Below are 111,457 nucleotides of genomic sequence, written 5' to 3'. Positions count from 1 at the left end.
CCGGGCTGCCGCTCGCCACAGGCGCCACCACCGTCAACAAGATGTGCGGCTCCGGCATGATGTCGGCGATGCTTGCGCACGACCTCATCGCCGCGGGATCGGCGACGACGATCGTGGCCGGCGGCATGGAGAGCATGTCGAACGCACCCTACCTGCTCGACCGCGCGCGCTCAGGCTACCGCATTGGGCATCATCGCCTCGTCGACCATGTGTATCTCGATGGCCTCGAGGACGCCTATGACAAGGGGCGCCTGATGGGCACATTCGCCGAGGACTGCGCCAAGGCCTACGGCTTCACGCGCGATGCGCAGGACACGTTCGCGCTCGAGTCGCTCGACAGGGTACGGCAGGCCATCGCCGACGGCAGCTTCCGCGACGAGATCGTTCCCGTCACGGCAACGGACGGCAAGGCCGAACGGCTGGTCGGCAACGACGAGCAGCCGCAAAAGGCCCGCCCCGACAGGATCGCCTTGCTGAAACCGGCCTTTCGCGACGGCGGCACGGTGACGGCAGCCAATTCCTCGTCGATTTCAGATGGTGCCGCGGCCCTCGCGCTGATGCGCCGCTCGGCGGCGGACAGAGCCGGCCTCGCCCCTCTCGCAACAATTCGCGGCCATCTCACCCATGCCCAGGCGCCCAATCTCTTCACCTCGGCACCGGTCGGCGCCATGCGCAAGCTCTGCGAGAAGATCGGCTGGCGTCTCGAGGACGTCGATCTCTTCGAGATCAACGAGGCCTTTGCCGTCGTGCCGATGGTCGCGATGCGCGAGCTCGACCTGCCGCGCGACAAGGTCAACGTCCATGGCGGCGCCTGCGCGCTTGGCCATCCGATCGGCGCGTCGGGCACGCGCATTCTCGTCACGCTGGTGTCGGCGCTGCGCAGATACCGGCTGCGGCGCGGCATCGCCGCTGTCTGCATCGGCGGCGGCGAGGCCACGGCGATGGCCGTGGAGTTGACGTCCTAGACGGCCGCAAGGAGAAGGCCGCCGTTCAACAAGGGAACACCGGCGGCAGGTCCGAAACGGTCAGCCTTGCCAGCGAGCGTGGGCATCGCGGCGAGGCATCAACCAACGCCCACAATGCCAATGGGAGTCTTCAAATGAAAAAATCGCTGTTGTCAGCAGTTGCCTTGACCGCGCTGGTCGCCTTTGGCGGCCCGGCCTGGGCCGACATCGTGATCGGCGTCGCCGGCCCGATCACCGGCCCGAACGCCGCCTTCGGGGCGCAGTTCCAGAAGGGCGCCGAGCAGGCCGCCGCCGACATCAACGCCGCCGGCGGTGTGCTCGGCGAGCAGATCAGGATCCAGGTCGGCGACGACGTCTCCGACCCGAAGCAGGGCATTTCGGTGGCCAACAAGTTCGTCGCCGACGGTGTCAAATATGTCGTCGGCCACTTCAATTCGGGCGTGTCGATCCCGGCGTCCGAGGTCTATGCCGAAAATGGCGTGCTCGAGATTTCGCCGGCTTCGACCAATCCGCAATATACCGAGCGCGGGCTGTGGAACACCTTCCGCACCTGCGGCCGTGACGACCAGCAGGGCAAGGTCGCCGGCGACTACATCGCCGCCAATTTCAAGGACGCCAAGATCGCGATGATCCACGACAAGAGCCCCTATGGCCAGGGCCTTGTCGACGTCGCCAAGGCGGTGCTCAACGGCAACGGCATCAACGAGGTGCTGTATGAAGGCATCAACATTGGCGACAAGGATTTCTCGGCCCTCATCGGCAAGCTGAAGCAGGCCGGCGTCAGCCTGATCTATTTCGGCGGCCTGCACACCGAGGCCGGCCTGATCATGCGCCAGTCGGCCGACCAGGGGCTGAAGGCCATTCTGTTCTCGGGCGACGGCATGGTGTCGAACGAGCTCGCTTCGATCGCCGGCGACGCGGTGGTCGGCACGCTCAACACCTTCTCGCCCGATCCGCGCAAGAATCCGGCGGCCAAGAATCTGGTCGAGAACTTCCGGGCCAAGGGTTTCGAGCCGGAAGCCTATACCTTGTATTCCTACGCCGCCGTCCAGATCATCGCCGCCGCCATCGCCAAGGCGGGTTCAGCCGACGATGCCCAGAAGGTCGCCGAGACGATGAAGGCGAACGGTCCCTGGACGACGGCGATCGGCGACATCGGCTACGACGCCAAGGGCGACATCACCCGCCCCGACTACGTCATCTACGAATGGAAGCGAGGCGACGACGGCAAGCCGACCTATGCCCAGAAGCAGTAGCTAGAGAGGTTCCGCTTTTCTTCGAATCGCGGAACCTCTCTATCTCTTTGTTTCTACGCAATTCCGGACGGAAAACCGCTGCGCACTTTTCCTGGAATTGCTCTAAGGGAGGGATGCCCGGCCCCACGGGGTCGGGCATCCCGCTGGTACTGGCGCACAGGATTATGTGCCTGTCAGGGGCCAATCGGTGCGCCGCCGCCGAATTTTCCTGCTAGAAGGATCCGCCACCGGGTCCCCGCAATGAACCACACGATCACCGTTCTCGATAAGCCATCTTCCGACGAGCTCGATATCATCGGCGAACGCCTCGCCGCCTTCAATTCAGGGGATGTCGGCCCGGCAGAAAAGCAAGCGCTGATCGTTGCCGTCCGCGACGAGACCGAAAAACTCCTTGGCGGCATATCGGGCTACACCGCCTGGGGCTGGCTCTACATACAGTGGCTTTGGGTGGACGACAGCCTGCGCGGCCAGAACATGGCGTCACGCATGCTCGAGGCGGCCGAGGACGAGGCCATCAGGCGCGGCTGCCACGGCGCCTATATCGACACCTTCAACCCGACGGCGCTGAAGGTCTATCAGCGCCAGGGCTACAAGCCCTTCGGCGAGCTTGCGGATTTCCCCAAGGGGCGCACGCGGACCTTCCTGTCGAAGCCGCTCCAGCCGGCGGCCTGAACCGGCGGCGCGGTGCTTGCCGCCACTCTTTTGTCGCTGCTTTGCAGTTTCGTCGCGAGCGCGAACGTCAGCCGGCGATGCGGCCGCCGGTCATCGGCTGAGGCACACCGGTCGTGCTCGGGAAGCTGATCGGCATGCCGCGCAGGACACGCACGGCGAGGAAGGCAAAGCACTCGGCTTCCACCGCATCGCCGCGCCAGCCGATCGTGTCGGCAGAGACGGCATCGACGCCGGCGCGCTCGCGGAGCATCGCCATGAAGGTCGGGTTGTGGCGGCCGCCGCCCGAGACGAACAGCTTCTTCGGTCGCTGCGGCAGGAGGTCGAGCGCCTTACCGACGCAGGACGCGCTGAAAGCGGTCAGGGTGGCGGCACCGTTCTCGTTGCTCAGCCCGTCGGCCATCCCTGCGGTGAAATCGAAGCGGTCGAGCGACTTGGGATAGGCAGCCGTGAGATAGGGGTGTTCGAGCAGGCGCGCGAGCCTCGCCTCGTCGACGGTGCCGGCCGCGGCGAGCGCCCCGCCCCGGTCCATCTCGCCCAGCCCCCGCGCCTTGACGAAGTCGTTGATCGGCGCGTTGGCCGGGCCGGTGTCGAAGGCGACGAGGTCGGACTTGCCGTCCCACCAGGTGACGTTGCCGACGCCGCCGAGATTGAGGATGGCGCTGTCGCCGCTCGCGCCTGCCGTGCCGAGCAAGGCGGCGTGGTAGGCGGCGGCCAGCGGCGCGCCCTGCCCGCCGGCACGGATGTCGGCGGTGCGGAAATCATAGACCACCTTGGTGCCGAGGAGCGACTGCATCAGCGCGCCATCGCCGAGCTGGCGGGTCTCGCCCGGCAGTCCGCCCTTCTGCGGGCCGCGATGCAGCACGGTCTGGCCGTGGAAGCCGATGACGCCGATGTCGCTCATCGCCATGCCCGCGCCCTCTACGACCTGGCGCACGGCAGCCGACTGGGCGCGGGTCAGGGCTTGCTCGGCGCTGGCGAAGATCGCCGGCTCCGGCCCCTCGAAGTTCCAGACTCGGGCTTCGGCCTGCGCCTGCTCCAGCATCGGCCGGACGGAAGCTTCGTAAGGCACGAGTGCGTAAGGACCGAAGGCCTCGATGCGCTCGCCGTCGGTCTTGAGCAGCGCGACGTCGATGTTGCCGTCGAGGACGGTTCCGGTCATCAGCCCGACCGACCAGATGGGTTGCATGTTCAAGCTCCGTTGATGATGTCGCCGACCTGACGGCGAAGATCTGTTATGCCGCTGTCGAAGTGACGCGTCGGATGGATGCGATTGGTGAGCAGCGTCCAGGCGCGGCCGGCGTCGAAATCGATCCACAAGCCGGTGCCGGTAAATCCGGTATGGCCGATGGTGCCTGTGCTGCAGCGGTCGCCGCCGGACCAGCCGGCATAGGCGCGCTCCCAGCCATGCGTGCGCTTGTCCGAAAGCGGCCTGCGCATCAGCGCGATCGCGTCGGCGGAGGCACCGCTGCCGTCGAGCAGGCCGTGCGCGAAAGCCAGAACCGAGGCCGCCGTGCCGAACAGGCCGGCATGGCCCGCCCCCTGCAGCGCCGAGCAATTGTCGTCATGGACCTCGCCCGACAGCACCCGGTGGCGCCAGGTACAGTCCTCGGTCGCCGCCGACTGTTCCGGATCGGCCGAAAAGGCAAAGCCCTTGCCGGCATCCATGTCACGGATCCATGTGCCCGACAGGCGCTCCATGACAAAGCCGAGCAGGATGAAGTTGATGTCGGAATAGACAGGCGCATCGAGCTTTCGCCATTGGCGCTGCAGGATGAAGGTCCGCAGCAGATCCGGATCGCGGCCATAGCTGTAGATCGGCTCGACCGCCGGGAACGGCGTCTGGTGGCCGAGACACTGGCGGAAGGTCACCTGCCGCTCCCAGGCGTCGGGGTCATACTGGCGCAGGTCGGGCAAGACAGTCGTCAGCGGCGCATCGAGGTCGACGCTGCCGGCCTCGGCCAGCGCCAGGATGCGCGGGGTGGTGAAAATGACCTTAGTCAGCGATGCCAGGTCGAACCAGGTCTCCTGCTGCATCGGGCGCTCGGATGGCAGGCGTTGCGCATGGCCGATGGCGCGGGAGAACCGCCGGCCGTCCTTGTCGACGACCCCCATCACACCGCCGGGAATCCGACCAGCGGCGACGGCATGTTCGAGCGGGACGAATGCACGCTCGAAACGCTGGGCGATGTCGTGGCTGGCCATGTTCGCTTTCCTCAGGCCTCGGCGCGGACCTTGTGGTCGGCGCCGAATTGCATCCATGTCGCGGCCGGCGGCTCGTAGCCGACCGGACGCACCAGCGACGGCACCTGGCGGGTGTCGAGCTCGAAATGCTGCTTGCGGCGGTCGATTGTCGGCACGGCCTCGATGAGCTTCTTCGTATAGGGGTGCTGCGGGTCGGACAGCACCGATTTCGCATCGCCGATCTCGACGATCTGGCCGGCATACATCACCGCGACACGATGCGCGATACGCTCGACGACTGCCATGTCGTGCGAAATGAACAGATAAGCGAGACCGTATTCGTGCTGCAGGTCGACCAACAGCTCGAGCACGCGCGCCTGGACCGAGACGTCGAGCGCCGAGACCGCTTCGTCGAGCACCACGACAGACGGATTGAGCATCAGCGCACGCGCAATGCACAGGCGCTGGCGCTGGCCGCCGGAGAACTGGTGCGGATAACGGGCAAGGCTGTCCTCGGGCAGGCCGACGCGCTTGAGCAGCGCTGCCATCCTGTCGCGAACCTTGACGTCGACAGGCGTGCCGGTGGCGATCACGGGCTCGGCCAGGAGCTGCTCGACATTAAGACGCGGATTGAGCGAGGCATAGGGATTCTGGAACACCATCTGCACCGGCAGCCGGCTCTGGCCGGGTCGCGCCGCCTGGGCTTCCACTGAAAACGCTCCGCGCGTCGGCGAGACCAGGCCGAGTACGGCGCGCGCCGTGGTCGACTTGCCCGAACCGCTTTCGCCGACGATCGCCAGCGTTTCGCCAGGCATCAGATCGAAGGCGACGCCATCGACGGCATGCACCGCGCCCACCGGCTTGCTGAACCAGCCGCCCTTCAGCGGATAACGCACGACGAGATCGTCGACCTCGAGCGTCGCCCTGGGCAGCGGCGCTGCCGCGCGTGCTCCGTCGGTTCTCACAGCCACGCCGCTGGAGAAATGCGGCACCGCATGCAGCAGATGCTGGGTGTACGGGTGCTGCGGCTTGTCGAGGATCTGGCTCAGTTCGCCCTGCTCGACGACCCTGCCGTCCTGCATCACCATCACGCGGTCGGCGATGCCGGCGACGAGGCCAATGTCGTGGCTGATGAAGATCATCGACATGCCGGTTTCGCGGCGAAGCTCGGCCAGCAGCGCCATGATCTGCGCCTGGACGGTGACGTCGAGTGCGGTCGTCGGCTCGTCGGCGATCAAAAGGCGCGGATTGCAGGCCAGCGCCATGGCGATCATCACACGCTGCAGCATGCCGCCCGACAGCTCGTTCGGCGTCGCCTTGAGCCGACGCTCGGCGTCGGGAATACGCACCCGCTCGAGTGCGTCGCGCGCCGCGGCACGTGCCTGCGCGCCGGTCAGGCCGCGATGCAGGCGGAACGATTCCTCGATCTGGGCGCCGATGGTCAGCACCGGATTGAGCGAGGTCATCGGCTCCTGGAAGATCACGCCGATCTCGGCGCCGCGAATGCCGATCAGTTCCTGCTTGCCGGCGCGGGTGACGTCAAGCACGCTGCCGTCGGCGCGCAGCAGTTCGATCTTGCCGCTGGTGATGCGGCCGCCGGCATAGTCGATCAGGCGGTTGCTCGACAGTGCGGTGACCGACTTGCCCGAGCCGCTCTCGCCGACGATCGCCAGCACCTCGCCGACGCCGAGATCGAAGCTCACGCCATGCACGACTTCCTTGGCGCTGGCCGCCGGGCCGAAGCTGACATGCAGGTCGCGGACCGAAAGGATCGGCTTCATCTCTGATGCCATGGTCACGCCCTCCTCGTCTTGGGGTCGAGGATGTCGCGCAGCGCATCGCCGAGAAGGTTGAAGCCGAGGATCGAGAGCATGATGGCAACAGCCGGAAAGGCCAGCAGCCACGGCGCCTGCTCCATCAGGTTGCGCGCATCGCTCAGCATCAGGCCGAGCGACGAGGCCGGCGGCTGGGTGCCGAGGCCGAGGAAGCTCAGGCCGGCTTCGGTCAGCAGCGCCCAGGCGAGCGCCAGCGTCACCTGCACGGTGAGCGGCGCCACCAGGTTGAGCAGCAGGTGCCGGGTCAGGATATAGGTGCGGCTCGAGCCGAAGGTGCGGGCGGCATCGACGAAATCGCGGGCCTTGAGCGACAGCGCCGGGCCACGCACGACGCGGGTGAAGATCGGCGTGTAGACGATGCTGATGGCAGCGACACTGGTCCAGGTGCCGGGGCCGATGATGGTGACGATCAGCAGCGCCAGAAGGATCGCCGGGAAGGCCAGCAGCACGTCCATGAAGCGCATCATCACCGTGTCCCAGCGGCCACCAAACCAGGCGGCGATGAGGCCGAGCACGGTGCCGGCGAGCGTCGCAAGTGCGACGGAGAAAAACGCCACGGTGAAGGACTGGCCGATGCCCTTCATCAGGCGGCTCATCACGTCGCGGCCGAACAGGTCGGTGCCCATCCAGTAGGACGACGTCGGCGCATGCAGGCGGTCGATGCGGTACTGCATCAGCGGGTCATGCGGGGTCAGGCCGGCGGCGCCGGCCAAGGCGACGAGCAGGTAGGCCAGCACGATGGCGCCGCCGATGCGGCCGCTCGGATGCGAAAAGATGGCCTTCACGACACGCATCAACGGCTCTCCAGGCGAATACGGGGGTCGAGCGCGGCATAAGCGAGGTCGACGAGCAGATTGACGATCATGAAGTTGAGGGCGATGAACAGCACAGCCCCCTGCACCAGCGCATAGTCGCGCTGCAGGATGGCTTCGAGCACCATGCGGCCGAGGCCGGGCAGCGCATAGATCTGTTCGACGATGACAGCGCCGCCGAGCAGATAGCCGAATTCGATGCCGCTCAGCGTGACGACGGGCACCAGCGCATTGGGCAGAGCGTGGCGCCAGATGACGCTGCGCTCGGAAGCGCCCTTGCTGCGCGCGGTGCGGACATAGTCGTCGCTCAGCACGTCGAGCATCGCCGAGCGGGTGACGCGGGTGACCGAGGACGCAAAGGCGCAGCCAAGCGTGATTGCCGGCAGGATCATCTGGCCGAGATTCTGCAGCGGATCCTGCCAGAACGGTGTGAAGGCGCCCATCGTCGGCAGCACGCCGAAGCCGGCCGACAAGATGTAGATGATGACCAGACCGACCACGAAGCTCGGCGTCGACTGGCCGATCATGGCGGCGATGCGGACGCCGAGATCGGCGGGACGTTCGTTGCGGGTGGCAGCGAAGACGCCGGCCGGCACGCCGATCGACAGCGCGATCAGCATGGCCAGAAGCGCCAGTTCAAGCGTCAGCGGAAAGCGTTCGAGGATGACCGACAGCACCGGCTTGCCGTAGGTCACCGATATGCCGAGATCGCCGCTGAACAGGCCGGTGAACCAGCGCCAATACTGGACCGGCCAGGGTTGGTCGATGCCGAAATAGATGGCCAGCGAATCCCGCTGCTGCGGCGTCAGAAGTCCGGCCTCGGTTCCCAGCATGGCGGTGATGGAATCGCCCGGCACCAGCCGGATGGCGATGAAGACGATGATCGAGACGCCGATCAGCACCAGGGGAAAGGCCCGCAGGCGACGTATCACGTAACTCATGGCGTAAGGACCATCTGGAGTTGGGGAGCCGTTGCGGTTCCCGGGCTGGACCGGCCAAGGCCGGTCGCGGATTCAAGGGCGGTCGCCATCGGCTCAACGGCGACCGCCTTCGGGCGGCGACAGGGAGATGCCCGCCGCCCAAAACGCAGTTGCTACTGGATGGTGACCTTACCCAGGCTGACCAGCGAGCCGGTCGGCATCGGCACGAAACCCTGCACGTTCTTCTGCTGGGCGGTGTAGCCATAGCCGGTGTAGAGCCAGATCCACGGCGCCTTTTCAGCAAGTTGCTTGTCGAACTCGGCGAAGATCACCCTGCGCTTTTCCGGATCAGTCTCGGCGCGGCCGTCCTGCAGCAGCTTGTCGAGCGTGTCGTCGGCGAAGTTCGAAACCTTCTGCAGGTTGCCGTTCTTGGTCCAGTAGCGGTTGTACATGGTGTAGGGGTCGGGACGGCCGCCATTCAGCGCCACTGCCATGTCGAAGTCGCCCTTCAGCCAGGTGTCGACATAGACGTTGAGCTCCATCATCTTGATGTCGAGCTTGACGCCGATCTCGGCCAGCTGCGACTGCAGCACCTGCGCTTCGGCGGCAGCGGTCGGCGGCTCGCCGGTGGCAGCGATCACGGTGGCGCTGAAGCCATCGGCAAAACCGGCATCGGCCATCAGCTTCTTGGCCTTCTCGACGTCCTGCTTGTAGCAGAACAGCGAATTCGGATCGGAAGCGAAGAACGGCGCGGTAATCGGCCCGGTCACCTGGCCTTCGCCGAGGGAGGCCGTGTCGAGCACCGCCTTGCGGTCGACGGCGCAGGAGATGGCCTGGCGCACGGCCAGCTCGTTCATCGGCTTGCGCGCCGGGTTGAGCTGCAGCACGTGATAGGCGAGCAGCGGCGCACGGTTGAGCTGGAGCTTCGGCTCGTTGGGCACCAGCGTCGCAATCAGCGGATCGTTGAGCAGCGCGAAGTCGATCTGGCCGGTGCGCATGGCGGCGAGGATCGCGGTTTCGTCGGGCAATACGCTGATCTCGATGCCGTCGACGCCGGTAGCACCGCCGGCCCAGTCCTTGTTGGCGACAAGTGCGGCCTTGGAATTGGGATCCCACTTCTCGAGCTTGAACGGACCCGAGCCGACAGCCTTAGTGCCGATGGTGCCGGCCGCGATCTCGCTTGCCGGGACGATCGACGAATTGGTGTCGGTCATGGCGGTCAGGATCGGCGCGTCGGGCTGCTTCAGCTTGAAGACGACGGTGCCGGCATCCGGCGCCTCGATGCTCTCGATGGAGAGATAGTTGGCGCGGTTGGCGGCACCGGTCTTCTCGTCGAGGATGCGTTCGAACGATGCCTTGACGTCGGCCGAGGTCACGGCGGCACCGTTCTGGAACTTGGCCTTGGGGTCGAGCTTGAAGGTCAGCTGCTTGCCATCGGCCGCGAATTCCCAGGACGTCGCGATGCCGGGGATGATCTTGAGATCGGCGTCGAGGCGCACGAGCGGCTCATAGATCAGCTCGAGCAGGCGCAGCGACGAAAACGCGGTCTGCTTGTGCGGGTCGAGGCCGGTGGCGTCCTGCGCCCAGGCCATGCGCAGGTTCGCTGCATCGGCATGGCCGGCGACCGCCGAGAGACCGATCATCACGGCCGTCGTCGCGCCAAGGAAATATCTGAATTTGCTGGTCATTTCATCCTCCCTGTTAGTCTTTCGCCGGCGGCCGGAATGGCCGCCCGGATCACTCAGTTGCCCTGATCATATGGATGCCTGCTTCGCATCCCGGATTGCTTGCCGCAAGAAGCCTTTGGAACCGTCCAGCGCTGATCGCGCAGCGGCAGGTTCCATCCCCGTCATGACGATGAGGATTGCCAGCTTCACGTCGTTGTCGGTCTGGGCGAGCGCTGTCTGCGCCTCTTCCAGCGTGCATTCGGCTGCCTGCATGACGATGCGGGCGGCACGCGCCACGAGCTTCTTGTTCGAAGCCTTCAGGTCGACCATCAGGTTTTCATAGGTCTTGCCGATGCCGATCATGCTGGCGGTGGTCAGCATGTTGAGCACAAGCTTTTCAGCCGTGCCCGATTTCATCCGCGTCGAACCGGTCAGCGCCTCGGGGCCGACAACAGGCGAAATGGCGATTTCGGCGATTTCGGCGATGGCTGACTGCGGGTTGCACGACAGCGCAACAGCGGTGGCACCTACCTTCTTCGCATAATTCAGGCCGCCAATGACGTAGGGTGTGCGGCCGCTTGCAGCGATCCCGACGACGACGTCCCTGGATGTCAGCTCGATGTCGGCCAGCGCCTCCGCACCCTTGGTCTGGCTGTCCTCGGCCCCTTCGGTGGCCTTCAGCAGCGCGCTGTAGCCGCCGGCAATGAGGCCGACAACCATGGTCGACGGCACGCTGAAAGTCGGCGGACACTCCGAGGCGTCGAGCACGCCGATGCGGCCGCTGGTGCCGGCGCCCATATAGATCAGGCGCCCGCCCTGCCGGAAAGCTGCGATGGTGCGGTCGACGGCAGCGGCGATCTCGGGCATCACCTTTTCGACCGCATGGGCGACAAGCTTGTCTTCGTCGTTGATTTTCCTGAGGACGTCGATGGTCGGCAAAAGGTCGATATCCATGGTGCGCGGGTTCCGCTCCTCGGAAACCAAACGCCCCAGTTCCGAAATCAAGGCTTGTTCTGACACTTGTCGCCACCTGCCCGGTTCTCAAGATGCAAGAGCCTGCGGAGCCGGTTCTCCTAGGCTTTCATTAACTTTCTAGAATGACATATTCCTGTTGTCAATAAATTTTGGAATGGATTATTCCTTGGCAATGAGCATCCGGTCGAGCTGTCGGGCAAGGATGATCGCCCCCGACACGGCGTCGCCATCCGTCGGCTTGAGGCGACGGCGAACGTCGGGCGCAAGCCAGGGTTCCAGCGGGCTGGCGAGGCCGCCGAGCAGGGTGACGCGCGGCGCGCCCTTGTCGAACAGGGTGCGCACGATGGTGTCGATCTGCTCTGCCGCCGCCTGCACGATGCGGCGCCCCGCGGCATCGCCCTGGTCGGCATGGCGCATGACGGTGGGCGCCAACGCGGCGTAATCAGTGGCGGTTGCCCGGTCCATCCAGGCCACAGCTTCCATCGGATCATTGTGGAAACGCTGCATGACCTCGGTGAGCAGGGCCGAGCGATCATGCCGGCCGTCATTGGCGCGCAGCGCCAGCTGCACCGCCTTCAGGCCGAGATCTGCGCCACTGCCCTCATCCGAGATCGGGAAACCGTAGCCGCCGACCCTGAGGTCGCGTCCCTCGACGAAACCCAGCCCGATCGAACCGGTGCCGGCAATGACGATGGCGCCGTCCTTGCCCGAATGGGCGCCAAGGCAGGCGCCCATGCCGTCGCTGGTGAAGCCGATGGCGGCGAAGGGATGGTCCAGCGCCTGCAGCGCCTCCAGCGCGCCCTTTCGACCAATGCCGGCAAGGCCGATGCCAGCAAAGGTGCGCGCCAGCTCGGCTGCGCCGAAACCGGCCTCCTCGACCGCCGCGCCATAGGCACGGGCGATCGACGCCCAGGCGACGTCGATGCCGAGCCGCGTCGTCGCCGGACCCGAGAGCCCCTGGCCGCGCACATCGCCGGCCTCGTCGACGATGCGGGCGCGGCAACCGGTGCCGCCGCCATCGACGCCGAGATAGAAACGGGGGAGCGCCACCGAACTCATCCGGGTAGCCGCTCGATTGTCGCTCCGCACATCTGGAGCTTGCGGTCGAGGCTCTCGTAGCCCCGGTCGAGGTGGTAGACGCGATTGACGATGCTCTCGCCCTCGGCGACCAGGGCTGCGAGCACCAGCGATACCGACGCCCTGAGGTCGGTGGCCATGACCTGCGCCCCGCGCAGCGGTGTGCCGCCGCGCACCAGCGCCGTCGTGCCCTGCAAGGTGATGTTGGCACCGAGGCGAACCAGCTCGGGCACATGCATGAAGCGGTTCTCGAACACCGTCTCGCGCAACAGCGAAGCGCCCGGCGCGCAGCACATCAACGCCATGAACTGGGCCTGGAGATCGGTCGGAAAGCCGGGATATGGCTCCGTGGTGACGTCGACCGGCGCCAACGGGCCGTCGCGCGAGACGATCAGCCCGCGGTCGCCCGGCCAGACGCTGACGCCCGCCGCCTCCAGCACCTGCACCACCGACGCCATGTGCTCGAGCCGCGCATTGGTCAGCTCGAGCTGGCCGCCTGTAATCGCTGCGGCAATCGCATAGGTTCCCGCCTCGATGCGGTCGGGAATGGTGTGATGGCTGGCCGAGCGCCAGGACGTGCCGCCCTGGACGAGAATGCGGTGCGTGCCCGCCCCTTCGATGTTTGCGCCCATGGCGCCGAGGCAGGCGGCGAGGTCCATCACCTCGGGCTCGCGGGCGGCGTTGACGATCTCGGTCTCGCCCTGTGCCGCTGTTGCCGCCATCATCGCCGTCTCCGTCGCGCCCACCGAAGGCGAGCCGAGCACGATGCGTGCGCCGGTCAGCCCCTTGGGCGCGGCGGCGACGATCGAGCCGCCGCGAATGCCGATGTCGGCGCCCAATTGTCCGAGTGCCTTGATGTGCATGTCGACGGGCCGCGCGCCGATAGCGCAGCCGCCGGGCAGCGACACCTCGGCCCTGCCGAAACGGGCAAGCAGCGGCCCCAGCACCAGCACCGTGGCGCGCATCTTGCGCACCGTGTCGTAGCTGGTTTCCCGCGACGAGGCCTTGCTCGCGTCGACATGGACGGAGCGGCCCTGGCGGCTGATCTCGGCGCCATGCTGGGTGATGACGCCAAGCATGTTCTCGACGTCGCTCACCGCAGGCAGGTTTGTCAGGTGGAGCGGTTCCGGGCTCAGCAGCGAGGCTGCGATCTGCGGCAAGGCCGCATTCTTGGCGCCTGAAATGGCGACCGCGCCCTGCAGCCTTTGCCCGCCGACGATGCGCAACTTGTCCATATCAAAGAATCCGTTCAACAGCCGATCGAACCGGCCGAACTGACAAGAGAGTTGATCGCAATATTCTTCTCTGTCAACCTTGCCTGGAATATTCTATTCCTTGATGTCAGCTGGATGAGAGAGCCCCGAGGAGCTTCATGTCGGTTCTCACGAAAATCATTGCGACGCTCGACACCATGGCGCCGGCAGACCGGCAGATCGGCCAGTTCATCGTCGACAATCCAGATGAAATGCTGCGCCTGTCGTCGGTGGCGCTGGGCGAACAGACGGGCCGCAGCCAGTCCAGCGTCGTCAAATTCGCGCAGAAGCTTGGTTATCCCAGCTACCAGCAGCTGAAGCTCGCGGTCAGCGAGGCCAAGGCACAGCAATGGCAGGCGCCTCCCGGCATGGTCCATGGCAGCATCGACCGCGCCGACGGTTATGTCGCCGTGCAGCAGAAGCTGGTGGCCGGCAAGCTCGCGGCGATGCAGCAGACGATGTCGGTCAATAGCGAACAGACCGTGGGGCGGGTTCTCGACCTGCTTGACCGGGCCGAGCGCATCCACCTCGCTGGCGTCAGTGCCTCATCGCTCGTCGCGCGCGACTTCGCCATCAAGCTGATGAAGCTCGGCCGCAACGTGCTGCACGACAGCGACAGCCACGTGCAGCTCGCCAGCGCCGCATCGCTCGGTGCGCGCGACGTGCTGCTGGCATTCTCGCATTCGGGCACCAGCATCGAAACAGTCCGCATCGCCGAACTCGCCAAGGAGCGGGGCGCTGCGGTCGTCGTCATCTCCTCGCTCAGGGACAATCCCTTGAGTGCGATTTCAGATGTCGTGCTTCACTCGGTCAGCGACGAGGACAATGTGCGCTCGTCGTCGATCACCGCCCGCGACGCGCAGCTGGCCCTGACCGACCTGCTGTTCATCCTGCTCGTCCAGCGCCAGGCCGATGCGAACGACCACATCCATCGCAGCGAAGCGGCCGTTGCAGCACTCAAGGTGCGATAGGCCGATATCGACGTACTCCGAGGCGCCGCCTATCCGCCCAGCCCTGAGGGCTCACTCCGCCGCCATCAGCCGTGACGCCTCGAGCATCGTCCTGATCTCCGACCGGCAGGAGCCGCAATTGGTGCCGGCTTTCAACACCTTGCCGATGTCGTCGAGGCTGGCGCAGCCGCCCGAGATCGCGCTGGTGAGCTGGTTCATGCCGACATTGAAGCAGGAGCAGACGATGCGGCCGACTGATGGTACCGGCACCGGCGCGCGCCCCGACAGCAGGGCGCGGCGATCGAGTGCCGTCAGCGGCTCACCAGCAGCGAGCAGTGACAACAGCCAGTCGCGCTCGGGCAGATGCCCGTGCGGCGCGACCAGCAGCGCCTCGGCGAGCCTGCCCTCGCCGTCGGTCGCGGCAGCGCGGAAGGTCGAGCTCCGCCGGTCGGTGTATTCGAGCAACTGGTCGGCCGGCACCACGTCGACCAGACGGCGGGCGAGCAGGATGCCCTGTTCGGGCGGCTCGGTGCCGGACAGTTCGTAGATCCAGCCGCCTGCCACCGCCGCACGGCTCCAATGGACGAAGCCCGTCGGCCTGATGTCGCGGCGGGTCATCAGCACGCCGGTCCATGCGACAGGCTCGCGGGAAAGGCGCACAGGGACGTGCTTGAGCTCCGGCTGGCCGGAAAATGGATCGGTAACCGGCGCCGACAACGATCCGGCGGCGGCGTTGGCGGCAAAGCGGCCGCTCCAGTGCATCGGCAGGAAGGCCTCGCCCCGCCGCTGGCCAGCGCTGGTGGCAGCCTTGGCCCGCCCGCCGCCATAGCGGCTTTCAATGCGGACCAGATCCCCGTCGGCGATCCCCAGTGCGATGGCGTCGGCAGCGTTCAGCTCGACCACCGGCTCCGGCGCATTGGCCATCAGGCGCGGCACCCTGCCCGTCCGGGTCATCGTGTGCCACTGGTCGCGCAGCCGGCCGGTGTTGAGGACAAGCGGAAAAGCGGCGTTGACCGGCAGTGCCGCGCCTTCCTGGCGGACGGCGACGAAACGTGCGCGCCCATCGGCGGTGGGAAAGCGCCCGTCACCCAGCAACCGCTGGACCCCGGCTGAGGCACCGGTGGGCAATGGCCAATGCAACGGCGCGAGCGCCTCGTATTCGCTGTCCTCGATATCGGCGAGGCCGCCGATGTCGAACAGGCGGGCGCCGTCATTCTCGAAGGCGGAAAGTGCGGCATGCTCGCGAAAGATCGCCGCCGGGTTGGCGTAGCCGAAAGCCTCGGCAAAGCCCATGCGCCGGGCGGCCTGCGACACGATCCACCAGTCGGGGCGGACCTCGCCCGGCATCGGCAGGAACGATTTCTGGCGCGATATCAGGCGCTCGGAGTTGGTCACCGTGCCGTCCTTCTCGCCCCAGGCGGCGGCAGGCAGGAGCACGTCGGCGAAATGGCTGGTGTCGGTGCGGGTGACATCCGACACCACGACGAATTCGCATGCCTTCAACGCCGCGCGCACCTTGCCGGCATCCGGCATGCTGACGGCGGGGTTGGTGCCCATGATCCAGAGCGCCTTGATGCGGCCGTCGCCTGCCGCCTCGAACATGTCGACGGCCTTCAGGCCCGGCTTGCGGGCGATAGCAGCCGCGCGCCAGAAGCGGCCGACGCGATCCGGGGCCTGGGGATCGTCGAAGCCCATATGCGCTGCAAGCTGGTTGGCAAGGCCGCCGACCTCGCGCCCGCCCATCGCATTGGGCTGGCCGGTGACTGAGAACGGCCCCATGCCCGGTCTGCCGATGCGGCTCGTCGCGAGGTGGCAATTGAGGATGGCATTGACCTTGTCGGTGCCGTGGGCCGACTGGTTGACGCCCTGGCTGTAGACGGTGACGGTGCGCTCCGTCGCCGCGAACCAGTCGTAGAAGGCCGCCACGTCGGCCGTGTCGAGATCGCAGCTTTCGGCGACACGCTTCGGCGTCGGCGCGTCGGCGCAAGCGAGGCTAACCGCAGCATCGAAGCCAGACGTATGGGCGGCGACATAGTCTCGGTCGATGGCGCCGCTGCCCGCGAGATGCGCCAAAAGGCCGTTGAACAGCGCCACGTCGGTGCCCGGCCTGAGCTGCAGGTGCAGGTCGCATTCCGCAGCCGTTGCCGTGCGGCGCGGATCGATGACGACGATCCTGGTTCCGCGCTCGGCCCGCGCGGCGAGCAGGCGCTGGTAGAGGATCGGATGGCACCAGGCGGTGTTGGAACCGACAAGCACGACAAGATCGGCCTGTTCGAAATCCGCGTAGACACCGGGCACGATGTCTTCGCCGAAGGCGCGCTTGTGGCCGGCGACGCTGGAGGCCATGCACAGCCGCGAATTGGTGTCGATGTTGGCCGAGCCGATGAACCCCTTCATCAGCTTGTTGGCGACGTAGTAGTCCTCGGTGAGCAGTTGCCCCGAGACGTAGAAGGCGACCGAATCCGGGCCATGTCTGGCTATGGTCTCGGAGAACCGCTTGGCCACCAGATCGAGCGCTGTGTCCCAGGAGGCACGGCGGCCGGCGATTTCGGGATGGAGCACGCGCCCGTCGAGGCCGAGCGTTTCGGCGAGCGCAGACCCCTTTGAACAGAGCTTGCCCGCATTGGCGGGATGGCCGGGGTCGCCGCGCACGGACGTCATGCCGTCCGCGGCGGCTCGCGCCTGCACGCCGCAACCCACCCCGCAATAGGGGCAGGTGGTCCTCACCTCGCGTGCATCCGTCATGGTCAGGCAGCCTTCGAAGCGAGAAGCTCAAGCGCGATGAAAAGGCGCCCGTCCTCGACCTTGAGCGGGATGGTCCTGACCGAACCTTCGTCGGCACCTTGCGCCTTGCCGGTTTCCAGCGAAAACACCCAGTTGTGCAACGGGCAGGTCACCGAGGCGCCATGCACGATGCCCTGGCTCAGCGGCCCGCCCTTGTGCGGGCAGTGGTCCTCGATGGCGAAGACCTGGTCCTCGGCGGTGCGGAACACGCCGATCTTGCCCTGGGGCGTGTTCACGCAGCGCGCGCCGCGCACCGGGATGTCGGCCAAAGTGCCGATCGCGATCCAGTCCATCTCACTCATTCCGCTGCCTCCGCGAAACCGACCGAGGCCATCGGGCGGAACTCGTGCTTGTCCTTGCCGGAGACGCGCTCCGACCATGGGTCGACCTGGGCGAACTTTTGGCTGAAGACGAATCGCTCGTAATAGGCCTTGCGCTTCTCGGCATCGTCGAGGATCTGGCGCTTGATCTCGGCCACGCCGACGCGCTTGGCCCATTTGTAGATGCGCTCGAGATAGCGGCCCTGTTCGCGATACATCTGCGTCAGCGCGACAATCACCTCAAGCGCCTCGTCCTCCGATTTCACCAGTCCGAGCACTTCGGTGCCCTTGATGTCGAGGCCGGCAGCGCCGGCGAAGTGGATTTCGAAACCGCTGTCGACGCAGATCACGCCTATGTCCTTGCAGGTCGCCTCGGCGCAGTTGCGCGGGCAGCCCGACACCCCCATCTTGAGCTTGGCCGGCGTCCACGAACCCCACATGAACTTCTCGATGCGAATGCCGAGTCCGGTCGAATCCTGGGTGCCGAAACGGCACCAGTCGGAGCCGACGCAGGTCTTCACCGTGCGCAGGCCCTTGGCGTAGGCGTGGCCCGAGACGAAACCGGCCTTGCCGAGATCGGACCAGACCTCAGGCAGGTCCTCCTTCCTGATGCCCAGCATGTCGATGCGCTGGCCGCCCGTGACCTTGACGAGCGGGATCTCGAACTTGTCGACGACATCGGCGATGGCGCGCAATTCATTCGCATTGGTCACCCCGCCCCACATGCGCGGCACCACCGAATAGGTGCCGTCCTTCTGGATGTTGGCGTGGACACGCTCGTTAATGAAACGCGACTGGTAGTCGTCGGCATATTCGTCGGGCCAGTCGCAGACGAGATAGTAGTTGAGCGCCGGCCGGCACTTGGCGCAGCCGCAGGAGGTCTTCCACTGCAGCTCCTGCATGACCTCGGGGATCGTTTTCAACCCCTTGGCCTTGATCAGGCGGCGCACGTCGTCATGGCCGAGCTCGGTGCATTTGCACATCGGCTGCACGGCTGTGGGGTTGTAGCTGTCGCCCAAAGTCAGCGACATCAGCTGCTCGACAAGCCCAGTGCAGGTGCCGCAGGAAGCGGACGCCTTGGTGTGGGCGCGGACGTCGTCCAGCGAGGTCAGCCCCTTCTCGGTGATAGTGCCGGTGATCTTGCCCTTGCAGACGCCGTTGCAGCCGCAGATTTCCGCATCATCCGCCAGTGCCGCAACGGCCGCCATAGGGTCCAGCGGCGATCCTCCCTGATAGGCCTGGCCGAAGATCAGCGTGTCGCGCATCTCCGAGATATCGGTCTGCTTCTTCTTGAGGTCGTTGAACCAGGCACCGTCACCCGTTTCACCGTAGAGCACCGTGCCGATGACACGATTGTCCTTGAGCACCAGGCGCTTGTAGATGCCGGCCGCGGCATCGCGCAGCACAATCTCCTCGCGGTCGTCGCCATCGGCGAAATCGCCGAGCGAATAGAGGTCGATGCCTGTGACCTTGAGCTTGGTCGGCGTGTCCGAGTGGACGAAACGGGCAGTGTTGTCGCCGGCAAGATGGCTGGCTGCGACGCGCGCCATCTCGTAGAGCGGCGCCACGAGCCCGTAGACCTGGCCGCCAACCTCGGCGCATTCGCCGAGCGCAAGGATGTCGGGATCGGAGGTGCGCATGCCGTGGTCGACTGTTATGCCGCGATTGATGTCGATGCCGGCATCCCTGGCGATCGAAGCATTGGGCCGGATGCCGACCGCCATCACCACCAGCGTCGCCGGGATGATTGTACCGTCGGCGAGTTCCACGCCCTCGACCTTGCCATTGCCGACAATGGCCTTGGTGTTGGCCTTGGTCATCACCTTGATGCCACGGGCTTCGACAGCCCGCTGCAGCAGATAGCCGGCGGCCGGATCAAGCTGACGCTCCATCAGCGTCGGCATGACGTGCAGCACCGTCACATCCATGCCCTGCTCCTTGAGACCCGCCGCTGCCTCCAGGCCGAGCAGTCCGCCGCCGATCACCACCGCCTTGGCGCGCGACTGGGCCGCGAGCAGCATGGCGTTGACGTCGTCGAGGTCGCGATAGGTCAGCACACCGGGCAAATCCTTGCCCGGCACCGGAATGATGAAGGGCACCGAACCGGTGGCGACGACCAGTTTGTCATAAGGCTCGGTGACGCCATGGTCTGACGTGACAGTCTTCGCTGCGCGGTCGATGGCGACGATCTTGTGGCCCTTGTAGAGTGTGATGCCGTGTTTGATGTACCAGCCGTCGCCGTGGATCACGATCTCCTCGAAGGCCTTCTCGCCCGACAGGACCGGCGACAGCATGATGCGGTCGTAGTTCACGCGCGGCTCGGCGTTGAAGATGGTGACCTGATAGCGGTCGGGCGCCGCTTCCAGCAAGTGCTCCAGCATGCGCCCGGGGGCCATACCGTTGCCGATGATGACAAGTCTCTCGGTCATTGTGGTACTCCTCGACGGTATCACGGGGCAGCGAAGGTCAACGGCTCATCGGCGCTGTCGCGCGACATCCTGCGGATCGACAGGTGCATCCAGACGAGCGAAGCGACGACGATGGCGAAAAGCAGCATGAAGCAGCTCGACCACAGGCCGGTGAGGTCATTGAGTGCGCCGAAGGCAATGGGCAGGATGAAGCCGCCAAGGCCGCCGATCATGCCAACAAGGCCACCGACAGCGCCGACGTTTTCGGGATAATAGACGGGGATGTGCTTGTAGACCGCCGCCTTGCCCAGGCTCATGAAGAAGCCGAGCACGAAGGCGACGACCATGAAGGCGATCGGACCGACCTCGAAGTGGAAGGCCATCGGGCCTGCGATACCGTGCACGACATAGTCAGCCGTCGGCAGCGACAGGATCAGCGTGGCGAGCGCCGAGACGCCGAAGGTCCAGTACATCACGGTGCGAGCGCCGACCCTGTCCGACAGCACGCCGCCATAGGCGCGGAAGATGCTGGCCGGGATCGAATAGGCGGCACCGATCATGCCGGCAGTTACGATGTCGAAGCCGTAGACGCCGATCAGGTAGCGTGGCAGCCACAGTGCCAGCGCGACGAAGGCGCCGAAGGAGAAGAAGTAGTACAGGCCGAAGCGCCAAACCTGGACATTCCTGAGCGGCGCGAACTCACTCCAGAAGGCCTTCGGCTGACCGCCGTGGATGCGGCGTTCACGGATGACTGGATCGTCTTCGCTGCCGAACCAGAAGATGAAGGCCATGAAGCCGAGGCAGGCGGCCCAGATTAGAGCCACCTCCTGCCAGCCACCGGCAAGCAGCACGAAGGGTGCGAGGAACTTCGTGACGGCGGCGCCGACATTGCCGACGCCGAAGATGCCAAGTGCAGTGCCCTGCTTACTCGCCGGAAAGAAGCGCGAGACATAGGCAACGCCGACGGCGAAGGAGCCGCCGGCGAGGCCGACGCCGAGGGCGGCGATCAGCATCTGGGTGTAGGTCTGGGCAAAGGCGAGCAGAAAGGTGGCAATGGCCGCCGCCAGCATGGTCGCGGTGTAGACGAGACGCCCGCCGAAACGGTCAGTCCAGACGCCGAGCACGATGCGCACCAGCGAGCCGGTCAGGATCGGCGTGCCGATGAGCAGCCCGAACTGGGTTTCGGAGAGGCCGAGCTCCTGCTTGATGCGCACGCCGATGATCGAAAAGATCGTCCACACGGCAAAGCAGACGGTGAAGGCGATGGTGGAGATGGCAAGCGCCCTGACCGGAGCATTGTCCTGGCTGGGGGCGGCTGGGAGGGTGGTGGTCATTGTCGGCTCCGTTGTGCGGCGTGGGAGGCGCCGCGCTGATCTGGATCGCGAAAACAAAAAAGCTGCCGGCCAGGGTCGCGCGTCCGTACATCCGGGATCGCGGTCATCTGGTCGGCAGCTTCGCCTGGGGCGCCCGCCATTGGACGCCGATATGTCTGGCCTCTCGGCCTTGCCTATTGCAACGCACAAACCGTGCCAGTTTGGCCGGTCACTGCGTTTTCTTTTATTTTCAGATGCTTATGCAATATCGGCCGCATTGGCTGCCGAAATGCCGGCGATCAATCGATAGCCAACTTACGTCGGCATCTGCCTAAATGATGTGCAGTGCACAAAAATTGGCGACCGATCAGTCCTGCAGGTGCCGCTGGGCGGCGATGTAGCCGTCGAGATCGTCGGGATCGAACAGGCCACCATCAAAGAACCCGTCCGGCCCAAGCACCAGGCTGGCGCCCGCCGAGCCGACAGGCGTCGGCGCCGGCAATGCGCCTTCGACCTTGGCGTTGGCGCCGGGCAGCGCCGCCCCTAACGGCTTCAGCGCTGTACGGTAAAGGTCGGGTCGGTAGGTTTCGCGGGCGATCGCGGCATTGGTGGCGGAATGCTCTGCTTGCCCCCAGCGCACCATCTGGCTGTAGAACCACAAGGCATGGCTCTTCCACGGGAATGTCGCCGCCTTGGCCTGCGGCACGAAGAAGTCGTCGACATCGACGACACTGTTCGCCGAGGTGCCGAGATGCCCCGAAAGTGCCGGCAGCATCCATTCGGCGGGCCGCCCGACATAGGCAGGTGCCGCCATGATGCCGGCAAGCTCGGCGTGATTGGCCGGCTCAGCGCACCACTGCGCCGCGCGATGGATGGCGCGAAGCAATGCCGACAGCGCATTGGGATTTGCGTCGCTCCAGCGGGCGTCGGCGCCCAGCACCTTCTCCGGGCTGGAACGCCAGATCTTGGCCTTCACCGTGACGATGCGGCCATGGCCGAGCAAAACGGCGGCGGTGTTCCAGGGTTCGCCGGCGCAGAAGCCGTCGAGCGCGCCCGAGCCCAGGGCGTCGGCCATCAGCGGCGGCGGCAGGATCACGATCTCGACATCGCGGTCGGGATCGATGCCGCAGGCAGCCAGCCAGTAGCGCAGTTCGTAGTTGTGGCCGGAATGCGGATGAACGACACCGAGGCGCAGCGGCGAAGCGTTGCTGCGGGCACGGTCGGCCACAACGGCCCTGAGCGCGTCACCGGCGGCGCGCGGCGAAAGATCGCCGCTCGCGCCATGGGCTGCCATGTCGTGCCACAGCGCATTCGACACGGTGACGGCATTGCCGCCGAGGCCGAGCGCCATCGGCACGACCGTGGTCGCAGCCAGCGGGGTCAGGCCGAGATTGCAGGCAATCGGCATCGGCGCAAGCATATGCGCCACCTGGAAATGCCCAACGGCGAGCCGGTCGCGGATGTTGGCCCAGGAGGTTTCGCGCACCAAAGTGAGCTCGATGCCTTCAGCTGCCGCAAACCCTTTCTCCCTGGCCGTGACCAGAAGCGCGCTGTCGAGCAGCGGCAGGAAACCGGCTGAAATCTCGAAGCGGGCATCGCTCATGCGTCGTCTCCCAAAAGCCCGGCGGCGGTCACGAGGCTTTGCGCGATCTCCGACAGCTTGCGGTTCTGGTTCATCGCCGCCCTGCGCATGAGTCCATAAGCCTCCGCCTCGGAGATGCCGCGCGACTTCATCAGGATGCCCTTGGCGCGGTCGATCACCTTGCGGTCCTCGAGCTCGCTACGCGCCTCCTCCAGTTCGCGAGACAGGCGCGAAAACGCGTTGAAACGGCTGACGGCCATGTCGAGGATCGGCTTGACGCGCTCGCGCTTCAGCCCGTCGACGACATAGGCGGAGACGCCGGCATCGACCGCGGCCTCGATCGAGGCGCTGTCGGAACGGTCGACGAACATGGCGATCGGCCGCTTCACCGCGCGCGAAAGCTGGAACATGTTTTCCAGCATGTCGCGGTTGGGATTTTCGAGATCGATGACGATGACGTCGGGATTGGTCTCGGCGATGCGCCGCCCGATGCCCGCCACGTCGTGAACCAGCGTGACGTCCTCATGCCCGGCCTCGCGCAACCCCGCCTCGATGATCGAGGCGCGGATGCGGTTTTCGTCGATGACGAGTACCCGGAGCGCGGCGGTCTTCATGCTCTTCTTCTTTGCGCGCCGGCCGTCATTGTGCAACGCAAAAATGCTTCAGGCTACCAAAGCAAAAGGCCCCGGATCGCTCCGGGGCCTTTTTCATTTCAAATCGTCCGCTCAGTGATGGTGGGCGGGTTCCGCCATCTGCGCGACATCCGGCTCCTCGACGTGAGCGGCGAGGTCCTTGCGCGAGATGAAGGTGTAGAACATCGGCACCACGAACAGGGTGAAGATCGTGCCGACGATCACGCCGCAGAAAATCACCAGGCCCATCGAGTAGCGCGCAGCAGCACCGGCACCCGAGGCGATGATCAGCGGTACGACGCCCAGTGCCATCGCCGCCGTTGTCATCAGGATCGGCCGCAGGCGAACCTTGGCCGAAGCGATGATCGCCTCGCTGCGCGACAGCCCATGTTCCTCACGCTGCTGATTGGCGAACTCGACCAGCAGGATGCCGTGCTTGGTGATCAGGCCTATCAGCGTGATCAGACCGACCTGGGTGTAGATGTTGAGCGTACCCAGTCCGAGATTGAGTGGCACGATGGCGCCAAAGATCGACAGGGGCACCGACATCATGATGATGAACGGGTCGCGGAAGCTTTCGAACTGCGCCGCCAGAACCAGGTAGATCACGACGATGGCCAGGCCGAAGGCGATCAGGATCGTGCTGCCCTGCTCGCTCTCCAGGCGCGACTGGCCTGCATAGTCGATGAAGAAACCGGCCGGCAGCAGAGGCCGGGCAATTTCCTCGATCGCCTTCAGGCCGTCGCCGGTGGTGACACCGGGCACGGGAAGTGCCGCGATCGTCGCCGAGTTGAGCTGGTTGAACTGCTCGATCGAAGCGGGCGAGGAGTTGGTCTTGATCGACACCACTGCCGACAGCGGCACCATCTGGCCGTTGACGCTGCGGACGAAGAACTCGCCGAGCTTCTCCGGGTTGTTCCGGTACTCTTCCGGCACCTGCATGATGATGTCGTAGCTGTTGGAATCGCGGTCGAACTCGGCAATCGACCCACCGCCGACAAGCAGGCTCAGCGTCGTGCCGATATCGCTGACCGACAGGTTGAGCGCTGCCGCGCGATCGCGGTCGATGGTCACAGTCACCTGCGGCGCATCGAAGGACAGCGAGTTCTGCACGACGATGAAGCGTCCGGAGGCCTGCGCCTTCTGCTTGATCTGCTCGGCCACCTCGAAGACCTGGCTCGGATCGCCGGTCGACTGGATGACCATCGAAATCGGCAAGCCACCGCCGGCGCCCGGCAGCGAGGGCGGTGCGAACACCAGTGCCTCGACACCGCTGACCTTGGACAGGCGCGCCTGGATATCCGTCTGGATCTCCTTTTGCGAGCGCGTGCGGTCGGCCCAGTCCTTGAGCACCCAGACGGAGAAGCCCGAGTTGGTGGCGCCGCCCATGCCGACGATCGAGAAGCTGGTCTTGAGCTCCGGCAGGTCCTTGGTCAGATCGCGGATCTGGTCGGTATAAAGTGTGGTGTACTCCGTCGTCGCGTAGCGTGGCGCAGTCACCAGCGCGAACAGCGCGCCCTGATCTTCTTCCGGCGCGAGTTCGTTCGACGTCTTGAAGAACATGAAACCGGTGACACCGACGAGCGCGACCACGATCAGCAGCGTCACCGGCCGGTACTTCAGCGAGCCGGCGACCAGCCGCTCATAGCGGTTGGCGATGCGCTCGAACGTGCGGTCGACGGCCTGCGCGAAGCGGCTGTGGTTGCCGGCCTTGAGCATGCGCGCTGACATCATCGGCGTGATCGTCACGGCGATGAAGCCGGAGAGGACGACCGCACCTGCAAGCGTGACCGCGAACTCGCGGAACAACGAACCGGTCAGGCCGCCGGTGAACATTAGCGGGGCGAACACGGCGGCAAGCGTGATGGTCATGGCGACCACCGGCCCGAAGATCTCGCGCATGCCCTTGAACGCCGCCTGCATGGGCGACATGCCGTCCTCGATGTGGCGATGGATGTTCTCCACCACCACGATGGCGTCGTCGACGACAAGGCCGATGGCGAGCACCATGGCCAGCAGCGACAGCAGGTTGATCGAGTAGCCCATCATCAACAGGATGAAACAGACGCCGATCAACGACAGCGGGATCGTCACCACAGGCATCAGCACCGAACGGAACGAGCCCAGGAACAGCAGGATGACAACGACGACGATCGCCACTGCTTCGGCGATGGTCTTGAACACCTCGTCGATCGAGGCGCTGATCGTCTCGGTCGAGTCGTAGACCATGGTGATGGTCATGCCCTGCGGCAGGCTGGCACTGATCGCCGGCAGTTCGTTGATGACGGCGGCCGCCGTGTTGAGCGGATTGGCCGACGGCGTCGGGAAGATGCCGATGAAGGTGCCGGGCTGGCCGTTGAAATTGACGACCGTGTCGGTGCTTTCGGCGGCGAGCTCAACATGCGCGACATCGCGCAGCCTGACGACGTTGCCGTTGTCCGACTTGAGCGGCAGTTCGCCAAATGCTTCCGGCGTCTGCAGCGTCGACTTCATGGTGATCGAATAGGCGACGTATTCGTTCTTGGTCTTGCCCGGCGCCGAAAGGAAGTTGGACTTGTTGATGGCCTGCAGCACTTCGGCGGCGGTCAGGCCACGCGCGGCGAGCTTCACCGGATCGACCCAAACGCGCATCGAATAGTTGGCGGCACCCAAGACCTGAACCTCGGCAACGCCCTCGATCGTCGACATGCGTGGACGGATGACGCGCTGAATATATTCGGTCAGCTCCTCCGAGCTCATGTTCGGGTTCTGCATCGCCAGATACATGATGGCGAACTGCTGCCCCGTGCCCTTGACGATGGTCGGGTCCTTGGCGTCGGACGGCAGCTGGCCGCGCACCTGCTGGACCTTGGACATCACCTCGGTCAATGCCGTGTCGGGGTTGGAACCGAGCTCCATCTGCACGGTCACCGTGCTCGATGACGGCCGGCTCTGCGAGGTCACGTAGTCGATGTTTTCGGTCGTCGCCACGGCGGCGGCGATCGGTGCCGTGATGAAGCCCTGGATCAGGTCGGCGCTGGCGCCGGGATAGACGGTGGTGATGGTGATCACCGTCTCCTCGACCTTGGGGTACTGGCGCACCGACAGGTTGAACAGCCCCTGGAAGCCCAGGAGCAGGATCATAAGGGCGACCACCGTCGACAGGACGGGGCGGCGGATGAAGATGTCTGAGAAACTCATTTTGCAGCCGCCTTGGCGTCAGCCGAGGTTACCGGCGAGACCGTGTTGTCGACCTTGACGGGCGTACCGTTGGTCAGCCTGTTCTGGCCAGCGATGACCAGCTCGTCGCCGGCCTTGACGCCTTCGATGATCTCGACGCGGCCTTCCGAACGGCGACCGACCTTGACGAAGACCTGGGCGACCGTGAGTGCCGGCTCGGCCTTGGCCTCCGCCGGAGCGGCCGATGCATCTGCAGGCGCTGCGGCTGCGGCTGCCGGAGCGGCCGCACCTTCGGCGGCAGGCTTGGCTTCGGCCGGACGCACGACATAGACATAGTCGCCATAGAGGCTGGTGGTCAGCGCCGTCTGTGGCACGGCCAGCACGCCGTCCTCCCTGGGTAGCTCGACACGCACGCGCACGAACTGGCCGGGGCTCAGCTTGCCTTCCGGATTGGTGATTTCAGCACGAACCGAAACAAGGCGGCTCTGCGGGTCGACCTTCGGATCGATACCGACAACGGCGCCCTTGAAAGCCATGTCGTCGGCGGTCACGCCAAACGCCACCGGCTGGCCCATCTTCAGCGAGGCAAGCTGCTGCTCCGGAACGGAGAAGTCGGCCCGCATCGTGTCGAGATCCTGCAAGGTGGCAACGATGGTGCCGGGGGCGAGATACTGGCCGTCATCGACCTTGGGAATGCCGATCGTGCCGGAGAACGGCGCGCGCAGCTGCTTCTGGTCGAGCACGGCCTGCAGCTTCTGCACCTGCGATGCCGACGTCGATGCCGTCGCGCGGGCCGCGTCGAGCGCGACTTCCGAGCCGACGCCGCGGCGCTGCAGCTCGATGGCGCGGTCGAGTGACTGCTGGTCGAGTGCGGCCTGCGTCTTGGATGCGGCGAGGTCCGCCTGCTGGACGGTGTCGTCGAGCTGGATCAGCACATCTCCCTGCTTGACGCGCTGGTTGGCGGCGAAATTGATGTCCTTGATGATGCCTGCCTGCTCGACCGTCAGGTCGACGCCCTGCGAGGCATTGACCGTGCCGATCGTTTCAATGCCCGGCGTCCACGGAGCCGGCTCGACCTTGGCGGTCGCCACCGTTACCGACGCAACCGGCATATTGGCGAAGAATTGCTGGATCGCATTGTCGCGGAAGATGTTGAACCCGACGATGCCGCCGCAAACGACAACAAGCAGTACGAGAGCGATAAAGAGACGCTTTTTCAAAGGAGATCCCCAATCGGTAAGGAATCGGCATCCGGGAGGCCGTGATGCACATTGGACCTGTTTCTTGGAAAACCCAAGAGCGGCGGGCTTACTGTACCGTCTGGACGGTATTGTCAATCCACGATAATGTGATCCCAAGGAGGCACCACAATGTCGGGCCACAGACCAAGCTCTCGCGAAAAAATCCTCGCCGCAGCCAGCGAATTGGCCGACATCGTCGGTCCGGGCAATCTGTCACTCGATGCGGTGGCCCAGCGTGCCGGCGTATCGAAGGGCGGATTGCTGTACAATTTCCCGACCAAGGCCAAGCTCATGCAGGCGCTGGTTCAGGACTATCTCAAGACCTTCGAGGATGCGCTCGAGGAGGAAGCGGCCAAGCGCGGCGATACTACCAAAAATAGTCTGACCGCCTACATTGAACTGTCGGCACGGGAGTGCGAACAGAAGCAGCCTTCAGCGGCCGGAGTGCTCGCAGCACTTGCCGAAGACCCTGATTTTCTCAATCCCGTCAGGGATTTCAAGCGTCAGTTGCTCGACAGGCTGAAGTCGGAAACGCCAGATACCGCCAAGCTAATCGTGGCGTTCCTGGTCATCGAAGGGCTACGCAGCATGAAACTGTTCGACATGGACATATTGCACGACGACGAGCGCAACATGGCGCTTTCCTACCTGCTCGCCGAAGCTGCCGGCTCGTAGGTCCGGCGCGACCAGGACGCAGCTTTTGCGGTATCCGTCATTTTCCTACTATACGTTGCACCTACTTTATGAGATGCAACCATCGCACAAAATATCGTTGCATTCGGACGCTTGGCCATGTTGCCCAATGGTTGCGCGTAGTTTAGCGGTACACGCATATAAGTGAGCCACTATATGACTTCGTCGTTGCCGGTCACGCTCATCGTGACAGTGGATGCCGAAGCTGGGCCCCGTCGAAAGTCGGCGCACGCACAGCTTTCAGCACTTTCGTGGCCCTTCGCGTTCGTCGAAGGCCTTACTCCTCAATGCGCTGAAACGACCAGCCTCTACGACCCTAAGCAGAACCGCAAGCGCTCGAAGCGTCCGCTGGCGCCTGCCGAGGTTGCGGCCTATGCCAGCCATCGCAAGGCGATGCGCGCGTTTCTGGACACCGACGAGCCGATGGCTCTCATCCTCGAGGACGACTTCCGCCTGCTGGAGCCGGCAGCGTTTGCCGCGCGCATCTCAGCGCTGCAGCAGGCCCCGGTCGAGTGGGACATCCTCAAGCTGTTCGACTTCCAGGATCGGCCGGTCGTGGATTCGGTCCCGGTGGCCGACATTGCCATCGTATCGCATGGCAGCCCGACCGCCGGCATGGTCGGCTACCTGATCACGCGGCGCGGTGCGGAGAGCTTCCTAAGCCGGGCCACCGTCTATCGCCAGATCGACGAGGACATAAAGTTCTTCTGGGAGCTGAAGCTCAGGGTGCTGTCGGTCAAGCCCAACCTCGTGACTGACGTCAGCGCCGAACTCGGCGGCAGCCTGATCGAAGCTGATCGCAATGAGGTCAAGCTGAAGCGGCATTGGACCGTATCGGTCAAGGCGCTCGGCCAGACCGCGCTGCGCCAGATCAACTATCGGCGCCACCGCAAGCACTACAGCCTCAAGCTCAAATAGAGCCGGTCGGGGTCCGCTCGCTTCGCGGAGCGGTCGGATCAGCTCGCTTCGCGCAGCGATTCAGCGGCCTGCAGGTCGACGGACACCAGCTGGCTCACCCCCTGCTCCGCCATCGTGACGCCGAACAGGCGGTCCATGCGTGCCATGGTGATGGGGTTGTGGGTGATGACCACGAAGCGTGTCTCGGTCGACGCCGACATCTCGTCCATCAGGTTGCAGAAGCGCTCGACATTGTGGTCGTCGAGCGGCGCGTCCACCTCGTCGAGCACGCAGATCGGCGCTGGATTGGTCAGGAACACCGCAAAGATCAGCGCCATCGCCGTCAGCGCCTGCTCGCCGCCTGACAGCAGCGTCATCGTCTGCGGCTTCTTGCCGGGCGGGCGGGCGAGGATTTCGAGACCGGCTTCGAGCGGGTCTTCCGACTCGATCAGCTGAAGCTCGGCGGTGCCACCACCAAACAGATGGGTGAACAGGCGCTTGAAATGGCCATTGACTAGGTCAAAGGCAGCCAGCAGGCGCTCGCGGCCCTCGCGGTTCAGGCCCTGAATGCCCTGGCGCAGCTTGCGAATTGCCTCGATGATGTCTTCGCGCTCGGAGACGATTGCCTCGAGCCGGTCGGACAGCTCCTTCTGCTCTTCTTCGGCGCGCAGGTTGACGGCACCAAGCCGCTCGCGCTCTATCTTGAGGCGCTCCAGCGTCCTCTCGACCTCGACGGGATCGGGCATGGGATCGTCCGCTTCGAGGCCGGTATGGCGGATCACCAGGTGCGGCGGCGTCGCAAGCACTTCCTGGATCCGCGCCTCGACCTCGCGACGGCGTTCGTCGGCTGCGGTCAGGCGCTCCTCGGCGCGCGCCCGCGCTTCACGCGCTTCGGCCAATCCCTGGATCGCGGCGGTTGCGGCCTTGTCGAGCACCGATTGCTTATTTTCAGCATCCTGGAGACGGTCGGACGCCTCCTTGCGCAGGGCCTCGGCCTGCGTCAGCTGCGACATCAGCGTGCGGCGACGCGCGTCAAGCTCATCAGGCGCCTCGGCCAGCACCTCGCGTTCGGCGGCGGCTTCCTCGCGCCGTTCGGCCAACGCTTCGACCTGCTCGGCGGCACTTTCGGCACGTAGCACCCAGCTCTGGCGCTCGGCCGCGATGGCCGTCAGGCGACGTCCCCTCGCCTCAGCTTCACGATTGAGGCCGTCATGCACCGCACGGGCATCGGCGACCGCAGAGCGATCCCTCGCGACGGCGCCGGAAAGCTGTTCGAGCCGTGCCTGAAGGTCGGCGAGGTCGGGTGCCGAGCCAAGCATGTCCTCGGCTTCGACATAGCCGGCCTGCGCTTCTTCATGCGCATCGGCGACGCGGGCGCGTGCCTCATCCAGCGCTGCGCGACGGCTGGTTAGCTCGCCTGCGGCCTTTTCGGCCTGGGCCAGAGCATCGCGCGCGGCACTCACCAGATGCTGCGCATCGCGCCACGCCTGGCGCGCCTGGCGCTCGGCTTCGGTGTTTTCGCGAACGGCATTTTCGGCGCGTGCCAGCGCCTCTTCGGCCGAGCGCACCACAAGCGTCGCCTGGACTGCTTCGGCATCGAGCTCGGCAAGTCGGTTCTTCTGGGCCAGGCGCTGTGCTGCGGCTGTCGGTGCATCGGCGCTTGCCGTCAGTCCGTCCCAGCGCCACAGCCCGCCCTGCTTGCTCACCAGCCTCTGGCCTGGTGCGAGCAGCGGCTGCAGCCTTGCCGCATCGGCGGCATCAACGACGCCGATCTGCGCCAGACGACGCGCCAATTGATGCGGGGCACGAACGACTTCGGCGAGACTGCGCACGCCTTCGGGCAGCTTCGGGTCGCTCTCGGCCACCTTGGCGTCGCCCCAGTGCACCGGTGCTGCGCGATCAAGCGCTGCTTCGAGATCATCGCCAAGGGCAGCACCCAGGGCTGTCTCAAATCCGCGTTCGACGCCGATCTGCTCCAGCACCGCCGGGAAAAGATCGCCAGACGCGGCATTGATGATCTTGGCCAGCGTACGCGCCTCTGTTTCGATGCGGGCAAGCTCGGCCTTGGCTTCCTGCAGCGGCGTGCGCGACGACGCCTCGGCCTGCCGTGCCTCGGTGACGGCGCGCTCGGCCTCGGTTGCCGCAAACTCGGCTTCCTCAAGCGCTTCCTGTGCTGCCTCGGCCAGCATCTGCTTTTCCGCCGGATCGGCGAGTGCCGAAATGCGCGCCGCAATTTCACCGGCCTCACGGTCGAGTTCGGCAAGCTGGCGGGCAAAGCGGTCGCGGCGTTCGGCGGCGTCGCGCATGGCGCGTTCGGCCTGGGTGCGGCCGGCAGCCGCCTCAGCGCGTTCGGCGGTCAGGCGGCCAAGCTCAGCCTCGGTCAGCGCCAGCGTCGCCATCGCCTCCTCGAAGGCGGCACGCGTATGCGTCTCGCGATCGGTCGCGCCGGCATTCTCGTCGTTGAGCGCCTTTTCCTCGGCATCGAGACGCGAAAGGATCGCGGCATTGTCGCCGATCATGCGCTGTTCGCGGGCGATGTCGGCATCGAGCTGCTGCAGGCGGCGGTCGAGTTCGCTCTGGCGCGAATTGATGCGGCCGGCTTCTTCCTCGAGCTGCGAGCGCGCGATGGACAGGCGCTGGAAGGTCGCGGCGGCCGCAGCGGCAGCGTCACGCATCTCGGGCAATTTATGGGCGCCGACGGCCTGGTCCTTTGCGGCCGCCATCTGGGTCGCGGCGCGGTCGCCGACGAGCGTTGTCGCGGTTGCCAGCGCCGACTGCGCCTCGCCTTCCTGCGCCTTGGCCAGGGTCCAGCGAAGATGCAGCAGCGTGGCTTCCGCCTTGCGGATGTCGGCCGACAGGTTCTTGAAGCGCGACGCCTGGCGCGCCTGGCGCTTCAGGCTTTCGATCTGGCTTTCCAGCTCGCCGACGACATCGTCGAGGCGTTCGAGGTTCTGTTCGGCGGCGCGCAGGCGAAGCTCGGCTTCGTGGCGGCGCGTGTGCAGGCCCGAAATGCCCGCCGCCTCTTCCAGCAGCGCGCGGCGCGCCTGCGGCTTTGCCTGGATGAGTTCGCCGATACGGCCCTGCCCCACCATCGACGGCGAGCGCGCGCCTGTCGACTGGTCGGCAAACAGCAGCTGCACGTCCTTGGCGCGGGCTTCCTTGCCATTGATGCGGTAGACGGAACCGGCTTCGCGCTCGATGCGGCGCGACACCTGCAACTCGTCGGCGTCATTGAAGGAGGCGGGCGCGGTGCGGTCGGTATTGTCGAGGAACAGCGTGACTTCGGCGGTGTTGCGCGCCGGGCGCGTGCCGGAACCGGAGAAGATGACGTCGTCCATGCCGGAGGCGCGCATGTTCTTGTATGAGCTTTCGCCCATCACCCAGCGCAAGGCTTCGACGAGATTGGACTTGCCGCAGCCATTCGGCCCGACGATGCCGGTGAGCCCGCGTTCGATGACGAACTCGCCGGGCTCGACAAAGGATTTGAAACCGAGAAGGCGGAGGCGCGAAAACTTCATTCGCGCCAGTCCGCACGGAAGGGTGCACCGAAGCCGTGTTGCCTCGGTGCCATGAGCCTATCAGAGCATGCCGTCGATAACCGCCGACATTTCCTCAATCGTCATTGCCCCCTTGTAGACTTTCCCGTTGATGAAGAATGTCGGCGTCGAGTCGACCTTGAAATCGTTCTCGCCGCGGGCGCGCACTGCCCTGATATCGTCCAGAAGCTTCTGGTCAGTCAAGCAGGCCTCGAAAGACTCCTGTGTGAAGCCGGCGAGCTTGGAGATCTGCAGCAGCGCATCCTTGGGGTTCTGCGAACCGGCCCAGCTCTGCTGCTGCTTGAACAGCACGTCGACCATCGGGAAGTAGTTGTCCTTCGAGCAGCGTGCAAGCATGAAGCCTGCCTCGGCCAGCGGGTCGAAGGGGAACTCGCGATAGATCAACCGCACCTTGCCGGTGTCGATGTACTTGGTCTTCAGCGCCGGCAGCGTCGTCTCGTGGAAATGCGCGCAGTGCGGGCAGGTCATCGAGGCGTATTCGACGATGGTGACCGGGGCATCGGCCTTGCCGAGTTGCATGTCAGGCAAGGTACCAGCCTCAAGCAGCTTGGCCATGTCGACAGAGCCCTGTGCTTCGGGCACCTTCACCGCCTGGGCGGGAGTTGCCGGAGCAGCTGGCGTTGCGGCAGGCGTCGCCGGCTCGGCAGGCTTGGGCGTTGCTGCGTTGGCCTGCTCACCGGAATCGCTGCAAGCGGAAAGCAGCGCCGCTGCCGAGACGGCTGCGAGCCCGGTAAGTGCGGTCCTGCGAGAAATCGAACGAAGCATACGAATCACCTGACGATGGTTGGATTTTGCAATGTGCGGTTACGTGAAAGCGATAGTTGGCGCGAATTAAGGCATGGCTGTCCCCAAACCAATCGCAATTTGCCGCACTTTCAATCACGAAAGCGCGAGAAAGCCGGCATTTTCTACTTTCGGCTGCCCAGGATGCTCGCGCCCAGCTTTTCGAGCGATGCTTTCAGTCCTTCGTCCTCGATGAACCTTACTGCACCGGTAAGCTTGCCCTGCTCCGCATCGGTCAACTTGCGCAGCCGCGGACGCGGCTTGGCGCCCGTGTTCGCCACCGGCTTCTGCACAATGCGAATGCGACCGATGGCGTTGAAGCCGAGATAGGAATTGACCCGGCCGATGATCTCTCCGGTCTCGTGCTGGAGATGCAGCGCTGCCGGTCCTGAGCAGGCGACGATCAGCACGGCAGGCTCGAACGGGTCCTCCTCGTGCATGCGGCGCGGCCACTGGATCTTCTCGGGCCGTGTGTTGTGGGCAAGGCGGGGACCGACGATCTCTTCCCATGACTGGACAAGCCCGACGGAGATGCCGGTGCGCTTGCGCAGGACGGGATCGAGAATGGCGTTTGCCAGATCGCTGACCGGAACGGGATTGCCCGTCCACCTTTTCCCTGCCATGTCGTTCTCCAGATAACCTTGTCGACACGTAACGCCGAAGGCAGTTCCGACCACCAATGGCATCCCCAGCACCAACCCGCAAGCATGCCGACGACGCCGACAACAGGATCGCCACCAATCTGCTCGCCTGGTACGACGCCAACCATCGCGAACTGCCCTGGCGGATGCCGCCGCGTGATCTCGCAAAGGGCTTGAGACCCGATCCCTACCGCGTCTGGCTGTCAGAAATCATGCTCCAGCAGACGACCGTCGAAGCCGTGAAACCTTACTTCAGGGCCTTCCTGGAGAAATGGCCTGACGTGTCGGCGCTTGCGGCAGCAGAAACCGAAGACGTCATGAAAGCCTGGGCCGGCCTCGGCTACTATTCCCGTGCCCGCAATCTCAAGGTCTGCGCCGAGACGGTAGCCGCCCTGCCCGGTGGCCGGTTTCCGGATACAGAGGACCGCCTGCGCGCCTTGCCTGGCATTGGTCCCTACACGGCGGCTGCCATCGCCTCCATCGCCTTCATGCGGCCGGCGGCGGTGGTGGACGGCAATGTCGAGCGCGTGGTCACGCGGCTGTTCTCGATCTCGACGCCGCTACCCGAGGCCAAGCCGGAAATCCGCGCCCATGTCGAGCGCATGCTGGCCGCCGCCCGGCCCGGCGACTTCGCCCAGGCGATGATGGACCTTGGCGCCACCATCTGCACGCCGCGCCGGCCGCGCTGCATGCTGTGCCCGCTGCGCGAGGATTGCAGCGCAATTGTCAACGGCGACCCCGAGCTCTATCCGGTCAAGCCGCCCAAGACCGAGAAGCCCATGCGGCGCGGCGCTGCCTTCGTCGCCGTCACGCCTGACGGTTCCGTGCTGCTGCGCAAGCGCCCCGGCAAGGGCTTGCTCGGCGGCATGACCGAAGTGCCGACGACGGGCTGGACCTCACGCATCGACGGCGCGACCGGCGCAGACAGCGCCCCCTTCCCTGCCCAATGGCGGCGCGCCGGCAGCATCAACCACGTCTTCACCCATTTTTCGCTCGACCTGGACGTGTTTCGCGCCAACGTCGCATCGCGAACCATACTCGACGGACACTTCTGGTCGGCGGCAGCCGAGCTCAACGGCGAAGCCTTGCCAACCGTCATGAAAAAAGTCATCGAAGCTGCCATACCGGGCGCAACGAAACGAGCACACCAGGGAAAGTCATGAGCGAGATCCGCCATATCGTCTACGACATCGGCAAAGTTCTGATCCACTACGACCCGGATATCCCCTTCAGCCGCATCATTCCCGATGAAGTCGAGCGGCGCTGGTTCTTTGACAATGTCTGCACCCACGACTGGAACATCGAGCAGGATCGCGGCCGAAGCTGGGAAGAAGCGGAGGCGTTGCTGATCGCCGACTTCCCCGAGCATGAAAAGAACATTCGCGCCTTCCGCCAGCACTGGCACGACATGGTGCCGCATCACTATGAAGACAGCGTCGCGCTGATGGAGGGCCTCGTCGACGCCGGCCACGACGTCACCATGCTGACCAATTGGGCCTCGGACACGTTCCTCGAAGCGCGCGGGCGCTTCCCGTTCCTCGAAACGCCGCGTGGCGTCACGGTTTCGGGCGATGTCGGCCTGATCAAGCCGGACCGGCGCATCTACGACCTGCATGTCGAAACCTTCGGGCTCGACCCGAAGGCCTCGCTGTTCATCGACGACAGCCAGAAGAACGTGAATGCCGCCATCGATGCCGGTTGGCAGGCGGTGCTGTTCACAAATGCGAAAACGCTCGAGGCGGACCTCGAGCGTCTCGGGATCGGACGGTGACTGGAAACCGGCCGATCGACGAACCCGGACTGGCTAGATTGGCTGCCGGAATTCGATCTCTATGGCAGGCGCGGCGCGGTCTCTGAAGGTCCAGAACCGGCGACCAATGATGCCTGCACGCTCGCGCCGGGCAATCCGGCGCGGGTGAAGCTTCAGGCGCCCGCCTTTTCCATGCCGACACGCACGATGCGGCGCAGTTCGTCGATCTGGGTCAGGCCTCCGGCACGCTCATAGTGCCAGAAGGTCCAGCCGTTGCAGGCATCGAGCCCCTGCACCGAGGCGCCAACGCGATGGATCGAACCGGCGGTGTCGCCGATCGACAGCGTGCCGTCGGCGCGAACCTTGGCCGCCCAGCGCTTCTTGGCATCGTAAAGCGTAGCTCCTGGCGCCAGCAGGCCCATGTCGAGCAGGCTGCCGAAGGCGACACGTGGCTCGGCGCGCTTGCCGGTCAGGACAGTCAGCGACGGGCCGTCGAGCGGGCGCACCGAAGCGATGCGCTCATTGGCGGCGTCGATATAGGCCTGTTCGCGTTCGATGCCTACAAAATGGCGGCCAAGACGCTTGGCAACCGCACCCGTCGTTCCCGAGCCGAAGAACGGATCGAGCACCACGTCGCCCGGCTTGGTCGAAGCCATCATGACGCGTGCCAGCAGCGCTTCCGGCTTCTGCGTCGGATGCAACTTGTTGCCGTCGTCGTCCTTCAGGCGCTCGCCGCCGGTGCAGATCGGAAACAGCCAGTCCGAGCGCATCTGGACGTCGTCGTTGGAGGCTTTCAGCGCGTCGTAGTTGAAGGTGTAGTTCTTGCCCTTCTGGTCGCGCGACGCCCAGATCATCGTCTCATGGGCATTCTGGAAACGGCGGCCGCGGAAGTTCGGCATCGGGTTGGTCTTGCGCCAGACGACGTCGTTGAGGATCCAGAAGCCGAGATCCTGCATCGTCGCGCCGACGCGGAAGATGTTGTGATAGGAGCCGATGACCCAGATCGTGCCGCTGGGCTTGAGTACGCGACGGGCGGCCAGCAACCAGGCACGGGTAAAGGCGTCGTAAGCGGCGAAGCTCTCGAACTGGTCCCAGTGATCGTCGACCGCGTCGACCTTCGACTGGTCCGGACGATGCAGGTCGCCGTCGAGCTGGAGGTTGTAGGGCGGGTCGGCGAAGATGACGTCGACGGAGTTCGCCGGCAATTTGTCGAGCGCCGCCACGCAGTCGCCCTTGATGATGGTGTCGAGCCATTCGGACGGCTTGGGCGTGCGGGAAAGCTGGTCGAGAGGACGCACTGCTGACATTCTGATACCCGGGATGACGCGTTACTATTTACTCGCCGTTATGGTTACCGATCAGCGTAAACAATTGATGAAGCGGGCGTTCTAATTTGCGGATCGGGCCAGAATGGTGTAGTTGCCGCGCCTTGAACTTTTCCGTCCGCGCCCCGATTGCGCCCCCAGCTTCCCGGACTGCCATGACCCAGCCAGACCTAGTGATATTCGATTGCGACGGCGTGCTCGTCGATTCCGAAATCATCGCAGCCCGCGTCGAAGCGGAACTGCTGACATCAGCCGGTTTCGAAATTTCCGCTGAAGAGATCGCCGAGAGCTATGCCGGGCTGACCTTCAAGGACATCATGCTGAAGATCGAGGAGAAGGCGGCCATCCCCTTCCAGGCCTCGCTGATCAGCCAGGCCGAGGAACTTGTCGACCGCAAGCTGAAGACCGACGTGCACGCCATCGACGGCGTGCACGAGGCGGTCGCCGGCGTCACCGCACCGCGCTGCATCTGCTCCAACTCGACGAGCGAACGCATCGAGATGATGCTCGACCGCACCCGCATCCTGCCGCTGTTCAAGGGCCGCATCTTTTCGGCGCTGGAAACGCCGAGCAAGAAGCCGAAGCCGGCGCCCGACGTGTTCCTGCATGCCGCAAACACCTACGGTGCGGATCCGGCCAAGACCTTCGTCATCGAGGATTCGGTGCACGGCATTTCAGGCGCGGTTTCGGCCGGCATGCGCGTCATCGGCTTCACCGGCGGCGCCCACAGCTATCCCGGCCACGCCGATGCGCTGACCGAAGCCGGCGCCGAGACGGTGATTCGCCGCTGGGCCGACCTCGGCGGCGTGATCCAGGCGCTCAGCATGTGGTCGGAGCACGCCTGACCTGCCGGCTCTAGAAGCTTTGTGCTTCAGCTTCAGCGCCACGTCCGATCGATAAAATCGCCAATCAGCGGCACGATTTCGGGCAATTTCTCCTCAAGCGCGAAGTGCCCGGTCTCGAACAGGTGCAGTTCCGCCTCCGGCACGTCGCGGAGGAAGGCATGGGCACCGGACGCCGGGAAGAACGGATCGTCCTTGCCCCATACGATCAGCGTTGGCGGCCGATGCTGGCGCAGCCAGGCCTGCCATTCGCCGTAGCGCGCGACATTGCTGTGATAGTCGAACGCCAGATCGACCTGCGGTTGCTTGCGGCCGGGCTGGTCGAGGAAATGCTGGTCGAGCGTCCAGCCGTCCGGCGCCAACAGCTCCGGCTGTCCGATACCGGTCTCGTACTGAAAGCGCGTGCCTGACAGCGTCAGCAGATCGCGGATCTTCCGTTCCGCATCAGGCTGGTCTGGCCGCAATGCGATAAAGTCGCGCGCGCCGTCCGACAGACCCTCTTTATAGGCATTGCCATTCTGCACGATCAGTCCGGCGATCCACTCGGGATGCTGCGCCGCCAGGCGGAAACCGACAGGTGCGCCGAAGTCGAAGAGATAGGCGACGAAGCGGTCCAGCCCCAATCCTTTGACGAAGCCTTCCATCGTGTCGGCGAGACGGTCGAAGCTGTAGTCGAACGTGCCGCCGGCGCTGGCCGGCAACGGTACGTCGCTGTGGCCAAATCCGGGATAATCGGGCGCGATGACGCGGTAGCTATTGCCGATGGCGTCGATCAGCCGGCGGAACTGATGCGAAGCCGAGGGAAAGCCGTGCAGCAACAACAGAACAGGCGCGTCCGCGCCAGCCTGGGTCGGGATCGACTCGCGATAGAAGACGCGCACGCCATCAACGTCGAGATAACGATGGGCCACGCGAGGAAAAGCCAGGATTGTCATTTCACATGCCTTCAATGTAGAATTATGCATTAGCAACATCCGGCAAAATACCTAATGCGTCAATGGCGATTTTTGGAATTAGCATGAGCACCGATATCCCCCCGCTCACTGGCGAGCTTCTGGGGCTCGATCTGATCAATACCCGCGCGCGCAGTGGTACGGACAGCATCGACCGTCTGTCGACGCCTGACGGCTTGCGGATGTGGGTGGCACTACAGGGCGAGCGGCTGAAAGAGTTCGGCGGTGATGTTCTGGCAACCGTGTCGCAAGCCGACCTAGCAGCCATTCGCTCGGTACGTGAATGTGCGAGCCAGCTCGTCGATCATGTCAGGCATGGCAGAGCGCCGTCAGACGCCAACCTGCGCGAACTCAACCGGACGCTTTCGGCAGCACCGGTTCATCTCGAGCTTCGATGGGTTGGGTCTTCAATGGCGGCGGAGGCCAGGCGAACCGGCTCGGTCATCGCCGATCTCGCCGCGCACCTGGCCGAAGCGGTGGCGTTGGTGCTGACTGACCCTGGCGTCAGCACCATCCGCAAATGCGAGGCCGAGGACTGCACGATGCTGTTTCTGCCGGCGAGCAGCCGCCGGCGCTGGTGCGCTGCCGCGCGCTGCGGCAACCGCATGCGCGTCGCGCGCTACTACCAGCGCCACAAGGACAGCTGAGTGCTGCCTTACTGCTTCGCGGGCTTCTTGGCCGGACCTTCGTCGTAGCCGACATAGATCACGATGTCGCGCGCGGTCGGATTGGGGATGTTGATGTTCGGAACGGTGAACACCCACTGGGTCGCCGTCGACGGATCGGTCACCTGCACGGCGTTCTTGTGCAGCTCGGAATAGAGCACCTCCTCGCCACGGGTCACCGCTACACGGATCGGCATGGTGATCGCACCGGCACCGCCGGCGGGACCGACAACGACCTTGCCGGCGACGCCGACCTTGATGGTCATTGTGCCGTCAGCACGGGTACAGCTGCGGGTGACGTCGGTGATGGCCGACTGATGGACGAGCTTTGCCGGATCGTCCTGGCCGCCCTTGGCATAGCTGTTGAAGAAGGCCGTGCCGTCACGCAAAGTGATGTTCGGGCAGTAGGCAAGCAACTCGCTGGCCAGGATCTTGCCCTCTTCGGCCGCGATCACCTTGGGATCCTTCGGGGCGGGAGGGCTAAAAAAGCCGCCGCTGCCGCCTGATTGGCAGCCTGTGACGGCGAGCATAAAGCCGGCGGTCGCCAAAGCCGTCAGAAAACGGCCGTCGATCAAACGAAACACCATGAACTGCACTTCCCTCTCGCAAAGCAGTCGTTCTATATCAACCGCGCGGCAAAAATGCGACTGACGGAGCGCAGTTTTCCCGTCCTGCCGACAGGCAGCAGGTCGCATAGCCTTGGATTGGATAGATATGCACTATGTGAGCACCCGTGGGGAAGCGCCCACGCTCGGATTTTCTGATGCTGTACTTGCCGGCCTGGCACGCGACGGCGGCCTTTACCTCCCGGCGCAATGGCCGACTTTCAGCGCCGCCGAAATCCGGGCCATGCGCGGCCTGAGCTATCCCGATCTTGCGATCAAATTGCTGACGCCGTTCCTCGGCGGCGAAATCAAACAGGACGTGTTCGAACGCCTGGTTCGCGAGGCTTACGGGACGTTCCGCCACGAGGCAGTCTGCCCGCTGGTCCAGACCGGCGCCAACAGCTTCGTCCTCGAACTGTTCCATGGCCCCACGCTTGCCTTCAAGGACGTCGCCATGCAGCTGCTGGCGCGGCTGATGGACCACGTGCTTGCCGAACGCGGCCAGCGCGCGACCATCGTCGGCGCCACCTCGGGCGATACCGGCGGCGCTGCCATCGAGGCGTTTGCCGGGCGCGAACGCACCGACATCTTTATCCTGTTCCCGCATGGCCGCGTCTCGCCGGTGCAGCAGCGCCAGATGACGACGTCCGACGCCGCCAATGTGCACGCGCTGTCGATCGAAGGAAACTTCGACGATTGCCAGGGCCTAGTGAAGGACATGTTCAACGACCACGGCTTCCGCGACCGTGTCCAGCTGTCGGGCGTGAACTCGATCAACTGGGCCCGCATCATGGCCCAGATCGTCTACTACTTCTCTTCTGCCATCTCGCTCGGCGCGCCGGACCGGCCGGTGTCGTTCACCGTACCGACCGGCAATTTCGGCGACATCTTCGCCGGCTATGCCGCCAAGAAGATGGGCCTGCCGATCGACCAGCTGGTTATCGCCACCAACGACAACGACATTCTCGACCGTACGCTGAAGAGCGGCGAATACCGCCAGACCGGTGTGGTGGCCACCACCTCGCCATCGATGGACATCCAGGTTTCGTCCAACTTCGAGCGCCTGCTGTTCGAGGCCTCCAACCGCGATCCAGCGGTCGTGCGCCGCTACATGGCCAGCCTCAAGCAGTCCGGCGCCTTCACGATCGAGACGCAGGCGCTAGCCGCGATCCGCGGCGAGTTCGGTGCCGGCCGCGCCGACATGGCTGAAACCGCGGCGACCATCCGCGCGACTCTCGACAAGAGCGGCTACCTGCTCGATCCCCACACCGCGACAGCCGTGCATGTCGCATCCAGCCTGCCCAAAAGCGATGTGCCAATGGTGGTGCTTGCCACCGCTCATCCGGCAAAGTTCCCCGCCGCGGTGCTTGCAGCCAGCGGCATCGAGCCCGCTTTGCCAAAATGGCTGTCGGGGCTGATGGAACGTAAGGAAAAGTTCACGGTACTTCCATCAGAGATAAAAATGGTGGAAGATTACATTAGCCGCCGCACACGAGTGGCGGATTAGGGAGTACGCGTAATATGGGTGTTGAGGTAAGCCGTCTGTCGAACGGCCTGACAGTGGCCACTGAAACACTTCCAAGCGTAGAGACAGTCGCTCTCGGCACATGGGTCAAGTCCGGCGCGCGCAACGAGCGCGACGACGAACATGGCATGGCCCACCTGCTCGAGCACATGGCGTTCAAGGGTACCAAGAACCGGACCGCCTTCCAGATTGCCTCCCAGATCGAAAATGTCGGCGGCGAAATCAACGCCGCGACATCTGTCGAGACGACCTCCTTCTACGCCCGCGTGCTGTCCGACGACATTCCGCTTGCTGTCGACATTCTGTCCGACATTCTCCAGGATTCCGAGTTCGATCCGAACGAACTCGAGCGCGAGCAGCACGTCATCCTGCAGGAGATCGGCGCCGCGCACGACACGCCCGACGACATCGTCTTCGACCGCTTCACCGAAACGGCCTTCCGTCACCAGACCATCGGCCGCTCGATTCTCGGCACGCCCGAGACGGTGCAATCCTTCACCTCGGCGCATCTGCACGACTTCATGACCCGCCAGTATGGCGCCGAGCGCATGGTGGTGGTGGCTGCCGGCGACGTGAAGCACGACGAGTTCGTGCGCCAGGTCGAAAAACGTCTCGGCAATTTCCGCCCCAAGGCCGAAAGCGCCATTCCGCAATACGCCCAGTATGTCGGCGGCGACTTCCGCGAGGACCGCGACCTGATGGACGCGCAGATCGTGCTCGGCTTCGAAGGCCGCGCCTATCATGTGCGCGACTTCTACGCCTCGCAGGTGCTGTCGATGATCCTCGGCGGCGGGATGTCGTCGCGCCTGTTCCAGGAAGTGCGCGAGAAGCGCGGCCTCTGTTATTCGGTCTATGCCTTCCACTGGGGCTTCTCCGACACCGGCATCTTCGGCATCCATGCCGCCACCGGCCAGAGCGACATCGCCGAACTGATCCCGGTCATCATCAACGAGTTGCAGCGGACCGGCGAAAGCATCCTGCTTGAAGAGCTCGACCGTGCCCGCGCGCAATATCGCGCCGGCCTGATCATGTCGGCCGAGAGCTGCTCCAGCCGCGCCTCGCAGATCGCCCGACAGCTCCTCCTGTTCGGCCGTCCGATCGCCAAGGAAGAGCTGATGGAACGGCTCGGCGCTCTTACCGTCGACCGCCTGACCGACCTGTCGTCGCGTCTGTTCTCGACGCGCCCGACCATTACCGCGGTCGGTCCCGTCGGCACGCTCGCGCCTTACGAATCAATCCTGGATTCGCTGCCGGGCGCACAGGCAACCGCCCGCAAGCTCGCCGTCTGAGCCGCATTTGCACGCATGTTCTCGCTCTCGCTTTTTCGCCGCGATACCCCGGCACTAAAAGGCGAACGCGTGAACCTGCGCCTGCCGAACTGGCGCGATTATCACGAATGGGTTGCCCTGCGCGCGGAGAGCCGCTCGTTCCTTGAACCCTGGGAGCCGCGCTGGGCACCGGACGAGCTCGACCGCTCGGCATGGCGCATTCGCCTGGCCCGTTACCAGGATGAATTCATCCAGGGCACGGCGCTCGCCTTCTTCATCTATCAGAACTCGACCGGCAAGCTCGTCGGCGGCATCACGCTCGGCAACATACGCTACGGCGTCGCCCAGACCGGGCACATCGGCTACTGGATCGGCGAGCGTTATGCCGGCCAGGGCCTGATGGTCGACGCGCTCAAACTCGTCGTGCGACATGCCTTCGATACGCTTCGGTTGCACCGGATCGAGGCTGCCTGTATCCCCGACAACGCACGCTCCGTACGCGTGCTTGAAAAAGCCGGATTCCGGCGCGAAGGACTTTTACGATCCTACCTCAGGATCAACGGCGAATGGCATGACCACTACCTCTACGCACTGATTGCGGACGACCCGCAAGCTGTCACCATGAAGGCCTGAACTTGTCGAAGCATTTCCTGCTGGCGCCGTTGTTTGCGCTCATCGTTTCCATTGTCGCGAGCGTCTGCGCGGTGTCGCAGGCCCTGGCCGTGGAGCCGATCAAGATCTCCCGTGACGACGTCGCGCTCAACCTCACCGGCGCCGTCGAGATTTACAGGAATCAGGGCGAGAACTTCCAGGTTTCGACAGCTCCGGGCCTCGACGGCATCGTGCGTCGCATCGAGGTCGAAGCCAACGACAAGCGCCGTTCGACAGGCGATTGGGCCGTCTTTGCGCTTGCCAACACCACCGACCAGGTCATCGACCGTCTGATCGTCGCCCCACATTTCCGTCTCGTCGGTTCCGGCCTGTTCTGGCCCGATCTCGGCTCGAGCCGCATCGCCGCCATCACGCCGAGCGAAGGCTTCGCGCTCGACCGCCAGGCCAGTCCCGACGCCGACGTATTCCTGATCACGCTCAACCCGAATTCGGTGGTGACCTTCATCGCCGAACTCGCCTCGCCCAAGCTGCCGCAGGTCTATCTGTGGGAACCCGAGGCCTACAAGGACACGGTCAACTCCTACACGCTGTTCCGCGGCATCGTCATCGGCATCGCCGGCCTTTTGGCGCTATTCCTGACCATCCTGTTCGTGGTCAAGGGAACCTCGATGTTCCCCGCGACAGCAGCCCTTGCATGGGCGGTGCTTGCCTATATCTGCGTCGACTTCGGCTTCCTCAACAAGGTCATCGAGGTCTCGCCCGGCAACGAGCAGATATGGCGAGCGGGCACGGAGGTGGCGCTCGCCGGCACCTTCGTCGTGTTCCTGTTTGCCTATCTCAACCTCAATCGCTGGCACGGCCATTTCAGCTACGGCGCCTTCGTCTGGGTCATTGGCCTGCTGCTCATTGCAGGTGTCGCGATCATCGATCCGGCGGTCGCTGCCGGCATCGCGCGCATCTCCTTTGCCGCCACCGCCATCACCGGTCTCGGCCTGATCGTCTATCTCAGCATCCGCGGTTACGACCGCGCCATCATGCTGGTGCCCAGTTGGGCGATGGTGCTGATATGGCTCAGCGGATCGTGGATGGCGATAACGGGCGTCCTCGACAACGACATCGTCCAGCCGGCACTTGGCGGCGGCCTGATCCTGATCATCCTGTTGATCGGCTTCACCGTCATGCAGCACGCCTTCGCCGGCGGCGGCGCGCACCAGGGCCTGTTCAGCGACATGGAGCGGCAGGCGCTGGCCATCTCAGGTTCCGGCGACATCGTCTGGGACTGGGACGTGTTGCGCGACCGCGTCGTCACCCGTCCCGACGTCTCGATCCAGCTCGGCCTCGCGCCCAACAGCCTGGGCGGTGCCGCCCGCAACTGGCTGCCGGTGCTGCACTCCGACGACCGCGACACTTTCCGCACCACCCTCGACGTGGTGCTTGAGCATCGCCGTGGCCGTGTCTCGCAGAGCTTCCGCCTGCGCGGCGCCGACGGCCACTATCACTGGTTCTCGCTCAAGGCACGGCCAGTCATCGGCTCCGATGGCGAAGTGATCCGCTGCGTCGGCACCATGGTCGACGTCACCGAGCAGAAGAAATCCGAAGAGCGGCTGCTGCACGACGCCGTGCACGACAACCTGACCGGCCTGCCCAACCGCGAGCTGTTCATGAACCGGCTCGAGGCGATCATCTCGATCGCCCGCACCGAGGAAAAGGTGCGGCCGTCGGTGTTCGTCATCGACATTGACCGCTTCAAGCAGGTCAATGACGGCCTTGGTATTTCGGCCGGCGACACGATCCTTTTGACCATCGCGCGCCGCCTGCACCGCCTGCTCAAGCCCAAGGACTCGCTGTCGCGCTTTGCCGGCGACCAGTTCGCGCTGATGCTGCTGTCGGAACAGGATCCGTCGCGCATCGCTGCCGTGGCCGACGCCATCAAGCAGGCTATCAAGGCGCCGATCACCTTTGCCAAGCGCGAGATCGTGCTGACTGCTTCCGTCGGCCTGATCACCTGGACTACGGCACAGGCGACCGCCGAGGATATGGTCAAGGACGCCGAGCTTGCCATGCATCAGGCCAAGCGTTTCGGCGGCGACCGCATCGAACCGTTCCGTCCCGCCTTCAGGACCGTCGGCACCGATCGCCTGCAGCTCGAATCGGACCTCCGCCGCGCCATCGAGCGGAAGGAATTCACCCTGGCCTACCAGCCGATCGTGCGGCTTGAAGACGGCAGTGTCGCCGGCTTCGAGGCGCTGCTCAGATGGGATCACCCGCGTCGCGGCATGATCCCCCCTGGTGATTTCATCCCCGTTGCCGAAGGTTGCGGCCTGATCGTCCAGCTTGGCCTGTTTGCCATGCAGCGCGCCGCCGAAGACCTGGCCGAATGGCAGAAGCAGATCAGCGACGCGCCGCTATCGGTGTCGGTCAACCTGTCGAGCCGCCAGCTCATCCGGCGCGACCTGGTCAGCGACGTGCGCTCGGTCATCGCCCGGGCCAATCTCAAGCCGCGCTGCTTCCGCCTGGAGCTGACGGAATCGCTGGTCATGGACAATCCCGAGCAGACCAACCACGTTCTGACCAAGCTCAAGCAGCTCGGCATCGGCCTGTCGCTCGACGATTTCGGCACCGGCTATTCGTCGCTCGCCTATCTGACCCGCTTCCCCTTCGACACCATCAAGATCGACAAGAGCTTCGTCGACGACACCTCGCCCAAGCGCGCGGTGCTGCTCAAGTCGATGGTCAACATGGCGCACGAGCTCGGCCTATCGGTGGTTGCCGAAGGCATCTCCGATGAGAGCGACGCGCTCGAACTGCGGCAGATGGGCTGCGAATACGTGCAGAGCTTCATGTTCGGCGCGCCGGTTCCCGGCGATCAGGCGCTGAAGATGCTGAAAGAGCAGTATCCGCTTGCTCAGGCGTGACCGGCAGCGCTGCTGAGCCGCGCAAGGTCGATGCCGAGCGTGGCCAGGATGCGGTCGTATTTGCGGTCGATGTCGGTGTCAAACAGAAGCTCCGACGTCGCCGGGCAGGTCAGCCAGCCATTCTCGGCAATCTCGCTTTCGAGCTGGCCTGCACCCCAGCCTGAATAGCCCAGCGCCATCAGCGCGTGGCGCGGCCCGCGCCCGGCGGAAATGGCGCGCAGGATGTCGACAGTTGCCGTCAGGCAAATCTCTTCCGAGACGGGCAGCGAGGACTCGACCTTGTAGTCGTCGGTGTGCAGCACGAAACCTCGGCTGCGGTCGACCGGCCCGCCATTACGGACGATGAAGTCCTTGGCCTTCATCGGCAGCCGGATCGCTTCCTGCTCGTCGAGGATGCCGAGCTGTACCAGCAGGTCGGGAAACAGCAGCGGCTGGACCTGGTTGATGATCAGGCCCATGGCGCCTTCGTCGCTATGGGCACAGATGTAGATGACGGCGCGCGAGAACCTGTCGTCCTTCATCCCCGGCATGGCGATGAGGAACTGATCGTCGAGAAAACCGCGCTGCGAGGCGCCCTTTTTCTGGCGTAAGAGGTCCATGGCTTGAAGGTATCGCGTTTCCTGCCGTCTTGAAAGATGGGGCACAGCGCGGCGCATTCATCTTTTGACAGGCAACGTCACGCAAAAATGATGCGATGTGTTGGCGCCCCCTGTTGCGGACGCTGCGGGAGGCTATCAAATCACCGCCATGAAAATTGCGCCCCACTCCGCGATCGGCCTCTGCGCGGCACTGCTCGCCGCCGCCCCGGCCCATGCCTCCTCGTCAGCCTGGTTCGAAGCCGATGGCGGCCGTTTCCGCCTCGTCACGTCAGGGGTGCCGGATGCTTCCGGCAAGCTCCAGGGTGTGCTCGACATCGAGCTCAAGCGCGGCTGGAAGACCTACTGGCGTGATCCCGGCAATTCCGGCGTGCCGCCGCAGATCGACGTCTCGGCAAGCCGCAACATATCAGGCGCCGACTTCTCCTACCCTGCCCCGAAGCGTCACGACGACGGCTATGCCAAATGGGCCGGCTACGACCATTCGGTGCGCCTGCCTGTCAGTTTCACCGTCACGGCCCCGGGCGAGCCGGCGACAATCACCGCAAACGTGTTCCTCGGCGTCTGCGAGACGATCTGCGTGCCGGTGCAGGCCAAGCTCGAGGTCGCCCCTGCCGCCGATCCCGACAATCCGGGCGATGCCATCCTGGTAAAGACGGCCCTCGCCGCCCTCCCCGGCACAGCTCAGCCGGAATTCGGCGCCACGCTGGAACCGGCCGAAAGCGAGCACGTCTCGATCGTGGCGACAGCGCCCGGCCCCGCTGACGCTTTGGACGTCTTCGTTGCCGGCGTGGACGGCTATGTGCTTGGCACCCCCGAGCGGCAAATCGAGAATGGCAAGGCGGTGTTCAACGTCAAGCTGCTCGAACGCCCTGACACAAAACCCTCCGGCAAGGGCCTGCCCTACACGCTGACAAGTGCTGCTGGAGCGGTCGAAGGATTTTTGCCTTATCCCTGACTTTTTGCCTTATCCCTGACAAGGGCTGTCCAGCTTCCTATATCCAGCTGGCCATTGGACGCGGGCGACATCTGCGCTAGGTGAGTTGCGCGTCCTTCCGATTTCAACTCGAACACTACGCTTACGAGGAAATTCATGACCATTTCGATCGGCGACAAGCTGCCTGCGGCCACGTTCAAGACGATGACCGCAGATGGCGCCAAGAGCGTCAGCTCCGATGAGATCTTTGCTGGCAAGAAGGTCGTGCTGTTTGCCGTGCCAGGCGCCTTCACGCCGACCTGCAGCAACAACCACCTGCCGGGCTATGTCGAGAACCATGACGCGATCATTGCGCGCGGCGTCGACACCATAGCGGTGGTCTCGGTCAACGACGTCCACGTCATGGGTGCCTGGGCCCGCTTCAGCGGCGGCGAAGGCAAGGTGCAGTTCCTCGCCGACGGCAGCGGCGACTTCGCGCGTGCCATTGGCCTCGACACCGACCTCTCGGCTGCCGGCATGGGCCTGCGCTCGAAGCGTTATTCGATGATCGTCGAAGACGGCAAGGTTGCCCAGCTCAACCTCGAGGGCGCACCCGGCCAGGCCGTCGATTCGGGCGCCGCCCGCATTCTCGAACAGCTCTGAGACTGACAAGGGCGCGCGGCCTTCCGGCGGCGCGCCTCACTCGATTGGCAATGGCCTAGGCTGAGGCCTTTCGCCCGCCCTTGAAGGGCGCCATGCCCTCACGCGCGAGCTCATCGGCGCGCTCGTTCTCGGGATGACCGGCATGGCCCTTGACCCAGTGCCACGTCACCTTGTGACGCTTGTTGGCCTCGTCAAGCGCCTGCCACAGCTCGCCGTTCTTGACCGGCTTCTTGTCGGCGGTCTTCCAGCCATTCTTCTTCCAGCCGTGGATCCATTTCGAGATCCCGTCCATGACGTATTTGCTGTCGGTGTGCAGGTCGATCTCGCACGGCTCCTTGAGGGAGTTCAGGGCAGATATGGCGGCCAGCAGCTCCATGCGGTTGTTGGTGGTCTCGGCTTCGCCGCCCGACAGCTCCTTGACCTTGGCCTTGTAGCGCAGCATCGCGCCCCAGCCACCCGGCCCCGGATTGCCCGAGCAGGCGCCATCGGTGAAAATTTCAACTTGCTTCATTTCAGTCCGTATTCCTGGGCGGACTTGATCGTCCGGTGGAAGCGCATGCGGCGAATGTATTCCGACGGGTCACGCTTCATCACCAGCCCGCCATCCGGCACCGTCAGCCAGTCATAGAGCCGCGTCAGCATGAAGCGCAGCGCCGACCCGCGCGCCAGGATCGGCAGTGCGGCCTTCTCGTCCTCGCTCAGCGGACGGACGCTCTGATAGCCGTCCAGCAAGGCCGTGCCCTTGGTCAGGTTGAAGGAAAAGTCCTTCTCGAAGCACCAGGCGTTGAGGCAGGTGGCGAGGTCGTAGGCGTAGGCGTCGTTGCAGGCGAAATAAAAGTCGATCAGGCCCGACAGATTGTCGCCGAGGAAAAAGACATTGTCCGGAAACAGGTCGGCATGGATGACGCCCGACGGCAGGTTCTTCGGCCAGTTCTTCTCGAACTCGGCAAAGTCGGCGTCGACTTCACGGGCCAGCCCCGGTTCGACCTCGTCGGCGCGCGGATGAGCCGCGTCCCAGAGCTTGCGCCAGCCGTCGATGGCGAGCGAATTCGGCCGCGTCATCGCGAAATCCTGGACTGCGATGTGCAGTTCGGCCAGCGCCCTGCCGACCTCGCGGCAATGCACGACCTGGGGCCGGCGCAGCCACATGCCTTCGAGGAAAGTGATGATCACGGCAGGACGTCCGGCCAGTGTGCCGATGACGTTGCCATCCTTGCCGTCGACGGGCAGCGGGCAGGAAATTCCCTTGTGGGCGAGATGCTGCATCAGGCCGAGGAAGAATGGCAGGTCGGCCTTCTCGACGCGCTTCTCATACAGCGTCAGGATGTATGCCCCTGTCGTCGTGTGCAGCAGGAAGTTGGTGTTCTCGGTGCCCTCGGCAATGCCCTTGTAGGACAACAGCTCGCCAACCGGATAATTGCGCAGGAACGCTTCGAGCTCACCCTCGCCAACGTCGGTATAGACAGCCATCAGCCGTTTCCGTTGACGAAGGCCATGTCGGCTGGCGTCAGCTCGACGTCGCGCAATACCCGCATCACCGGAAATTCCTCCGTCTCGGTCGCCGTGATGGCGAGTTCCACGTTCACTTCGAAGCGCTCGCGGAAAGCGTTGATGATCTCGTCGACGATGATCTCGGGCGCCGAAGCTCCCGCCGACAGGCCCAGCGTAGCGATACCGCCGATGTCGTTCCACGGGATCTCCGACGCGCGCTGAACCAGCAGCGACATCTTGGCCCCTGCCCGCTCGGCGACTTCGACGAGGCGGCGCGAATTGGACGAGTTGGGCGCACCGACGACCAGATAGAGGTCTGAGCCTGGCGCCGTCTCCTTCACCGCGTCCTGGCGGTTCGTCGTGGCGTAGCAGATCGATTCGGCGGCAGGCGCCTCCATCGCCGGGAATTTTTCCTGCAGCGCCTTCAGGATGCCTGCGGTGTCCTCCACCGAAAGCGTCGTCTGGGTGACGAAGCCAAGCGCTGCGGGATCGACCGGTGTGAAATTGCGGACGTCGGCCTCGGTTTCGATCAGCGTGACCGCACCCTCGTCCAGCTGGCCCATGGTGCCGATCACCTCGGGGTGGCCGGCATGACCGATCAGCAGCACGTGGCGGCCCTTGCGCTGGTGGCGCATGGCCTGTTTGTGCACCTTGGAGACCAGCGGACAGGTGGCGTCGAGATAGAACAGGTTGCGCGCGACCGCATCCGCGGGCACCGACTTCGGCACGCCGTGGGCGGAGAAGACAACAGGCGCATCACGATGCTCGTCAGGGATCTCGCTGAGCTCCTCGATGAACACCGCACCAAGGTTCTGAAGTCCTTCGACGACATAGCGGTTATGCACGATCTCATGGCGGACATAGACCGGCGCGCCGTATTTCTTAAGCGCGAGAACGACGATCTGGATCGCCCGGTCGACGCCTGCGCAAAAGCCGCGCGGCTGGCAGAGCCTGATCGTCAGGGGCGGTTTGGCAATCATCTGGAGCATCTAATCCGCTTCTTCGTTCAGGTGCCGAAATGATGTCTGCACCCCCTTGCTGTCAAGGGAGGCTATTGCGCCGCGCGTACCATGACGCGCAAAGAATGCTGTAGCATCTCGAAGTTGTGCATGATCCCGAAATAGGTTCCGAGACCATCCACAGGACTCATTTGCCTTCGGGGCGGCGCAGCAGCCAGACGCCCATGACGCCCAGCAGTGCCGCAGCGAGACCGTACCAGGTCACGGCGTATTGCAGATGGTTGTTGGGCATGTCGACCATGGTCACCCCGCCGACCGGCAGGCCGCCAGGATTTGGCGTCTTGTCGGCATCGATGAAGAACGGCAGCACGGCGGCACCCGCAGGCAGCCCGGCGCTTGCCGCCATGGCGTCGCGGTCCTTCCAGTAGAAGACGTTCTTCACCAGATCATTGTCAGGCACCAGCGAACCCGGCTTGCCCTCCAGCGGGTTGCGCGCCAGCCCGACGATGCTGACAGGTCCCGTCACCTGGCCGGTCGGCCGCTTGGCCGCATCCTTGAGATCGTAGGGAACGAAGCCACGGTTCACCAGCGCGAAGCGGCCGTCGTCCAGCTTCAGCGGCGTGTAGACGTAAAAGCCCGACTGGCCTTCCCATGTCGCCAGGAAATGCCGCTCGCCTTCATGCACGAAGGTGCCCGAAAGCGTGACCGGCCAATAGTCGACGTCGCCGGTAGCGCGGTATTTTACTTCCATTTCAGCCAGTGGCAGCGGCTGCGACTTCGTGCGCTCGGCGATCTGCGCGATCAGTTCTTCTTTCCAATAAAGGCGCTGGACCTGCCAGCTGCCAAGCGCCAGCAGCAGCGCAAAGGCAATCGTGCCGAGCACGAGCATCAACACATGCCCGGAACGTCGCGCCGGGGCGGTCATGGTCTTTTCCTGGATCATTCGCCCTTGTCCAAACGCCCTTCGGCTGCCTTGTTGCGATACTGCAGCGTTATGAGCACGCCCTTGATGAGGCGCAGCGAGCCAAGGCTGAGAACCACGGTCAACGGAATCCACAACAGCAGATGAAGCCATAGCGGAGGTCCAAAGTTGACCTCGAGCCACAGCGCGAGCCCGACCACGACAAAGCCGATGATCAGGATGACGAACACCGCCGGTCCGTCGCCGGCGTCGGCAAAGGAATAGTCGAGCCGGCAGACGCCGCATTCCTTGCCGACGGACAGGAAGCTGGAAAACAGCCGGCCTTCGCCGCAACGCGGACAACGCCCCTTGAGCCCGGCCGCAATCGGTTCAACCGGCGGCCAGATTGCCTTGTCCTCGCTCATGGATTTATCTCGATGGGAGTGCCGTTTGCGACCATCTGCCAGACCTCTGCCATGTCCTCGTCGGTAACGGCGATGCAGCCGTTCGTCCAGTCGAACATCTGCATCAGCCAGGACCACCAGCCATACCCGTTCGGTTGGCCGTGGATCATAATCATTCCACCAGGTTCGACACCTGCCCTCTTTGCCGCAGCCACGTCGTCGGCGTTGGGATAGGAGATGTGGATCGACCTGTAGTAGCCACTGACTGGATTGCGCCAGTCGAGCACGTAGCGGCCTTCGGGCGTACGCTCGTCGCCTTCCCTTGCCTTGTGTCCCAGTGGGTTCGCACCGAGCGCCATGGCGTAGCTGCGAACCACCTTGTCGCCCGAAAGCAGCTCCAGCCGGCGTTCCGACTTGTCGACCCGCACGAGGTCGACCTCGCTCGCATATGCGGTCATCGTCGAGGCACACAGAGCAATCATGAGAGAGGCGAAGCGGCTTGTCGGCATGCCGGATGATTGCACTGGGAAAGCGCCCAAAAAGAGAAGGCGGCCGCGTTGCCGCGACCGCCTTGCATCAGAAACCGGATCGGTCAGTGGCCGTGAGCGATGGTGCCGCCAACCGAACCCCAGATGTAGATCGCGGCGAACAGGAACAGCCACACCACGTCGACGAAGTGCCAGTACCAGGCAGCCGCCTCGAAGCCGAAATGCTGCTTCGGGGTGAAGCCGCCGCCCATGGCGCGGAACAGGCAGACCAGCAGGAAGATCGTGCCGACGATGACGTGGAAGCCGTGGAAGCCCGTCGCCATGAAGAAGGTCGCGCCGTAGATCGAGTCCTTGAAGGCGAACGGAGCGTGGATGTACTCGTAGGCTTGGACGAACGAGAACAGGATGCCGAGGCCGACAGTCAGCGCCAGGCCGTTGACCAGGCCCTTGCGGTCATTGTGCAGCAGCGCGTGGTGCGCCCAGGTCACGGCGGTGCCCGAAAGCAACAGGATGATCGTGTTGTAGAGCGGCAGGTGGAAAGGATCGAGGATCTCGATGCCCTTCGGAGGCCAGACGCCGCCGGTGAACTCGGCGCGCAGGACCTGGTGAGCTTCATTCGGGAACAGTGCCGCGTCGAAGAACGCCCAGAACCAGGCGACGAAGAACATCACCTCGGAGGCGATGAACATGATCATGCCGTAGCGCAGGTGCAGCGAGACGACGCGGGTATGATGGCCCTCGTTGCCTTCCTTGATCGTATCCGACCACCAGCCGAACATGGTGTAGAGAACGATCAGCAGGCCGATCAGGAAGATCCAGTAGTTGGCGCCGGCCATGTTGTAGCCGAAGATCGGAAAGCTGCCGCCCTTGAGATGCTGCATCCAGGCGACACCGCCGAATGCCATGATCAGCGCGCCCAGCGAGGCGAGGAACGGCCACGGGCTGGGATCGATGATGTGATAGTCGTGTTCTGGTTTCGCGTGTGCGTCTGCCATATCAGCCCCCGGCTTTTCCGTCGGAATTAACATTTTTCGCTTCGCCGTCAACCTTGGGCGCGACAGCTACAGGCTTTTCCCCGGCAATGGGGAAGAAGGTATAAGACAGCGTGATCGTCTTGACGTCCTTCATTTCAGGCACGTTGACGATTTCCGGATCGACGAAGAAGACGACCGGCATGTCGAGCGTCTCGCCCGGCTTCAGCGTCGTGTCGGTGAAGCAGAAGCACTCGACCTTGTTGAAGTAGGCGCCGGCGATCTCCGGCGTAACGTTGAACGTCGCACGGCCCTGGGTCGGCGTGTCGAAGACGTTCTTCGCCGTGTAATGGATCTGCTTCGTCTCGCCGATCTTGATCTGGACGTCGCGGGCCACGGGCTGGAAGTCCCATGGCAGGCCACCCGACACATTGGCGTCGAAGCGGACGGTGATCTCGCGATCGAGGATCTTGTCGGAATACTGCTCGACGCGCTGGGTCGTGCCGCCATAACCGGTGATCTGGCAGAACATGGCGTAGAGCGGCACCGCAGCGTAAGCCATGCCGACCATGCCGCCGACGAAAGCGACGCACATGCCCGCAACCATCCGGTTGGAGCTCTGCTTCTTCGCGTCGACAGCCTGCTTGTCGTTGGTCATGCCACTGCTCATAGCGGCCGATCCAGGATGGCCGGGCCGAACTTGGCGATCGTCGCCAGGTAGAAGATGATGACGAGTGCCGCCAGCGCCAGACCGATGGCGACGTTGCGGCTGCGACGCGCCTTCTTCTGCTTTTCGGTGAGCGTCACCAGGTCATTGTCCGACATCATGCACCTCCAAGCGCAAAGACACGCTCGATGACGCTGTCGGCCAGGTAGGCCGCAAAGATCACGAACAGATAAAGCAGCGAATAGGCAAAGAGCTGCTTGGCGGGCTTCATCACGCGGTCGCTGTCCGGCATCTGGAGAACCTTCCAGGCGTACCAGACAAAGCCGAGACCAAGCGCCAGCGAAACCACGCCGTAGCCGATGGTGGTGTAGCCGAGCAGCCAGGGCGCCACGCCAACGGGCGCGAGCAACAGCGAATAGGCGAAGATCTGGCGACGCGTCGAGGCTTCGCCGGCGACGTTCGGCATCATCGGGATGCCGGCGCGCTCATAGTCCTGCGACTTGAACAGCGCGAGCGCCCAGAAGTGCGGCGGCGTCCACAGGAAAGTGATCATGAAGAGCACGACGCTCTCGAGGCTGACCGAGCCGGTCACGGCGGCCCAGCCGATCATCGGCGGCAGCGCTCCGGCCGCGCCACCGATGACGATGTTCTGCGGCGTCCAGCGCTTGAGCCACATCGTGTAGATGACGGCATAGAAGAAGATGGTGAAGGCGAGCAGAGCCGCCGAAAGCCAGTTGACGAGGACGCCGAGCGTCATCACCGAAAGGGCGGAGAGCACGAGGCCGAAGGTCAGCGCTTCATGCGGCGTCACCTTGCCCGACGGCACCGGACGGCTGGCCGTACGCGTCATGACGGCGTCGATGTCGGCGTCGTACCACATGTTGAGCGCACCCGAAGCGCCCGCGCCGATGGCGATCGCAAGGATCGCGACGACCGCAAGGAACGGGTTGATGGTGACAGGGGCGGCAACCATGCCGACAAAGGCGGTGAAGACCACCAGCGACATGACGCGCGGCTTCAGCAGGGCGAAGAAATCGCCCGCCGTCGCTTCCGACATGCGGATGGTTTGATCGTCAAACCGGTTGTGGACAAGGGCCATGCGTACTTACGTCCAGTCGTTCCGTTTGGCCGAAGCCGCCGGTTATGCCGGCGGCTTCGTAGTTCAGTCAGTGCCTTACTTGATCTTCGGCAGCTGTTCCCACTGGTGGAAGGGCGGCGGCGAAGGCAGCTGCCATTCGAGCGTGGTCGCACCATCGCCCCAGGGGTTGGCACCGGCGACGCGCTTCTTGGAGAAGGCTTCGAAGACGCCGAACAGGAAGATCAGCACGCCGATGGCCGAGATGTACGAGCCGTAGGACGACACCGCGTTCCAGCCAGCATAAGCATCCGGGTAGTCGATGTAGCGGCGCGGCATGCCGGCGAGGCCGAGGAAGTGCTGCGGGAAGAAGATCAGGTTTACGCCGACGAACGTCACCCAGAAGTGGGTGTTGGCGATCGCCGCCGAGTACATGTAGCCGGTCATCTTCGGGAACCAGTAGTACCAGGCCGCGAAGATCGCGAACACGGCACCCAGCGACAGCACGTAGTGGAAGTGCGCCACGACGTAGTAGGTGTCGTGCAGCGAACGATCGAGACCGGCATTGGCCAGCTGCACGCCGGTGACGCCACCGACGGTGAACAGGAAGATGAAGCCGATCGCCCAGATCATGGGCGTCTTCATCGAAATCGAGCCGCCCCACATGGTGGCGATCCACGAGAAGATCTTCACACCCGTCGGAACCGCGATGACCATCGTGGCGAACACGAAGTAGCGCTGCGTGTCGAGCGACAGGCCGGTGGTGTACATGTGGTGAGCCCACACGACGAAGCCGACGGCACCGATGGCGACCATGGCATAAGCCATGCCGAGGTAACCGAAGATCGGCTTGCGCGAGAAGGTCGACACGATGTGGCTGACGATGCCGAAGCCCGGCAGGATCAGGATGTACACTTCCGGGTGACCGAAGAACCAGAACAGGTGCTGGAACAGGATCGGGTCGCCGCCGCCTTCAGGGGCGAAGAAGGCCGTGCCGAAGTTGCGGTCGGTCAGCAGCATGGTGATGCCACCAGCCAGGACCGGCAGCGAAAGCAGCAGCAGGAAGGCGGTGATCAGCACCGACCAGGCAAACAGCGGCATCTTGTGCAGCGTCATGCCCGGAGCGCGCATGTTGAAGATGGTGGTGATGAAGTTGATCGCACCGAGGATCGACGACGCGCCGGCGATGTGCAGCGACAGGATCGCCAGATCCATTGCCGGTCCAGGCTGGCCCGAGGTCGAGAGCGGCGGATAGATCGTCCAGCCGCCGCCGACGCCATGCGCACCGGGAGCGCTCGGCATGAAGGCCGAGAGGATCAGCAGGAGGAACGCGGGCGGAAGCAGCCAGAACGAGATGTTGTTCATGCGCGGGAACGCCATGTCAGGCGCGCCGATCATGATCGGAACCATCCAGTTGGCGAAGCCGCCGATCAGCGCGGGCATGACCATGAAGAAGATCATGACCAGGCCATGGGCCGTCGTGAACGCGTTGAACATGCTCTTGCCGGCGTCGATCGCCGCATCGCCTTCAACGCCATAGACCATCGAGGCCAGGCCGTGGAAGATCTGGATACCCGGCTCGGCGAGTTCCCAGCGCATCATGACGGACAGGAAGCCGCCGATGCAGCCTGCCATGATCGCGAAGATCAGGTAGAGCGTTCCAATATCTTTGTGGTTGGTCGAGTACACCCACCGAACCCAGCCCTTCGGCTTGTGGTCGTGATGGTCGTGAGCTGCAGCGCCTGCCATGTTCCGCTCCGTTCCCTGATCCCTATTCTACCGTGGCTCAGTTGCCAGCGGCCGCGACCTTGGCCGCACCGTCCGTCTCGGCCATCAGCGCCTTGTTGGCACCCGGCAGATCGGTCTTAGCGGCGGCAAGCCACGTATTGTACTGTGCGTCGGTGACGACGCGGATTGCGATCGGCATGTAGGCGTGGTCCTTGCCGCAAAGCTCGGAGCACTGGCCGTAGTAGAGGCCTTCCTTCTCAGCCTTGAACCAGATCTCGTTGATACGACCCGGCACCGCGTCCGTCTTCACGCCGAAGGCCGGCATGGCGAAGGCGTGGATGACGTCGCTGGCGGTGACGAGCACGCGGACCAGCGTATTGATCGGAACGACGACTTCATTGTCGACGGCGAGAAGGCGCGGATATGCACCCCTGTCTTCCTTGCCAGCCGCTGCGCGGTCAGCATCGGCGAGCATCGCCGAGTTGAAGGAGAGCGGCTCGGCGTTCTGGTACTCGTAGTCCCAGTTCCACTGGTTGGCGGTCGCCTTGATCGTCAGCTTCGCGTCTTCCGGCGGCGAATACTGCGCCGTCAGAAGCTGAAACGACGGGATTGCCAGGAACAGCAGGATGACAACCGGACCGACGGTCCAGATGACCTCGATCAGCGTGTTGTGGCTGGTACGCGACGGCACCGGGTTGGCGCTCGCGCGGAACCGCCAGATGCAATAGGCCAGCAGGAAAAGAACGAACAGCGTAATCGGAACGATGAACCACAGCGTGTAGTGCTCGAACCAGGTGATCTGTTCCATGATGCCGGTCGCGGCCGGCTGGAAAGTGGTTTGCCAAGGCGTCGGCTGAGCCGCATAGGCCGCGACGCTGGCAAGGGAAGCAGTCGCCGCGACGGCGCTAGCAAAGATCTTTCTCATCGCCCTCTGTATCTCCCATTTCCGTGCGGGCGTAGCCGCAAGGACATCGTGCCGCTCCGGGACGGGAATCCCAGAGACGTTCGGAGGTTCAAACCATACTCTCTTTATAACCGCAAGGAAGCAGAGGCTTAACCCGTGCGGCATTTTTGCGCGCAGGCACAGAGGCTGGCGCCGCGACGCGTTTGGCGCTAGGTGAAGAACGCGCAGGCGAAAGGGCAATCGCCCCGCTTGTGCAGCCATGCCCTCAAAAGGCGTCGCAATTCGGGCCAAATTGGCTTCGAATGTCTGGAAAACCTGAGATTGCAGGATGGCGAAGGCGCCGTCTTGTTATTTACTTGCTGCCTGCACGGCCTGATAGTCGTGATTCGCAATGGAGCCGTCATGAAGTCTGGGCTTTTCAAAACCGTGGCCAAGATGCTCGTCGCTGCCGCCTGCGTGGTTCCCATGCAAGCCGGCGCGCAGCAGAGCGGCACGGTCAAGTCCACCCATGGCGCGTGGTCGATCATCTGCGACACGCCTGCGGGCGCCACCAACGAACAATGCGTGATGATGCAGAACGTCATCGCCGAGGACCGTCCCGAGATGGGGCTTTCGGTGGTCATCCTGCGCACCGCCGACAACAAGGCCGAGATCTTGCGCGTGCTGGCGCCGCTCGGCGTGCTCCTTCCTAACGGTCTCGGCCTAAATGTCGACCAGAAGGACATCGGCCGCGCCTATTTCGTGCGCTGCTTCCAGGACGGCTGCTACGCCGAGGTGATCCTCGACAAGACGCTGCTCGACACGCTGAAGACCGGCAAGTCGGCGACCTTCATCGTCTTCCAGACGCCCGAAGAAGGCATCGGCATCCCGGTCGACCTCAACGGCTTCGGCGAGGGCTTCGCAGCACTACCGTAAGCGTTTGGCACCGGAGACATTGTCCGGAGCCTCTGCGTCGCCTACATCGGGGTGAACACACTCACCTTGGAATATGAGGCGACGCGCCATGACCAGCCTTCTCAGCCAGTTCAACATCACTGAAGACCGCGTGCGCAAGATCGTCGCCGAGACGATCGATGGTGCCGACGATGGCGAGTTGTTCCTCGAGTATCGCGAGGGCGAGGCGCTGATGTTCGACAATGGCCGGCTGAAGACCGCGAGCTTCAACACCGACCAGGGTTTTGGCCTGCGCGCCGTTGCTGGCGAAGCCACGGGCTATGCCCATTCGAGCGACCTGTCGGAACAGGCGTTGCTGCGCGCCTCCGACGCGGTCTCGGCCGTCAAGGGCGGCTATTCCGGCACGCTCGCCGCCGCCCCTGCCCGCACCAACACCCATCTCTACGGCGAGGAAAACCCTATCTCGTCGCCCTCTTTCGAGGCCAAGGCCAAGCTTTTGCAGGAAATCGACGCATGGCTGCGTGACAAGGACCCGCGCGTTCGCCAGGTGACGGCGTCGCTCGCCTCGTCGTGGCAGCATGTCGAGATCCTGCGCGGCGACGGCCAGGTCGTGCGCGACATCCGCCCGCTGGTGCGCATGAACGTCTCGGTGATCGTCGGCGACGGCGACCGCCAGGAAAGCGGCTCCTACGGTGCCGGCGGCCGCAAGAGCTTCGACGAGTTCCTGACCGACGAAAGCTGGAAGAATGCCGCGACCGAAGCATTGCGCCAGGCGCTGGTCAATCTCGAAGCTATCCCCGCCCCTGCCGGTACCTTCGACATCGTTTTGTCGTCCGGCTGGCCGGGTGTGATGCTGCACGAAGCCGTCGGCCACGGCCTCGAAGGCGACTTCAACCGCAAGAAGACTTCCGCATTCGCCGGCCTTCTCGGCCAGCAGGTCGCCGCCAAGGGCGTGACCGTCGTCGATGACGGCACGATCGCCGAACGCCGCGGCTCGATCACCGTCGACGATGAAGGCACGCCCAGCGCCCGCAACGTGCTGATCGAGGATGGCAAGCTCGTCGGCTACATGCAGGACCGCCAGAACGCCCGCCTGATGGGCATGAAGGCGACCGGCAACGGCCGCCGCGAATCCTATGCGCACCAGCCGATGCCGCGCATGACCAACACCTACATGACCTCGGGCGACATGGCGCCGGAAGAGATCATCGCCTCGGTCAAGAACGGCATCTATGCCGTCTCCTTCGGCGGCGGCCAGGTCGACATCACCTCGGGCAAGTTCGTGTTCGGCTGCACCGAGGCCTACATGATCGAGGACGGCAAGGTGACCCAGCCGATCAAGGGCGCCATGCTGATCGGCAACGGCCCCGACGCCATGCATCGCGTGACGATGGTCGGCAACGACATGAAGCTCGACAACGGCATCGGCATGTGCGGCAAGGCCGGCCAGGGCGTGCCTGTCGGCGTCGGCCAGCCGCATCTCAGGATGAACCAGATGACGGTTGGCGGCACGCGGGTCTAGGTTTCGCATCGACAGAACGAAATGCCGCTGCATCGCCCCACCTCGATCGTCGTGCTTACCGGCGCCGGCATCTCGGCCGAATCAGGCGTCGACACCTTTCGTGACAAGGACGGCATCTGGGCGAAGGTCGACTATCGCGACGTGGCGACGCCGGAAGGCTTTGCCCGTAATCCGGAGCTGGTTCACGAGTTCTACAACCAACGCCGGAGCGGACTTGCCGGTGTGATGCCGAATGCCGCGCATGTGGCACTGGCCAGGCTCGAACGCGCCTTCCGGGGCAAGTTCCTGCTCGTCACGCAGAACATCGACGACCTGCACGAGCGGGCCGGCTCGCAGCGGCTGATCCACATGCATGGCGAACTGACCAAGGCCCTGTGCGCCCATTGCGGCGCCAGGCATCCCTGGTACGGCGCCATGTCGCGGGCCTCGCGCTGCCCGTCATGCCAGGAGATCGGTCAGTTGCGGCCGGACGTGGTCTGGTTCGGCGAAATGCCCTACCTGATGGACGAGATCGACGAGGCACTGGCGAATTGCGACCTCTTCGTCTCCATCGGCACCAGCGGCAATGTCTATCCCGCCGCCGGCTTCGTCGAGCAGGCGCGCCACGCCGGGGCGCGTACGATCGAACTCAATCTCGAACCGTCGGAAGGCCATGACCTGTTCGATCAGGCCATTAATGGCCGCGCCACCGAAATCGTGCCCGAGTTCGTCGAGCATATCCTGGCTGGCCGATAAGTAGCCGCTGGTCTCCCGATCGCGTCCGGATCGAACGCAGCCGCCTTAACGACGTTTCTTCGGCTTCTCCAGCAGCGCCACAGCCTCGACATGATGCGACCAGAGGAACTGGTCGATCGGCACAACACTTTTCAGCGCGTAGCCGCCATCGATGAGGATGCGCAGGTCCCGCGCGAGCGTCGCCGGATTGCACGACACCGCCGCCACGTAAGGCACATCAGAGCGGGCAATCTGCTTGCACTGGTCCTCGGCGCCAGCACGCGGCGGATCGAAGACGATGCCGTCGAAGGCGTTCAGTTCCTTGAAGGTCAGCGGCCGGCGATCAAGGTCGCGGCGCTCGACGGTGACGCGCTTCAGGCCACTGGCGAAGCGGAAGCCACGGTCGAGTGCGGCCAGCGCTGGCCCATCGCCCTCTACCGCATGGACCTCCGAGTTCGCCGCGAGCCTGAGCGCGAAGGTGCCGCAGCCCGAAAACAGGTCGGCGACCTTCTTGGCCTTGCGCATGTGGCCGGTGACGAGTGAGACCATCGTGCCCTCCGCCTCGGCCACGGCCTGGACGAAAGCGCCCGGCGGCGGGCTAACCGTCGCTGCGCCAAAGGTCAGCATCGGCTTGACTGGCTCGACGATGATCTCGCCGTCGATGGAAAGCCGGGCTATCTTCGACTTGATGGCAAAATCGGTCGCGGCGCGGCGGATCGCTTCGGTCGGCTTGCCGCAGTCGCTGGCCGCCACGTCGAAGCCCGACTCCGTGGCCGTGACGAGGAACCGGAACGGCTTCGAGGTGTTGGCGATGATGCCTGCAAGGTGCCGCAGGATACCGGCCGCCTCGACTATCGAAGGCAGGAGTACCGGGCATTCCTCGATGTCGACGAGGGTGTGGGAGAACGCCTTGTTGTAGCCGAGATGCAGCCCTGACTCGGTGTTGCGCGCGGTGAAAGCCGCCCGCCGCCGGCTGTGCGGCGGACATGCAACCAGTTCGGCTACTGGGACATCGATCGCTCTCGCCTTCAGCGCATGGGCGACCAGCCCACGCTTCCAGTCGCGATAGGCCTGATCCTCGAGATGCTGGATCGCGCAGCCGCCGCATTCGGTGAAATGCCTGCAGGCAGGATCGATGCGTTGCGGCGATGGCTCGATGACCGAAATCAGTTGGGCACGATCTTTCTCGCGCGCGGCCGTCACCACCTCGCCCGGCAGCGCGAACGGGATGAAGATATGCCCACCATTGGCATCGACGACGCCGTCGCCATGCGCGCCAAGCCGCGCAATTTCGAAACGTGTCGTCATCGGTCGTTTACTCCACCGAGCAGGTATTCACGATTTCCGTCACCGCCTTCGAGCGGCGACGGGCAGATGCCGAGCGAACGCCAGCCCGGAACGGCGTCGAGCCACGCGCGCAGCTCTTCAGCCATGCGCGGGCCGTCCTCGGCATTTTTGAGCAGGCCGCCCTTGCCGATCGCCTCGCGCCCAGCCTCGAATTGCGGCTTGACCAGGAACACGCCCCTGGCGCCTGTGGCTGCCAGTCCGAGCGCATTGGGCAAAGCCAGTCTGAGCGAGATGAAGCTGACATCGGAGACCAGCATATCGGGTGTCCGTCCGCCAAGGTCATCCGACGTCAGGTTGCGGGCATTGAGGCCCTCGAGGCAGGTCACACGCGGATCGGACTTCAGCCGCTCGTCCATCTGGCCATGGCCGACATCGATGGCAATCACATGCGCGGCGCCGCGTTCCAGCAAGATCTGCGTGAAGCCGCCGGTCGAGGCACCGATGTCCAACGCCGTGCAATCAGCTGGATCGAACCCGAAATGGTCGAGCCCGGCGATCAGCTTCAGCGCTGCGCGCGAGACATAGGCCTGCGCCGGGTCGTCGACTTCGATCGCAACACCCACGCCAACCGTCTGGCCCGGCTTCTTCGCCGGCTGGCCATCGACGGTCACGGCACCGCGCGCCACAGCGTCGCGAGCCCGCGAGCGGCTGGCAAAGAAACCGCGGCTGACGAGCAATTCGTCGAGCCGCAGGCTGGCGGTGGCTTGCCTTGAGATTTCCATGGCTTTCAATGGCGAATGCGCGCCTGCATGGCAAGCGCTCGCGCGATTATGTCAGGCGCGGACCGCCTGGGCCGACTTGCCGAGCGCTGCGAAGACGGCACGCACGATGCCGGCGGAATCAAGCCCGGCGTCTGCATGCATCTTGTCTGGGTTGGCGTGGTCGACGAAGCTGTCCGGCATTGTCAGCGGCCGCACCTTGAGGCCGTTGTCGAGCAGGCCATTGCGGGCGAGGAAATCGAGCACCTGGCTGGTGAAGCCACCGACCGAACCTTCCTCGACCATGACGAGCACTTCGTGCGACCGCGCGAGGCGACGGATCAGGTCCTCGTCCAGCGGCTTGGCGAAGCGCGCGTCGGCGACAGTCGTCGACAGCCCGGCAGCGCCGAGTTCCTCGGCGGCGAGCAGGCAATCCTTGAGGCGTGTGCCGAAGGACAGCAGCGCCACCTTGGTGCCCTCGCGCACGATGCGGCCCTTGCCGATCTCGAGCGCCTGGCCACGCTCGGGCATGTCGACGCCGACGCCGTTGCCGCGCGGATAGCGGAAGGAGATCGGACCGTCGTCATACTCGACGGCGGTACGAACCATGTGACGCAATTCCGCCTCGTCGGCCGCCGCCATGACGACGAAACCGGGCAGCGAAGCGAGATAGGCGGTGTCGAAGGCGCCGCAATGGGTGGCGCCGTCGGCACCGACGAAGCCGGCGCGGTCGATCGGAAAGCGCACCGGCAGGTTCTGGATGGCGACGTCGTGCACGACCTGGTCATAGGCGCGTTGCAGGAAGGTCGAGTAGATCGCGACGAACGGCTTGTAGCCTTCGGTCGCGAGGCCCGCGGCAAAGGTCACCGCATGCTGCTCGGCGATGCCGACGTCGAAGGTGCGCGACGGAAACGCCTCGCCGAACAGATCAAGGCCGGTGCCCGACGGCATGGCGGCGGTGACGGCAACGATCTTGTCGTCGTCGCGCGCCTCCTGCATCAGGCTTTCGGCGAACACCTTGGTGTAGGCAGGCGCGTTCGCTGGCGCCTTGGCCTGGGCGCCGGTGATCACGTCGAACTTGTTGACGCCGTGATACTTGTCGGCAGCCGCTTCGGCCGGGGCATAACCCTTGCCCTTCTGGGTTACGACATGGATCAGCACCGGACCGGTGCCGTTGTCGCGCACGTTCTTCAGCACCGGCACAAGGTGCTCGAGATTGTGGCCGTCGATCGGGCCGATATGGAAAAAGCCCATCTCCTCGAACAGCGTGCCGCCGGTGACGAAACCGCGCGCATGCTCGACGGCGCGGGTGATGGCGCGGTCGACGCGGCGGCCGAGATAGGAGGTCAGCTTCTTGCCGAGCTCGCGCACGCCGGCATAGGTGCGGCCCGAGGCAAGGCGCGCCAGATAGGCGCTCATCGCGCCTGCCGGCGGGGCGATCGACATGTCGTTGTCGTTGAGGATGACGATCAGGCGGGCGTCGAGCGCACCGGCATTGTTCATCGCCTCATAGGCCATGCCTGCCGACATGGCGCCGTCGCCGATGACAGCTATGACGTTGTTGCGGCCGCCATCGAGATCGCGCGCCACCGCCATGCCGAGGCCGGCAGAAATGGACGTCGAGGAGTGCGCAGCGCCAAACGGATCGTACTCGCTTTCCGAGCGCTTGGTGAAGCCGGAGAGCCCGCCCTCCTGGCGCAGCGTGCGCATGCGGTCGCGGCGGCCGGTCAGGATCTTGTGCGGGTAGGCCTGGTGGCCGACATCCCAGATGATGCGGTCGTCGGGCGTGTCGAAGACATAGTGCAGCGCCACCGTCAGCTCGACGACGCCAAGGCCCGCGCCAAGATGGCCTCCGGTCTGCGACACCACGTCGATCAGCTCGGCGCGCAGTTCGCTTGCCAGTTGCGGCAGCTGGGCCTCATCAAGCGTGCGCAGGTCGGACGGCACGCGGACCTTGTCCAGCAGGGGCGTTTCAGGTTTCGCGTTCATCAATCCGCACTAACTCGGTTAACCACCCGGCAGATACGACCGCATGCTTGGAAAGTAAATGCGTGGCGGTGACGCGGGCACCCCTCACCCCTCGGGCAACGGGATGAACTCCTCCTCGTCGCCCGGCACGATATCGAAACGGCCGGTCTTCCATTCATTCTTCGCCTCTTCGATGCGCTCGCGCGACGACGAGACGAAGTTCCACCAGATGTAGCGCTTGGAACCGAGCGAGGCGCCGCCGAACAGCATGAAATGCGCACCCGTCTCCGAGCTCACGACGATCTCGTCGCCAGGTTTGAACACCAGCAACCGCTCGATCGGGAAGCGATCACCAAGAATGTCGATCTCGCCGCCAAGCGTGTAGATGGCACGCTCCTCGGCGTCGGCCGGAATCTTGATCCTGGCACCCGGCGCCAGCCTGATGTCGGCGTAGAGCGTGTCGGATGCCTGGCGCACCGGCGACTTCAGGCCCTTGAACTCACCGATCACCAACCTGCCGCTGACACCATCGGCTTCGAAGGTCGGAAGCTCCATTGCCGCCGTATTCTCGAACAGCGGCGCGACCTCCTCCTTGCCGTCGGGCAGCGCCAGCCAGGTCTGCAGCCCGGAAACCGACATCGGCGCGCCGCGCAGCTCTTCCGGCGTGCGCTCGGAATGGACGATGCCGCGCCCTGCCGTCATCAGGTTCACGTCGCCCGGAGCGATGACCATCTCGGTGCCGAGCGAATCCCGGTGCCTGATCTTGCCGTCGAACAGGTAGGTGACGGTCGCAAGCCCGATATGCGGGTGCGGGCGCACATCCAGCGCATGCCCTGCCCTCAGGATCGCCGGTCCCATGCGGTCGAAGAAGATGAACGGCCCGACCAGACGGCGCTTTGCCGTCGGCAATGCCCGGCGCACCTGGAAGCCGTCGATATCCTTGGCGTTGGGGATGACCATCAGTTCGAGCTGGTCACAAGAAAAGGCATCGCCCGGTGTCGGGTCTTCGGCAGGAAAGAAGCTCATGGTCGCATCCTGGAGTATGTTTGCAGTGCGTTGGTCACCAGAGCTGGCACTCAGGCAAATCTCAGCGCCGAACGTGCCTTTGCCTTGGCGGCTTCTTCGTCGCGATTGCGCGGGTGGTGGTGCGTTTCCATCGCATGCAGCATCTCGTGCGCGGCCTCGGCGATCACGTCGACGGCGCGGTTGAAGGCCTCTTCGTTCTTCTTCGAAGGCTTGTTCGAACCGCTCAGCTTGCGGACGAACTGCAAGGCTGCGTCGCGGATCTCGTCATGCGTCGCCGGCGGGTCGAAATTGAACAATGTCTTGATGTTACGGCACATTGGCTGCTCCGGGGTTTTCACCAACGGTATGGCTTTCCCATAACTGGGCGCAACGCGCGACGAGGTCAAGCGGTTCGGACGCCCCTCATCCAAAGGCAAGCGCCGCTGCGCCGACGAGCAACGCACTGTAGGTGCCGACCATGCCGGGCGCGCTCAATGGCGTCCGCGCCGTCAGTATGCCCGCGACGTGAAGGCCACGGCCGACGATCAGCAATCCCGCGATCGTCCAGAGCATCGCCGTCGGCGCCTGACGGTATTCGGCCAAAGCAAGCAGGATCAGGGCGAGCGGCACGTATTCGATGAAATTGCCTTGGGCACGGATGCGCCGCATCAGGGCGACGTCCTCGCCGAAGCCGATTTTGACCCCGACCTTCTTGCGATACAGGCTTACCCTGATGCTGAGGACGACCAGAGCCACAGCGGCGAGTGCGGCAGTCATAGATGTTATCGGCAACATGACAAGTCCTCCCCGACGAGCGTTGGGGCAGCTAACCACTTTTAACTTGCATTTTGCAAGTTAAAAGTCCAAAATGCCGCCATGACCCAGTTCCGCTCCGGCTGCCCCATCGCGTCAGCGCTCGACATCATCGGCGACAAGTGGTCGCTGGTGATCGTCAGGGCGATGGTGATGGGGGCGACCAGCTATTCGGACCTTTTGTCCACGCCGGAAAAGATCTCGACCAACATCCTGGCCGAAAGGCTACGCCGGCTGGAGGATGCCGGCCTCATCAGGCAATCTCTGCCGCGCCAGGGTTCGATCCGCGGCGCCTATGCACTGACCGCCACGGGTGCAGCACTCATTCCTGTGGTGCAGGAACTCGCCCGCTGGGGCGAAACCCAGCTGCCTGACCGCTGGACGCCGCCGGATCGCTTCTATGCGGCCCGGCCCGGCGATTTCGACGTCCGCGACGGCGATGCCGCCGCGAACTGAACTGGACGGCTTTTACTCGCCGTCGAGCGGCTCCGTGCCCACGGGCTTGCCGTCGCGCGACAGGCGGATCTTTTCGACCTTGTCTTCGGCGGCCTTCAGCAGGCGGTCGCAATGCGCCTTCAGCGCCTCTCCGCGCTCGTAAATCTTGATCGACTGGTCGAGCGGCACGTCGCCACGCTCGAGATCGTCGACGATCTTCTCCAGCGCCGCGAGTGCCTGCTCGAAGCTCAGCGCCTTGATTTCGTCGTTGGGCTCGGCGGCCATGGCTTATCCTTTCATGAGGCGAGAAACATGGGCGGCCACTGAGAAGGCCAGCCCGTGCAGGTCGTAGCCGCCCTCGAGCAGGCTGACCAGACGATTTGATGAATGGCGCGCGGCGCTGTCCATCAATTGCCCGGTCGCCCAGTCGAAATCGGCTTCGGTGAGGTTGATCTCGGCCAGCGGGTCGCGATGGTGCGCGTCGAAACCGGCCGAGATAATGATCAGGTCAGGGGCGAATCTGTCGAGCGCCGGCAAAACGCGCGAGCGGAACGCCTCGCGGAAATGGTCGCTGCCGGTATCAGGCGCAAGCGGCGCATTGACGATGTTGCCGACGCCGGTCTCGCTTTTCGCACCTGTGCCCGGAAACAGCGGCATCTGGTGTGTCGAGCAGTAGAGCACGGTTGGATCGTCCCAGAAGATGTCCTGGGTGCCGTTGCCGTGATGCACGTCCCAATCGACGATCGCCACCCGCTCGGCGCCATGGTCGCGCTGGGCATGACGTGCTGCGATCGCCGCGTTGTTGAACAGGCAAAAGCCCATTGCCGTCGTCTTTTCGGCATGGTGCCCAGGCGGTCGCGAGGCGACGAACACGTTGGCGGCGTTGCCGGCAAAGACGTCGTCGACGGCGGCATTGGCCGCCCCGATCGCGGTCAGTGCAGCCTGCCAGCTTTTTGGGCTCAGCGTGGTGTCGCCGTCTATCCTGGCGAAGCCTTCCACCGGCACCTGCCGGCGGACGTTTTCGACAAAACCCTCGGGGTGCGCGTAGAGAATCGTGCGTTCGTCACCCATCGGCGCTTCGACGCGATCGAGCATCTCGAACGCCTCGTCGTCGAGCGCGCGCTCGATGGCGCGCAACCTGTCGGGCCGCTCGGGATGCCCGGGCGTCGTCAGGTGTTCGAGGTAGATCGGATGCGTGTAGAGCCGCGTGGTCATCGCCGCACCTTATCAGCAATGGCCGGCCAGACCACGCATAGCCGTCAAAGCCCTGGGGAAAACGGCAGCCTGCTGACGGACGAATCCCATGGCCGGGTGGCAAGAGGAACCGAGGGTCCCAGCACCCGGCATGTCTGTCCACGGCAGAAAAGATCAGCCGGCGGGCTTGCCGGCCACAAGCAGGCCTTCCATCAGCGCGCGAAACGCCTTCACCGCCTTGATCGACGTCGCGCCAGGGTCTTCGGAATTGGCGATCCACTGGGCGGCATAAAGCGAGGCACCGCTGATCAGCCGCGCCATCGCTTCCGCATCGATGTCGCGGACAAGGCCTTCCGCCTTCAGCGCGACGAGGTTCGCCGTGATGGCCGAAATACAGGCGTTGGCGTTGGGCCATTGCGCCGGGTCGCCGAGCACCGCCGGCCCATCGCGCAGGACGATGCGCTGGATTTCCGGCTCGAGCGCCATTTCGACATAAGCGATGTTCTCGTCGAGGAAGCCCTGCCAGCGCGTCTTGGCCCTGGCCGAGATCTCATTGAGGCGCACACACATTTCCTGGTCGATCTGGGCAAGCACGGCCTCGAACAACCCTTTCTTGTCGCCGAAGTGGTGATACAGCGCGCCGCGCGTCAGCCCCGCCTCGGCGGTGAAATCGTCCATCGACGCATTCGCATAGCCCGTCGTGGCAAATGCCCGGCGCGCGGCAGCGATCAGCTTGGCGCGCGTTTCGGCAATCATCTCGCTTCGGGGTTTGTGTGCTGCCTTCATCGCCTCTTCCTTGTCGCGCCGTCATTCACATACGTCGCGTATATTTTTCTCGACATGACACCCATGGTAATTGACATACGCGGCGTATGCAATTATCTCATTGACATACGCCACGTATGTAAGTGGCGCACCCTCGAAATTCCAGGAGTGCTCCGATGCACAATCCTTATGCTGAGATATTCAGAGTTCCCGGGACCAAAGGCTTCGCGGCGGCGGCATTCATTGCACGCCTACCGATCGCCATGGCTCCTATCGGCATCGTTGCGATGCTGTCGCAGACGCGCGGCGAATATTGGCTGGCAGGTGCCGTCTCGGCCACCTTCGCCCTGACCAACGCCTTTGCGGCCCCGCAGATCTCGCGCCGGATCGACAGGCTCGGCCAGACATCAGTGGCCCTCCCCACCACCATCATCTCCGTCCTCGCCTTTGCCGTCTTGCTCATTGCCACCCGCTATGACTGGCCGGCCTGGACGCTTTTCGTCTCGGCCTTCATCGCCGCCGCCATGCCCAGCATGCCGGCCATGGTGCGGGCCCGCTGGACCGAAATCTTCCGCGATCGCCCCGAACTCAACACCGCCTTCGCCTTTGAATCCGTCGCCGACGAGATGGTCTACATCGCCGGCGCCTCGATTTCGGTCGGTCTGAGCGTCGCTTTGTTCCCGGAAGCCGGCATGCTGGTCAGCACGCTGTTGCTGGCCGTCGGCATGGCAGCTTTCCTCCTGCAGCGGTCGAGCGAGCCCAAGGTCAGAGCGCCTGAACTTGCAAGTATCGGTTCGGCGATCGCGCTGCGCCCGGTCCAGATCATCACGCTGGCGCTCATCTTCGTCGGTGCGATCTTCGCCACTGCCGAGGTCAGCGCCGTGGCGATCACCAAGGAACTCGGCCAGCCGACCGCGGCAAGTCTCGTCATCGGCGTCTATGCCGCCGGTTCGCTTATTGTCGGCCTGATCGTCGGCGCGCTGAACCTCAAGGCCCCGAAGCAGCGCCTGCTTGCCATATCGATCGCCATCGTCGCCCTGACCACGCTACCCCTGCTGGCCGCCGACACGGTGCCGCTGCTGGCACTCGCCATCTTCGTCAGCGGCGTAGCGATCTCGCCCACCTTCATCATGGCTTTCGGCCTGATCGAGCGGCGGGTGCCGGAAGCCATGCTGACCGAAGGCATCACCTGGGTGATGACCGGCATCGGCATCGGCATGGCGCTAGGTGCCTTCGTGGCAGGCTGGGTGGTCGACAATTTCGGTGCGCAGAACGGTTTCTGGGTGTCGGTGGCTGCAGGCACGATCTCGTTGCTGGTCGTCCTTCTCGGCCAGAAAGCACTTGCTGGCGAGGACGAAGTCGAGCTGCCGCAAGCGGCACCACAAGCAGCGGAATGAGGCAACACACGCCCAGTCAAAACCGCTCCTGTCTGTACCAACGAGCCGCCTCTTCAGGCGGCTCGACTGTATATGAAATTTCAGATATCTCCCCTTCCGGTGAATCCTATGCGTAATCCCTATAACGAAATCTTCAAGGCGCCCGGCGCCAAGGCGTTCTCCGCCACCGGCTTCATCGCGCGGCTGCCGCTCGCGATGATCACGCTCGGCATCGTCACGATGCTGTCGGAAACCCACGGCGAATATTGGCTCGCCGGCGCGGTGGCCGCGACATTTGCGTTTTCCAACGCGCTGATCGCACCCCAGGTATCGCGACTCGTCGACCGCTACGGCCAGCGCCGCATCCTGATCCCCGGCACCATTGTCGCCGTCGCGGCGCTCTCGAGCCTGATGCTTGCAACCCACTACCGGGCGCCGAACTGGACGCTGTTCCTGTTTGCCATCCTCGGCGGCACCATGCCGAGCATGAGCGCTTTCGTACGCGCACGCTGGACCCAGATCTATCGCGGCTCGCCAAAACTGCACACGGCGTTTGCTTTTGAATCCGTCGTCGACGAGGTCATCTTCATGACCGGCCCGATCGTTGCCATCGGCCTCAGTGTCGGGCTGTTTCCGGAAGCAGGCCCGCTTGTGGCCACGACGCTTCTTGCGATCGGCAATTTCCTCTTTGCTGCCCAGAAGTCGACGGAACCGCCGGTCCACGCCCAGGACAAATCAGGCGGCAAATCGGTCATCTGGCTCGGCTCGATGCAGATCCTGGTGCTGACGCTGATCGCCATCGGCGCCATCTTCGGCACCGCCGAAGTGACTGCGGTCGCCTTCGCCGAAGCCCAGGGCGACAAGGCCTCCGCCGGCTTTGCACTGTCGGCTTATGCCGCCGGTTCGCTGGTCGCCGGCCTCGCCTTCGGCGCGTTGAAGCTCAAGCTTGCCTTGCCGCGCCAGCTGCTGCTGGCAATTGCCCTGGCAGCGCTCACCACCTTGCCACTGATGATCGTCGGCAGCATCCAGACCCTGGCAGTGGTGCTGTTCGTCGCGGGCGTTGCCGTCTCGCCGACCATCATCATCTCGATGGCGCTGGTGGAAAAGATCGTGCCGTCGTCCAAGCTCACCGAAGGCATGACCTGGGCGATCACCGGCATCGGCATTGGCATGGCGGCAGGGTCCTCGGCATCGGGCTGGTTCATCGACAACCTCGGCCCGACCAGCGGCTTCTTCGTTTCGATGCTCGCCGGCTTCATCGCCCTGGTGATCACCCTTGTCGGGCAAGGCACCTTCCGGCGCTCGACATCGAGCCTCGTACCGGCTCCGGCCGAGTAAACGGATCAAGGCACGGCGCGCGAAAGCGGGCCGTACCTTTCACGTTCAGACGTTCTTTGCAGACCCGTCCCAGCGCGACGCTTCGCCCGAGCCGAAGGCCTTTTCCTTGAGTTCCCGGAACTTCGACGACGCCTCTTCCAGCTTCCTGTCCCATTCCGGATTGGGCACCTGGCCTTCGATGACCTTGAAGTAGACCTGCATCAGCGATGCCACGGCAAACGGCTCGATCAGCGCTGACTTGAACGCCCAGGCAAAGACGATCGCCAGCACGAAAGCCCAGCCGCCCATTTCGCCAGGCATGAAGTAGAGAATGGCGCCTGCGGGTGCGAGCATGAATAGGAAGATGAACAGCGACACCACCCAGACGACGAGCGACAGCCAGACCGCATTCTTGATCATGGTCGAGCCGTTCTGGGCATAAAGCACGACGCCCTGCCGTGCGCTCTGCCAGGGCGAATTGCTGCCGATACGGATGTTGTAGCCGAGGATGATCTCGTCGACATAGGTCAGCGACATGCGGACGATGGTGTTGAGAAACCGCACCAGGCCATCGAGGCCGGGGATCGGCAGAAAGGCCGCAATGCCACCGATCAGTCCGGTAATGGTGCGGATCACGCCCTTCACCAGCTGGTCAAGAACGAACAGCACGCTCGCTTCGGTGAAGCGCTCGGTGACGACCTCGCGGGCATAGGAGATCTGGTTCTGGCCGCCCGGAATGTCGCGGCCGTCGATCAGATGGACCATGACCGCGATATGCCCGGCCTTGACGATGTAGAGGATATACTCACGGATCCAGTAGACCGCGACCGACACCACGCCAAAGCCGGCGATGCCACCCCATACGGCGAATGAAACCGGCCCGTCAGGGTCCGTTGCGATATGGCCGACGCCGTAGCCGACGCCGGCGCCGGCTCCCATCGCCACGATGTAGGCGAGCGTGATGCCGAAATAGACGACCATGCGCAGCACGATGAACGGCCAGGTGCGTGCCATGATCGCCAGGCTCTGGCCTATGCTGAAATCCCACATACCCGACTCTCCCCTAAGAGATGGACAGGAGGATGCGCCGCAGCCGGCGGATGTCAATCATCCCGGGGGTGGATCAATCACCCCCGCTGGTCGCTGCCGAAATCAGCGGATTTCGGTCTTGGAAATGCGAATGCCGAAGCCTTCGAGGCCGACATAGTGGCGTTCGCGCGAAGCGACCAGGTTGATCGACGAGATGCCGAGATCCTTGAGAATCTGTGCGCCAAGGCCGATCTGGCGCCATTCGTCTTCGCGGCGGCGCGCCTCTTCGTGATCCTCGCGCTCCGCTACCGGGCGGTTGCGACCGAGATTGGAGACGCCGACCGAGCCCTCGCGCAGATAGACGATGACGCCGCGCTTGCACTCGCCGAAGGTCTTCATGATATCGGCAAGCTTGTTGCTGGTGCCGAACACGTCGGTGACGACGTCCTCGGTGTGGAGGCGCACCGGCACTTCCTCGCCGTCGCGGATGTCACCGAAGACGATGGCGAGATGGTGCATCGAGTCCCACGGCAGCGTGTAGGTGATGGCCTTGGCCTTGCCGGCCGGGGTGTCGATGTCGAAGGTGCTGACGCGCTCGATCAGCGTTTCCTGGCGCTGGCGATAGGCGATCAGGTCGGCGACGGAGACCTGCTGCAGCCCGTTCTTCTCGGCAAAGGCCGCGACCTGCGGACCGCGCATGACCGTGCCGTCGTCATTGACCAGTTCGGAGATCACGCCGACCGGCGGCAGGCCGGCGAGCTTGCAGAGGTCTACGGCGGCTTCGGTATGGCCCGAACGCATCAGAACGCCGCCTTCGCGGGCGATGAGGGGGAAGATGTGGCCTGGGCGGACAAAATCCGAGCCGCCGACATTGCCATTGGCAAGGTTGCGCACGGTCAGCGTGCGGTCGTCGGCCGAGATGCCTGTCGTGGTGCCGTGCTTGAAATCGACGCTGACGGTAAAGGCCGTGGTGTGGGCGGAATCGTTATCGGCGACCATCGGCGTCAGGTTGAGGCGCCGAGCGTCTTCCTTGAGCATCGGCGTGCAGACGATGCCCGAGGTGTGGCGCACGATGAAGGCCATCTTCTCTGCCGTGCAGTGGACGGCGGCAACGATCAAATCGCCTTCGTTCTCGCGCCCGTCATCATCCATGACGACCACGATCTCGCCGCGCTCGAAAGCGCGCAGCGCTTCGACAACTTTCTTCTGGTCGTATGGCATGGCGTGGTCACTCGGTGCGTGTGGTTGTTGTGGGGCAGATTAGGGCATTAAGGCAGTGAGGCAGTAGGCTTTTTTGTAGGCAGAGCGAATTGCTCTGCTGACGTCGTGCCCTACGCGCCTAAATCCTGCCCGTCTGTCCGCGGTGGCGCAGGTAATGGTCGGCGATCGCGCAGGCAACCATCGCCTCCCCGATCGGCACGGCGCGGATGCCGACGCACGGATCGTGGCGTCCCTTGGTCATCACGTCGACGTCCTTGCCGTCCTTGTCGATCGACTTGCGCGGCGTCAGGATCGAGGAGGTCGGCTTGACGGCGAAACGGGCGATAACGTCCTGTCCGGTCGAAATGCCGCCCAGAATGCCGCCGGCATTGTTGGACAGGAACAGGGGCGTGCCGTCATTGCCCATGCGCATCTCGTCGGCATTCTCCTCGCCTGTTATCCGCGCAGCCTCGAAGCCGTTGCCGATCTCGACGCCCTTGACGGCGTTGATCGACATCAGGTTGGAGGCGATGTCCTGGTCGAGCTTGGCATAGATCGGGGCGCCAAGGCCTGCCGGCACGCCTTCGGCGACGATCTCGATCACGGCACCGACCGACGAGCCCGACTTTCTGATGCCATCGAGATAGTCGGCAAAGACCTGGACCGAGGCAGCATCAGGCGTGAAGAATGGATTTTCGGCGCTGCCGATGAAATCCCAGTTCCAGTTGGCGCGGTCGATCGACTTGGTGCCCATCGACACCAGCGCGCCGCGCACCACCAGTCCCGGCACGATCTTGCGGGCAATGGCGCCGGCAGCAACACGCGCCGCCGTCTCGCGCGCCGACGAGCGTCCGCCGCCGCGATGATCGCGCAGGCCATATTTGACGTCGTAGGCGTAGTCGGCGTGGCCAGGGCGATACTGCCGCGCAATCTCGCCATAGTCCTTCGAACGTTGGTCGACATTCTCGATCAGCATCGAGATCGGCGTCCCCGTCGAGACGAGGGTCTCGCCGTCGTCGTCCGTGATGACGCCCGACAGCACCTTGACCTCGTCGGGCTCACGGCGCTGGGTGACGAAGCGCGACTGGCCTGGCTTGCGCTTGTCGAGCTCGTCCTGGATGTCCTTCAGCGTGAAGCGGATACCGGGCGGGCAGCCGTCGACGACACAGCCAAGCGCCGGCCCATGGCTCTCACCCCAGGTGGTGACGCGAAACAGATGGCCGAAGGTGTTGTGCGACATGCAGGCGGACCTTTCCGGATATGGCCGCGTTCTAACGCATGCCCCTGAAAAGTAAAATTGCTTTTCGACCCCGAACCCTCCACCGACGGGCATCTTTTGCGCATCGGCATGGGCTCGGCGCGGTCAATTGGCTGCATTAGCAGTGGTCAAACCGTGATCGCAGCAGTTTTAGTTTTGACACATTCGGTTGGTTTCTGCTTCCTTCCAACCGCTCGTTAACGTTTTTGCCTCGCCTTGCGGGGCGCAGAAAAAAGAGGACGACAATGCGTACCCTTATTGGCGCCGTTGCCGCCGTGCTCATCATGTCTGGCGCTGCGCTCGCTGCCGAAGCCGAAGGCCAGGTCAAGTCGGTCGACAAGGAAAAGTCCACCATCACGCTTTCCAACGGCAAGTCCTACAAGCTGCCGGGCGAGTTCGATGTCGAGAACATCAAGCCGGGTATGGACATCCTGCTCGCTTACGACGTCGTCGAGGGCGAGAACCTGATCACCGACATGGAACTGCCGCAGTAATAGAAATCGGGCCGCCGGCTTTACAGCCAGTCGAGGCGGCCATCCTGCACTCTCAGCACGCGGTCTTGGGGAATCTCCAGGGCCGCGGCTTTGTTTTTGGGCAGGTCTTCCACCAGCCGGAAAACCGCCCGCATCACGCCGCCATGGGTGACGCAGACCGTCGGCTGGCTGATCTCGACCAGCCACGGGCGGATGCGGCAGGCCAGCATCTCGTAGCTCTCGGCATCTTCGCCGGGCGGGACGAAATCCCATTTGTCGTGTTGGCGTGCCGTGCTGGCGCCCGGCAGGCGCGCTTCGAGTTCGGCGAAAGTAAAGCCCTGCCAGTCGCCGAAATTGACTTCGACGAGGCGCGGGTCGGTCCGGTAGGCCATGGGATCGAGCCCCATCGCCCTGCGCGCCCGCTCCATGGTCTCGCGGGTGCGCCGCATCGGGCTCGCAACGAAGTCGAAGGCCGCGGGATCAGGGATCAGCTCGGCGAGCCGGCCGCCGTTGCGGTCGGCCTGCTCGCGCCCGACCGCATTGATGTCGATATCGGCCTGCCCCTGCAGACGCTGCTCGGCGTTCCATGGCGTCTGGCCATGTCGGACGACGTAGAGAAGCGGGGTCATGGCGATGCTGTTCGGGAAGGATCAGTCCTTAACGGCAGCGATGTCAGGCGCATCCACGGCCTTCATGCCGACGACATGGTAGCCGGAATCGACGTGATGCACTTCGCCGGTGACGCCACGCGACAGGTTCGACAGGAAATAGAGCGCGGAATCGCCGACCTCCTCGATCGAAACGGTGCGGCGCAGCGGCGCGTTGTACTCGTTCCACTTCAGGATGTAGCGGAAGTCGTCGATGCCGGACGCAGCAAGCGTCTTGATCGGGCCAGCGGAGATCGCGTTGACGCGGATCGCCTTCGGGCCGAGGTCGACAGCGAGATACTTCACGCTCGCCTCGAGCGCTGCCTTGGCAACGCCCATGACGTTGTAGTTCGGCATCACCTTCTCGGCGCCGTAGTAAGTCATGGTCAGCATCGAGCCGCCATCGGTCATCAGCTTCTCGGCGCGCTGGGCGACAGCCGTGAAGGAATAGACCGAGATGTCCATGGTGCGCAGGAAGTTGGCATGGCTGGTGTCGACATAGCGGCCGGTCAGCTCGTCCTTGTCGGAGAAGCCTATGGCGTGGACGACGAAGTCGAGCTTGCCCCACTTCTTTTCCAGCGTCTCGAAGCAGGCGTCGATGGTCGCCATGTCGGTGACATCGCAATGCCCGCAGACGAAAGCGCCGATTTCGGCGGCCAGCGGCTCGACGCGCTTCTTCAGGGCATCGCCCTGATAGGTGAACGCAAGCTCGGCACCCTGGTCGGCGCAGGCCTTGGCAATGCCCCAGGCAATCGATCTGTTGTTGGCGACGCCGAGAATAAGGCCGCGCTTGCCGGCCATCAGGCCCTGTCCACCCGCCATATGAGCGCACTCCAATGCTTTGACTGTTTTGCAGAGCCTATCGCATAGGCAACCTGCACCTTCAAGCTTTCATGCGACCTTCGTCGCAGCCAGGGCCATGGACTGTGAAGATGACGCAAGCCTTGCGTCAGTCGGGGGACTTGCGCAGCAATTCCTCAAGTGCCGCATCGCCGCCTTCCGGCAGCATGACGCGGACATGGGCATAAAGGTCGCCATGGCCACCTGCCTTCTCGGGCAGGCCACGGCCCTTGAGGCGCAGCACCTTGTCGGAACTCGACCATTCGGGGATTTTCACCGCCAGCCGGCCGGTTGGCGTTTCCACCGCCGCCTTGGTGCCAAGTACCGCCTCCTTGAGGCTCACCGGCAGGTCGACATGCAGGTCCCTGCCCTCGACGCGGTAGCGTAGATGGCGACGAAACCTGATCTTGACCAGCGCGTCGCCGGCGCCGCCAAGGCCCTGCTCACCCTGCCCCTTGAGCCTGATCGTCTGGCCGTCCTCGACGAATTCCGGCAGTTTCACCGCCATCTTGCGGCCATCGGGGAACATCGCCGTTACCTTCGGCGCGGTCGCCGCCTCCTCGATGGTGACATCAAGCGTGACATTGACGTCGCCGCCCGGTTGAGCGCGCTGGGCACCTGGGCCACCGCCCATGCCGGCGCCGGCAGCAGAACCGGGGCCGCGCTGGCCAAAGGAATCGCCAAAAATCTGGCTGAAGATGTCGCCGGCATCGAAGGACCCACCGCCCGGGCCGCCGGAACGGAATTCGAAGCGCGAACCGCCTGGGCCAGCCTGCTGGCGGCGGAAGCCGCCAAATGGATCGCCGCCTGCAGCGCCTTCGAAGCCATGGAAGCGCGCCTTGCCCTCGGCGTCGATTTCGCCGTGGTCGAAAGCCGTCTTCTTCTTCTCGTCGCCGAGAATCTCATAGGCTTGGTTGGCCGCGGCAAAGCGTTCCTTCGCCTTCGGATCGTCCGGATTCTGGTCCGGGTGGTGCTTCTTGGCGAGCTTGCGGTAAGCCGCCTTGATGTCCTTGGCCGAGGCGTTCTTGGCAACGCCCAGCACCTCATAGGGGTCGCGCATGCGTCAATCCACAACAGAGAAAAGGGTTTGTTCCTTCCTATATGCGCTTGGCTAGGAAGAAATTCCAGAGGCTGAAAGCCGCAACCGTCAGGCCGGCGAGAAAGACAGCATCTGCCAGGTACCGGACCCGGCGGCGCAGACCTCGCCCTTGAACAGGCTGACCCCGTCGAAGCTCTCGCGCGAAACGGCGAATTCGCGGCACAGCACGCCACGTTCCTTGCTCTCGACAAGGGCCGTGATCGCGCCGCGCGAGCCCGTCTCGGCATTGGCCCAGGGAATCGCCTGCCCTCTCAGCTCGTCGACGTCGGCGGACGAAACCGCGTTGCGGATCGTCGTCTCGTCGGACAGTCGATTCGCGTCGGTGGTCCTGTTGACGTCGTCGGGAACCTTGCTTGTAACGAGGCTGCGGTCGACTTCCGCCTTTTCGAGGCTGAAGCCACCGGCACCGCATGCGCTGATCGTCGTCAGGCCAAGCAGCAGCAGCACCTTGAAGGATCGGAACCCGAATTGTGGGAGGCAATGGCCCTCAAAGGCTTGCGCGAAGCGCGACAATAGGCATTCTCCCGGTCGTAATTGGCAGGTCGAGTAAGAGCTATGACGGACTCAGAGTTAACAAGCGGTGACTTCACGGAGGCTGCGGAGCCTTTCCAGCTCTTTGCCTCGTGGCTGAAGGACGCCACGGCCAGCGAACCCAACGACCCCACCGCGCTGGCGCTGGCGACCGTCGATACCGACGGACTGCCTGACGTGCGCATGGTGCTGCTCAAGGGATTCGACGAACATGGCTTCGTCTTCTACACCAATTTCGAAAGCGCCAAGGGTCGGGAAATCCTCGCGACCATGAAAGCAGCGATGTGTTTCCACTGGAAATCGCTGCGCCGCCAGGTCCGCGTGCGCGGCCCGGTTGAAATCGTCACCGATGCCGAAGCCGACGAGTATTTTGCCTCGCGCCCGCGCGGCAGCCGCATCGGCGCCTGGGCGTCGAAGCAGTCGCGCCCGCTCGAAAGCCGTTTCGCGCTTGAAAAGGCCGTGGCCGAGTACACGGCTCGCCATGTCATCGGCGAAATCCCGCGCCCGCCGCACTGGTCGGGTTTCCGCATCGTGCCGAGCCAGATCGAGTTCTGGCACGACCGCCCCTTCCGCCTGCACGACCGCGTCGTCTTCACCCGCGCTGCCGATGGCGGCTGGGACAAGGATCGGCTCTATCCGTGAGGGCTTAGCCTGCCTCGAATGAGCAAGGCACTTTTTCGGAGGCTGAGCGCAAGGTGGATGTCCCCCTCGCCCCGTCCTTCACGGGGAGAGGGTAAGGGTGAGGGGCAATCTTACGCGCTCGCGCTGCCCCTCATCTGCCTGCCGGCATCTTCTCCCCGTGAAGGCCGGGGAGAAGACAGCTGCCCGCAGCGCCCGTGCCACTTCTGCAGACACTGGCTAAGCGCGACCTTCAGCCCTTCTTGCGTGTCATGAAGGCAACGAGTGCGGCACGCGCCTCGTCGGACTTGAGCCGGGCGCGGAAATGCGCGCCCTCTTCCTTGATGCGCTCGACGAGTTGGGTCCGGTCGCCGCGCATCAGGTCACGCGCGATCTTGAGCGCCTCCGGCGGCTTGGCGGCGATGTCCGCTGCGGCCGCCAAGGCCGCTGTTTCCAGCTCGTCTTCCGCAACGACCTTGTAGATCAGTCCGGCAGCCAAGGCGCGTTCGGCCGGGAAGCCCTCGCCCAGCCCGAGCAGCGCAAAGGCGCCCTGCAGGCCAAGCAGCTGCGGCGCGATCAGGCTCGAGCCTGCCTCGGGCACCAGCCCAAGATCGACAAAGGGCGTGCGGAAGATCGTGCGCGGCGTGGCGAAGGTCAGGTCGCAATGCAGATTGATCGTCGTGCCGATGCCCACCGCAATGCCGTCGACGCCCGAGACGACAGGCTTTTCGGTTCTGGCCAAAGCGAGCAGGAAATCCCACACCTCGCCGCCGCCCTCGCCGCCCGATGCGATCACCATAAAGTCGGCCAGGTCGTTGCCCGACGAAAACGCTCCGGGCACGCCGAGAAAGACGTGGCAGCGCACGGCTGCGTCCTTGTCGCCGGCGACAAGTGCCGCCGCCATCTCGGCATACATGGCGCGGGTGATGGCGTTCTTCTTGTCCGGACGATTCATCCGGATGATCTGCACGGCGCCTTGCCGTTCGATGAGAATGTGGTCGGTCACGTCGGTCCAGTCCCCCAGAAAAATTACGCCGAGATCAGCGCCGTGGCGGCGGCGGCAAGGCTTGCCGTGCCGCCGGTGATGCGGTCCTTGAGTGCTGCGGTCTCGCCAAGCAGGTTTTCGGCAAAGAAGCGGCACAGCGCGATGCGCCGCTCGTCGCCGTCAGCGAGTGCCGCGCGCGCCAGATAGGCCCCGCCGGCGACCAAGGAGAACAGCCTGAGATATGGCGTGGCGCCGGCCAGCACATCGTCCGTTCGGCCGTCGCCAAGCTGCCTCTGCAGATGGCGCGTGACGCCCTGAAGATCGTCGAGCGCCTGCTCGAGAATAAGTGCGGTGCGGCCATAGGCTTCGCTGTTCATCGCAGCGACAGCAATGGCCACGCCATCGAGTTCGCCAATATAGCCGAAGACATGTTCGCCATTGCCGAGCGGCAGCTTGCGGGTGACGAGGTCGATGGCCTGGATGCCGTTGGTGCCCTCATAGATCGGGGCGATGCGGGCATCGCGCAGAAGGGCTGCCGCACCCGTCTCCTCGATGAACCCCATGCCGCCATGGATCTGCACGCCAAGCGAGGCGACATCGACGCCCACATCGGTGGAGAATGCCTTGGCCAGCGGCGTCAGCAGGTTGGCGCGGTCCCGCCAGTGCGCCTTGTCGGCGCCGGTCGACACCCGCGCCATGTCGATGGCATGGGCGCAGGAATAGGCGATGGCGCGCGCGGCCTGGGTCAGCGCCTTCATCGTCAAAAGGTTGCGCTGCACGTCGGGGTGATGGACGATCGGCGCCATGCCCTCGCCGGAATAGGACGACGCCTTGCCCTGACGGCGCTCATTGGCATAGGCGAGCGCCTTCTGGAACGCCGTCTCGGCAACCGCCACGCCCTGGATGCCGACCAGCAGGCGGGCATTGTTCATCATCGTGAACATGCAGGCGAGCCCGCGGTTTTCCTCGCCGATCAGCCAGCCGACGGCGCCGGGCTCGCGGCCCTTGGCGAAGCCGTCGCCATAGATCATCGTGCAGGTCGGCGAAGCGTGGATGCCAAGTTTCTCCTCGATACCCGAGCAGAACACGTCGTTGCGCGCACCCGGCGTACCGTCATCGTTGAGCAGGAATTTCGGCACCAGAAACAGCGAAATGCCGCGTGTGCCGGCCGGCGCATCGGGCAATCTGGCCAGCACCAGGTGGACGATGTTGTCGGTGAAATCGTGCTCGCCATAGGTGATGAAGATCTTCTGGCCGAAGATGCGGTAGGTGCCATCACTCGACCGCTCGGCACGGGTGCGCAACGCGGCGAGATCGGACCCGGCCTGTGGTTCGGTCAGGTTCATTGTGCCCATCCACTCGCCGGAGACGAGCTTTGCCAGATAGGCTGACTTCAGGTCTTCCGATGCATGCTTTTCCAGCGTCTCGACGGCGCCCATCGACAGCGTCGGGCCGATGCCGAAGGCCATCGAGGCCGAGTTCCACATTTCGAGCGTCGCCACGCCCATCATCGTCGGCAGGCCCTGCCCGCCATATTCCTCGGGGCCGTTCAGGCTGTTCCAGCCACCTTCGGTCCAATGCTTGTAGAGCTCCTTCCAACCCGGAGGCATGGTGACGGCGGCATCGTGGAGCTTGGCGCCGATTTGGTCGCCGACCTTGTAGAGCGGCGCCACCTCGTCGCTGGCGAAGCGCCCGGCCTCGCCAAGGATGGCATCGACGAGATCCTCGCCGAGGTCACCGAAGGTGCCGGCATCGATGGCCGCCTTGAGGCCGGCAACATGCTTCAGCGCGAACGCTATCTCTTCCACCGGGGCGCGGTACATGATGCTTCCTCCTGCACCTGACGATCTGCTGTGCGGCCTCACCACCGCTTGGCACGCACACTAGCCGCCTTCCCGAGGCAAGGGGAAGTGACTTTTTACGTAAACGTCAAATTTCTGGCCAGCCTTTTCGCCGAAGCCGTCGGCTTGCCCACCATCGGAAACACGCGAGTTAAATGCACGCCAGCAGCCTCGCCCGCGCCGAATCCGCTCGAATAGCGCCCCAATCGGCCTCAAAAGCTATCGCTTTCAACCTGAAGGCGGTGGAGACGCATCAGCATTTCCTTAACCATGGCGGTCCACGATCGGACATCGATCACCGAGGATCGCCTTTTGAGGGGACTGGCGTCTAGATTTCATCGCCTCGCGCTTGCAGCGCTCACTGCCGCTTGGGTGAGCCACGTCCCCGCGCCTGCCGCGGCTTCCGACTTCTCCGAACCATGGAAGAAGGCCGACCGAGCGCTCGTCATCGACGCCTACGAATACAATTCTATCGACTGGCAGAAGCTGGCAGGCGACAAGCGCATCGTCGGCTTCATCAACAAGGCCTCCGACGGCCTGCCGCCGGCTTACGCTTGCTCGGGCGATGAAACCGCCTACAGGCTGTGCAAGGCGCTGTGGAAACGCCATGCGGTGGCCCGCGAGCTGTTTCACACCCGCAAGGTCGTCGCCAAGGCGCTCGGCCTAAAATGGGGCGCCTACCATCTCGCCCGCCCCGGCAATCCGATCGAGCAGGCCGAAAACTTCCTCGACTTCGCCGAACCCGGCCCCGACGACTTGATGGCGATCGACATCGAGGAGAACGACCCGACCAAATGGATGTCGCTCGAGGACGCCGAACTGTTCGTGCGCCACATCTTCCTGCGCACTGGCCGCTACCCGATCCTCTACACCAACGGCACGACCTCCAAGTACATCGCCGACAACCGCTACCGCTACCGGCTGCTGTCGCGGCTGCCGCTGTGGTATGCGCGTTACAAGCCCGAGATCGGCATTCATTTCCCGAAGGGCAACTGGCAGCGTTATTCGCTGTGGCAATTCTCGGCCCAGGCCAATTGCGGCGAACGCCGCTGCCCCTACCGCGTCGCCGGCACCCCCAACGACATCGATGTCAACGTCGCGCCAATGGACGCCGAAGGCCTGCGCAACGTCTGGCCATTCGGCCAGCTTGTCGAAACGACAGACGACTTCATGCTCAATGTTCCGGTGCCGATCGCCAGGGATGACGGGCTGAAGGGCGAAAGCCGCATCACCTATGCCTCGGTCGCCTATCCCGTGCGTCTCGACTTGCTTGCCGAAACACTGCGCTCGAGCTGGGACAAGGCTGTGCTCGGCGCGCTTCCGGCGTTCAAGCCGGCACCCAGCCGTTACATCAACGGCATGGCGGAATTCGCAGCACTGAGGCGCGACGAGCTGATGCGCGTGGCCAGCCAGAACGCCACAAGGCTCGATCCGGTCGCCACCGCCTCGACCGAGAGCGACCGCGCCGAGCGCTAGTCAGTCGCCCTAGCGCCCAGCCGATTATTTCTGCTGTTCGCGCTCGACCGCACGCCAGCCGATGTCACGGCGGCAGAACCCTTCCGGCCAATCGAGCCTGTCGACGGCCGCATAGGCCTTCTGCTGCGCCTCGCTGACGTTGCTGCCCGTCGCCGTGACATTCAGCACGCGCCCGCCATTGGCGATGATCTTGCCGTCGTTAGTCGCTGTGCCGGCGTGGAAAACCTGGGCGCCAGCGGCTTCCGCATTGTCGATGCCCGAGATGACCGAGCCCTTTTCCGGCGTGCCCGGATAACCCTTGGCCGCCATCACCACCGTCAGCGCCGCCTCGTCGCGCCAACGCGCCGAGACATGCGACAGCTGGCCATCGGCGGCGGCATTGAGCAGCACGAGAAGGTCTTCCTTCAGTCGCATCATCAGCACCTGGCATTCGGGATCGCCGAAGCGTGTGTTGTATTCGATCAGCTTCGGCCCCTGGTCGGTCAGCATCAGGCCGGCGAACAAGACGCCCGAGAACGGTGCGCCCATCTCAGCCATGCCGCGCATCGTCGGCTCGATGATCTCGCGCATGGTCTGCTCGATCAGTTCCGGCGTCATGACCGGTGCCGGCGAATAGGCGCCCATGCCACCGGTGTTCGGCCCTACATCGCCGTCGCCGACACGCTTATGGTCCTGCGCCGTGCCGAAAGGCAATGCCGTCTTGCCGTCGCAAAGGCAGAAGAAGCTCGCCTCCTCGCCGGTCATGAATTCCTCGACCACGACAGATGCCCCGGCACCGCCGAAAGCGCCCTCGAAACAGGCGTCGATCGCTTCCAGCGCTTCGTCCAGCGTCATCGCCACCGTCACGCCTTTGCCGGCGGCCAGGCCGTCGGCCTTGATGACGATCGGCGCGCCCATCTTCTCGACATAGGTGCGGGCGTCACCCGCATTGTCGAACCGGCCATAGGCAGCCGTCGGAATGCCGTAGCGGGCACAAAGATCCTTGGTGAAGCCTTTTGATCCCTCCAGCTGCGCCGCCACCTTCGAGGGACCGAATACGCGGATGCCAGCAGCGCGCAGGTCATCGCCAATGCCGGCAACCAGCGGCCCCTCGGGGCCGACGACGACGAGGTCGATCGCCTTGTCCTTGCAGAAGGCGACGACCGCTGCGTGGTCGGCGACATCGAGCGCCAACAGTTCGGCTTCCTGGGCGATGCCGGGATTGCCCGGCGCGGCATAAAGCCTGGTCAGCATCGGCGACGCCGCAAGCTTCCAGGCCAGCGCGTGTTCGCGGCCGCCGGAACCGATGAGCAGGATGTTCATGCGCTTGACCTCTTGCCGATGCTTGATGTGATGCACCCGCTAGTGGCCGAGGCGGGCGAGGTCAAGCTGCAGCGCAGCCAATCGCGGACAAATCGTCCGCTTGACGCCTGCCCACGCCGCTGGCACTCCCATGACATGGAACAGATCCAATCAAAAGCCGGCCAGGGCCGGGTCGCCGACGCACCATCGGGTCACTGGGTTTACCGCGCCTTGCCGCGCGGCCTGTGGCCCTATGCCCAGCTCGCGCGCTGGGACCGGCCGATCGGCTGGGTGCTGCTTTTGTGGCCATGCTGGTGGTCGGCAGCGATGGCGGCGAGCGCTTATGCGCGGCCGGGCGACAGCCTGATGTCGCTGCTGCCTTCGCCATCGTTCCTGGTGTTGTTCCTCATCGGCGCCATCGCCATGCGCGGCGCCGGCTGCACCTATAACGACATTGTCGACGAAGGCATCGACGCCCAGGTCGAGCGCACGCGCTCGCGCCCACTGCCCTCGGGCCAGGTCAGCCGCCGCCAGGCTTGGGTGTTCCTCGTGCTTCAGGCACTTGTCGGACTGGTGGTGCTGTTGCAGTTCAACAGCTTCGCCGTTCTGCTCGGCATCTCGTCGCTGGCGATCGTTGCGATCTACCCATTCATGAAGCGTATCACCAACTGGCCGCAATTCGTGCTCGGCCTCGCCTTTTCCTGGGGCGCGCTGATGGGCTGGGCGGCCGAGTTCGGAGACATAGACGGCCCGGCCGTGCTGCTCTATTTCGGCTCGATCATGTGGGTGATCGGCTACGACACGATCTACGCCCACCAGGACAAGGAAGACGACGCACTCGTCGGCGTGAAGTCGACCGCTCGTTTCTTCGGCGAAAACACCAAGTCGTGGCTGGTCGGGCTTTACGGCGGGGCGCTGATGCTGTTTGCGACGGCCTTTGCCATCGCCCAGGTGCCGATGCCGGCGCTCGCCGGCCTAGTCGCTGCCGGCGCGCACATGATCAGGCAGATCGCCGTGCTCGACATCGACGATCCCGACCAGTGCCTCCGGCTGTTCAGGTCGAACGGCCAGGTCGGCTGGATCATCTTTATCGGCCTGATCTGCGGCGGCGCCTGGGTGGCGCTGAAGCCGCTGATCTAGATTTGCCTATGCCCGGGCGATGATCTCTTCGCCGTCGATGACGAGGCGGACACCAAGCGTGCCCGACTTGCGGCGGGCGAGGAAACGCGGCCTGCGCATCCTGGAGACGCGGCCCTTGCGGCGGTCCTGCGCCGGCAGGGTCTTGATCGCCGCGCCGAGCGACTCCTCGAGCGTGCGGGCCACACCGTCCGCCTCGATCAGCAGCATCGGCAGGCTGTAATAGTCGGCCCAGGCGCGCCAGTCGGCGGCAACGTCGTCGAGATCGTCGGCAACCAGCAGCGGCACCGAAAGCATCGGATCGTTGTGCAGCAGCTCCAGCGTCACCGTGACGTTGAGATCCTCGTCTTCCATCGCACGAGCCGCAACGCCGCGGAAAGCGCGTGCCGGCAGCGCGATCGTCGCCGGCAGGCCGCTGAGCGCCAGCAGGCGGCGGATCACCGCGCCGCGGTGATCGATGGTGAAGGTGACGTCGCCAAGGTCGTCACGCGTTGCGTAGCTGACCATCTGTGGCAAGCGGAACGGGTCGAGGCGCATGTTGCGTCCCGCCCAGACTGGCTTCAGTCCGGTGTTCATGTTGTGCCTTCCTGTTATCTCCTGAGAGCCGGTTTCCGGTCTCTCCGGACCAGTTTTCCCGGTCTCGTTAGGAAGGACACTAGCGGGGTGACCTTACCGCCCCGCTTAAGAAATTGGGTTAAATTTTGCTGATCTCAGCGATGGTTATCGGAATACCACCAGAGACCTTCAAATCGTCTTGCCGGGGTTCATGATACCGGCAGGATCGAACACGCTCTTTACCCGGCGCATCAGGTCGATGGCGATGGGCGGCGCCGTCGCAATGAGTTCGTCGCGCTTGAGCTGGCCGATGCCATGCTCGGCCGAGATCGAGCCGTTCATGGAGCGCACGACGTCGTGCACCGCCTTGTTCATGTCGCGGTAGAGCGCGAGGAACGCGTCAGCCGCCATGCCGACCGGCTGCGAGACGTTGTAGTGCAGATTGCCGTCGCCCATGTGGCCAAAGCAGACCACCCGCGCCTCGGGGCAGACGCTTGCCACGGCAATCGCGCCCTGTGCAATGAAGGCAGGGATGCCGGCGATCGGCACAGAGATGTCGTGCTTGATCGAGGCACCTTCCACCTTCTGCGTTTCCGGCAGCATCTCGCGCAGGCGCCAGAACTCGTTGGCATGGGCAACGCTTGCGGCAATCGCCGCATCGCCAACCTGCCCCGCCTCGAAGCCAGCCGAAAGAACATCCTCGATCAGCGCGCGCGCGTCCTCGGCCGAACGGCCCGACGAGATTTCCATCAGCACCTGCCAGGGCCAGTCGCCTTCCAGCGGCGGCCGGGCATCGGGAATGTGGCGCATGGCAAATTCCATAGGCAAATGGCCGATCAGCTCGAAAGCCGTCAGTGCGCTGCCGGCAAGATCCTGGGCGCGATCGAACAAAGCGAGCGCGGCTTCAGCCGACCCCAGCCCGACCCAGGCGACTTCGCGGCCCTTGGGCTTGGGATAGAGCTTCAGCACTGCCGCCGTGATGACGCCGAGCGTGCCTTCGGCACCAACGAACAGGTTCTTCAGGTCGTAGCCGGTGTTGTCCTTCTTCAACTTGCGCAGGTCGTCGAGCACCTCTCCGGTAGGCAGCACGACCTCGACGCCGAGACACAGCTCGCGCGCATTGCCATAGGCAACCACGCCGGTGCCGCCGGCATTGGACGACAAATTGCCGCCGATCTGGCAAGAACCTTGCGACGCCAGCGACAAGGGATAGAGCCGGTCGACCTCGTCGGCTGCCTTGTGCAGCACGTCGAGCACGACGCCGGCCTCGGCAATCACCGTGTTGGAAACCGGATCGATCTCGCGGATGCGGTTGAGGCGCGACAGCGACAGCACGATCTGGCCGCCGGAGCGGTCAGGCACCTGGCCGCCGACGAGGCCGGTATTGCCGCCCTGCGGCACGATCGGCGTGCCGGTCTCGGTGGCAAGCGTCATGATCGCGCTCACCTCCTCGACGTTTGCAGGGCGCAGCACCAGCGAGGTGGCGCCGGTGAACAGGCCGCGCGGCTCATGCACGTAAGGTTCGATGTCGCTTTCCGCGCGAACCGCATAACGCGCGCCGACGATGGCAGCGAAGCGTTCGGCAAGCGCGGGATCGAGGCCGGGAAGATTCTGGGTCATGTGACGGAAGCTAAGTTCAGACGTGAGGATTGTCACGAGGGGCAGCGGCACGCGCCAGCCTGTCGTTGATCGCTTCGCCAAGTTCGTCGAACGGGATCGGCTCGACAGCGATCAGTTCAGCGCCACTGCGGTCTAGCGCCTGAAGATGCGCAAAGAGATTTGTCGCGGCTTCGCGCAGGTCGCCCGCTTCGGACAGATTGAGAAAGGCGCGCGCCTGTTGCCAGCCATCGGCACGGTACGGGCCGAACCCCAGCAGCGCCTCGCCCTCACCGACGCTGTCGGCATTGAGCCGCATCGCAGCGCCCGGCGCATAATGCGAGGCAAGCATTCCAGGCGCTTCGATGCCGGCGGTCATGCCGCGCAGCAGCGGCGCGCCGGCCACCTGTTCGATTTCGCCTGCCGGAACACCGCCCGGGCGCAGCAGCCGCGCGCGACCGTCCTCGACCTTGACGATCGTCGATTCCAGCCCGACCGGCGTCGCGCCGCCGTCAACGACGAGCGGGATGCGCGCCCCGAGATCGCTCGCGACCGCTTCGCCACTTGTCGAGCTGATCTTGCCCGAGCTGTTGGCGCTGGGTGCTGCCAATGGCCGCCCGAGTCTGGCGATCAATGTGCCGCCGAAACCCTTGGGCATGCGCAGCGCAATCGTTTCGAGCCCTGCCGTCACCAGCGGGTGGATACCCGAACCGGCGCGCAGCGGCACGACAAGCGTCAAAGGTCCGGGCCAGAATTTTTCGGCAAGCTTTCGCGACAGCGGGTCGAACACACCGATGCGCTCGGCCATGGCCATGTCGGCGACATGGGCGATCAGCGGGTTGAAGCGCGGGCGGCCCTTGGCCTCGAAGATACGGGCGACGGCCTCGCCATTGGTGGCGTCCCCCGCGAGGCCATAGACGGTCTCCGTCGGAATGGCGACGACCTCGCCGGCGCGGAGCAGCGTCAGTGCCGCTTCCAGCGCCTTGTCGGCTGCGATCAGTTCCGCCACGTCTCAGCTTCCTGTTGCATGCCCGGTCCCTACCCCGCGCGGCCCTATGCGACAAGTGCGCCGCCCGCAAGATTTCAACCATTGCCTAAAATGCGCGACATCTTCGAAATCGGGCTGCAACCGCCCATCAGATACATTGCGCCTCAAGGTTGATTTCAACTCTGGGGGTCAAATGCGTCTGTTTGCTGCATTTCTTGTTGCCGGCATCGCCGTGGCCGGATTGGCTCACGCATCTTCGATCGTCATTGTCGAAGCCACTGCGGTAAGCCCGTCATCGGTCAACGTCGACGCCCCGAAATCGGCCACCAGGTCCATCGTCGCGCTCGGCGCTCCTTCGGTCGACACCGGCAAAGTCGCGGCCATCGAAACCAAACCAGCGAGCACGAACCACGAGATGGGACCTGAACTGATGGTCATTCGCGGCGGCGAGGTTGGCAGCGCATCGCCGGAGCCGTCGGCTGCCACGCCTGTCGCGGCTGAAGCCGCACCCGCCCAGCAAGCAGCGACCGGCGATCAGGCGCCCTTGCCTGTCGCACCCGACGGAGCCGCGATCGACCCGGCCAGCGCACCTGTCGAAACCGAATAGGCTGGCTTGACCGTCACGCCGCCGTTGTGCACCGTCGCGGCAACACATCGGCAAATCTGGGCAAGGTCTTGATCCATGAAAACAATGCGCACCGTCGCAGCGGGCCTTTTCGCTGCGCTCATCGTTGGAACCGGCGTAGCACAGGCCGATCAGCTCCTCGGCACCTATGTCGCGCGGATCTCCGAGAAGGATCATCAGGCCAGCGACGGCTATGCCCTCGACAGCGCCGCCCAGGTCGTGCGGCAGGACCGCGCCAATGTGCACCAGCACATCCAGACCGACGAGGAAGACGACATCGATGGCTGGTTCACCACCAAAGCCAAGCGCGTACGCTTCGAGCAGCTGTTGAACAAGCCAGGCGCGATGAACAACTCGACCCGCAACGCCATCCTCCACGGCGAGCCGCTGATCGAGGTCCAGGTCTACCGCCAGAGCGTCAAGGTTCGCCTGCTCGATTGAATGGAAAGGGCGGCTCGCGCCGCCCCGTCCTATCCAGCGATCTTGGAGAAATCGGCGACCTGGTCGGTCGCCGCGCGGATACGCGCGAGCAGCGCCAGGCGATTGGCGCGCACGGCCAGATCCTCGTCGTTGACGAGAACTTTCTCGAAGAATGAATCAACAGGTTCACGCAACACGCTAAGTGCGCGCATGGCGCCGGAAAAGTCTTCGTTCCGAATCGCTTGGGCAGCTTCGCTGACGGCCTGGTTCATCGGCGCGAACAACGCCTTCTCCGCTTCCTCGCGGAAAAGTGCCGGGTCGACGGCTTCGGCAACCGCTGTCCCCTTCTTCTCCTCGGCGGCCAGGATGTTGGCTGCGCGCTTGGTGCCGGCGAGCAGGTTCTTGCCGTCCTCGCTGTCGACGAAATGACCCAACGCTTCGACCCGGCGGGTGATGGTCAGAAGGTCGTCGGCCTCGGGCGTGATGACGGCGTCGATCAGGTCGTGGCGGGCACCGAGCTCGCGCAGATAGACCTTGAGGCGGTCATGGAAGAAGGCGATCAGGTCGGCCTTGAGCGGCGCGGCACGGTCGATCGTTTCCTTGCGCAGCTCTGCCTCATAGGCGGCAAGCGCATTGTCGACGTCCTGTTCGCCGTCGACATCGCCGCTGTCGATCGCGTCCTGCTTCGCCTCGAATGCGGCGAGCTTCTTGGCGATGGAGCGCTCGTCGAGCTGCCGCAGCGCTGCATTGAACAGCGTCTGCAACGGCAACGGACCACGCGCCGATAGGATGATCCTGACGATACCAAGTGCCGCACGGCGCAGCGCATAGGGGTCCTTCGAACCCGTCGGCTTTTCGTCGATGGTCCAGAAACCGACCAGCGTGTCGAGCTTGTCGGCCAGCGCCACCGACACCGAAACCGGATCGGCGGGCACACGGTCAGACGGCCCCTGTGGCTTATAGTGCTCCTCGAGCGCGGCAGCCACCGACGGGCTCTCGCCCTGCAGCAGCGCATACTTGCGCCCCATGGCGCCCTGCAGTTCGGGGAACTCGCCGACCACTTCCGTCTGCAGGTCCGCCTTGGCGAGCACCGCAGCACGATCGGCCAGCTTCGGTTCGGCGCCGACCAGCGGCGCGATTTCGCGGGCGAGGCCACGGATGCGCTGGACGCGCTGCCCCTGCGTGCCTAGCTTGGCGTGGAAGGTCACGCCGAGATGGTCGAGGCGCGCCATGCGCTGGTCGAGCGGCTTCTTCAGGTCGAGGCCGAAAGCCTCGGCCGACTGCTTCAGCGTATCAAGGTCAGGCAGGTCGCCCTGGTCCGTCTTCCAGAAATAGAGCGCGTCCGAAAGGCGGGCGCGCACCACCTTGGCATTACCATGCGCGATCTCCTTGCCGCCATCCTTGGCCTCGATGTTCGAGGTCAGGATGAAATGGTTGGAGAGCGCGTCCTCGCTGCCCTGCGGGCGCGTGACGAAGCACTTCTGGTTGGCGCGGATGGTCAGCCGGATGACTTCGGCCGGGATGCCGAGGAAGGTATCCTCAAACGTGCCCATCAGCACCACCGGCCATTCGACGAGGCCGGAAACCTCTTCCAGCAGCCCCTCGTCCTCGACGAGCTCGAGCCCGTTGGCGAAGGCAAGGTTGCGTGCGTCGGCGGAGATCATCTCCTTGCGGCGCTCGGCGTCGATGACGACCTTGGCCGCTTCCAGCTTGGCAGCGTAGTCGTCGAAGCGGCGCACGGTGATCGCCTCGGGCGCATGGAAGCGGTGGCCATAAGTGATGTTGCCGGAGCGGATGCCGTCGACCTCGAAGTCGACGACCACGGGCTCTTCGGTTTCAGGTCCGAAGGTGCAGACGATCGATTGCAGCGGACGCACCCAGCGCAGGCTGCCCGGCTTGGCCGAGGCCGGGCCCCAGCGCATCGACTTGGGCCAGGGGAAGCTCTTGACGATCGCCGGCACCAGTTCGGCGATGATCTCTTCGGCCGAGCGGCCGGGCTTCGAGATATGGGCGACGTAGAAATCGCCCTTCTTGGGATCGCTGTGGACATGAGCCTCGGATATCGAGGCTAGGCCGGCGCTGCGCAGAAAACCCTGGATCGCCGCTTCCGGCGCCTTGGTGCTCGGGCCCTTGCGGTCCTCGTGAATGTCCTTGGAGCGGGCCGTCAGCCCCCTGATGTCGAGCGTCAGCCGGCGCGGCGTCCAGTATTCGCGCGCCGCCTCATAGGTCAGACCCGCCTCGACAAGACCGTCGGTCAGCATCTTCCTGAGGTCGCCCGCCGCCTTGCGCTGCATGCGCGCGGGGATTTCTTCGGAACGCAACTCTAAAAGCAGATCGGGCATCGGACGGGCTCACGCGGAAATGGTCCGCGCGGCATAGCAACTCAGCCGCCCGCTGTCACCTTCCCGAGCGCGATCGGCAAAATTCCATCCAGCTGTCGGACCGCGGGCGGGACAATCGTCCTAAGGATGAAGATTTCCATGAACCCGATGCTGCGCTGGAGCGACCCACGCTCAGACAGACACCTATTGGCCGAACGACGATGAAAACCGCCTCCGCCCTGCTCCAGATCCTCAGCCTCAGCGCCCTGCTCGCCATGCATGTGGCGGCCCCGGCCGAATTCAGGATGCCCGGCGTGCGCAAGGCGTTGCAGACGATGGACGGCCAGGCGGTTCAGGCCCCACAGTCGAACAACCTGGCCATCATCATGATCGCCTAGCTCAGGCTCTCGCTTATCAACCGCGCAAGCCGTGTCGCTGCGGCATCAACAGTCAGGTCGGTGACGTCGAGCGCCAGCGCATGTTCGAAACGCTGCAAGCTATGCTTCGCCCTCAGCCAGTCGAGCACGGAGACATCGACCAGCTTGTGCCGTTCCGCGCGGCCGGCGGATACGAGGCGGCGGCGGTTTTCTTCCTCCGAACAGTCCAGCACAACCGGCACCAGACGTGCCTGCCTTCGCTCTGCAAGCACCCGATAGTGCTCAAACTGGGCGGTATCGAATTCGTCATCGGACAGGGCGTCGGTGAAGACGTACGAAGCCGCAGGCTCGGCCCGGACGATATGATCGAAGACCGTCTCCCTCACGGCTGCCCGCAGCGACCGGTAAAGCGGATCGCCGCGGGAAAACAGCATCTCCGCTGGATTGATCAGCGTGTGGTTGTCGACAAGCTTGGCGCCGAGCATCGGCGCAAGCTGCCGGGCGATCGTCAGCTTGCCGCTGCCGGGCCAGCCATTGATGTGGACGATGACGTTGGCGAAAGCCGTCAAGCCGCCAGACCGCCGGCTTCCGTCAGCAGGAATGCTTCGCCGCAGGCCTTGGACAGGTTGCGGACGCGCAGGATGTAGCTCTGGCGTTCGGTGACCGAGATCACGCCGCGTGCATCGAGCAGGTTGAAGACGTGGCTCGCCTTGATACACTGGTCATAGGCCGGAAACACCATCTTGTGCTGGGCCAGGTTCCCGCCCTCGGCTGGCGCGCCGGCAGCGAGCAACGCCTTGCACTCGGCTTCGGCATCCTCGAAATGCTTGAGCAGCATCGCCGTGTTGGCGTGCTCGAAATTGTGCCGGGAATATTCCTGCTCAGCCTGCAGGAAGACATCGCCATAGGTGACCTTGTCGTCGCCTTCGAGGCCGTTGAAGTTGAGGTCGTAGACGTTGTCGACGCCCTGCACATACATCGCCAGGCGTTCGAGGCCGTAGGTCAGTTCGCCGGCCACAGGCGCGCATTCGATGCCGCAGACCTGCTGGAAATAGGTGAACTGCGACACTTCCATGCCGTCGCACCAGCACTCCCAGCCAAGACCCCAGGCGCCCAGGGTCGGGCTCTCCCAATCGTCCTCGACGAAGCGGATGTCATGGATCAGCGGATCGATGCCGATCGCCTTGAGCGAGCCGAGATAAAGCTCCTGCAGGTTGGACGGGTTCGGCTTCAGGATCACCTGGTACTGGTAATAATGCTGCAGCCGGTTCGGGTTTTCGCCGTAGCGGCCATCCTTGGGGCGGCGCGAAGGCTGGACATAGGCTGCGTTCCAGCGCTTGGGTCCAAGCGCCCGCAACGTCGTTGCCGGGTGGAACGTGCCCGCGCCCACTTCCATGTCGTAGGGCTGCAGGATGATGCAACCGTGTTCGGCCCAGTAATTGTGCAGCGTCAGGATCAGGCCCTGGAACGAGCGGCTGGGGTGCATGTGGACGGGCATGGTGTTGGTCACGGGCAAAGCTCGTTCATTGGAGCCCCACAGCAAAACGGGGCCAGAGAGGCCCCGTCCTATTCTGCCCGAAGAAATGGGTCAAGCAGCGTGCGGCTCACTTGCCCGGCAGCTGGAGTTCCTGGCCCGGTGCCAGCCGCGCGGGATCGCCACGCAGTTGCGGGTTGAGATCGAGGATCTCGCGATAGCGGTCGCCATTGCCGAGAACGTCGTTGGCGATCGACCACAGCGATTGCCCGCGCTGCACCTTGTAGGCGGCGGGGATCACCTGGGCGACAGGCTCGACCGCAGGTGTTTCCAGTTCGCTCTTCTTCTGGCTGTCCGGCGTGGGAGCCGTCGGCTGGACCGAGATCGGTTTTGCCGGCGCTTCGAGCGCGGTCGGCTTCTCCGGCAGGTCCGGCAAGCCCTTGGCGAGCTTCTGCTCGACATCGGCCAGGATCTTCGGCTCCGGCTTCATGTCGCGGGCATGGCTCCACTGGAAGGTCGCCTCGAGCTTGCGCCCGACGCGCCAGTAGGCATCGCCGAGATGGTCGTTCAGCACCGGATCGTCAGGCTTCAGCGACACCGCGCGCTCGAGCTCGCGCACCGCATCGTCGAACTTGCCGAGGCGGTAGTAGGCCCAGCCCAGCGAATCGATGATGTAGCCGTCGCTCGGGCGCAGATCGGCCGCCTGCTTGATCATCCCGAGGCCTTCCTCGAGATTCATGTTCATGTCGACCCAGGAATAACCGAGATAGTTCAGAACCTGCGGCTGGTTGGGGAACAGCTTCAGCGCCTCGCGGAAGTTCGGTTCCGCCTTGGGCCATTCCTTCAGCCGCTCATAGGCGATGCCGCGCTGGTAGAAGACGTTCCAATTGGTGTTGGTTGGCGTCTTCAGCACGCTGACCGCCTTGTCATAGATATCGGCGGCGGCGCGGTAATTGTCAGTCGCGGCATAGACCCCGCCCAGCGCGAGATAGCCGCGCATGTCGTCCGGGTTGGCGTCGACAAGTGCCTTCAGATGCTTGATCGCCTCGTCGTGGCGCTTGAGATCGGCAAGGTTGAGACCGAGCTGCAATTCCGACAGCCGCTTGAGCGGCGAAGACGCCGGCACGCGGCGGTAAAGCTCGATCGCCTCTTCGCCATTCTGCTGCTGCTCGGCAATCGCCGCGAGCTGCACAAGAAGCTCGTCGCTCTCCGGCTTCAGCGCAAGCGCGTACTGCAGATAGAGCCTGACGAAGGGCTCGCCGCCGCCACGGTTCAGCGCGGTCGACAGGTTGAGCAGGATTTCGGCCGCGCCGTCCTGTGGGTTGGCGACCAGCGGGCTGATCTTTTCGCCCTTGGTGATCTTTTCGCGCAAGGAAGCGATCGGCAGCTTGCCGGGAGCGAACTCGTCGGCGCGGTCGAGGATGGCCAGCGCCTCGGTCTTCTTGCCAGTGCGCGCCAGGAAACCGGCATAGGATTCGGCGGCGCGCATCCAGGTTTCCGGTGCCGCACTGCCGGCGCCGAGATTATCGATGGTGGCGCGATAGATCTCGTCCGCCTTGTCCTTCTGGCCGGCCGTCTCGGCGATCATGGCGCGGTGGTAGGTCTTGAACAGCTCGTACCATTCAGGTCCTTCGAGCTTGTCGAGGAACTGCAGCCCGTCGCCGGCCTTGCCCTCGCCCTGCTTGGCCCAGGCGGTCATGACGCCGGTTATCAGCCGGTCGAGGTCGGACTCGAGCGCAAGCTTGAGCCACTTCTCCGCGCCTTCATAATCCTTCTTTCGGAAGGTATCGACGGCCAGCGCCAGACGCGAGAAGCGCTCCACGTCGGGAACGGTCTTCAGCATCTCGGCATAAGGCAGCGATTCATCGAAGCGGCCTTGCGCGATGAGCGCCAGCATCAGGCTCTGCTGCAGGGCTGCGTCTTCGGGATCGAAGGCCAGGGCGCGCTTGTAGTAGGCGATGGCGCTGTCCAGGTCGTCGTCGGCCTCGGCGGTGCGTGCCGCGAGATAGGCGCCGGAAAACGAACTGATCTCGACCGGTTCGGTGAGCTGTTTGGCATATCCAGGCTGGGAAAGAGCGGTGAAGCCCGCCAGGGCCGCAAGGCCCATCAGCCAGATCGCGCGTCGCTGCCGCATGAAAATCCTTCCTACCAAGGTCCTACGGTCGTCCAGCCGGTGGCCGGGTCGCAACCGCTTGTCGGTGCCAAGCATGGCCTTTTTGGGGTCGCGCTTCAATCCGCACCGGCTTCACAATCCGACAACCGGCTCAACGAATTCACAATGCCGAGCCGGCGGCAGGTGAAATCCTGCCTCAAACGACGCGGCTGATGCAGAAATCGATGACGTCGATGAGCGCCGATTTCTGCGGCGTCTGCTCGAGCGGCGCCAGCGCATCGCGGGCGATCTCGCCGAAGTGGCTGGCGCGGCCGATCGTGTCGGCGATTGCGCCGTGGCGCACCATCAGGCCGACAGCCTTCTCCAGCGCCGCTTCGTCGGTCTTGCCGTCCTCGATCGCGCTCTTCCAGAAGGCGCGTTCGGCAGCGGTACCGCGGCGATAGCTCAGGATCACCGGAAGCGTGACCTTGCCCTCGCGGAAGTCGTCGCCGACATTCTTGCCGAGGTCCTTGCTCGAACCGCCATAATCGAGCGCATCGTCGATGAGCTGGAAGGCAAGGCCGAGATTCATGCCATAGGAGCGCAGCGCAGCCTTGTCATTCTTCGAGGCTCCGGCGATCACCGGGCCGACTTCGGCGGCAGCCGAAAACAGCGCAGCGGTCTTTGCCTTGATGACGGCGAAATGCTCATCTTCGGTGGTTTCGAGGTTCTTGGCGGCGGCCAGCTGCATCACCTCGCCCTCGGCGATGATCGAGGCTGCGGAGGACAGGATGTCGAGCGCTTCGAGCGAGCCGACCTCGACCATCATGCGGAAGGCCTGGCCGAGCAGGAAATCGCCGACGAGCACGCTCGCCTGGTTGCCCCAGATTGTGCGCGCCGTCTTCTTGCCGCGGCGCAGGTCGCTTTCGTCGACGACGTCGTCATGCAGCAGCGTCGCCGTGTGCATGAACTCGACCGAAGTCGCGAGCCTGACGTGGTTTTCGCCGGAGTAGCCGAACATCTGAGCAGCAGCCAGGGTCAACATCGGACGCAGGCGCTTGCCGCCCGAAGAGATCAGGTGGTTGGCCACCTCCGGGATCATCTCAACGTCAGAGCCGGCCTTCGACAGGATCAGCTCGTTGACCCGACCCATGTCGGCGGAAGTCAGGTCGATCAGGTCCTTGATCGACGCAGCGTCCCGCTTTCCCTTCTCGATGTTGAGGACGACACCCAAGGCCAACACTCCCAAATTACACAGGCGCGTGGTCGCGCGCGTAGCTCTTAGGCGATTCTAAGGCGGCATGCACCGTGCCCGCAAGTGGCGAATTGGCGCGGTGCAACACGTGACGTTTACTTCGCCGCTCCAAACTGCGAATTTCCGGACATGATCGAACTCATCCGCACCAACGACGCCGTCATCATTTCCTTCGTCGAAGCGCTTCTGCGCGACGCCGGTATCGGCAGCTTCACCGCCGACGAGAACATGAGCGTGCTCGACGGTTCGATCGGTATCCTGCCGCGCCGCATCATGATCGACGCCGACGATGCCGACGAAGCGCGGCAACTGCTGACCGACGCCGGCATCGAGCACGAAATCCGCCGGAAGTGACAGCCGAGCCGCCACCCGCAAAGCAGCTGGACTTGCCACCCCACACGGTGGATGCCTTCCATCGCGGCGACTTCTGGCTGGTGCAGCCCAGCGACAGCGGCCACCGCGCCGGCATGGATGCACTGATGCTGGCCGCAGCGGTTCCCGGCACCTTCTCCGGGCGACTCGCCGATTTCGGCGCCGGTGCCGGTGCCGCCGGTCTTGCGGTGGCTGCGCGCTGCAAGCAGGCCCAGGTGCAACTTGTCGAACTCACTACGGAGATGGCGCGCTTCGCCGCGGCGACGCTCGCTTATCCCGGCAATGCATCGCTGCGTGACCGCGCGGCCGTGCTCGTTGCCGACGTCGGCCTTTCGGGCAAGGCGCGTACCGAGGCCGGTCTCGCCGACGCCTCGCTCGACTTCGTCATCATGAACCCGCCTTTCAATCCGGCGCATCACCGTCCGACCCCGGACGCGCTGAAGCGGCAGGCGCATGTCATGGAGGACGGGCTGTTCGAAAGCTGGATCAGGAGTGCCGCAGCCGTGGTCAGGCCGCGTGGTGGCCTCGCCATCATCGCCCGGCCGGAGCAGCTTGCAGCGATCCTCGCCGCACTCGACGGCCGCTTCGGCAAGGCCGAGATCGTGCCGGTGCATCCGCGCGCCGACACTGCTGCGATCCGCGTCATCGTGCGGGCGGTTCGCGCCTCGCGCGCACCGTTGACGCTCTGCCCGCCGCTGGTCCTGCGCGATCCCGGCGACAGGTTCTCGCAACGCGCCGACGACATAAGCAACGGCCGCGCATCGCTTTTCGGTGATTGAACAACGCCGGAGCATTGCGGTTGTCGCAGGAATACATACATCCCGCAGGACAAGAGACCGGAGAGACTACGTGAAGAACCTGTTCCGCCGCCTGCTGCCGAGATCGATGCGAGGCGGCGAGATCGTCATCCCCGTCATCAGGCTGCAAGGCGCGATCATGTCGGGCGGCAGCCAGTTCCGGCCGACATTGTCGCTGGCATCGACCGCCGGGCTGATCGAAAAAGCCTTCGCGATTTCCAACGCGCCCGCCGTCGCCATCTCGATCAATTCCCCCGGCGGCTCGCCGGTGCAGTCGCGCCTGATCTTCAAGCGCATCCGCGACCTTGCCGCTGAGAAGAACAAAAAGGTGCTGGTCTTCGTCGAGGACGTCGCCGCATCGGGTGGCTACATGATCGCCATTGCCGGTGACGAGATTTTCGCCGATCCGTCCTCCATCGTCGGCTCGATCGGAGTGGTGTCGGCCTCGTTCGGCTTCACCGACCTGATCAAGAAGATCGGCGTCGAGCGCCGCGTCTACACCGCCGGCGCCAACAAGGCGACGCTCGATCCGTTCCAGCCGGAAAAGCCAGAAGACGTCGAGCGGCTGAAGAAGTTGCAGCTCGAAGTGCACGAGACCTTCATCGACATGGTCAAGGAGCGTCGCCGCGGCAAGCTCAAGGACGACCCCGACCTGTTCACCGGCCTGTTCTGGTCGGGCAAGAAGGGCCTCGAACTCGGTCTCGTCGACGCGCTCGGCGATATGCGCACGGTGCTCAAGGACCGCTATGGCGCCAAGGCCGAACTCAAGTTGATTACGGCACCGCGCGGCCTGTTCGGCCGCCGCCTGGGCCTCGGCTCGTCCGCCCTGGGCCTCACGCCGGAAGCCGCCGGCGCCGTTGCCACCGGCCTCGTGGATGCGGCGGAAGAACGCGCATTGTGGAGCCGGTTCGGCCTTTGAAAAAGCCGAAACGGCAGATTATCATCGGGGGATAGCCCCGGCTGGCCGGAAACGGCACCGAAGGGAGGAGAATGAAATGCCGCAGCTCATCTTTTTCGCGCTTGTCGGCGTGGTCGCCTATGTCGGCTACCGCTCCTTCATCAAGGAGGCCGAACGGGTGACTGCCAAGGTGCGGCGCAACGAGAAGCAGCGCCAGACGGGCGCCAACGGCACGCTGGTCAAGGATCCCGAGACCGGCGAGTACCGGCTTGAGAAAGACTGACGCCCAGCCCGTGACCTTCAACAGCGTTCCGCTCGCCGAACTCGCCCCGGCCAAGATCAATCTGGCGCTGCATGTCACTGGCCGGCGCCATGACGGCTATCATCTGCTCGAAAGCCTCGTCGTCTTCGCCGAGCTCGGCGACCGCATCACCGTTACGGCAGCCGCTGAGGACAGCTTCGTCGTCGATGGCCCCCTCGCCGCCGATGTGCCTGTCGACGGCGGCAACCTCGTACTCAAGGCCCGCGACGCGCTGCGTACAGCCTTTCCCCAACACACGACCCAGCCGGTCGCCATTGCGCTCGAAAAGAACCTGCCGGTTGCCTCGGGCATCGGCGGCGGTTCGAGCGATGCGGCAGCCGCCTTGCGCGCCCTGAGCCGCCTCTGGCGCCTGCCGACCGATGCCTCCGAACTCGCCCGCCTCGCCTTGCCGCTCGGCGCCGACCTGCCGATGTGCCTGGCCGGACATCCGCTGATCGCCCGCGGGATCGGCGAAGAGCTCGACCCGGTAAGGCATTTTCCCTGCCTGCCGATGGTGCTGGTCAATCCAGGCATCGCGGTGGCGACACCGAGCGTCTTCCGGGCGCTGGCATCGCGTGAAAATCCGCCGCTCTCGCCACTCGACAGCGCCGACACCGTGCTCGACTGGCTGGCCATGAGCCGCAACGACCTCGAGCCTCCGGCGATCTCGATCGAGCCCTCGATTGCCGAGGTGCTGGCCACCCTTCGCAGCTCCGGCGCCGCTTTCACCCGCATGTCGGGATCGGGTGCCACGTGCTTCGGCATTTTCGACACCTATGCCGCCGCCTCGCGCGCGGCAGCGGCGATCTCGGCCGCACATCCCGGCTGGTTCAGCGCCGCCACCACGACCCGGACCTAGGAGCCCAACACAATGGCCAGTGAGCCCCGCCCCTTCGTTCCTGTCCGCATCGCGGTGCTCACCGTCTCCGACACCCGCACGCTGGCTGACGACAAGTCGGGCCAGACGCTTGCCGACCGCATCACTGACGCCGGCCACGTGCTCAAGGCGCGCGGCATCGTCACCGACGACAAGGACAAGATCCGCGACCGCGTCACCGCCTGGTCGCTCGATGCCGAGATCGACGTAATCATCACCACCGGCGGAACCGGCTTCACCGGCCGCGACGTCACGCCTGACGCGCTGGAGCCGATCTTCGAGAAACGCATGGACGGCTTCTCGGAGGTGTTCCACCGAATTTCCTACGACAAGATCGGGACTTCGACGATCCAGTCGCGCGCCACCGGCGGCGTGCTCAACGCCACCTTCGTCTTCGTGCTGCCCGGATCGCCAGGTGCGTGCCGCGACGCCTGGGACGGCATCCTCAAGGCGCAGCTCGATTACCGCCACATGCCGTGCAATTTCGTGGAGATCATGCCGCGCCTCGACGAGCACCTCAGGCGCGGCGGCGCTAAATCAGCCTGAAGCTAGCGCTGCGCGACGACGATTTCCGCGTCGAGCGTCTTCACGGCAAGCCCGCGAGCAATGCCTTCGGCGTCCGCGCCATTGCGCCCCAGAACCGCGGCCTGCTTCCTGGTGATGACCAGCCCCTGCTCCAGCGCGCGTGGCCGCGATGTCACCCGTTCCCAGAATGGCCGGTTGCTCGCCCTTGAACGGGTGAAGCGCGCCGCCATCGTCAGCCGGCTCATGTGGCGCACCGCATCCTCGGTCCAGCCCTCGGCCAGCCGCGCGCCCGGCTCGAGCAGCAGCAGCCAGTCGCTCTTGGCCTGCGCGATGCCCGCCTGGATGCCCCCCTTGGCGAGATAGGCGCAGCCGGCATGCTCGGCGACATAGTGGGTCTGGTCGGTAGAGCCGAGGTTGCAAACGATCACTTCGCGCACGACACCCTCGACGGCACCGCCGACCAGCGAGGCCAGCGTACGCGCCAGTCCCTCCTCGTCGTCCCTGGTCTCGATCAGAACGCTCAGCATATCTAGCCGCATATCGGAAAGCCGGCCGAAGCGCCAGCCTCACCACCCGGACAACAAAGTTCTTGCTTTGTTCTCTTTTCCAAAATAGGAATAGTTTCATGCCGAACGAATCGACGGGCGGCCATTTTCCCTCCGGGAGATAGCGAAATGGAACCCATAGCACGGGCCGATATTGCCGCTTTCAAGGGTGGCGGAGCCGGAATGGCCAACGCCATGATCGAGGAAAGCGGCCTGCGCATCAACCATGAGCGCCGGCGCGGACGTGGCGCGGGCGTCAACCCGTCAGGGCGCTACGAGCCGGTCAGCCGCCACGTCTTCGACGACGGCTGGAGCACTATCGAGGAGCTACCGCCGTTCAAGACCGAGGTCCAGGTCGAGAAGCCGCGCACCATCATCACCCGCAACGAGTCGCCCGACATCTCCTTCGACCGCTCGATCAATCCCTATCGCGGTTGCGAGCACGGCTGCGTCTACTGTTTCGCCCGTCCCACCCACAGCTATGTGGGCCTGTCGGCCGGGCTCGATTTCGAATCCAAGCTGTTCGCCAAGCCGGATGCGGCACGGCTGCTCGACCGCGAGCTGTCGAAGGACGGCTACCAGCCGCGCACCATCGCCATCGGCACCAACACCGATCCCTACCAGCCGATCGAGAAGCACTGGCGCATCATGCGCGAGGTGCTTGAGGTGCTGGAAGCACGCAATCATCCCGTCGGCATCGTCACCAAGTCGGCGATGGTCACGCGTGACATCGATATCCTCAGCCGCATGGCCGCGAAGGGCCTGGCCAAGGTGGCGCTGTCGGTGACAACGCTCGACCGCATGCTGGCGCGCACCATGGAACCACGAGCAGCGACGCCGACCAAGCGGCTGGAAGCGATCAGGCAGCTCTCCGATGCCGGCATCCCGGTCTCGGTGATGGTGGCGCCGATCATCCCCGGCCTCACCGACCAGGAGATCGAACGCATCCTCGACTCGGCCAAGGCCGCCGGTGCCACCAGTGCCGGCTACGTCATCCTGCGCCTGCCGCTGGAAGTCAGCCCGATCTTCAAGGACTGGCTGCTGCGCCACTACCCCGACAGCTATCGCCACGTGCTGTCGCTGATCCGCTCGATGCGCGACGGCAAGGACTACGATTCAGAGTGGGGCAAGCGCATGAAGGGCAAGGGTCCTTATGCCTGGCAGATCGGCCGCCGCTTCGAGATCGCGGCCCAACGCCTCGGCCTCAATTCGGTGCGCACGCCGCTCCGGACCGACCTGTTCGAGGCCGGCCCCAAGGACCAGCTGCAGCTGACGCTGCTTTGAGCATCCAGGCGGGCACCTTCGTCCGCCCCTTGCAAGAGATCCCGTCCGGCCGTTCCCCCGTGGCCAGTTGACGGTGCCTTCCCGGACCGCCGCCCTAATCGGCCGGGGAGGACTTGCGGAGGATCGGGGCCGATGCGAGCATCGCCGCACTATGGCTCGCCCGCGCTCCGATTCTCCGCCCCTCTTCGAATTCATCGACAAGCCCGACTTCGCCTTCGAAACGAAGGCGATATCGGGTGGCCTGTGGCCATGCGCCGGCCTCGACGAAGCCGGGCGCGGGCCGCTCGCCGGTCCGGTCGTGGCTGCGGCAGTCGTGCTCGACCCCGGCAACATCCCTTCAGGGCTTGATGATTCCAAACGCCTCACAGCCGCCCAGCGCGACGCGCTGTTCGACGAGGTGCTGTGCAAGGCTCTTGGCGTCGCCGTGGCCTCCGTCTCGGCCGACAGCATCGACCGCAGCGATATCCGCAAGGCGAGCCTAGAAGCGATGCGGCGCGCGCTGGCGGGCCTGCCCATGACCGCCAAATCGGCCCTTGCCGACGGCCGCGACGTGCCACCCGGTCTTGCCTGCACCTGCCGCGCCCTGGTCAAGGGCGACCAGCGCTCGCAATCCATCGCCGCCGCCTCGATCGTTGCCAAGGTCACGCGCGACCGCATGATGTCGGTCTGCGGCTCAAACGACAATCGCTACGGCTTCGAAGTCCATATGGGCTACGCCACCGCCCGCCACCGGGCGGCGATCATCGAGCACGGCGCATCGCTTCGCCTGCACCGCATTTCCTTCGCACCGTTCAGGGACTAGCCCTGACAGCAGGCGACGTCCCGAACCTGCCTTCAAGTTCGGCGAAATCCGCAACGAACCAGATCGACTTGCCCTTGTTCGTTTCGCGCACGAAGTCACGCAGCGCTCCGCTGTTTTCGAGCGCTCGTGTGATGTCGCCAACGATCGCGCAGCCGAGGCCATAATTCACGAACTTCTGAAACACCTCGCCGGCAACGCCAGTGCTGAGCTTGAGAAAGTCCGGGCCAAGCCTTTCCACAGGGATGGCGAGAAAATCCGCTTCGTTTGACCATGCCTCGCTGATGAAGTCATTGGCATCGGCAGGCGTGCGCAACACCGGGCCGTTCTGGCTGAAACGAAGCATCCGGGATTTAGCGATTTCGATGATCTCGGTCATGCGACCCGGCTAGCAGCGGCCACAGCAAGGTGCAAGCTTCGCCGGAGCGGCTGCTGCCAAACGACCGACAGTCGCCCTGGCTATCCTGAAAACAAAAAAGCCGCCGGAAATTCCAGCGGCCTTTTCAAATCTGCTTGGCTGCCCGACTTAGTTGAGCTTGGCCTTCAGTTCCTGCACCGAGCCCTTGAACAGGTCGGCGTTGGTCTTGGCGTCGGCCTTGCCGGCGAAGATCTGGCGAGCTGCCTCGACCGCGAGGTCGACAGCGTTGGCGCGAACTTCGTTGACGGCATCGCGTTCAGCCTGGCCGATCTTGAGCTCGGCAAGTGCGGTCCGGCGAGCGACGTACTCTTCGGTCTTCTTGTGAGCTTCTTCAGCGAGAAGGCCAGCTTCGCGCTTGGCCAGATCGACGATGTCGGCGGCCTCCTTCTCGGCTTCCTTGCGCTTGCGCTGGTACTCGGCGAGCAGCTGCTGGGCTTCTTCACGAAGCTTGCGTGCGTCTTCGAGTTCGGCGCGGATGCGTTCGGCGCGCTCGTCGAGCGACTTCGAGAGCATGCCCGGCACCTTCAGGTACAGGACGACGCCAACGAAGATGACGAGAGCGACTGTGGCCCAGAATGTTGCGTCCATGGCCCCTCTCCTACTTGCTCGCTGCCTTGACGGCGGCGGCGATGTCAGCCTTGTCGACCTTGCCGGTACCCAGAGCCTGGACGATCGCGGCAGCGGTGTCCTCGGCGATGGTGCCCACTTCCTTCATGGCGTTTGCCTTGATGGTAGCGATGCGAGCTTCCGCCGCGGTGAGCTTCTGGTCGAGCCCGGTTTCGACTTCCTTGCGCTTGGCTTCGGCTTCCGCCTTGGCTTCGTCGCGTGCTTCCTGGCCGATGGCGTTTGCCCTGGCCTTGGCCTCGGCAAGCTCCTGCTCGTATGCGGCAACCGCCGCATCCGCCTCGGACTTCATCCGGGCAGCCTGGTCGAGGTCCCCGGCGATGCGATCGCGGCGCACCTCGAGGATGCCGCCGACACGCGGCAGCACGACGTTCTTCAGGAAGAGATAGAACAGGCCGAAAGTGATCGCGAGCCACAACAGCTGCGACGGATAGTTCGACGTATCGAAAGGCGGAAACAGACCACCACCGCCATGCTCCGCACCCGTTTCCGTGTGCGCAGCGGTTGCGTCGGTAGAATGAGCTTCCCCGGCCGCAGGTGCGACTTCCTCGGCGTAACCCGGCGTGACAAACATCTCTATCCCCTGTCATCCCACCGGCCGCAACACGCGGCCGGTCAACTCGCTTGCGCGGCTCTTATGCGAAGAGCAGGAGCAGAGCGACGAGGAGCGAGAAGATGCCCAGAGCTTCGGTAACGGCGAAGCCGAAAATCAGGCGGCCGAACTGGCCGTCAGCTGCCGACGGGTTGCGCAGGGCGCCCGACAGGTAGTTACCGAAAATGGTGCCCAGGCCGATGCCTGCGCCGCCCATGCCGAGACAAGCGATGCCTGCGCCGATTGCCTTTGCTGCTTCAACTTCCATTGTCCAACTCCTTGTGGATCGAAGATCTAGTTGCGGTATCCAAGACGGCGGCAGCCGCCGTCGAATTAGTGGCCCGGGTGCAGGGCGTCGTTGAGGTACATGCAGGTCAGAACCGCAAACACGTAGGCTTGCAGGAACGCGACCAGGACTTCCAGGCCGGTGATCGCCACCGTCATGAACAGCGGCAGGATCGAGCCGACGACGCCGACAGCGCCGAATGCGCTGAGCGAAGTGACGAAACCAGCGAAAACCTTGAGCGTGATGTGGCCGGCCAGCATGTTTGCGAACAGACGAACCGAAAGGCTGATCGGACGCGACAGGAACGAGATCACCTCGATCAGCACGACCAGCGGCACCAGGATGCCAGGCACGCCATGCGGCACGAAGAGCTTCAGGAAGCCGAAGCCGTGCTTCATGAAGCCGTAGACGATGACCGTACCGATGACCAGCAGCGCCAGAGCGAAGGTGACGATGAGATGGCTGGTGACGGTGAAGAAGTAGGGGAACAGGCCGATCAGGTTGGCGACGAGCACGAACATGAACAGCGAAAACACCAGCGGGAAGAAGCGCATGCCCTGGGAACCCGCCGCGTCTCGTAGCATCGAGGCGACAAATTCGTAAGACATCTCCGAAACCGACTGCAGGCGGCTCGGCACCAGGCCGCGGCTCGACGTCGTCAGGAACAGGAAGGCACTGGCGACGATCACGGTGGCGACCATGAAGGCGGACGAGTTGGTGAAGGAGAAGTCGAGGCCGCCGATCTCGATCGGAATCAATTTCGCGATCTGAAACTGATGAATTGGATCGTTGGCCACGCTGGCCCCCCTTCGCCTAAATTGCGCCTTGCAGCGCTGCTATTTCTTTTCCGGTTCGTCCGACTTCTTGTCGGGCGACCTGATACCGGCATCAGTAACCATTCCTGCCGAACGCAGGACATTGAGCACGCCGGCGCCGAAGCCGAGCAGCAGAAACACGATCAAGCCCCAAGGCGACGTGCCTGCCATCCGGTCGATGATCCAACCCAAACCGACACCAACCGCGATCCCGGCGATGAACTCGCTGGACAGCTTCAGTGCCTGGCCGTAGCCGGTCACACCATTCGACCCTGCACTCTTTTCCCCCTCGCGGGCAGTCTGGCGTCTTGTCGCAAGCGTTGCTTCAAGCTGTTGCCGACGGCGCTCGAGTTCGTCGTCGCGGTGATCGTTCTCGGCTCGATTTTCAGGCCGGGAGTTTCCATTTCCGCCTGGGCCCGAAGGCTTGGCCATTGCAAACTCCCACCCGGTCCGAGCGTATCCATTCGTCCGCTTCAAAGTCGCCGGCAACATAGTTAGAGGGCCCCTGCCCGTCAAGCCACGGGGAGGCCCATCTAACTAAGTATTTTATGTAGGAAAATCAGCTAGTTGTTGAAGTGCGACATCCTGCCCGTGGCTCCGCTCCATGATCACCCGCCGAATCCGCGTGCAATCTGGCGGCTGGCCGACTCCATGAGCCCGGCCAGATACGATCAGCTCCAGCCGCCGCCATAGGTGCGGTAGAAGATGTGCAGGCCGATCTTGGTCATCTTCTTCATGCCGCGCGCCCAGCCAGGATTGACGTAGTTGGCGTAGTAGTGGGTCGAGGAGCCGACTTCCGGGATGAAGATCTTGCCGGCCGTCACTGCCATGGCGACGTCCTGGGCGGTCTTGTAGTGCGAGGGGCTGGTGACGCGGTCCTTGATGCCGTCGCAGGCAAACGAGAACTGGCAGCGGTTGAACCAGCCATCATTCTGGTAGACGACGCCGCAGATGGTGCCTGGATAGGCCGGGTTGCGGACGCGGTTGAGAATGACCTGGGCGACTGCCGCCTGGCCGCGCACCGATTCGCCGCGCGCTTCGAAGTAGATGCCGTTGGCGAGGCAGGCCTGCTCGGCCTTGGAGAACACGCTCGCCGGCAGCGGATTGGCCAGCCACCAGTGATCACCCTTGCCCATCGGCGGGATGAAGCGGCCGTTGGCTTCGTCGTCGTCGCGCAGCAGGGCCTCGAATGGCGAGGCCTTGGCATAGTCAGGTGCAGCCGGTGCGTAGGCGGTGGCCAGGATGTCGGCCTTGTCGTTGTTGACCAGTGAGGCCAGCATTGCCGGGACCCCGCGCGCGGTGCGCTTTTCGGTTTCCTTGACATGGAATGAGCCGGCGATCTGGATTTCCTTGCCCTTGATGTCGGGCTTGGCGAAGGTCAGCTTGAGGCCGCTATCGAGGGCCGGACGCAGAAGCGAGCTGGTGCGCTCGAACACCGAGCCAGCGGTGAAGTTCTTCGGCGGGCTGACCCTTGAAATGTTGACGATGCGGGCCTTCTTGTCGACGCGAACGATGCGGTCTTCATCGGGCAGGTCGGACGAGCCGAACTTCTTGCCGCGGAATGAGACCGTGCCGACGCCGGCGATCTTGACGCCCGAGCCTGAGATGGGGCCGGTGATGATGCCATCGACGAAGGGCATTTCGGCGGCATGGACCGAGCCGGCCGCGGCTTTCTCGACGTAGGCGCTCCAACGCGTGTTCTGGCCTTCGAGGCCGGAGACGAGGCTGGTCATGTCCTGATAGGCAGCGACTGTGGGAAAGCCGAGCCAGATGCCAAGGCCGATGACGGCCGGCGCCAAGAACGAACGTCTTCCCTCGCGGGCAGCAGCAAACCGCCGCTTCACAACACCTCGATGCACGGAAACTCTCCAGGACGCAACACACCCTACTGGAGAGGAAAATGAAGCATTAACCTTGATGGAGCGTTAACGGGCGCAACGTTGGCGCAATGCAAAAAGGGCCCGCTTGCGCGAGCCCTTCGATGTTTCATTTCTTCTTCTTGGCCCGCCCGGCGAACGGGTTGTCCGAGGCCCGCAGCGCCATGCGGATCGGCACGCCCGGCATGTTGAAGGCGTCGCGCAGATTGTTGACGAGATAGCGCACGTAAGATTGCGGCATCGCGTCGGGGCGCGAGCAGGACAGCACGAAGCCCGGAGGCCTGGTCTTGGCCTGGGTGATGTACTTGATCTTGAGCCGGCGGCCGGCAACGGCGGGCGGCGGATGATGGGCAAGGATGCCTTCGAGCCAGCGGTTGAGCTTGCCGGTCGACACGCGGCTGTTCCAGACCCGGTGGGTCTTCATCACCGCGTCCATCAGCTTCTCCAAGCCGCGGCCGGTCTCAGCCGACATCGGCACCGCCTGCAGGCCGCGCGCCTGCGGCAACAGCCGCTCGGTCTTTTCGCGCAGCTCGGCCAGCGCTTCCTGCGGGTTGTCGATGAGGTCCCACTTGTTGAAGGCGATGACGGGTGCCCTGCCCTCGCGGATGATCAGGTCAGCGATCTGCAGGTCCTGCTTTTCGAACGGGATCGTTGCATCGAGCACGATGATGACGATCTCGGCGAAGCGGATGGCGCGCAGGCCGTCCTGCACCGACAGCTTCTCGAGCTTCTCCTGGACCTTGGCCTTGCGGCGCATGCCGGCAGTATCAAACATCTTGATGCTGCGGCCCTGCCAGTCCCAGTCGACCGAAATCGAATCACGAGTGATGCCGGCCTCGGGCCCGGTGAGCAGGCGCTCCTCGCCGATCAGCGCATTGATCAGCGTCGACTTGCCGGCATTGGGCCGGCCGACGACGGCGATGCGCAGCGGCTTGGTCTCGTCATAGGCGGGCGCCTCTTCGGCGTCGGGATCGGCGATATCCTCGCCGATCAGCACGTCGCTTTCGGCAACGTCGCCGGCCTCGTCCTCGTCATCGGCGAACACGACTTCCTTGCCAAGCGCCTCGACGACGGCATCGCGCAGGTCGGGCATGCCAAGACCATGTTCGGCCGAGATCTGCACCGGCTCGCCGATGCCGAGTTCCCAGGCCTCGAGCGCGCCGCCCGCAGCACCACGCGCCTCTGACTTGTTGGCGACGAGCACCACCGGCTTGCCGGAACGGCGCACGATCTCGACGAAGGTACGGTCGTCAGGCGTGAGACCCGCCTTGGCGTCGACCATGAAGAAGATGAGATCGGCTTCCTTGATGGCGATCTCGGTCTGCGCCCGCATGCGGCCCTGGAGCGTCGCAGCACCAGCGTCCTCGAAGCCGGCCGTGTCGATGACGTCGAAGACGAGATCGTAGAGCTTGGCTGCGTGCACGCGGCGGTCGCGCGTCACGCCGGGCGTGTCGTCGACAAGGGCGATCTTCTTTCCAACCAGGC

Annotated in this window: 109 protein-coding genes (2 of these 109 cut by a window edge); 37 read left to right on the top strand and 72 right to left on the bottom strand. The window is 64.3% G+C overall.

Features of this window, described 5'->3' with window-relative positions; translation table 11 throughout:
• The 3 genes from ACSQ3E_RS07060 to ACSQ3E_RS07050 form a co-directional block, all read left to right on the top strand.
• A protein-coding gene (locus tag ACSQ3E_RS07060) for an acetyl-CoA C-acyltransferase (protein WP_436122486.1) crosses the window boundary here: on the top strand, positions 1-965 show its 3' portion. The gene continues 244 nt to the left of window position 1, outside the view; 965 of the gene's 1,209 nt are visible here — the last part of the coding sequence; its start codon lies off the left edge, out of view; its stop codon occupies positions 963-965.
• A gap of 134 nt (positions 966-1,099) precedes the next feature.
• Positions 1,100-2,221: a branched-chain amino acid ABC transporter substrate-binding protein gene (locus ACSQ3E_RS07055; RefSeq protein WP_436122141.1), complete on the top strand. Its 1,122-nt coding sequence runs from the start codon at positions 1,100-1,102 to the stop codon at positions 2,219-2,221.
• A 240-nt stretch (positions 2,222-2,461) separates the two neighbouring features.
• Positions 2,462-2,893 carry a GNAT family N-acetyltransferase gene (locus tag ACSQ3E_RS07050; RefSeq protein ID WP_436122140.1) on the top strand — a complete coding sequence of 144 codons (432 nt, stop codon included), beginning with the start codon at positions 2,462-2,464 and terminating at the stop codon, positions 2,891-2,893.
• A gap of 67 nt (positions 2,894-2,960) precedes the next feature.
• Here the strand turns inward: ACSQ3E_RS07050 and ACSQ3E_RS07045 are convergent, their stop codons facing one another.
• The 9 genes from ACSQ3E_RS07045 to murA all read right to left on the bottom strand — a co-directional run bounded on the left by ACSQ3E_RS07045 (position 2,961) and on the right by murA (position 13,595).
• Positions 2,961-4,079: an anhydro-N-acetylmuramic acid kinase gene (locus tag ACSQ3E_RS07045; RefSeq protein WP_436122139.1), complete on the bottom strand. Its 1,119-nt coding sequence runs from the start codon at positions 4,077-4,079 to the stop codon at positions 2,961-2,963.
• A gap of 2 nt (positions 4,080-4,081) precedes the next feature.
• A complete protein-coding gene (locus ACSQ3E_RS07040) occupies positions 4,082-5,095 on the bottom strand; it encodes a serine hydrolase domain-containing protein (RefSeq protein WP_436122138.1) in 1,014 nt (337 codons plus the stop codon).
• An 11-nt stretch (positions 5,096-5,106) separates the two neighbouring features.
• On the bottom strand, positions 5,107-6,855 hold the full coding sequence (locus ACSQ3E_RS07035) for an ABC transporter ATP-binding protein (protein ID WP_436122485.1): 1,749 nt from the start codon (positions 6,853-6,855) through the stop codon (positions 5,107-5,109).
• Between the two features lie 14 nt (positions 6,856-6,869).
• The gene (locus ACSQ3E_RS07030; protein ID WP_436122137.1) at positions 6,870-7,703 is read right to left on the bottom strand and encodes an ABC transporter permease; all 834 of its coding nucleotides are present in this window, start codon (positions 7,701-7,703) and stop codon (positions 6,870-6,872) included.
• Complete coding sequence (locus ACSQ3E_RS07025; RefSeq protein WP_436122136.1) at positions 7,703-8,662, bottom strand: ABC transporter permease; 960 nt, start codon at positions 8,660-8,662, stop codon at positions 7,703-7,705. The genes ACSQ3E_RS07030 and ACSQ3E_RS07025 overlap by 1 nt, the downstream gene beginning before the upstream one ends.
• Positions 8,663-8,814: 152 nt before the next feature.
• Positions 8,815-10,329, bottom strand: a complete 1,515-nt coding sequence (locus ACSQ3E_RS07020; protein WP_436122135.1) for an ABC transporter substrate-binding protein — start codon at positions 10,327-10,329, stop codon at positions 8,815-8,817.
• 66 nt (positions 10,330-10,395) lie between these two features.
• Entirely contained in the window at positions 10,396-11,328 is a 933-nt protein-coding gene (murQ, locus tag ACSQ3E_RS07015; protein ID WP_436122134.1) for an N-acetylmuramic acid 6-phosphate etherase, read from the bottom strand.
• 114 nt (positions 11,329-11,442) lie between these two features.
• Positions 11,443-12,333 carry a BadF/BadG/BcrA/BcrD ATPase family protein gene (locus tag ACSQ3E_RS07010; RefSeq protein WP_436122133.1) on the bottom strand — a complete coding sequence of 297 codons (891 nt, stop codon included), beginning with the start codon at positions 12,331-12,333 and terminating at the stop codon, positions 11,443-11,445.
• A 5-nt stretch (positions 12,334-12,338) separates the two neighbouring features.
• A complete protein-coding gene (murA, locus tag ACSQ3E_RS07005; RefSeq protein WP_436122132.1) occupies positions 12,339-13,595 on the bottom strand; it encodes a UDP-N-acetylglucosamine 1-carboxyvinyltransferase in 1,257 nt (418 codons plus the stop codon).
• Positions 13,596-13,732: 137 nt separating this feature from the next.
• On the opposite strand from murA, the gene ACSQ3E_RS07000 reads away from it, so the two are divergent.
• Positions 13,733-14,584, top strand: coding sequence for a MurR/RpiR family transcriptional regulator (locus ACSQ3E_RS07000; RefSeq protein WP_436122131.1), 852 nt, complete (start codon positions 13,733-13,735; stop codon positions 14,582-14,584).
• A gap of 51 nt (positions 14,585-14,635) precedes the next feature.
• On the opposite strand, the gene ACSQ3E_RS06995 is transcribed toward ACSQ3E_RS07000, so the two are convergent.
• The 8 genes from ACSQ3E_RS06995 to ACSQ3E_RS06960 all read right to left on the bottom strand — a co-directional run bounded on the left by ACSQ3E_RS06995 (position 14,636) and on the right by ACSQ3E_RS06960 (position 27,981).
• Positions 14,636-17,308: a nitrate reductase gene (locus tag ACSQ3E_RS06995; protein ID WP_436122130.1), complete on the bottom strand. Its 2,673-nt coding sequence runs from the start codon at positions 17,306-17,308 to the stop codon at positions 14,636-14,638.
• 2 nt (positions 17,309-17,310) lie between these two features.
• Positions 17,311-17,640 (bottom strand): nitrite reductase small subunit NirD, encoded by a 330-nt coding sequence (nirD, locus tag ACSQ3E_RS06990; protein WP_436122484.1) that lies wholly within the window; start codon positions 17,638-17,640, stop codon positions 17,311-17,313.
• Between the two features lie 5 nt (positions 17,641-17,645).
• Positions 17,646-20,096 carry a nitrite reductase large subunit NirB gene (gene nirB / locus ACSQ3E_RS06985; protein ID WP_436122129.1) on the bottom strand — a complete coding sequence of 817 codons (2,451 nt, stop codon included), beginning with the start codon at positions 20,094-20,096 and terminating at the stop codon, positions 17,646-17,648.
• 20 nt (positions 20,097-20,116) lie between these two features.
• Positions 20,117-21,409 carry an MFS transporter gene (locus tag ACSQ3E_RS06980; RefSeq protein WP_436122128.1) on the bottom strand — a complete coding sequence of 431 codons (1,293 nt, stop codon included), beginning with the start codon at positions 21,407-21,409 and terminating at the stop codon, positions 20,117-20,119.
• Between the two features lie 346 nt (positions 21,410-21,755).
• The gene (locus tag ACSQ3E_RS06975) at positions 21,756-22,991 is read right to left on the bottom strand and encodes a CmpA/NrtA family ABC transporter substrate-binding protein (protein ID WP_436122127.1); all 1,236 of its coding nucleotides are present in this window, start codon (positions 22,989-22,991) and stop codon (positions 21,756-21,758) included.
• Positions 22,988-23,584 carry an ANTAR domain-containing response regulator gene (locus ACSQ3E_RS06970; protein ID WP_436122126.1) on the bottom strand — a complete coding sequence of 199 codons (597 nt, stop codon included), beginning with the start codon at positions 23,582-23,584 and terminating at the stop codon, positions 22,988-22,990. Before ACSQ3E_RS06970 ends, ACSQ3E_RS06975 begins: the two co-directional genes overlap by 4 nt.
• 111 nt (positions 23,585-23,695) lie before the next feature.
• Positions 23,696-26,782 carry an efflux RND transporter permease subunit gene (locus tag ACSQ3E_RS06965; RefSeq protein WP_436122125.1) on the bottom strand — a complete coding sequence of 1,029 codons (3,087 nt, stop codon included), beginning with the start codon at positions 26,780-26,782 and terminating at the stop codon, positions 23,696-23,698.
• On the bottom strand, positions 26,779-27,981 hold the full coding sequence (locus ACSQ3E_RS06960) for an efflux RND transporter periplasmic adaptor subunit (RefSeq protein WP_436122124.1): 1,203 nt from the start codon (positions 27,979-27,981) through the stop codon (positions 26,779-26,781). The genes ACSQ3E_RS06965 and ACSQ3E_RS06960 overlap by 4 nt, the downstream gene beginning before the upstream one ends.
• Positions 27,982-28,131: 150 nt before the next feature.
• On the opposite strand from ACSQ3E_RS06960, the gene ACSQ3E_RS06955 reads away from it, so the two are divergent.
• Together ACSQ3E_RS06955 and ACSQ3E_RS06950 are read left to right on the top strand one after the other, a co-directional pair.
• The gene (locus ACSQ3E_RS06955; RefSeq protein ID WP_436122123.1) at positions 28,132-28,677 is read left to right on the top strand and encodes a TetR/AcrR family transcriptional regulator; all 546 of its coding nucleotides are present in this window, start codon (positions 28,132-28,134) and stop codon (positions 28,675-28,677) included.
• Positions 28,678-28,851: 174 nt separating this feature from the next.
• On the top strand, positions 28,852-29,613 hold the full coding sequence (locus tag ACSQ3E_RS06950) for a glycosyltransferase family 25 protein (protein ID WP_310323155.1): 762 nt from the start codon (positions 28,852-28,854) through the stop codon (positions 29,611-29,613).
• Between the two features lie 38 nt (positions 29,614-29,651).
• Here the strand turns inward: ACSQ3E_RS06950 and smc are convergent, their stop codons facing one another.
• The 3 genes from smc to ACSQ3E_RS06935 form a co-directional block, all read right to left on the bottom strand.
• Positions 29,652-33,110, bottom strand: coding sequence for a chromosome segregation protein SMC (gene smc, locus ACSQ3E_RS06945; protein WP_436122122.1), 3,459 nt, complete (start codon positions 33,108-33,110; stop codon positions 29,652-29,654).
• 60 nt (positions 33,111-33,170) lie between these two features.
• The gene (locus tag ACSQ3E_RS06940; RefSeq protein ID WP_154385995.1) at positions 33,171-33,914 is read right to left on the bottom strand and encodes a DsbA family protein; all 744 of its coding nucleotides are present in this window, start codon (positions 33,912-33,914) and stop codon (positions 33,171-33,173) included.
• Between the two features lie 143 nt (positions 33,915-34,057).
• Positions 34,058-34,555 (bottom strand): DUF721 domain-containing protein, encoded by a 498-nt coding sequence (locus tag ACSQ3E_RS06935; protein ID WP_436122121.1) that lies wholly within the window; start codon positions 34,553-34,555, stop codon positions 34,058-34,060.
• Positions 34,556-34,611: 56 nt separating this feature from the next.
• Here ACSQ3E_RS06935 and mutY point away from each other — a divergent pair, with 56 nt between their 5' ends.
• Together mutY and ACSQ3E_RS06925 are read left to right on the top strand one after the other, a co-directional pair.
• Positions 34,612-35,736, top strand: a complete 1,125-nt coding sequence (gene mutY / locus ACSQ3E_RS06930; protein ID WP_436122120.1) for an A/G-specific adenine glycosylase — start codon at positions 34,612-34,614, stop codon at positions 35,734-35,736.
• Positions 35,733-36,344, top strand: coding sequence for an HAD family hydrolase (locus ACSQ3E_RS06925; protein WP_436122119.1), 612 nt, complete (start codon positions 35,733-35,735; stop codon positions 36,342-36,344). The genes mutY and ACSQ3E_RS06925 overlap by 4 nt, the downstream gene beginning before the upstream one ends.
• 152 nt (positions 36,345-36,496) lie before the next feature.
• On the opposite strand, the gene ACSQ3E_RS06920 is transcribed toward ACSQ3E_RS06925, so the two are convergent.
• Entirely contained in the window at positions 36,497-37,630 is a 1,134-nt protein-coding gene (locus ACSQ3E_RS06920) for a site-specific DNA-methyltransferase (RefSeq protein ID WP_310323144.1), read from the bottom strand.
• Positions 37,631-37,803: 173 nt separating this feature from the next.
• Here ACSQ3E_RS06920 and ACSQ3E_RS06915 point away from each other — a divergent pair, with 173 nt between their 5' ends.
• Positions 37,804-38,493 carry an HAD family hydrolase gene (locus tag ACSQ3E_RS06915; RefSeq protein WP_436122118.1) on the top strand — a complete coding sequence of 230 codons (690 nt, stop codon included), beginning with the start codon at positions 37,804-37,806 and terminating at the stop codon, positions 38,491-38,493.
• A 32-nt stretch (positions 38,494-38,525) separates the two neighbouring features.
• Here ACSQ3E_RS06915 and ACSQ3E_RS06910 read toward each other — a convergent pair whose 3' ends face one another.
• Positions 38,526-39,401 carry an alpha/beta fold hydrolase gene (locus ACSQ3E_RS06910; protein WP_436122117.1) on the bottom strand — a complete coding sequence of 292 codons (876 nt, stop codon included), beginning with the start codon at positions 39,399-39,401 and terminating at the stop codon, positions 38,526-38,528.
• Between the two features lie 107 nt (positions 39,402-39,508).
• Between ACSQ3E_RS06910 and ACSQ3E_RS06905 the strand changes: the two genes are divergently transcribed.
• Positions 39,509-40,090: a CGNR zinc finger domain-containing protein gene (locus tag ACSQ3E_RS06905; protein ID WP_436122116.1), complete on the top strand. Its 582-nt coding sequence runs from the start codon at positions 39,509-39,511 to the stop codon at positions 40,088-40,090.
• Between the two features lie 8 nt (positions 40,091-40,098).
• Here ACSQ3E_RS06905 and ACSQ3E_RS06900 read toward each other — a convergent pair whose 3' ends face one another.
• Positions 40,099-40,695, bottom strand: coding sequence for a hypothetical protein (locus tag ACSQ3E_RS06900; RefSeq protein WP_310323137.1), 597 nt, complete (start codon positions 40,693-40,695; stop codon positions 40,099-40,101).
• A 127-nt stretch (positions 40,696-40,822) separates the two neighbouring features.
• Between ACSQ3E_RS06900 and thrC the strand changes: the two genes are divergently transcribed.
• Genes thrC through ACSQ3E_RS06880 form a run of 4 tightly spaced genes read left to right on the top strand, consistent with a single transcriptional unit; the run spans position 40,823 to position 47,033 of the window.
• The gene (thrC, locus tag ACSQ3E_RS06895; RefSeq protein WP_436122115.1) at positions 40,823-42,220 is read left to right on the top strand and encodes a threonine synthase; all 1,398 of its coding nucleotides are present in this window, start codon (positions 40,823-40,825) and stop codon (positions 42,218-42,220) included.
• Between the two features lie 14 nt (positions 42,221-42,234).
• The gene (locus tag ACSQ3E_RS06890; protein ID WP_310323134.1) at positions 42,235-43,527 is read left to right on the top strand and encodes a M16 family metallopeptidase; all 1,293 of its coding nucleotides are present in this window, start codon (positions 42,235-42,237) and stop codon (positions 43,525-43,527) included.
• A 15-nt stretch (positions 43,528-43,542) separates the two neighbouring features.
• A complete protein-coding gene (locus ACSQ3E_RS06885; protein ID WP_214387503.1) occupies positions 43,543-44,139 on the top strand; it encodes a GNAT family N-acetyltransferase in 597 nt (198 codons plus the stop codon).
• Between the two features lie 2 nt (positions 44,140-44,141).
• Positions 44,142-47,033 carry an EAL domain-containing protein gene (locus tag ACSQ3E_RS06880; RefSeq protein ID WP_310323133.1) on the top strand — a complete coding sequence of 964 codons (2,892 nt, stop codon included), beginning with the start codon at positions 44,142-44,144 and terminating at the stop codon, positions 47,031-47,033.
• Here ACSQ3E_RS06880 and ACSQ3E_RS06875 read toward each other — a convergent pair.
• Positions 47,024-47,632: a YqgE/AlgH family protein gene (locus ACSQ3E_RS06875; protein WP_310323132.1), complete on the bottom strand. Its 609-nt coding sequence runs from the start codon at positions 47,630-47,632 to the stop codon at positions 47,024-47,026. The two genes, ACSQ3E_RS06880 and ACSQ3E_RS06875, sit on opposite strands and share 10 nt — an antisense overlap.
• A gap of 148 nt (positions 47,633-47,780) precedes the next feature.
• On the opposite strand from ACSQ3E_RS06875, the gene ACSQ3E_RS06870 reads away from it, so the two are divergent.
• Positions 47,781-48,587 (top strand): protein-disulfide reductase DsbD domain-containing protein, encoded by an 807-nt coding sequence (locus ACSQ3E_RS06870; protein ID WP_436122114.1) that lies wholly within the window; start codon positions 47,781-47,783, stop codon positions 48,585-48,587.
• Between the two features lie 135 nt (positions 48,588-48,722).
• On the top strand, positions 48,723-49,208 hold the full coding sequence (locus ACSQ3E_RS06865) for a peroxiredoxin (RefSeq protein WP_214387511.1): 486 nt from the start codon (positions 48,723-48,725) through the stop codon (positions 49,206-49,208).
• Positions 49,209-49,263: 55 nt separating this feature from the next.
• On the opposite strand, the gene rnhA is transcribed toward ACSQ3E_RS06865, so the two are convergent.
• The 12 genes from rnhA to coxB form a co-directional block, all read right to left on the bottom strand.
• Positions 49,264-49,719: a ribonuclease HI gene (gene rnhA, locus ACSQ3E_RS06860; RefSeq protein WP_310323130.1), complete on the bottom strand. Its 456-nt coding sequence runs from the start codon at positions 49,717-49,719 to the stop codon at positions 49,264-49,266.
• Positions 49,716-50,678 (bottom strand): homoserine kinase, encoded by a 963-nt coding sequence (locus tag ACSQ3E_RS06855; protein WP_436122113.1) that lies wholly within the window; start codon positions 50,676-50,678, stop codon positions 49,716-49,718. Before ACSQ3E_RS06855 ends, rnhA begins: the two co-directional genes overlap by 4 nt.
• Positions 50,678-51,688 (bottom strand): 4-hydroxy-3-methylbut-2-enyl diphosphate reductase, encoded by a 1,011-nt coding sequence (gene ispH / locus ACSQ3E_RS06850; RefSeq protein ID WP_436122112.1) that lies wholly within the window; start codon positions 51,686-51,688, stop codon positions 50,678-50,680. Before ispH ends, ACSQ3E_RS06855 begins: the two co-directional genes overlap by 1 nt.
• Positions 51,689-51,845: 157 nt before the next feature.
• Positions 51,846-52,601, bottom strand: a complete 756-nt coding sequence (locus ACSQ3E_RS06845) for an SURF1 family protein (protein WP_409014617.1) — start codon at positions 52,599-52,601, stop codon at positions 51,846-51,848.
• A complete protein-coding gene (locus ACSQ3E_RS06840; protein WP_436122111.1) occupies positions 52,598-52,984 on the bottom strand; it encodes a DUF983 domain-containing protein in 387 nt (128 codons plus the stop codon). Before ACSQ3E_RS06840 ends, ACSQ3E_RS06845 begins: the two co-directional genes overlap by 4 nt.
• Positions 52,981-53,445: a L,D-transpeptidase family protein gene (locus tag ACSQ3E_RS06835; protein ID WP_436122110.1), complete on the bottom strand. Its 465-nt coding sequence runs from the start codon at positions 53,443-53,445 to the stop codon at positions 52,981-52,983. The genes ACSQ3E_RS06840 and ACSQ3E_RS06835 overlap by 4 nt, the downstream gene beginning before the upstream one ends.
• Positions 53,446-53,555: 110 nt before the next feature.
• The gene (locus ACSQ3E_RS06830) at positions 53,556-54,446 is read right to left on the bottom strand and encodes a cytochrome c oxidase subunit 3 (protein WP_310323123.1); all 891 of its coding nucleotides are present in this window, start codon (positions 54,444-54,446) and stop codon (positions 53,556-53,558) included.
• A 1-nt stretch (position 54,447) separates the two neighbouring features.
• Positions 54,448-55,080: a cytochrome c oxidase assembly protein gene (locus tag ACSQ3E_RS06825; RefSeq protein ID WP_310323121.1), complete on the bottom strand. Its 633-nt coding sequence runs from the start codon at positions 55,078-55,080 to the stop codon at positions 54,448-54,450.
• Between the two features lie 8 nt (positions 55,081-55,088).
• Entirely contained in the window at positions 55,089-55,247 is a 159-nt protein-coding gene (locus ACSQ3E_RS06820; RefSeq protein WP_310323478.1) for a hypothetical protein, read from the bottom strand.
• Entirely contained in the window at positions 55,247-56,188 is a 942-nt protein-coding gene (locus ACSQ3E_RS06815; protein ID WP_310323119.1) for a heme o synthase, read from the bottom strand. The genes ACSQ3E_RS06820 and ACSQ3E_RS06815 overlap by 1 nt, the downstream gene beginning before the upstream one ends.
• 75 nt (positions 56,189-56,263) lie before the next feature.
• Positions 56,264-57,913 carry a cytochrome c oxidase subunit I gene (ctaD, locus tag ACSQ3E_RS06810; RefSeq protein WP_310323118.1) on the bottom strand — a complete coding sequence of 550 codons (1,650 nt, stop codon included), beginning with the start codon at positions 57,911-57,913 and terminating at the stop codon, positions 56,264-56,266.
• Positions 57,914-57,950: 37 nt separating this feature from the next.
• On the bottom strand, positions 57,951-58,817 hold the full coding sequence (gene coxB / locus ACSQ3E_RS06805) for a cytochrome c oxidase subunit II (RefSeq protein ID WP_310323116.1): 867 nt from the start codon (positions 58,815-58,817) through the stop codon (positions 57,951-57,953).
• A gap of 414 nt (positions 58,818-59,231) precedes the next feature.
• On the opposite strand from coxB, the gene ACSQ3E_RS06800 reads away from it, so the two are divergent.
• From ACSQ3E_RS06800 to ACSQ3E_RS06790, 3 genes are all read left to right on the top strand, one after another.
• The gene (locus ACSQ3E_RS06800; protein WP_245432147.1) at positions 59,232-59,711 is read left to right on the top strand and encodes an invasion associated locus B family protein; all 480 of its coding nucleotides are present in this window, start codon (positions 59,232-59,234) and stop codon (positions 59,709-59,711) included.
• An 88-nt stretch (positions 59,712-59,799) separates the two neighbouring features.
• A complete protein-coding gene (tldD, locus tag ACSQ3E_RS06795) occupies positions 59,800-61,212 on the top strand; it encodes a metalloprotease TldD (RefSeq protein WP_436122109.1) in 1,413 nt (470 codons plus the stop codon).
• A gap of 21 nt (positions 61,213-61,233) precedes the next feature.
• On the top strand, positions 61,234-61,947 hold the full coding sequence (locus ACSQ3E_RS06790) for an NAD-dependent deacylase (protein WP_436122108.1): 714 nt from the start codon (positions 61,234-61,236) through the stop codon (positions 61,945-61,947).
• 45 nt (positions 61,948-61,992) lie between these two features.
• Here ACSQ3E_RS06790 and ACSQ3E_RS06785 read toward each other — a convergent pair whose 3' ends face one another.
• From ACSQ3E_RS06785 to ACSQ3E_RS06760, 6 genes are all read right to left on the bottom strand, one after another.
• A complete protein-coding gene (locus tag ACSQ3E_RS06785; protein WP_436122107.1) occupies positions 61,993-63,234 on the bottom strand; it encodes a class I SAM-dependent RNA methyltransferase in 1,242 nt (413 codons plus the stop codon).
• On the bottom strand, positions 63,231-63,995 hold the full coding sequence (locus ACSQ3E_RS06780) for a TlyA family RNA methyltransferase (RefSeq protein ID WP_436122106.1): 765 nt from the start codon (positions 63,993-63,995) through the stop codon (positions 63,231-63,233). Before ACSQ3E_RS06780 ends, ACSQ3E_RS06785 begins: the two co-directional genes overlap by 4 nt.
• Before the next feature lie 51 nt (positions 63,996-64,046).
• Positions 64,047-65,960, bottom strand: a complete 1,914-nt coding sequence (gene dxs, locus ACSQ3E_RS06775) for a 1-deoxy-D-xylulose-5-phosphate synthase (RefSeq protein WP_436122105.1) — start codon at positions 65,958-65,960, stop codon at positions 64,047-64,049.
• Positions 65,961-66,044: 84 nt separating this feature from the next.
• Complete coding sequence (locus tag ACSQ3E_RS06770; RefSeq protein WP_436122104.1) at positions 66,045-66,965, bottom strand: pirin family protein; 921 nt, start codon at positions 66,963-66,965, stop codon at positions 66,045-66,047.
• Between the two features lie 50 nt (positions 66,966-67,015).
• Positions 67,016-67,282 carry a DUF2277 domain-containing protein gene (locus tag ACSQ3E_RS06765; protein ID WP_436122103.1) on the bottom strand — a complete coding sequence of 89 codons (267 nt, stop codon included), beginning with the start codon at positions 67,280-67,282 and terminating at the stop codon, positions 67,016-67,018.
• 85 nt (positions 67,283-67,367) lie between these two features.
• A complete protein-coding gene (locus ACSQ3E_RS06760; RefSeq protein WP_436122102.1) occupies positions 67,368-67,721 on the bottom strand; it encodes an MAPEG family protein in 354 nt (117 codons plus the stop codon).
• Between the two features lie 99 nt (positions 67,722-67,820).
• On the opposite strand from ACSQ3E_RS06760, the gene ACSQ3E_RS06755 reads away from it, so the two are divergent.
• Complete coding sequence (locus tag ACSQ3E_RS06755; protein WP_436122101.1) at positions 67,821-68,213, top strand: winged helix-turn-helix transcriptional regulator; 393 nt, start codon at positions 67,821-67,823, stop codon at positions 68,211-68,213.
• A 12-nt stretch (positions 68,214-68,225) separates the two neighbouring features.
• Here ACSQ3E_RS06755 and ACSQ3E_RS06750 read toward each other — a convergent pair whose 3' ends face one another.
• The 3 genes from ACSQ3E_RS06750 to ACSQ3E_RS06740 all read right to left on the bottom strand — a co-directional run bounded on the left by ACSQ3E_RS06750 (position 68,226) and on the right by ACSQ3E_RS06740 (position 70,172).
• Positions 68,226-68,477, bottom strand: coding sequence for an exodeoxyribonuclease VII small subunit (locus ACSQ3E_RS06750; RefSeq protein ID WP_115733114.1), 252 nt, complete (start codon positions 68,475-68,477; stop codon positions 68,226-68,228).
• A 3-nt stretch (positions 68,478-68,480) separates the two neighbouring features.
• Positions 68,481-69,407, bottom strand: a complete 927-nt coding sequence (locus ACSQ3E_RS06745) for a histone deacetylase family protein (protein WP_436122100.1) — start codon at positions 69,405-69,407, stop codon at positions 68,481-68,483.
• Between the two features lie 153 nt (positions 69,408-69,560).
• A complete protein-coding gene (locus ACSQ3E_RS06740) occupies positions 69,561-70,172 on the bottom strand; it encodes a TetR/AcrR family transcriptional regulator (RefSeq protein WP_436122099.1) in 612 nt (203 codons plus the stop codon).
• 155 nt (positions 70,173-70,327) lie between these two features.
• Between ACSQ3E_RS06740 and ACSQ3E_RS06735 the strand changes: the two genes are divergently transcribed.
• Positions 70,328-71,548 carry an MFS transporter gene (locus ACSQ3E_RS06735; RefSeq protein WP_436122098.1) on the top strand — a complete coding sequence of 407 codons (1,221 nt, stop codon included), beginning with the start codon at positions 70,328-70,330 and terminating at the stop codon, positions 71,546-71,548.
• Between the two features lie 108 nt (positions 71,549-71,656).
• A complete protein-coding gene (locus ACSQ3E_RS06730) occupies positions 71,657-72,865 on the top strand; it encodes an MFS transporter (protein ID WP_310323095.1) in 1,209 nt (402 codons plus the stop codon).
• Positions 72,866-72,910: 45 nt separating this feature from the next.
• Here the strand turns inward: ACSQ3E_RS06730 and ACSQ3E_RS06725 are convergent, their stop codons facing one another.
• The 3 genes from ACSQ3E_RS06725 to aroC form a co-directional block, all read right to left on the bottom strand.
• Positions 72,911-73,894 (bottom strand): hypothetical protein, encoded by a 984-nt coding sequence (locus ACSQ3E_RS06725; RefSeq protein WP_310323093.1) that lies wholly within the window; start codon positions 73,892-73,894, stop codon positions 72,911-72,913.
• Positions 73,895-73,996: 102 nt separating this feature from the next.
• Positions 73,997-75,094 carry a 3,4-dihydroxy-2-butanone-4-phosphate synthase gene (gene ribB, locus ACSQ3E_RS06720; RefSeq protein ID WP_436122097.1) on the bottom strand — a complete coding sequence of 366 codons (1,098 nt, stop codon included), beginning with the start codon at positions 75,092-75,094 and terminating at the stop codon, positions 73,997-73,999.
• Between the two features lie 118 nt (positions 75,095-75,212).
• On the bottom strand, positions 75,213-76,313 hold the full coding sequence (gene aroC / locus ACSQ3E_RS06715) for a chorismate synthase (RefSeq protein WP_436122096.1): 1,101 nt from the start codon (positions 76,311-76,313) through the stop codon (positions 75,213-75,215).
• A 263-nt stretch (positions 76,314-76,576) separates the two neighbouring features.
• Between aroC and ACSQ3E_RS06710 the strand changes: the two genes are divergently transcribed.
• Positions 76,577-76,825, top strand: a complete 249-nt coding sequence (locus ACSQ3E_RS06710) for a DUF1344 domain-containing protein (protein WP_310323087.1) — start codon at positions 76,577-76,579, stop codon at positions 76,823-76,825.
• 20 nt (positions 76,826-76,845) lie between these two features.
• On the opposite strand, the gene ACSQ3E_RS06705 is transcribed toward ACSQ3E_RS06710, so the two are convergent.
• The 4 genes from ACSQ3E_RS06705 to ACSQ3E_RS06690 all read right to left on the bottom strand — a co-directional run bounded on the left by ACSQ3E_RS06705 (position 76,846) and on the right by ACSQ3E_RS06690 (position 79,837).
• Positions 76,846-77,433 (bottom strand): histidine phosphatase family protein, encoded by a 588-nt coding sequence (locus tag ACSQ3E_RS06705; RefSeq protein ID WP_436122095.1) that lies wholly within the window; start codon positions 77,431-77,433, stop codon positions 76,846-76,848.
• A gap of 21 nt (positions 77,434-77,454) precedes the next feature.
• A complete protein-coding gene (gene fabI / locus ACSQ3E_RS06700) occupies positions 77,455-78,273 on the bottom strand; it encodes an enoyl-ACP reductase FabI (protein ID WP_067964622.1) in 819 nt (272 codons plus the stop codon).
• A gap of 127 nt (positions 78,274-78,400) precedes the next feature.
• On the bottom strand, positions 78,401-79,351 hold the full coding sequence (locus ACSQ3E_RS06695) for a DnaJ C-terminal domain-containing protein (protein ID WP_310323084.1): 951 nt from the start codon (positions 79,349-79,351) through the stop codon (positions 78,401-78,403).
• An 87-nt stretch (positions 79,352-79,438) separates the two neighbouring features.
• Positions 79,439-79,837 carry an RT0821/Lpp0805 family surface protein gene (locus ACSQ3E_RS06690; RefSeq protein WP_310323083.1) on the bottom strand — a complete coding sequence of 133 codons (399 nt, stop codon included), beginning with the start codon at positions 79,835-79,837 and terminating at the stop codon, positions 79,439-79,441.
• A gap of 108 nt (positions 79,838-79,945) precedes the next feature.
• Between ACSQ3E_RS06690 and pdxH the strand changes: the two genes are divergently transcribed.
• Positions 79,946-80,563, top strand: coding sequence for a pyridoxamine 5'-phosphate oxidase (pdxH, locus tag ACSQ3E_RS06685; RefSeq protein WP_310323082.1), 618 nt, complete (start codon positions 79,946-79,948; stop codon positions 80,561-80,563).
• Between the two features lie 229 nt (positions 80,564-80,792).
• Here pdxH and ACSQ3E_RS06680 read toward each other — a convergent pair whose 3' ends face one another.
• Positions 80,793-81,545: a crotonase/enoyl-CoA hydratase family protein gene (locus ACSQ3E_RS06680; RefSeq protein ID WP_436122094.1), complete on the bottom strand. Its 753-nt coding sequence runs from the start codon at positions 81,543-81,545 to the stop codon at positions 80,793-80,795.
• A 23-nt stretch (positions 81,546-81,568) separates the two neighbouring features.
• A complete protein-coding gene (locus tag ACSQ3E_RS06675; RefSeq protein ID WP_436122093.1) occupies positions 81,569-83,347 on the bottom strand; it encodes an acyl-CoA dehydrogenase in 1,779 nt (592 codons plus the stop codon).
• A 288-nt stretch (positions 83,348-83,635) separates the two neighbouring features.
• On the opposite strand from ACSQ3E_RS06675, the gene ACSQ3E_RS06670 reads away from it, so the two are divergent.
• Positions 83,636-84,841, top strand: coding sequence for a glycoside hydrolase family 25 protein (locus ACSQ3E_RS06670; protein WP_436122092.1), 1,206 nt, complete (start codon positions 83,636-83,638; stop codon positions 84,839-84,841).
• 24 nt (positions 84,842-84,865) lie between these two features.
• Here the strand turns inward: ACSQ3E_RS06670 and purD are convergent, their stop codons facing one another.
• Complete coding sequence (purD, locus tag ACSQ3E_RS06665) at positions 84,866-86,143, bottom strand: phosphoribosylamine--glycine ligase (RefSeq protein ID WP_436122091.1); 1,278 nt, start codon at positions 86,141-86,143, stop codon at positions 84,866-84,868.
• A gap of 135 nt (positions 86,144-86,278) precedes the next feature.
• Here purD and ubiA point away from each other — a divergent pair, with 135 nt between their 5' ends.
• Positions 86,279-87,262: a 4-hydroxybenzoate octaprenyltransferase gene (ubiA, locus tag ACSQ3E_RS06660; protein ID WP_436122090.1), complete on the top strand. Its 984-nt coding sequence runs from the start codon at positions 86,279-86,281 to the stop codon at positions 87,260-87,262.
• Positions 87,263-87,268: 6 nt separating this feature from the next.
• Here the strand turns inward: ubiA and ACSQ3E_RS06655 are convergent, their stop codons facing one another.
• The 3 genes from ACSQ3E_RS06655 to ACSQ3E_RS06645 form a co-directional block, all read right to left on the bottom strand.
• Positions 87,269-87,835, bottom strand: coding sequence for a DUF6101 family protein (locus ACSQ3E_RS06655; RefSeq protein WP_115733131.1), 567 nt, complete (start codon positions 87,833-87,835; stop codon positions 87,269-87,271).
• 168 nt (positions 87,836-88,003) lie between these two features.
• Positions 88,004-89,434, bottom strand: coding sequence for an FAD-binding oxidoreductase (locus tag ACSQ3E_RS06650; protein ID WP_436122089.1), 1,431 nt, complete (start codon positions 89,432-89,434; stop codon positions 88,004-88,006).
• A 16-nt stretch (positions 89,435-89,450) separates the two neighbouring features.
• Positions 89,451-90,419 carry an L-threonylcarbamoyladenylate synthase gene (locus ACSQ3E_RS06645; RefSeq protein WP_436122088.1) on the bottom strand — a complete coding sequence of 323 codons (969 nt, stop codon included), beginning with the start codon at positions 90,417-90,419 and terminating at the stop codon, positions 89,451-89,453.
• Positions 90,420-90,591: 172 nt separating this feature from the next.
• Between ACSQ3E_RS06645 and ACSQ3E_RS06640 the strand changes: the two genes are divergently transcribed.
• Both ACSQ3E_RS06640 and ACSQ3E_RS06635 read left to right on the top strand, forming a co-directional pair.
• Positions 90,592-91,005: a hypothetical protein gene (locus tag ACSQ3E_RS06640; protein WP_436122087.1), complete on the top strand. Its 414-nt coding sequence runs from the start codon at positions 90,592-90,594 to the stop codon at positions 91,003-91,005.
• Between the two features lie 75 nt (positions 91,006-91,080).
• Entirely contained in the window at positions 91,081-91,464 is a 384-nt protein-coding gene (locus ACSQ3E_RS06635; protein ID WP_436122086.1) for a hypothetical protein, read from the top strand.
• 29 nt (positions 91,465-91,493) lie between these two features.
• Here ACSQ3E_RS06635 and glyS read toward each other — a convergent pair whose 3' ends face one another.
• Entirely contained in the window at positions 91,494-93,785 is a 2,292-nt protein-coding gene (gene glyS / locus ACSQ3E_RS06630) for a glycine--tRNA ligase subunit beta (protein ID WP_436122085.1), read from the bottom strand.
• A 200-nt stretch (positions 93,786-93,985) separates the two neighbouring features.
• Here glyS and ACSQ3E_RS06625 point away from each other — a divergent pair, with 200 nt between their 5' ends.
• Positions 93,986-94,162: a hypothetical protein gene (locus tag ACSQ3E_RS06625; RefSeq protein WP_436122084.1), complete on the top strand. Its 177-nt coding sequence runs from the start codon at positions 93,986-93,988 to the stop codon at positions 94,160-94,162.
• Here the strand turns inward: ACSQ3E_RS06625 and ACSQ3E_RS06620 are convergent.
• From ACSQ3E_RS06620 to ACSQ3E_RS06605, 4 genes are all read right to left on the bottom strand, one after another.
• Positions 94,159-94,710: an AAA family ATPase gene (locus ACSQ3E_RS06620; protein ID WP_436122083.1), complete on the bottom strand. Its 552-nt coding sequence runs from the start codon at positions 94,708-94,710 to the stop codon at positions 94,159-94,161. The two genes, ACSQ3E_RS06625 and ACSQ3E_RS06620, sit on opposite strands and share 4 nt — an antisense overlap.
• Positions 94,707-95,639 carry a glycine--tRNA ligase subunit alpha gene (locus tag ACSQ3E_RS06615; RefSeq protein WP_436122483.1) on the bottom strand — a complete coding sequence of 311 codons (933 nt, stop codon included), beginning with the start codon at positions 95,637-95,639 and terminating at the stop codon, positions 94,707-94,709. Before ACSQ3E_RS06615 ends, ACSQ3E_RS06620 begins: the two co-directional genes overlap by 4 nt.
• Before the next feature lie 106 nt (positions 95,640-95,745).
• Positions 95,746-97,749: a tetratricopeptide repeat protein gene (locus tag ACSQ3E_RS06610; RefSeq protein WP_436122082.1), complete on the bottom strand. Its 2,004-nt coding sequence runs from the start codon at positions 97,747-97,749 to the stop codon at positions 95,746-95,748.
• A gap of 175 nt (positions 97,750-97,924) precedes the next feature.
• A complete protein-coding gene (locus ACSQ3E_RS06605; RefSeq protein ID WP_310323066.1) occupies positions 97,925-98,941 on the bottom strand; it encodes a polyprenyl synthetase family protein in 1,017 nt (338 codons plus the stop codon).
• Between the two features lie 150 nt (positions 98,942-99,091).
• On the opposite strand from ACSQ3E_RS06605, the gene ACSQ3E_RS06600 reads away from it, so the two are divergent.
• The 6 genes from ACSQ3E_RS06600 (at position 99,092) to moaB (ending at position 102,753) form a co-directional block, all read left to right on the top strand.
• Entirely contained in the window at positions 99,092-99,316 is a 225-nt protein-coding gene (locus tag ACSQ3E_RS06600) for a putative signal transducing protein (RefSeq protein WP_067964652.1), read from the top strand.
• A 26-nt stretch (positions 99,317-99,342) separates the two neighbouring features.
• Positions 99,343-100,113 carry a tRNA1(Val) (adenine(37)-N6)-methyltransferase gene (locus ACSQ3E_RS06595; RefSeq protein WP_436122482.1) on the top strand — a complete coding sequence of 257 codons (771 nt, stop codon included), beginning with the start codon at positions 99,343-99,345 and terminating at the stop codon, positions 100,111-100,113.
• Between the two features lie 70 nt (positions 100,114-100,183).
• The gene (locus ACSQ3E_RS06590) at positions 100,184-101,050 is read left to right on the top strand and encodes a S49 family peptidase (RefSeq protein WP_436122081.1); all 867 of its coding nucleotides are present in this window, start codon (positions 100,184-100,186) and stop codon (positions 101,048-101,050) included.
• A gap of 76 nt (positions 101,051-101,126) precedes the next feature.
• Positions 101,127-101,312: an NfeD family protein gene (locus tag ACSQ3E_RS06585; protein ID WP_436122080.1), complete on the top strand. Its 186-nt coding sequence runs from the start codon at positions 101,127-101,129 to the stop codon at positions 101,310-101,312.
• Positions 101,299-102,189 (top strand): 4-(cytidine 5'-diphospho)-2-C-methyl-D-erythritol kinase, encoded by an 891-nt coding sequence (locus ACSQ3E_RS06580; protein ID WP_436122079.1) that lies wholly within the window; start codon positions 101,299-101,301, stop codon positions 102,187-102,189. The genes ACSQ3E_RS06585 and ACSQ3E_RS06580 overlap by 14 nt, the downstream gene beginning before the upstream one ends.
• 12 nt (positions 102,190-102,201) lie before the next feature.
• Positions 102,202-102,753, top strand: coding sequence for a molybdenum cofactor biosynthesis protein B (moaB, locus tag ACSQ3E_RS06575; RefSeq protein ID WP_436122078.1), 552 nt, complete (start codon positions 102,202-102,204; stop codon positions 102,751-102,753).
• 2 nt (positions 102,754-102,755) lie between these two features.
• Here moaB and ACSQ3E_RS06570 read toward each other — a convergent pair whose 3' ends face one another.
• Entirely contained in the window at positions 102,756-103,259 is a 504-nt protein-coding gene (locus tag ACSQ3E_RS06570; RefSeq protein WP_436122077.1) for a glycosyltransferase, read from the bottom strand.
• A gap of 147 nt (positions 103,260-103,406) precedes the next feature.
• On the opposite strand from ACSQ3E_RS06570, the gene ACSQ3E_RS06565 reads away from it, so the two are divergent.
• Entirely contained in the window at positions 103,407-104,561 is a 1,155-nt protein-coding gene (locus ACSQ3E_RS06565; RefSeq protein ID WP_436122076.1) for a PA0069 family radical SAM protein, read from the top strand.
• Positions 104,562-104,712: 151 nt separating this feature from the next.
• Positions 104,713-105,363 (top strand): ribonuclease HII, encoded by a 651-nt coding sequence (locus tag ACSQ3E_RS06560; protein ID WP_436122075.1) that lies wholly within the window; start codon positions 104,713-104,715, stop codon positions 105,361-105,363.
• Here the strand turns inward: ACSQ3E_RS06560 and ACSQ3E_RS06555 are convergent.
• The 8 genes from ACSQ3E_RS06555 to der form a co-directional block, all read right to left on the bottom strand.
• Positions 105,353-105,739 (bottom strand): DUF4180 domain-containing protein, encoded by a 387-nt coding sequence (locus ACSQ3E_RS06555; RefSeq protein WP_436122074.1) that lies wholly within the window; start codon positions 105,737-105,739, stop codon positions 105,353-105,355. The two genes, ACSQ3E_RS06560 and ACSQ3E_RS06555, sit on opposite strands and share 11 nt — an antisense overlap.
• A gap of 147 nt (positions 105,740-105,886) precedes the next feature.
• Positions 105,887-106,366, bottom strand: coding sequence for a F0F1 ATP synthase subunit B (locus ACSQ3E_RS06550; RefSeq protein WP_182575427.1), 480 nt, complete (start codon positions 106,364-106,366; stop codon positions 105,887-105,889).
• A 10-nt stretch (positions 106,367-106,376) separates the two neighbouring features.
• Positions 106,377-106,976, bottom strand: coding sequence for a F0F1 ATP synthase subunit B (locus tag ACSQ3E_RS06545; RefSeq protein WP_436122073.1), 600 nt, complete (start codon positions 106,974-106,976; stop codon positions 106,377-106,379).
• A 61-nt stretch (positions 106,977-107,037) separates the two neighbouring features.
• Entirely contained in the window at positions 107,038-107,262 is a 225-nt protein-coding gene (locus tag ACSQ3E_RS06540) for a F0F1 ATP synthase subunit C (protein ID WP_182575428.1), read from the bottom strand.
• A 65-nt stretch (positions 107,263-107,327) separates the two neighbouring features.
• A complete protein-coding gene (locus ACSQ3E_RS06535) occupies positions 107,328-108,077 on the bottom strand; it encodes a F0F1 ATP synthase subunit A (RefSeq protein ID WP_310323048.1) in 750 nt (249 codons plus the stop codon).
• A 39-nt stretch (positions 108,078-108,116) separates the two neighbouring features.
• Entirely contained in the window at positions 108,117-108,527 is a 411-nt protein-coding gene (locus tag ACSQ3E_RS06530) for an AtpZ/AtpI family protein (protein WP_436122072.1), read from the bottom strand.
• Between the two features lie 239 nt (positions 108,528-108,766).
• Positions 108,767-109,954, bottom strand: coding sequence for a cell wall hydrolase (locus ACSQ3E_RS06525; protein ID WP_436122071.1), 1,188 nt, complete (start codon positions 109,952-109,954; stop codon positions 108,767-108,769).
• 127 nt (positions 109,955-110,081) lie between these two features.
• Positions 110,082-111,457: the 3' portion of a ribosome biogenesis GTPase Der gene (gene der / locus ACSQ3E_RS06520; RefSeq protein ID WP_436122070.1), read on the bottom strand. It continues 61 nt past the right edge of the window; only the last 1,376 of its 1,437 coding nucleotides appear in the window; its start codon lies off the right edge, out of view; the stop codon is at positions 110,082-110,084.

The organism is Aminobacter sp. LjRoot7 (assembly GCF_964252895.1).
Lineage (GTDB): Bacteria > Pseudomonadota > Alphaproteobacteria > Rhizobiales > Rhizobiaceae > Aminobacter > Aminobacter aminovorans_B.
Note: the sequence above shows the minus strand (reverse complement) of the source record. Positions and strands in the feature narration are given on the sequence as shown.

Excerpts from the sequence above, each read along its gene's own strand:
- ACSQ3E_RS07055 (WP_436122141.1), top strand. The coding sequence starts at position 1,100 with ATGAAAAAATCGCTGTTGTCAGCAGTTGCCTTGACCGCGCTGGTCGCC.
- ACSQ3E_RS07050 (WP_436122140.1), top strand. The coding sequence starts at position 2,462 with ATGAACCACACGATCACCGTTCTCGATAAGCCATCTTCCGACGAGCTC.
- ACSQ3E_RS07045 (WP_436122139.1), bottom strand. The coding sequence starts at position 4,079 with ATGCAACCCATCTGGTCGGTCGGGCTGATGACCGGAACCGTCCTCGAC.
- ACSQ3E_RS07040 (WP_436122138.1), bottom strand. The coding sequence starts at position 5,095 with ATGGCCAGCCACGACATCGCCCAGCGTTTCGAGCGTGCATTCGTCCCG.
- ACSQ3E_RS07035 (WP_436122485.1), bottom strand. The coding sequence starts at position 6,855 with ATGAAGCCGATCCTTTCGGTCCGCGACCTGCATGTCAGCTTCGGCCCG.
- ACSQ3E_RS07030 (WP_436122137.1), bottom strand. The coding sequence starts at position 7,703 with ATGCGTGTCGTGAAGGCCATCTTTTCGCATCCGAGCGGCCGCATCGGC.
- ACSQ3E_RS07025 (WP_436122136.1), bottom strand. The coding sequence starts at position 8,662 with ATGAGTTACGTGATACGTCGCCTGCGGGCCTTTCCCCTGGTGCTGATC.
- ACSQ3E_RS07020 (WP_436122135.1), bottom strand. The coding sequence starts at position 10,329 with ATGACCAGCAAATTCAGATATTTCCTTGGCGCGACGACGGCCGTGATG.
- murA (WP_436122132.1), bottom strand. The coding sequence starts at position 13,595 with ATGGACAAGTTGCGCATCGTCGGCGGGCAAAGGCTGCAGGGCGCGGTC.
- ACSQ3E_RS07000 (WP_436122131.1), top strand. The coding sequence starts at position 13,733 with ATGTCGGTTCTCACGAAAATCATTGCGACGCTCGACACCATGGCGCCG.
- ACSQ3E_RS06995 (WP_436122130.1), bottom strand. The coding sequence starts at position 17,308 with ATGACGGATGCACGCGAGGTGAGGACCACCTGCCCCTATTGCGGGGTG.
- nirD (WP_436122484.1), bottom strand. The coding sequence starts at position 17,640 with ATGGACTGGATCGCGATCGGCACTTTGGCCGACATCCCGGTGCGCGGC.
- nirB (WP_436122129.1), bottom strand. The coding sequence starts at position 20,096 with ATGACCGAGAGACTTGTCATCATCGGCAACGGTATGGCCCCCGGGCGC.
- ACSQ3E_RS06980 (WP_436122128.1), bottom strand. The coding sequence starts at position 21,409 with ATGACCACCACCCTCCCAGCCGCCCCCAGCCAGGACAATGCTCCGGTC.
- ACSQ3E_RS06975 (WP_436122127.1), bottom strand. The coding sequence starts at position 22,991 with ATGAGCGATGCCCGCTTCGAGATTTCAGCCGGTTTCCTGCCGCTGCTC.
- ACSQ3E_RS06970 (WP_436122126.1), bottom strand. The coding sequence starts at position 23,584 with ATGAAGACCGCCGCGCTCCGGGTACTCGTCATCGACGAAAACCGCATC.
- ACSQ3E_RS06965 (WP_436122125.1), bottom strand. The coding sequence starts at position 26,782 with ATGAGTTTCTCAGACATCTTCATCCGCCGCCCCGTCCTGTCGACGGTG.
- ACSQ3E_RS06955 (WP_436122123.1), top strand. The coding sequence starts at position 28,132 with ATGTCGGGCCACAGACCAAGCTCTCGCGAAAAAATCCTCGCCGCAGCC.
- ACSQ3E_RS06950 (WP_310323155.1), top strand. The coding sequence starts at position 28,852 with ATGACTTCGTCGTTGCCGGTCACGCTCATCGTGACAGTGGATGCCGAA.
- smc (WP_436122122.1), bottom strand. The coding sequence starts at position 33,110 with ATGAAGTTTTCGCGCCTCCGCCTTCTCGGTTTCAAATCCTTTGTCGAG.
- ACSQ3E_RS06940 (WP_154385995.1), bottom strand. The coding sequence starts at position 33,914 with ATGCTTCGTTCGATTTCTCGCAGGACCGCACTTACCGGGCTCGCAGCC.
- ACSQ3E_RS06935 (WP_436122121.1), bottom strand. The coding sequence starts at position 34,555 with ATGGCAGGGAAAAGGTGGACGGGCAATCCCGTTCCGGTCAGCGATCTG.
- mutY (WP_436122120.1), top strand. The coding sequence starts at position 34,612 with ATGGCATCCCCAGCACCAACCCGCAAGCATGCCGACGACGCCGACAAC.
- ACSQ3E_RS06925 (WP_436122119.1), top strand. The coding sequence starts at position 35,733 with ATGAGCGAGATCCGCCATATCGTCTACGACATCGGCAAAGTTCTGATC.
- ACSQ3E_RS06920 (WP_310323144.1), bottom strand. The coding sequence starts at position 37,630 with ATGTCAGCAGTGCGTCCTCTCGACCAGCTTTCCCGCACGCCCAAGCCG.
- ACSQ3E_RS06915 (WP_436122118.1), top strand. The coding sequence starts at position 37,804 with ATGACCCAGCCAGACCTAGTGATATTCGATTGCGACGGCGTGCTCGTC.
- ACSQ3E_RS06905 (WP_436122116.1), top strand. The coding sequence starts at position 39,509 with ATGAGCACCGATATCCCCCCGCTCACTGGCGAGCTTCTGGGGCTCGAT.
- ACSQ3E_RS06900 (WP_310323137.1), bottom strand. The coding sequence starts at position 40,695 with ATGGTGTTTCGTTTGATCGACGGCCGTTTTCTGACGGCTTTGGCGACC.
- thrC (WP_436122115.1), top strand. The coding sequence starts at position 40,823 with ATGCACTATGTGAGCACCCGTGGGGAAGCGCCCACGCTCGGATTTTCT.
- ACSQ3E_RS06890 (WP_310323134.1), top strand. The coding sequence starts at position 42,235 with ATGGGTGTTGAGGTAAGCCGTCTGTCGAACGGCCTGACAGTGGCCACT.
- ACSQ3E_RS06885 (WP_214387503.1), top strand. The coding sequence starts at position 43,543 with ATGTTCTCGCTCTCGCTTTTTCGCCGCGATACCCCGGCACTAAAAGGC.
- ACSQ3E_RS06875 (WP_310323132.1), bottom strand. The coding sequence starts at position 47,632 with ATGGACCTCTTACGCCAGAAAAAGGGCGCCTCGCAGCGCGGTTTTCTC.
- ACSQ3E_RS06870 (WP_436122114.1), top strand. The coding sequence starts at position 47,781 with ATGAAAATTGCGCCCCACTCCGCGATCGGCCTCTGCGCGGCACTGCTC.
- ACSQ3E_RS06865 (WP_214387511.1), top strand. The coding sequence starts at position 48,723 with ATGACCATTTCGATCGGCGACAAGCTGCCTGCGGCCACGTTCAAGACG.
- rnhA (WP_310323130.1), bottom strand. The coding sequence starts at position 49,719 with ATGAAGCAAGTTGAAATTTTCACCGATGGCGCCTGCTCGGGCAATCCG.
- ACSQ3E_RS06855 (WP_436122113.1), bottom strand. The coding sequence starts at position 50,678 with ATGGCTGTCTATACCGACGTTGGCGAGGGTGAGCTCGAAGCGTTCCTG.
- ispH (WP_436122112.1), bottom strand. The coding sequence starts at position 51,688 with ATGCTCCAGATGATTGCCAAACCGCCCCTGACGATCAGGCTCTGCCAG.
- ACSQ3E_RS06845 (WP_409014617.1), bottom strand. The coding sequence starts at position 52,601 with ATGATCCAGGAAAAGACCATGACCGCCCCGGCGCGACGTTCCGGGCAT.
- ACSQ3E_RS06840 (WP_436122111.1), bottom strand. The coding sequence starts at position 52,984 with ATGAGCGAGGACAAGGCAATCTGGCCGCCGGTTGAACCGATTGCGGCC.
- ACSQ3E_RS06835 (WP_436122110.1), bottom strand. The coding sequence starts at position 53,445 with ATGATTGCTCTGTGTGCCTCGACGATGACCGCATATGCGAGCGAGGTC.
- ACSQ3E_RS06830 (WP_310323123.1), bottom strand. The coding sequence starts at position 54,446 with ATGGCAGACGCACACGCGAAACCAGAACACGACTATCACATCATCGAT.
- ACSQ3E_RS06825 (WP_310323121.1), bottom strand. The coding sequence starts at position 55,080 with ATGACCAACGACAAGCAGGCTGTCGACGCGAAGAAGCAGAGCTCCAAC.
- ACSQ3E_RS06820 (WP_310323478.1), bottom strand. The coding sequence starts at position 55,247 with ATGTCGGACAATGACCTGGTGACGCTCACCGAAAAGCAGAAGAAGGCG.
- ACSQ3E_RS06815 (WP_310323119.1), bottom strand. The coding sequence starts at position 56,188 with ATGGCCCTTGTCCACAACCGGTTTGACGATCAAACCATCCGCATGTCG.
- ctaD (WP_310323118.1), bottom strand. The coding sequence starts at position 57,913 with ATGGCAGGCGCTGCAGCTCACGACCATCACGACCACAAGCCGAAGGGC.
- coxB (WP_310323116.1), bottom strand. The coding sequence starts at position 58,817 with ATGAGAAAGATCTTTGCTAGCGCCGTCGCGGCGACTGCTTCCCTTGCC.
- ACSQ3E_RS06800 (WP_245432147.1), top strand. The coding sequence starts at position 59,232 with ATGCTCGTCGCTGCCGCCTGCGTGGTTCCCATGCAAGCCGGCGCGCAG.
- tldD (WP_436122109.1), top strand. The coding sequence starts at position 59,800 with ATGACCAGCCTTCTCAGCCAGTTCAACATCACTGAAGACCGCGTGCGC.
- ACSQ3E_RS06790 (WP_436122108.1), top strand. The coding sequence starts at position 61,234 with ATGCCGCTGCATCGCCCCACCTCGATCGTCGTGCTTACCGGCGCCGGC.
- ACSQ3E_RS06785 (WP_436122107.1), bottom strand. The coding sequence starts at position 63,234 with ATGACGACACGTTTCGAAATTGCGCGGCTTGGCGCGCATGGCGACGGC.
- ACSQ3E_RS06780 (WP_436122106.1), bottom strand. The coding sequence starts at position 63,995 with ATGGAAATCTCAAGGCAAGCCACCGCCAGCCTGCGGCTCGACGAATTG.
- dxs (WP_436122105.1), bottom strand. The coding sequence starts at position 65,960 with ATGAACGCGAAACCTGAAACGCCCCTGCTGGACAAGGTCCGCGTGCCG.
- ACSQ3E_RS06770 (WP_436122104.1), bottom strand. The coding sequence starts at position 66,965 with ATGAGCTTCTTTCCTGCCGAAGACCCGACACCGGGCGATGCCTTTTCT.
- ACSQ3E_RS06765 (WP_436122103.1), bottom strand. The coding sequence starts at position 67,282 with ATGTGCCGTAACATCAAGACATTGTTCAATTTCGACCCGCCGGCGACG.
- ACSQ3E_RS06760 (WP_436122102.1), bottom strand. The coding sequence starts at position 67,721 with ATGACTGCCGCACTCGCCGCTGTGGCTCTGGTCGTCCTCAGCATCAGG.
- ACSQ3E_RS06755 (WP_436122101.1), top strand. The coding sequence starts at position 67,821 with ATGACCCAGTTCCGCTCCGGCTGCCCCATCGCGTCAGCGCTCGACATC.
- ACSQ3E_RS06750 (WP_115733114.1), bottom strand. The coding sequence starts at position 68,477 with ATGGCCGCCGAGCCCAACGACGAAATCAAGGCGCTGAGCTTCGAGCAG.
- ACSQ3E_RS06745 (WP_436122100.1), bottom strand. The coding sequence starts at position 69,407 with ATGACCACGCGGCTCTACACGCATCCGATCTACCTCGAACACCTGACG.
- ACSQ3E_RS06740 (WP_436122099.1), bottom strand. The coding sequence starts at position 70,172 with ATGAAGGCAGCACACAAACCCCGAAGCGAGATGATTGCCGAAACGCGC.
- ACSQ3E_RS06735 (WP_436122098.1), top strand. The coding sequence starts at position 70,328 with ATGCACAATCCTTATGCTGAGATATTCAGAGTTCCCGGGACCAAAGGC.
- ACSQ3E_RS06730 (WP_310323095.1), top strand. The coding sequence starts at position 71,657 with ATGCGTAATCCCTATAACGAAATCTTCAAGGCGCCCGGCGCCAAGGCG.
- ACSQ3E_RS06725 (WP_310323093.1), bottom strand. The coding sequence starts at position 73,894 with ATGTGGGATTTCAGCATAGGCCAGAGCCTGGCGATCATGGCACGCACC.
- ribB (WP_436122097.1), bottom strand. The coding sequence starts at position 75,094 with ATGCCATACGACCAGAAGAAAGTTGTCGAAGCGCTGCGCGCTTTCGAG.
- aroC (WP_436122096.1), bottom strand. The coding sequence starts at position 76,313 with ATGTCGCACAACACCTTCGGCCATCTGTTTCGCGTCACCACCTGGGGT.
- ACSQ3E_RS06710 (WP_310323087.1), top strand. The coding sequence starts at position 76,577 with ATGCGTACCCTTATTGGCGCCGTTGCCGCCGTGCTCATCATGTCTGGC.
- ACSQ3E_RS06705 (WP_436122095.1), bottom strand. The coding sequence starts at position 77,433 with ATGACCCCGCTTCTCTACGTCGTCCGACATGGCCAGACGCCATGGAAC.
- fabI (WP_067964622.1), bottom strand. The coding sequence starts at position 78,273 with ATGGCGGGTGGACAGGGCCTGATGGCCGGCAAGCGCGGCCTTATTCTC.
- ACSQ3E_RS06695 (WP_310323084.1), bottom strand. The coding sequence starts at position 79,351 with ATGCGCGACCCCTATGAGGTGCTGGGCGTTGCCAAGAACGCCTCGGCC.
- pdxH (WP_310323082.1), top strand. The coding sequence starts at position 79,946 with ATGACGGACTCAGAGTTAACAAGCGGTGACTTCACGGAGGCTGCGGAG.
- ACSQ3E_RS06675 (WP_436122093.1), bottom strand. The coding sequence starts at position 83,347 with ATGTACCGCGCCCCGGTGGAAGAGATAGCGTTCGCGCTGAAGCATGTT.
- ACSQ3E_RS06670 (WP_436122092.1), top strand. The coding sequence starts at position 83,636 with ATGGCGGTCCACGATCGGACATCGATCACCGAGGATCGCCTTTTGAGG.
- purD (WP_436122091.1), bottom strand. The coding sequence starts at position 86,143 with ATGAACATCCTGCTCATCGGTTCCGGCGGCCGCGAACACGCGCTGGCC.
- ubiA (WP_436122090.1), top strand. The coding sequence starts at position 86,279 with ATGGAACAGATCCAATCAAAAGCCGGCCAGGGCCGGGTCGCCGACGCA.
- ACSQ3E_RS06655 (WP_115733131.1), bottom strand. The coding sequence starts at position 87,835 with ATGAACACCGGACTGAAGCCAGTCTGGGCGGGACGCAACATGCGCCTC.
- ACSQ3E_RS06650 (WP_436122089.1), bottom strand. The coding sequence starts at position 89,434 with ATGACCCAGAATCTTCCCGGCCTCGATCCCGCGCTTGCCGAACGCTTC.
- ACSQ3E_RS06640 (WP_436122087.1), top strand. The coding sequence starts at position 90,592 with ATGCGTCTGTTTGCTGCATTTCTTGTTGCCGGCATCGCCGTGGCCGGA.
- ACSQ3E_RS06635 (WP_436122086.1), top strand. The coding sequence starts at position 91,081 with ATGAAAACAATGCGCACCGTCGCAGCGGGCCTTTTCGCTGCGCTCATC.
- glyS (WP_436122085.1), bottom strand. The coding sequence starts at position 93,785 with ATGCCCGATCTGCTTTTAGAGTTGCGTTCCGAAGAAATCCCCGCGCGC.
- ACSQ3E_RS06625 (WP_436122084.1), top strand. The coding sequence starts at position 93,986 with ATGAAAACCGCCTCCGCCCTGCTCCAGATCCTCAGCCTCAGCGCCCTG.
- ACSQ3E_RS06615 (WP_436122483.1), bottom strand. The coding sequence starts at position 95,639 with ATGCCCGTCCACATGCACCCCAGCCGCTCGTTCCAGGGCCTGATCCTG.
- ACSQ3E_RS06610 (WP_436122082.1), bottom strand. The coding sequence starts at position 97,749 with ATGCGGCAGCGACGCGCGATCTGGCTGATGGGCCTTGCGGCCCTGGCG.
- ACSQ3E_RS06600 (WP_067964652.1), top strand. The coding sequence starts at position 99,092 with ATGATCGAACTCATCCGCACCAACGACGCCGTCATCATTTCCTTCGTC.
- ACSQ3E_RS06585 (WP_436122080.1), top strand. The coding sequence starts at position 101,127 with ATGCCGCAGCTCATCTTTTTCGCGCTTGTCGGCGTGGTCGCCTATGTC.
- moaB (WP_436122078.1), top strand. The coding sequence starts at position 102,202 with ATGGCCAGTGAGCCCCGCCCCTTCGTTCCTGTCCGCATCGCGGTGCTC.
- ACSQ3E_RS06570 (WP_436122077.1), bottom strand. The coding sequence starts at position 103,259 with ATGCTGAGCGTTCTGATCGAGACCAGGGACGACGAGGAGGGACTGGCG.
- ACSQ3E_RS06565 (WP_436122076.1), top strand. The coding sequence starts at position 103,407 with ATGGAACCCATAGCACGGGCCGATATTGCCGCTTTCAAGGGTGGCGGA.
- ACSQ3E_RS06560 (WP_436122075.1), top strand. The coding sequence starts at position 104,713 with ATGGCTCGCCCGCGCTCCGATTCTCCGCCCCTCTTCGAATTCATCGAC.
- ACSQ3E_RS06555 (WP_436122074.1), bottom strand. The coding sequence starts at position 105,739 with ATGACCGAGATCATCGAAATCGCTAAATCCCGGATGCTTCGTTTCAGC.
- ACSQ3E_RS06550 (WP_182575427.1), bottom strand. The coding sequence starts at position 106,366 with ATGGACGCAACATTCTGGGCCACAGTCGCTCTCGTCATCTTCGTTGGC.
- ACSQ3E_RS06545 (WP_436122073.1), bottom strand. The coding sequence starts at position 106,976 with ATGTTTGTCACGCCGGGTTACGCCGAGGAAGTCGCACCTGCGGCCGGG.
- ACSQ3E_RS06540 (WP_182575428.1), bottom strand. The coding sequence starts at position 107,262 with ATGGAAGTTGAAGCAGCAAAGGCAATCGGCGCAGGCATCGCTTGTCTC.
- ACSQ3E_RS06530 (WP_436122072.1), bottom strand. The coding sequence starts at position 108,527 with ATGGCCAAGCCTTCGGGCCCAGGCGGAAATGGAAACTCCCGGCCTGAA.